Source organism: Streptomyces sp. A2-16, from assembly GCF_018128905.1.
Taxonomy (GTDB): Bacteria; Actinomycetota; Actinomycetes; order Streptomycetales; family Streptomycetaceae; genus Streptomyces.
In genome coordinates this window covers 6,378,704-6,490,983 of sequence record NZ_CP063808.1, presented here as the reverse complement: position 1 = coordinate 6,490,983, position 112,280 = coordinate 6,378,704, and the positions used below count along the sequence as shown (strand labels likewise).

Sequence of the window (112,280 nt, the reverse complement as noted above, 5' to 3'; positions counted from 1 at the left end):
GTAGTCGTGGTTCGATGCACCCGCGCCACTCTGCTGGTTCGCAAGACCTCGGCGACAGCGGACGAGCGGAGGTTGCCCCGCACGGGTGATCTCCGCCCCCATACGGCGTGCTCGGGCCTGCCGGTGCTGACGTCAGTCGCCGGTGGTGCCGTCGAGACGCTCGCGGATCAGGTCGGCGTGCCCGTTGTGCCGGGCGTACTCCTCGATCATGTGGGTGTAGAGCCAGCGCAGGTTGAACCGCTCCCCGGTCCTGCGGTGCTTGCCCACGGTGAGGTCGTCCAGGCCGAAGCGGGCCGCGTTCTGCCGGCTCCGCTCGATCTCCGCCTGCCAGGTGCCGTACGCCTCCTGCCAGGTGTCGGCCTCGGTGAGACGGAACTCGCCGTCCGGGTCCTCCTCGCTGTAGTAGATCGGCCCGGCGTCCTCGTCGGCCAGGACCCGGCGGAACCAGCTGCGCTCCACCTCCGCCATGTGCCGCACCAGGCCCATCAGGGAGAGCGTGGAGGGTTCCACCGCGGCGGTCCTCAGCTGGGCGTCGGTCAGGTCCTCGCACTTCCAGGCGAGGGTCTGCCGGTGGTAGTCCAGCCAGCCCTCCAGCATGGAGCGTTCGTCGGCGGTGGTCGCGGGTTCGGCGCGCTGAGTCGTCATGTCGGCATCCTCCCCCGGCTCACCGCTCGCCACCAGCGAATTCCCGGTCGCCGGCCGGGGCCCGGGAAGGCCGCCGTATGCTTCCGGAGAAGCCTGGGAGACAACGGTCGAAGGAGTCCACGTGAAGGTCGGCTGCATCGGACTCGGGGACATCGCGCAGAAGGCGTATCTGCCGGTGCTCGGCGGCCGGCCCGGCGTCGAACTCCATGTGCAGACGCGGACGCCGGCGACCCTGACCCGGGTCGCCGACGGTCTCCACCTCCCCGACGGACAACGGCACCGCGACCTCGACTCGCTGCTCGCCCAGGACCTCGACGCCGCCTTCGTGCACGCGCCGACCAACGTGCACCCCGACATCGTCACGCGGTTGCTGGAGGCGGGCGTACCGACGTACGTCGACAAGCCGCTCGCCTATGAACTCGCCGACTCCGAACGGCTGGTGGCGCTCGCCGAACAGCGCGGCACGAGTCTGGCCGTCGGCTTCAACCGGCGGTTCGCCCCCGGGTACGCGCAGTGCGCCGAGCACCCGCGCGAGCTGATCCTCATGCAGAAGAACCGGATCGGGCTCCCGGAGGAGCCGCGCGCGATGATCCTCGACGACTTCATCCACGTCGTCGACACCCTGCGGTTCCTGGTGCCGGGGCCGGTCGACGACGTGACGGTACGCGCGCGCGTGGTGGACGGCCTGCTGCACCACGTCGTGCTGCAGCTCGCCGGCGACGGTTTCACCGCGCTCGGGGTGATGAACCGGCTCAGCGGCTCCGCCGAAGAGATCCTGGAGGTGTCCGGGCAGGACACCAAGCGGCAGGTGCTCAACCTCGCCGAGGTGATCGACCACAAGGGCCAGCCGACCGTGCGGCGGCGCGGCGACTGGGTGCCGGTGGCCCGGCAGCGCGGCATCGAGCAGGCGGTGCTCGCCTTCCTCGACGCCGTACGCGCGGGAAAGGTGCTCAGCGCCCGGGACGCGCTGGCGACCCATGAGCTGTGCGAGCGGGTGGTACGCGCGGTTCAGGAGAGGGCCGCCTGAACCGTCGGCGCAGGCGGACGGCGCACCACACGCCGAGCACCAGCAGCGCCGCGTGCACCGGCCAGTCGCCGAAGCGGACGTACGGCGTCGTCCCCGTCGCCAGCGGTACGTCGTACACGCGCGAGGTGGCGGCATCGGTGCCGACCCACCGGCCGACGCGCTGCCCGCTCGCGTCGTACACGGCGGAGACGCCGGTCAGGGTCGAGTGGACCATCGGGCGGCCCGACTCGGCGGCGCGCAGGGCGGCCAGCGAGGCGTGCTGCTCGGGGGCCCAGCTGTGCTGGAAGGACGAGGTCGCCGACTGGGCGATCAGCAGCTGGGCGCCGTCCTCGGCGAGATGGCGGCTCATGTCGGGGAACGCCGACTCGAAGCACACCATCGGGCCGACTGTCAGTCCGTGGCCGACGTTCATCAGGACCTGCTCGGTACCGTGCCTGCGGTTCTCGCCCGCCGCCTTGCCGACCGAGGTGGCCCAGCCCAGCAGCGAGCGGGCGGGGATGTACTCGCCGAACGGGACCAGGCGCATCTTGTCGTAGCGGTCGCCGGTGAGTCCGTCGGGGCCGACGAGCACCGAACTCTTGTAGATGCCGGGTTTGTCGGAGCGGCGGGCGTCCACGTTGACGAGGATGTCGGCGCCGGTCTCCGCGGAGAGCGCCGCGATCCGCTTCGACAGGTCGGGCCGGTCCCCGAGGTCGAAGCCGACACTGCTCTCGCCCCAGACGATCAGGTCGACGTCCTGCCCGGCGAGATCGCGGGTCAGCTGCTCCTCGCGGGCGAAGCGCCGGTCGGGGCCGTCGACGACACCGGGCTGGACGACGGCGATGCGGGTGCTGCCGCTCGTGTCGGGACGCGGCGACCACATCCAGGCCGCCGAGGTCACCGCGGCCACGGCGGCCAGGCCCGCCACCGCCGGGAGCCGGGACTCACGGACCGTCACCAGCACGGCGACCGCCACATTGACGGCCACGATCAGGAAGCTGATCAGCCACACCCCGCCGACCGAGGCCAGCCGCAGCGCCGGTGCGACCTCCCACTGGCTGGAGCCGAGCATGCCCCACGGGCCGCCGAGCCCCTGCCAGGACCGAACGAGCTCGATGCCGAGCCAGCCCGACGGCAGTACGGCCAGGGCGCCGGCGATCCGGCCGCGCGAGGGCGTTCCGGCCAGGAAGTGCCGTACCAGGGCGCCCCAGGGGGCCCACAGCGCGCCGAGCAGGGCGCCGATGACGAAGATGAACACGTTCAGGCTCGGCAGCAGCCAGTGGTGCATCCCCACCATGAACCCGAAACCGCCCGCCCAGCCGTCGTACGCCGCCCGTTTCGCCGTGGGTGCCGAGCGGATCAGCGCGATCCAGGGGACGAGGGCCACGTAGGCCAGCCACCACAGGGAGGGGGCCGGGAAGGCGAGGACGGGGAGGGCACCCGCCAGCACGGCGACGGTCGAGCGCCGCCACGGGGAGGTGAGCAGGGGGCCGAACGTGGTCATACGGCGCTCCTACCCCGTGTGGGTGTCGGTGTGCGTGCGGTTGACGACCCGAAGGGGTCGGTTCAGTTGATCACAGGTGCGGGCCGGGGGTCCGGCAGACGCCGCCACTTCTCCTCCACGACGACCTCGCGCAGCCGCCAGCCGGCGTCCGTGCGCAGCAGGGCGAAGGCGTAACGGCCGCCGCAGACGAAGTCGGGGGCGGTGGAGGCGGCGCCGTCACCGGCGAGGCGCATGGGATTGACGTAGTCGGCCTGGACGCGGGCCGTGTCGCCGGTGTCCTGGTCCAGGGTGCCGAAGCGGACACGGCGGTTGACGATCAGGTGCTGGCGCATCGAGAAGAGCCCCAGGCTCTCCGCGAGCCAGACGGCGATCGTGTGCGCGTCCCCCTCGACCCCGCCCGCCGAGCGGTAGTCGGCCCGTCCGTCGGAGGTGAACAGTCCTCGGTACGCCTCCCAGTCGCCGTCGTCCACGGCCACGGCGTAGTCGGTGACGAGTGCGTCCACGGCCAGCCGGTCCATCACGGTCGCGAGCTCCACACGCTGCGTCATCGGCTCAGTGTTGGGCATGGGGCGGGCCGAGCCAAGGGGCGTGCGGGGACATTCGGCGGGTGCGGGGTCATCGGTCCGCCACGACGTCCTCCGGCCAGGCGGCCGCATGGGGACCGAACCTGTTCCCGGCCGCGAGGGCGACCAGGCGGGCGTTGCGGGCGTCGGCCTCGGGGCCGTCCGGCAGGTGGTAGTCATGGCCCGCGCGGGCGGAACCGGCCTGCACGGCGGTGGCCGCCGGGACCCGTCGGCGGACGTACCGCTCGAGGGCCTCGGGCACCTCGTCCGCACGCGCGTCGGTCAGGCAGTCGCCGAGCACGGCCGCGTCCATCACGGCCTGGGCCGCGCCCTGCGCCTGGAAGGGCACCATCGCGTGGGCGCTGTCGCCGAGCAGGGTGACGCGGCCGACGTGCCAGCGGGGGAGCGGGGCACGCGTGTGGATGCCGTGGCGGAAGACCTGGCCCGCGCGGTCGAGGACGGTCAGCAGCCGGGGGTCCCAGCCGGCGAAGGTGCGCAGCTGCTCGCCGGGTTCCGCCTGCGCGGTCCACGACTCCCGGGCGGCCCGGTCCGTCACGAACACGGCCACGACGTTGAGGAGTTCGCCGCGGCGCAGCCAGTAGTGGACGACGTGGCCGCCCGGGCCGAGCCAGCCGGCGTACTGCGGGAGGTCCAGGTCGGCGACCTCGGCGGCGGGGAGCAGGGCCCGGTAGGCGGCGGTGTGCGAGAACACCGCCTCGTCCGCGCCGAAGAGCCACTGGCGGGCGGCGGAGCGGATGCCGTCGGCGGCCACGACGAGGTCGGCGTCCAGGCGTTCACCGCTCGCCGTGGTCACCCGGGCGGCCTTGTCGTCCTGGTCGATCCCCGTGACAGGGGTGGCCAGGCGCAGCGAACCGGGCGGTACGGCGGCGGCCAGGGCCCGTTGGAGATCGGCCCGGTGGACCTGGAGGTACGGCGCCCCGAACTCCTCCTCGGCGTCGCGGCCGATGACATAGCGGCAGATCTCGGAGCCGTCGGACCAGGTGCGGAAGCTGAGGTGGGCGGGGCGGACGGAGTGCTGTGCGACCGCGTCGAGGAGGTTCAACCGGCGCAGTACGCGGGTGGCGTTGGGGGCGAGCTGGATGCCGGCGCCGATCTCGGTGAGCCGCCGCGACTGCTCGAGGAGGGTCACGTCATGGCCGGCCCGGCGCAGGGCGAGCGTCGCGGTGAGTCCTCCGATGCCCGCGCCCACGACGATCGCTCTCATGGCATGACCTCACTTCGAGGGACGCGGGGGTCCGGGTCTCGACGGTGGGGTCGTGCAGGCTATCGGAGGGAACTGCGCGGGCGTACAGGGTGTTTCGGCCGACGTGGGCTCGGCTCAGGCCGCCTCGATGACATCACCGCGGATCGCGGCGGCCCACTCGACGACCAACAGCTCGTACTCGGCGCGCTCCTGGGACGACAGGGTGCCGCCGGCACGCATCCAGAGCGCCCGGATCTGCTCGTTCACCTCGGCAGCAGACCGCACGGAACCAGAGCTCTCGGAATCGGGGAACATGTGAACAAGCCTAGGCGCAAGAACTGACAGTCCGCTACCGGACAGCTACGCAGAACGTATGCGGTTGGTCACGGGATTCGGGGCGGACACCCTGTGACGGGGAGGCGGAACTCCTGGGCCGGGAAGAGGGGTTCGCGCTCGCGCGAACTGCCGGCGGGTGAGGCGTGCGCCCGGCTCAGCCCGCCGATTCCGCCGCGTGGGGGCTCAGGGCGCCCATGGTGACCAGGACGATGATGACGATGCCGAGGGCGATGCGGTACCAGACGAAGGGCATGAAGCTCTTGGTGGAGATGAACTTCATGAACCAGGCGATGACGGCGTAACCCGTACCGAACGCGATCACCGTGGCGAAGATCGTGGGCCCCCAGGACACGTGGTCGTTCTCCATCGCGTCCTTCAGCTCGAACAGCCCGGAGGCCAGTACGGCCGGGATGGCGAGGAGGAAGGAGTAGCGGGCCGCGGACTCGCGCTTGTAGCCCATGAAGAGGCCGCCGCTGATGGTGGCGCCGGAGCGGGAGACCCCGGGGACGAGGGCCATGGCCTGGCAGAGGCCGAAGATCAGCCCGTCCTTGACCCCCAGGTCCTCAAGTCCCTTGCGCTGCTTGGGCGCGCGATGCCGCCCGCCGGTCTCGTCCCGTGCCGCCAGACGGTCCGCGATACCGATCACGATGCCGACGACGATCAGCATGGTGGCGGTGATGCGCAGATCGCGGAACGGTCCCTCGATCTGGTCCTTGAACAGCAGCCCCAGCACACCGATCGGGATCGAGCCGACGATCACCAACCAGCCCATCTGGGCCTCGTGGTCGCTGCGCAGCTCCTTCTTCACCAGGGAGCGGCTCCACGTCGAGACGATCCGCCCGATGTCCTTGCGGAAGTAGATCAGCACGGCTGCCTCGGTGCCGATCTGCGTGATCGCGGTGAAGGCCGCCCCGGGGTCCTTCCAGCCCGAGAAGGCCGCGGTCAGGCGCAGATGCGCGCTGGACGAGACGGGAAGGAACTCGGTCAGCCCCTGGACGAGTCCGAGGATGAGTGATTCAAACCAAGACATGAAGTTACGGCGTCCAAGTGCTGATCGTGTGAGGGGAGTCGGGCGCGCCACATCACCGGGTGCGGTGATCGGGGTGCGAGGGGCAGCGTAGCGCCCCGCCCTGACGGCCCCCGCACAGGGCCCGGTGCAGCGCCCGATGCGGGGCGGTCAGGCGGCCGTCGGTCCGGTCACCGTCCAGCCGGGGGCCTGGGGGTGGGCCGTGAGGTCCTCGTGGGCCACCGGGCCCCCGCAGGCGGAGCAGGAGACGACCGGCAGCAGTTCGTTGCCGCAGCTGTGCTCGACGACCATGGGCCGGTCGTCGTCCCCGCGCAGGTGCCGGTCGCCCCACGCCATGAGGGTCAGCAGCACCGGTTCCAGTTCGAGCCCCGCCTGCGTCGGCCGGTACTCGAAGCGCTGCGGCCGCTCGCTGTAGACCCGCTTGGTGAGGATCCCGGCGTCGACGAGCCGGCGCAGCCGGGTGGCCAGGATGTCGCGCGGGGCCCCGATGTTGCGCACCAGTTGGTCGAAGCGGCGGTTGCCCAGGCAGACCTCCCGCAGCACGAGCAGGGAGTACTTCTCGCCGACGAGTGCGAGGGCGTCGGCGATCGAGCAGGGACGCGGGTCCTTGGTGGCGGCCATGCGCCCAGTCTAGTAGAGGGTTTGTTTTTCCAACTCGCGGAGTTATCGTGAGTTCGGATTTCCTACTCACTGGTAGCCATGGAGGCCCGCAGCATGCCTGACGCAGTGATCGTCGAAGCCGTACGCACTCCCATCGGCAAGGGCAAGCCGAACGGCGCCCTCGCGCACGTGCACCCCGTCGAACTCCTCGCCCACACCCTGCGCACCCTCGTGGAGCGCTCCGGTGTCGACCCGGCGCTCATCGACGACGTCATCGGCGGCGCCGTCGACCAGGTCGGCGAGCAGGCCATGAACACCACCCGCTACGCGGCCCTGTCGGCCGGCTTCCCGGAGACGGTCCCGGCGACCACCGTGGACCGCCAGTGCGGGTCCTCCCAGCAGGCCGTGCACTTCGCCGCGCAGGGCGTGATCGCGGGCGCCTACGACATCGTCGTCGCCTGCGGGGTCGAGTCGATGAGCCGCGTGCCGATGTGGTCGAACGTGCCCGAGGGCAAGGACCCCTTCGGCCCCGGAGTCGCCGCACGGTACAAGGAGGGCCTGGTCCCGCAGGGCATCAGCGCCGAGCTCATCGCGGCGAAGTGGTCGATCTCGCGCGAGCAGATGGACGCGTTCGCGGTCGCCTCGCACCAGAAGGCCGCAGCGGCCTGGGAGAAGGGTCTCTTCGACGCCGAAACGGCACCGCTGGAGGGCCTGTCGCGCGACGAATGCGTACGCCCGGGCAGCACCCCCGAGATCCTCGCCGGCCTCAGGCCCGCCTACTACGACCCTGCCTTCGCCGAACGCTTCCCCCAGATCGAGTGGAACGTCACGGCGGGCAACGCCAGCCCGGTCAACGACGGCGCCTCCGCCGTGCTCGTCATGTCCGGCGAGACCGCGCGACGACTCGGCCTGCGCCCCCTGGCCCGCCTCCACAGCTTCGCGGTCACCGGATCCGACCCGGTCCTCATGCTCACGGGAGTCGTCCCGGCCACGGAGAGGGTCCTGCGCCGAGCCGGCCTCGCCCTCGACGACATCGACCTGTTCGAGGTCAACGAGGCCTTCTCCAGCGTGGTCCTGGCCTGGCGTCAGGAGACGGGAGCGGACCTTTCCAAGGTCAACGTCCACGGCGGCGCGATAGCGCTGGGCCACCCCCTGGGCGCGAGCGGCACCCGCCTGACGACGACCTTGGTGCACGCGATGCGGGAGCGGGGAGCCCGCTACGCACTGCAGACGATGTGCGAAGCGGGCGGCCTGGCCAACGCGATGATCCTGGAGAGGCTCTAGCCGCGCCGCGGCGCCCTCACGGCCTGCGCAGGTGGTGCCGCTTGCGCCAGGCGACCACCGCCCCCGCCAGAGCCGGCAGGGCGATCGCGGCCATGGCGATGAGGAACGCGGGTGACGTGGGCGCGGAAGCACGCGCCCCGGCGACGACGTAAGCGGCGGTGTTCGGTACCGACCCGAGCGCCGTCGCCACGAGGAACGGCACATATCCCATACGGGAGACCGCGGCACAGTAGTTCGCCGCCCAGAACGGCACCCCGGGAAACAGCCGGGCCGCGAGCATCGAGCGGAACCCGTGCCGGCTCAACTGCCCGTCCGCCGCCTTCAGCCACCGCCCCCGCAGCAGCGGCCGCAGCGCGTCCTGGCCGAGCACCCGGCCCAGCCCGAAGGCGAGCCCCGCCCCGAGCACCGTCCCGGCGAGCGCCGACGCGAGACCCAGCTGCGAGCCGAACAGGGCCCCCGCCGCGAGGTTCAGCAGCGGGCGCGGCACGAAGGCGACCGTGCACAGCCCGTACGCCACGCCGAACACGACCGCGGCCGCGATCCCGCCGAGTTGCGGCGGCCAGCCGTCCGAGAGCAGTCTCTGCGGTTCGAAGAGCAGGACCGTGGTGGCGGCGCCCGCGAGCAGCGCGACCAGCAGGGAGAGCCGGGACCACGGCGACAGCAGCACTCTCGTGCAGCGGGCGGTGAGACCCACCGGAGCGGGGGCGGGGAGAGCGAGCTCCGTGGCGATGGCCGGGGGAGTGGCCGTGGCGGTGCCCCCAGAGCGGGTGGTGGCATCGAGCATCCTGTGACGGTAACCGACACGGCTGAGTGATCGCCCTACGGATGCCGTCGGTTGTGCGGACGCACGCCGCGGAAAACCGTTCGACGTGGGACGACGCATCGGACATGATCTGCGTCATGTTCCGGTACGCCTTCGCTCTCGCAGCATCCGCAGTCGCGGATGCGCCGAAGGCTGCCGTTCCCGTTTTCCCGGCCGCCGCAGACGGCGCCCGAAGCTGACCCTTCCCGGATCGTCCGGCGGACCCCGCAGGGGGAGGGTCGGCGAGTCCTTGGGGTCCCCGTTCTTCCACGAACACGAAGAGGCTTCGAGGTATCGCCATGTCCAAAACCGCATACGTGCGCACCAAGCCGCATCTGAACATCGGCACGATGGGCCACGTCGACCACGGCAAGACCACCCTGACCGCCGCCATCACCAAGGTGCTGGCCGAGCGCGGCAGCGGCACGTTCGTGCCGTTCGACCGCATCGACCGGGCCCCGGAGGAGGCCGCGCGCGGGATCACCATCAACATCGCGCACGTCGAGTACGAGACCGACACCCGGCACTACGCGCACGTGGACATGCCGGGCCACGCCGACTACGTCAAGAACATGGTCACCGGGGCCGCGCAGCTCGACGGGGCGATCCTCGTCGTCTCCGCGCTCGACGGGATCATGCCGCAGACCGCGGAGCACGTGCTGCTCGCCCGGCAGGTCGGGGTCGACCACGTGGTGGTCGCCCTCAACAAGGCGGACGCGGCCGACGAGGAGCTGGTCGAGCTCGTCGAGCTGGAGGTCCGTGAGCTGCTCACCGCGCACGGCTACGGCGGCGACGCCGTGCCCGTCGTACGGGTCTCGGGGCTGAAGGCCCTGGAGGGGGACCCGCGCTGGACGGCGTCGATCGAGGCGCTGCTCGACGCGGTGGACACCTACGTGCCCATCCCGGAGCGGTATCTGGACGCGCCGTTCCTGCTGCCCGTCGAGAACGTGCTGACCATCACCGGCCGGGGGACGGTCGTGACCGGCGCGGTCGAGCGGGGCACCGTGCGGGTGGGCGACCGGGTCGAAGTGCTCGGCGCCGCCGTGGACACGGTGGTGACCGGGGTCGAGACCTTCGGCAAGCCCATGGAGGAGGCACAGGCCGGGGACAACGTGGCCCTGCTGCTGCGGGGCGTGCCGCGGGACGCGGTCCGGCGGGGGCATGTCGTGGCCGCGCCGGGCAGTGTGGTGCCCAGTCGTCGCTTCACCGCGCAGGTGTACGTGCTGTCCGCGCGGGAGGGCGGGCGCACGACGCCCGTCTCGACCGGGTACCGGCCGCAGTTCTACATCCGTACGGCGGACGTCGTGGGGGACGTCGACCTCGGTGAGGTCGCCGTCGCCCGGCCGGGGGAGAAGGTCGTCATGACCGTGGAGCTGGGTCGGGACGTGCCGCTCGAGGCGGGGCTCGGGTTCGCCATCCGTGAGGGTGGCAGGACCGTCGGGGCCGGGACCGTCACCGCCGTCCCCTAGGGGCGGAACCGGTGCGTGGGGACTGCGGGGCCGTCGTGGCCGGTCGCGCAGTCCCCCGCACCCCCGAGTCGGCACACTGGACGGGTGAACGACTCGATACCCGTGGCCAGGTCCACCGACTTCGGCTTCGCCAAGCTCATGCCCGACGTCGACCGGGAGCGGGCCTGGTTGCTGACCGTCGACGGGGCTCCGCAGTCCTACGTCGATCTCGACGAGCCGACGCATCTGGAGTTCGAGTACGTCCGGCGGCTCGGACATGTCCTGGACGGGATCGGGGAGGCGGGGCGGGCGCTGGACGTCGTGCACCTCGGTGGGGGCGCGCTGACGCTGCCGCGGTACCTGGCGGCCACCCGGCCGGGGTCGCGGCAGGACGTCGTCGACTTCGACCGGGGGCTGCTGGACCTGGTCGTCGAGCATCTGCCGCTTCCGGACGCGGCGAGTATCGCGCTGCACGCAGCCGACGCCCGAGGATGGCTGGAAAAGGCTCCGGACGCGTCCGCCGACGTGCTCGTCGCCGACGTCTTCGGAGGCTCGCGGGTCCCCGCGCAACTGACCTCTCTGGAGTACGCCCGTGAGGCCGCGCGGGTGCTCCGGGGCGACGGGATCTATCTCGCCAACCTCGCCGACTCCGCGCCCTTCGCGTTCCTGCGGTCCCAGTTCGCCAACTTCGCCGAGGTGTTCGACGAGCTCGTGCTGATCGCCGAGCCGGGAGTGCTGCGCGGGCGGCGGTTCGGGAACGCGGTGCTCGTCGCCGCGCGCCGGCCCCTCGACACGGCGGCTCTGGCCCGGCGCACGGCGGCCGACGCCTTTCCGGCGCGGGTCGAACACGGGACAGGGCTGCGGACGTTCATCGGTGCGGCGCGGCCGGTGCGGGACCAGCAGGCCGTGGCGTCACCCGAGCCCCCCGACGGTGCGTTCGGCGTCGGCTGAGTCGTCCGCGCCGGCCCGGGCGATCCGTTTGGTGTTCCGGCGCAGGTCGCGGACGTCGGGTACGCACAGGACGGCTGCCGTGACCGCCGCGATCAGGCCCGAGCAGCCCCACAGGGCCGCCGTGCGCCCGAACGCCGACTCCGCCGGGCCCGCCAGCGCCGCCGCGAGCGGCATGAGGGCGACCGAGCCGAACCAGTCGTAGGCCGAGACACGGGAGAGCTTGTCCTCCGGTATCTCCTGGTGCAGGGCGGTCATCCAGGAGACACCGAACACCTCTATGGTCACGCCGGCCACGAACATCGCCGTGCACAGCAGGGGCACCGACACCGGAACGGCGAGCGCGGCGGACGGCAGCGCCATCGGGAACACGCAGAGGATGCCCACGAACAGCAGCCGGTGCGGCTTCCACCGGGTCATCAGGAGGGCGCCGACGACCGTGCCCGCGCCGAAGAAGCCGAGAGCCACGCCCCAGGGGCCCGCCCCGCCGAGGTCGTCCCGGGCGACGAGCGGGCCGTAGACGGCGTCGGCGGCGCCGAGGACCGCGTTGGCCACGGAGAACTGGACGACGATGCCCCACAGCCACGGCCTGCTCGCGACCTCCCGCCAGCCGTCGCGCAGGTCGGCCAGCAGGCCGGCGCCCGGGGGACGGGCGGCGATGTGACCGACGTCGAGGAAGGAGCGCAGCGAACCGGCGAGCGCGAACGCGGCGGCGTCCGCGGCGAGGACCCAGCCCGGGCCGACCGCGGCGACCATCGCGCCACCGAGCGCGGCACCGCCCAGCGCCGCGCCCTGCATCGCCATCCGGAACACCGCGAAGGCCCGGCCGGCCTGCTCGCCGCTCACCGAGGACAGCAGCATGCCCTCGGCCGCCGGGCTGAAGAACGCGTGGCCCGTGCCGCCGAGCGCGGTCAGCAGCATCATCTGCCACAGGCGGGGTTCGCCGGTCAGCACGAGGACGGCGAACGCGCCCTGGGAGAGACAGTTGAGGGCGTTCGCCGCGACCATCACACGGTGCCGGGGCAGGCGGTCGGCCACCGCGCCGCCGATCAGCAGGAACACCACCAGCGGCAGGGTGCGGGCGGCGGCCACCAGGCCCACGTCGCCGCCGTCGCCGCCCGTCTCCAGTACGGCGAACGCGGCGGCGATGAGGGCGCCGTTGCTGCCGAGGTTGGTGATGAACGCGGCGGCGGTCAGCAGGCTGTAGTTGCGGCTCGCCCAGGCGGGCCTGCGGGCACGGGAGGAGTCGGCGGAGGGGGTCACCGGCCGACTATCGCCGCCGGGACGCCGTCCTGCCAAACCCTTTGTGGGCCGGATCCGGACGCGAAGAGACGGCGATCACGGGTACCGGACCTGTCCGCGATGGCTACCCATGGGTAACATCGCGGCATGAGCGCAGATCAGATGTCCGTCGGCGAGATGCTCGCCGCCACCGTGCCCATGGTCCGGACCCTGAACCTCGAGTTCCTGGAGACCGGCCCGGAGAAGGTCGTGGTCGCCCTGCCCGACCAGGGGGAGTTCCACAACCACGTGGGCGGGCCGCACGCCGGGGCGATGTTCACGCTCGCCGAGTCGGCCAGCGGGGCGGTCGTGCTGGCCGCCTTCGGCGACCAGCTCTCGCGCGCGGTACCGCTCGCCGTCAACGCGGAGATCGCCTATCGCAAGCTCGCGATGGGCCCGGTGACCGCCACGGCGACCCTCGGCCGCCCGGCCGCCGAGGTGGTCGCCCAGCTCGACGCCGGGGAACGCCCCGAGTTCCCGGTCACGATCGAGATCCGCCGCGGGGACGGGGCGGTCACCGGCGAGATGACGGTGGTGTGGACGCTGCGGCCCAACGGCTGAGCGCGGGGCGGCGGGCCGGCTGAGCGCGGAGCCGCGGGGCGAGCACGTGTCGCCGGCCCGGGCCTCGTCGTTCAGGCCGCCAACCGACGCCCCTCCTGCACCCCCTCACCGTTGTCCAGCTCCGCCACGAACCCCTTGAGCCAGTCGGTGAACTCCGGGCCCAGATCGGGCCGGGCGCAGGCCAGGCGGACCACGGTGCGGAGGTAGTCCGCCTTGTCGCCGGTGTCGTAGCGGAGCCCGTCGAAGAGGACGCCGTGGACCGTGCCGTCGGTCGCGAGCGTCTGGAGGGCGTCGGTGAGCTGGATCTCGCCGCCGCGGCCCGGCGGGGTCCGGTCCAGGACGTCGAAGACCGCGGGATCGAGGACATAGCGGCCGATGACCGCGTATGCGCTGGGCGCGGCCGTCGGCGAAGGCTTCTCCACCAGGCCGCTCACCCGGACCACGCCCTTCTCCTGCGTCGGCTCCACCGCCGCGCAGCCGTAGAGGTGGATCTGCTCGCGGGGCACCTCCATGAGGGCGACCACGCTCCCTGCGTACCGGTCGCGGACGTCGAGCATCGTGCTGAGCAGGGTCTCGCGCGGGTCGATCAGGTCGTCGCCCAGGAGCACCGCGAAGGGCTGGTCGCCGACGTGACGGCGGGCGCAGAGCACCGCGTGGCCGAGTCCGAGCGGCTCGCCCTGGCGGATGTGGTGGATGTCGGCGAGGCGGGCCGGGTCACGTACCGCGTCCAGGCGTACCGCGTCGCCCTTGGCCGCCAGGACCTGCTCCAGTTCGAAGGCGTTGTCGAAGTGGTCCTCGATGGCCCGCTTGTGGCGGCCGGTGACCATCAGTACGTCGTTCAGCCCGGCCGCGGCGGCCTCCTCGACGACGTACTGGATGGCCGGCTTGTCGACGACCGGGAGCATCTCCTTCGGCGTCGCCTTGGTCGCCGGCAGGAACCGGGTGCCGAGCCCGGCGGCCGGGACGACCGCCTTGCGCACCGTGCGGCGAGGAGCGGTGGTGTCGGTGGTGTGGGGGATGATCATGAGGGTCATGCTGCGTCACCGGGATGAGAGCGGGCCGGGAGGCTCCTGGGAGCCCGCTGTGGACCCGGCCCGGCGTTGGAGATTTCGTGTGCCAAGCATCCGACCACGCACACAACTTGAGGGCCGCCTCCCGCTTAATTTCGAATGCGGGTGCGGATACCGTCGGTAACATTTCTGAACTTGAGTCTTTTTGAACATGGGTCACTCCAACTTCTTGTTTGACGTGCATGAATTGTGCGAAGGTGAGCGCCCCCCCCGACGGCCGGGTCGTATCTGACGCGGCGTAGGTATGCACCAATCAAGCTCCTGCTTTCCGAGGGCGCATATTCCATGCGGTCCTGCGGCTTGGAAGGAATTCGTCCCGTGCAATCCGCTCACCCGCCACGACCCCCTTACCCCCCACGCCCCGGAGCGAGTCCGGCGGAGTCCGACCGCAATCTTCTGGCCCGACTGGGCGAGAACGGCGTGGACGGCCATGCCGTCGCCCTGTTGATGGCGCGGCACTGGCAGGCGACCTACGAATACTCGGTCATCTGTCTTGCCTCCTGGTCCGGTTCGGCCTCGATGGCGGCCGCCGCGGCATTTCATCGCGTCCTCGGACGGGCGGGTGACGGCGCACTGCGCCCACAACTTCTCGTCGCGGTGAGGGAGTTCGTCAAGGAGTGGGCCGCGGACGACGAAATCTCCGCCGTCCTGCCGGAACTTCGCAAGACGATCGGTGGCCGTGGTCTACGCGCGGCGAGGTCCGTCACCCCCGAAAGGCGACTGCTCGCCGAGCGCGCATTCCGGGCCCTTCCCGGGGCCTCCCAATGCCTGCTGTGGCATGTCGAGGTCGAAGCCGAACCCATATCCGTACCGGCCGGTCTGCTGGGTGTGGACACGGCCCGTGCGACGGCCGCCGTCGAGCAGGCACGCGAACAATTCCGTACCGGCTGTGTCCGCGCCCACCGGGAACTCGCGCCCACCAGCGAATGCCGTTTCTACAATCGTCTCCTGGATGTCCCGATTCGTCGGGGCGGGGACCTTCTGCCCGATGTCCGCAAACATCTGACGGAATGCCGGTACTGCCGTCACGCGGCCGAACAGCTCAGCCATTTCGAGGGCGGTCTCGAGGTGCTGCTCGCCGAGACGGTGCTCGGCTGGGGTGCCCACCGCTATCTCGAGTCGCGGCCCGCGCGTGCCGCCGGGCGTCCGGAACCGGCCCGGCCCGGCGCGGTCCGCGGGAAGCCCGGCGGGCGCCACCGCCCGGTCCCGGCCGGTCTCCTGGCCCAGCCCCGCAAGAGCGCCCGGGCCGTTCTGGTGGGCGCCGGTCTGACCTCCCTGGCCCTGCTCGCGACGGTGCTCGTCACCAAGGGCTGGTCCGACGAGGGCGGTGTCCCCGCACCCGGCGCCACCTGGGGCGCGGTGAGCAGCAACACCGTACGGCCGAGCCCGTCACAGGTCTCCCGGGACGCCGGGTCGCCGTCCGCCGCGTCCATGGGCGAGCCGGTCGAGGTCGGCCACGGCAGGCTCCGCAACGACGACGCGGGGCTGTGCCTCGACACCCACGACGCGCGGATCGCGGACGGTGCGAGAGCCGTGCTCGCGGAGTGCTCCTCCGCCGGGTCCCAGCAGTGGTCGTACCAGGAGGACGGACTGCTGCGCAGCGCGTCCGACCCCCGGTTCTGCCTGGACTCCGACGCCGAGAAGCGGTCGATCGTGGTCGCCGACTGTCTGACCCACGCGGGAGAGGTCCGCTACGACCTCACCGTGCGCGGCGAACTGCTCCTGCGGCGCGGGAAGGGCCTCCTGGTCGCGCCCGGAAAGCCCGGGAAGCCCGGGAAGGGGGAGGAGGCCGTCGTCGTCACCGAGCGGAATGGCTCGAAGGGGCAGCGGTGGCTGCTGGAGTCCACCGGCGAGAGCGCGCCGGCACAGCAGGGCCCGCAGTCGCCGCAGGACACCGAGTCCGTCCTGCCCTCCGAAGGGTCGGGCGAGGATCCGGCCGCACCCCGACTCGTCCCGGCCCCGCCCTCCGGTTCCGACGACCGCTCGGACAAGGGGCCCGGTGACTCCGACGAGAGTCCCGACCGGCCCTCGGACCAGCACGGAAGCTCGCAGGAGCGGTACGGGACACGGGCCGCGCAGGTCGACCACGACGACTCCGAGCCGGCCGCGCCCGCGATCCCGGCGGCGCCGGCCGAGGTGGCCGGGGCGGTGCTGGGCGCGGTCGTGGACACCGTGCCCTCGATGACGGCGCCCGTGGCCTCCGGCCTCGGCGTGCTCGGCGCGGGTGCGGTGCACGGCGGCGGCCGGTGACCCGGTGCTCCGGACGCCGGTTCTCGTGAACCGGTAGGCTGCCCCGGCGTGCGTCGGCAGTTGGCGCGCGCCGGGAACGCGACTCAGGAGGAACCGGCGTTGCACGTCCAGGAATGGCTCGACACCGTGCCCCCGGCCGCCGTCTACGCCCTGGTGGGCCTGGTCATCGGCCTGGAGAGCCTGGGCATCCCGCTCCCCGGCGAGATCATCCTGGTCTCCGCCGCGCTGCTGTCCTCGCAGCACGCGGGGATCAACCCCGTGGTGCTCGGCGCGTGCGCCAGCGTCGGAGCGGTCGTCGGTGACTCCATCGGCTACGCGATCGGACGCAGGGGCGGCCGGCCGTTGCTCACCTGGCTGGGCAACAAGTTCCCGAGGCACTTCAGCGAGGGCCATGTCGCCACGGCGGAGCGGTCCTTCGAGAAGTGGGGCATGTGGGCGGTGTTCTTCGGCCGCTTCGTCGCGCTGCTGAGGATCTTCGCCGGCCCGCTCGCCGGTGTGCTGCGGATGCCGTACTGGAAGTTCCTGATCGCCAACGTGCTGGGCGGGATCGTCTGGGCGGGCGGCACGACGGCCGTCATCTACTACGTCGGGATCGTCGCGGAGTCCTGGCTGAAGCGGTTCTCGTGGCTCGGGCTCGTGCTGGCCGTGCTGATCGGGCTGACCTCGATGCTGGTGCTCAAGCGCAAGGCGGCGAAGGCGACGGCTCAGAAGCAGGCGGCCGAGCCGGAGGTTGTCCCGGCCGCCGACTGATCCTCACGGTGCCTCGTGCACCTCGTGATGGGCCTTGGCCAGGTCCGAGTAGAGCGTCCCGTTCAGGGTGACCCCCTGGCGCTCCTCGTCCGTCAGTTCCCGCCGCACCTTCGCGGGCACGCCCGCCACCAGGGAACCCGGCGGTACCTGCATGCCCTGCGGGACCAGTGCCTGCGCCGCGACCAGGGAACCCGCGCCGATCACCGCGCCGTTGAGGACCGTCGCGCCCATGCCGATCAGGCAGTCGTCCTCGACCGTCGCGCCGTGCACGACCGCGTTGTGGCCGACCGAGACGCGCTCGCCGATCGTCACCGGGAAGCCGGGGTCGGCGTGGAGCGTGCAGTTGTCCTGGATATTGCTGTGGGCGCCGACTGAGATGCGTTCTACATCGCCGCGGGCCACCGCGCCGTACCAGAGGCTCGCCCCCGCCTGCAGTGTCACGTCTCCGATCACGGACGCGGTGGGCGCCACGAAGGCGTCCCCGTCGATCTTCGGTTCCCGTCCGCCGATGCCCGTGATCAATGCCTTGTGCGCCATTTCGCCTCCTGGGTTCGTGATATCCGGAACCGTACGCCACGCCGGTGGGGCGAAGATCACAAGGTATGGGCCCTCTCCGGGCGCCGTGCGCTCAGTACGGTGAGTCCGTGCCGAAGAGCAAGAACACGTTCTCATCCTGGCGGGGCCGTCTCGTCCAGCGTGCCGTGCACGCGGGCTGGGCCTGGGTGCAGCGCGCGGGCTCCGTCACCGCCGAGCACCCGGGGCGCTTCCGCTTCGGCGCGCTGGGTGAGCACAGCCGGCTGGCGTTTCCGCTGGGCACGGTGTTCGGAGAGCCGTGGATCGAGATCGGCTCGCACTGCATCGTGGGCGAGCAGGTGACCCTGACCGCGGGGCTCATGCCCGACCTGGACCTCGGTCCGGAGCCGATCCTGCGCATCGGCGACGGGGTCGTGCTGGGGCGCGGCAGCCATGTCATCGCCGACACCACCGTCACGATCGGCAGCGACTGTTACTTCGGGCCCTATGTCTACGTGACGTCCACGAACCACTCCTACGACGATCCCCACGAGCCCATCGGCAAGCAGTGGCCGCGGATGGAGCCGGTGTCGATCGGGCCGGGGTGCTGGATCGGGACCGGGGCGGTGATCCTGCCGGGCGCCCGGATCGGACGGAACGTGGTGGTGGCGGCCGGTGCGGTGGTCCGGGGAGTGGTTCCGGACCACGCCGTGGTGGCCGGGGCGCCCGCCCGGGTCGTACGGCGGTGGACTCCCGGGGACGGCTGGCAGCCGCCGCTGCGGACGCCGGCGCCTGTGCCCATCCCTCCGGGGGCCACGGCGGAGCAGTTGAACGCGCTGGCGGGGTTGGACGACGCGACGGTGGCGAAGTTGGCGGAGCTGGACTGAAGGTGCCCACGGGGTGCCGGAATGCTTGTCGGGCGGCCGCGGCCGGCGGGGGCTGGTCACGTGTTTCCCCGCGCACCCGAACGCCGTGGCGGCGTCAGCCCGTCGCCAGGAGGACCGTGCCCAGCAGGGCCAAGCCCGCTCCCGCCGCCTGGAGTGCTCGTAGTCGTTCGCTGAGGAAGCCTCGGGCGGCCAGGGCCGTGACCACCGGGTAGAGCGAGGCGAGGACCGCGGCCACCGTCACCGGGCCGTGCTGGGCCGCTACCGAGTACGTGCCGTTCGCCGCCACGTCCGCGAGGCCGATGAAGGCGAGCGCGGGGAGGGACTGCCAGGGGAAGCCGTTAGCGGGGAGGGCGGGGGCCCCGCGCCGCACCGTTGCGTACAGGGCCGCTCCGCCCACCGCCACATTGACCAGACGCTGCACGAACAGCGCGAGGAACAGGCCGGTGACGGTCGTGGACGCCTCCGCGATCAGGGCGAACACCGTGCCGAAGCCGAGGGCCGCGATCAGGGTGAGGACGATCGCCCGGCGTTGCACCGGGGCTCCGCGCAGCTGCGGGCCGCCCGCCAGGATCACGCCCGTGACGGCCACCGCGATCCCCAGGGCCTGCACGGGCCCCGGGCGCTCGCCGAGGAACAGGCCGAGGCCCACCGGCACCGCCACGCTCAGCGTGCCCAGGGGGGAGACGACCCCCATCGGGCCCAGCGCGAGTGCCTTGTAGAAGCAGATCAGGGCCACCGGACCGGCCAGCCCGGCGGCGAACGCGAACCACAGCCGCGGTCCCGCCTCGCTCCAGCCACCGGTAGCCGCCACGATCGCGCCGAGCACCGCCGCCGCGATCCCCTGCGACACCACGACCACCGTGAGCGCCGGGAGCCGTCGGGTCAGCACACCGCCGCCGAAGTCGGCCAGACCCCACAACAGGCTGGTGGCCAGGGCGAAGAATGCTGTCACGGTCGCCTCGCAGTACAGTTCGGTGAACGGTCGGGTGCACCCCACCGTAGTTCAGTCAGTTGCACTATGTCATACAGAATATTGGACGTGACGTGTCGGACCTCGACCTGCTGACCCAGTCCCTCGCGCGCAACGTCAAGCGCTGGCGGACCGAGCGTGGCTTCACCCTGGACACGCTCGCCGCCCGGGCCGGTGTCAGCCGCGGCATGCTGATCCAGATCGAGCAGGCCCGGACCAACCCCAGCCTCGGCACCGTCGTGAAGATCGGCGACGCGCTCGGCATCAGCATCACCACGCTGCTCGACTACGAGCAGGGGCCCAAGGTGCGGGTCGTCCCCGCCGAACAGGCCGTACGGCTGTGGCACACCGAAGCGGGCAGCTACAACCGGCTCCTCGCGGGCGCCGAGGCGCCGGGCCCGCTGGAGATGTGGGACTGGCGGCTGATGCCGGGCGAGAGCAGTCCGTCGGACCCGCACCCCACCGGCACGGTCGAACTCGTCCATGTCACGGCCGGCGAACTCACCCTCACCGTCGACGGCGTGGAGCACCGGATCCCCGCGGGCGCGAGTGCCTCCTTCGAGGCGAACACCCCGCACACGTACGGCAATCAGGGCGCGGTGCCGATGGAGATGGTCATGGCCGTCTCGGTGCCGGCCGTCTCCTGAGCGGCTGTTAGCGTGCCGTCATGGACGCACCCATCGGACACTTCGACCACGCCACCCCCGCCCCTGCCGCCCTCGACGAGCTGATCCGCCCGGTCGCCGACGCCGTACGCCACTGGAGCGGCAGCGTCCCCGCCGAGCAGATCGTGTACGTCGACACCGACCCGCGGTGGGCCGACACCGCCGTCTTCGTCGAGCACTACGGCCGGGAGCTGCTCGAGCAGTCGGCGAACTGCGTGGTGGTGGCCGGCAAGCGCGGTGGTGAGACCACCCTCGCCGCGTGCGTGGTCCTGTCCACCACGCGGGCCGACGTCAACGGAACGGTCCGCCGCCACCTCGGCGCCCGCAAGGCATCGTTCGCCTCGATGGACACCGCGACGGGGGAGACCGGCATGGAGTACGGCGGCATCACCCCGGTCGGACTCCCCGCCGACTGGCCGCTGCTGGTCGACTCGGCCGTGGTCGACCTGCCCTACGTCCTGGTCGGCAGCGGGCGACGGCGCGGCAAGCTGCTCGTGCCGGGCAAGGCGTTCGCGGAGCTCCCGGGGGCCGTGGTGCTGGAGGGGCTCGGCACCGCCTGACCTCAGGCCGGAGTGTGGTGGGCGAGGGCGTGATGCGGGTCCTGCTCGCCCGGGACCGGTGCCGGGTCGGCGTGCACCAGGGCTGCCGTGAGGCGGGGCACCGCGTGCAGCAGGGCGTGCTCCGCCGCCACGGCGACCGCGTGCGACTGACGTACCGTCATCTCCCCGTCCACCACGACCGCCACCTCCGCGCGCAGCCGGTGCCCGATCCAGCGCAGCCGCAACTCGCCCACCCCGCGCACCCCTTCGACCTCGCGCAGCGCGCCCTCGGCCCGGTCCACGAGGTCCGGGTCGACGGCGTCGAGCACTCGCCGGAACACCTCGCGTGCCGCGTCCCGCAGCACCAGCACGATGGCGGCCGTGATGGCCAACCCCACGATGGGGTCGGCGAGTTGCCAGCCCAGGGCGGAGCCGCCGGCCCCGATCAGCACCGCCAGCGAGGTGAACCCGTCGGTGCGGGCGTGCAGTCCGTCCGCCACCAGCGCCGCCGAGCCGATGTCCCGGCCCACCCGGATGCGGTAGCGGGCCACCCACTCGTTGCCCGCGAAGCCCACCAGCGCGGCCGCGGCGACCGCGGGGACGTGTGCCACGGGACGCGGGTCGAGCAGGCGGTCGATCGCCGTCCATCCCGCGAAGGCCGCGCTGGCGGCGATGGTCAGCACGATCACGATGCCCGCGAGATCCTCGGCGCGGCCGTAGCCGTACGTGAAGCCGCGGGTGGCCGCACGCCGGCCCAGCACGAAGGCGATGCCCAGCGGTACGGCGGTCAGCGCGTCCGCCGCGTTGTGCACCGTGTCGCCGAGCAGGGCCACGGACCCGGAGACGGCCACGACGACCGCCTGCATCAGGGCTGTTGCCCCGAGCACCGCAAGCGAGACCCACAGGGCGCGCATGCCGCGGGCGGAGGACTCCAGGGCGGAGTCGAGCTTGTCGGCGCTCTCGTGGGAGTGGGGGGTGAGGAGGTGGGCGAGCCGGTGGCGGAGGGTGTGCCGGTGCTCCCGAGCGTGGTGGTGGTGATGCCCGTGGTGGTGGTCGCTCACGTGATGCCCCTTCCGGTGCGCGCGCTGGTGGACGTATCGCGCCCACGGAGCCATTATGTGCGTATGAGCGCACGCATGCACCTGTCACCTGCGCACGATGCGCATCCGCGCACCCCCGGCGAGGAGCAGTTGGCCCTCGCCGCCGAGATCCTCGCCCTGCTCGGCGACCGCACCCGGCTGACCCTGCTGCACGCCCTGACCAGGGGAGAGGCCGATGTCACCACCCTCACGGAGGTCTGCGGAGCGGCCCGTCCCGCGGTCAGCCAGCACCTGGCGCGGCTCCGGCTGGCGGGGTTGGTGAACACCCGGAAGGAGGGGCGCAGGGTGATCTACGCGCTGCGTGACGGCCATCTGCGCCGACTGGTCGACGAGGCGCTGAACGTGGCCGACCACCGGATCAGCGACCGTCCGGTGCACGACTAGTAGGCGGAGGCCGTCCCGAGGTACTGCTCCGCGAAGGCGGCCGCCGCCGCGGGCGAGGTGAACAGGCGGCGCAGGCGGGCGAAGGTGGTGCCCGCGCGGTACTCGTCGCCTGACGAGGTGCCGTGGTAGACCTCGGAGAGCCACTGGGAGAACTCCTGGTAGTCCCACACGCGCCGCAGACAGGCCTCCGAGTAGCCGTCGAGGCCGCTGCCGTCGTCCTTGCGGAGGTAGGCGACGAGTGCGTCGCCGAGCAGGAAGGCGTCGTGCAGGGCGAGGTTCATGCCCTTCGCCGCTATCGGCGCGGTGAGGTGGGCGGAGTCTCCCGCCAGGAAGAGGCGGCCGAACGTCATGGGCTCGACCACGTAGTTGTGCATGTCGAGGACGCGCTTCTCGATCAGCCGGCCCTCGGTGAGCGGCGGGGTGCCGTCCGCGCGCAGGCGCTGCTGGAGTTCGGCCCAGACGCGCTCGTGGGACCAGTTCCCGGGGTCGTCGCCGGGCGGGCACTCCAGGTAGTAACGGGTGACCTCGGGGCTGCGGGCCATGTGCCCGGCGAAACCGTTCGGATGGATGCCGAACAGGACGCAGTCGGAGGACGGCGGCGCCTCGGCCAGCAGCGCCAGCCAGCCGATGCCGTAGTCGTGCCGGGCGATGTCCGTGGACTCGGGCAGGACGGTGCGGCTCACGCCGCGGGCCCCGTCGCAGCCGGCCACGAACTCGCACTCGACCAGCTGCCGTTCACCGGTGTCGGGATCGGTGTACGACACGGACGGCCGGGGCGTCTCCAGGTCGTGCAGCCGGACGTCCCGGACGCCGAAGCGGATCTCGCCGCCCCTGGCGTCGGCGTACTCGCGCACCAGGTCCGTGACCAACAGGGGTTGCGGGTACACGAAGTGGTGCTGTCCCGTCAGCTCGCCGTAGGCGAACCGGAAGCGGTCGCCGGCGAAGCGGAACTCGCACTCGGTGTGCAACTGGGCGCTCTCCAGCAGGGTGTCGGCGAGACCCCGCCGCTGCAGACCGCGTACCGCCCACTCCTCGATGACGCCCGCGCGCGGCCGCTGCTCGATGAACTCGCGGGTCTCCGCCTCGAGGACGAGGCAGTCGGTGCCCGCGGCCCGCAGGATGTTGCCGACCGTCAGTCCGGCGGGCCCGGCGCCCACGATGACGACCGGAAAGTGCTGCGTCGCACCGGAGTTGGGGTGGGAGGTCACCCGGACATTATGGCGGCGTCCCGGTGCGGGCGGGCAGGGGTGCCGGGTGCCTCCACACGCGGAGGCACCCGGTCCGGCCGGCTCAGTGCGCGGGCGCGTCGGTGACGACGACCTCGTCGATGCTGCGCTCGATCTCCGCGGCCGAGGACGCGGTGGCCCTGGCCCAGTAGTAGATCGCGAGGGAGAACGCGGCGATGAGCAGGATGTCCCACCACAGGGCGATCCGGCCCGAGCCGCCGAAGCCGCCCTGCCAGGAGATCAGGCCCATGCCCACCAGGTAGACCGGCAGCCACTGGGCGGCCTTCCAGTCCAGGCGGGGTGCGTCGGGCAGACCCTTGGCGACGGCGTAGCGCGCGTAGCCGCCCAGCAGTACATAGCCGAGGACGATCGCGATCCCGAGCCGCCACAGGGTGTGCCAGCCCGCCCAGTAGATGATGAGGTTGGCCACCACGAAGGACAGCGGCGACAGGACCGACCCGGCGGGCAGCCGGTAGGGGCGCTCGTGGTGGGGCAGCCGGTCGGCGAAGACGCCGTACGCCAGCGGGGCGCCCGCGTACATCAGGACGCTCGCCGAGGTGATGAAGCTGACCAGCTGCTGCCAGCTCGGGAAGGGCAGGAAACAGACCACGCCGGTCACGAAGGAGATGGCGAGGCCGAACCAGGGCACGCCCCTGCGGTCGGTCCGCTCGAACAGCTTGGGTGCGTAACCGTTCTTGGACAGGCCGTAGGAGACCCGCGAGGTCGCGGTCGTGTAGATGAGCCCGGTGCCGCCCGGCGAGATCACCGCGTCCAGGTACAGCACCACGCTCAGCCAGCCGAGGCCGACGAGGGTCGCGAGACCGGCCCAAGGTCCGCTGATCCCGGGGTAGTCGAGCTTCGCCCAGCCGTGCGCGAACGTGCTGTGCGGCAGCGCGCCGATGAACACGACCTGGAGCAGCACGTAGATGACCGCGCCGATCGCGACCGAGCCGATGGTCGCGCGCGGCAGGTCCCGCCTGGGGTTGCGGCTCTCGCCCGCCAACTGGATGGCCTGCTCGAAGCCCAGCAGGGCGAAGATGATGCCGCTGGTGCTGATCGCGCTCAGCACCCCCTTGGCGCCGAACGGCGCGAAGCCCTCCGAGTGGAAGTTGCCCGGGTGGAAGTTGCCGATTGCGATGATGAAGATGGCGGCCAGCGGCACCGCGATCTTCCACCAGGTGGCGGCGCTGTTGGTGTGCGCGAGCGCCCGTACCCCGAGGAAGTTGACGACCACGAAGACGGCCATGAGGAGCACGGCGACGAGGAGTCCGCTCGTCGTGAGCGTCTTGTCCGCGTGCTGCAACCCTCGCGCCCAGGACCAGTGACCGGCATAACCGATCATCGCCTCGACCTCGATCGGCGCCACGGTGGCCGCCTGGAGCCAGGAGAACCAGCCGAAGGACATTCCGGCGAGGCCGCCGAAAGCGTAGTGCGGATATCGGGCGGTGCCGCCCGCCACCGGGAACATTCCGCCGAGTTCCGCGTGGACGAGGGCGAGCAGCACGATGGCCACCGCGCCGATCACCCACGAAATCACGGCGGCGGGGCCGGCCACCACCACGGCCTCCTGGGCGCCGTACAGCCAGCCCGAGCCGATGATGGAACCCACCGAGGCCCACATGAGCCCGATCAGCCCCACGTCCCGCCGCAGGCCGCCACCGGGCGTTCCCTTTGTCTCAGGTGCTGAATCGACGCTTACCATAAATTAAGAGGCCTCTCACGAATTACATGCATTCAATGTGTGAGCGGCCCCACATTACGAATCAACCGCCTTTGATTCAAAGGCGGTTGTCGCATATTTGACTTCTCTGCGGGGAATTCCTTGCGAGTATTTCAGGAATTCGGGAAAAACGTCAGGGCAGGCGGGGGATCTCGATTGCCGGGCACCTGTCCATGACCATGTCGAGGCCGGCTGCGCGGGTGCGGTCGTAGGCCGCCTCGTCGATGACGTCCAGCTGGAACCAGACGGCCTTCGCGCCCTTCGCCACCGCCTCGTCGGCCACCGCTCCGGCGAGGTCGCTGTTCACGAACACGTCGACCACGTCGACGTCGAAGGGGATGTCCGCGAGGGAGGCGTACCCCGGCTCGCCGTGCACGGTCTCCGCCTTGGGGTGGACCGGCACCACCCGCTTGCCGTACCGCCGCAGCACCTCGGCGACGCCGTAGGCCGCGCGCCGCCGGTTCGTCGACAGGCCCACGACGGCCCAGGTGTCGCCGAGTTCGGTGAGGATCTTGCGGATCGTCGCTGGGTCGCCGTACACGTCTGGCCTCCTGGGAGGGGTGGAATCGCGCCATGGGAGGGAACACCGGGCGCCGTCCGGGTCTTCCCGGGCCGGGCCGCGCTACTGCTCCGCGGGCAGCGGGACCGACCACACCAGCGTGGCGCCGCCGTCGGCCGGGCGGCTCAACTCCAGCTCCCCGCCCAGCTGATGGGCTCGTTCCGCCAGGTTGCGCAGCCCGCTGCGACGGCCGTCAGGAGGGATGCCGACGCCGTTGTCGGTGACCGTGAGACGAATGCGGCGGGCGTCGGCCGTGAGGGCGACGGCGGCACGGTCGGCCCGGGCGTGCCGGGCGGTGTTGGTGAGCGCCTCGGACAGCACGGCCACCACGTGATCGGCGATCTCCCGGGGCACGTCCGTGTCCACCAGGCCCTCGATCCGCACGCTGGGCGCGAAGCCCAGCACCGGCGCCGCCTCGCCCGCGATCCGCACCACGCGCGCCCGCAGCCCGGCCTCCTCGGCGCCCTCGCGCGAACGCAGGCCGAAGATCGTCGACCTGATGATCTTGATGGTCTCGTCGAGGTCGTCCACCGCGCGCCCGACCCGCTCGGCGGCCTCGGCGTGCTCGATGAACCGGCCCGCGCTCTGCAGGGTCATGCCGGTGGCGAAGAGCCGCTGGATCGCGAGGTCGTGCAGATCGCGGGCGATCCGGTCGCGGTCCTTGAGCACGGCGATCTGCTCGGCGTCCCGGCGCCGCTCGGCCAGTTCCATCGCGACGGCGGCCTGCGCGGCGAAGGCCTGGAGGGTCTCCGTCTCGGTCGCCGAGAACTCCGGCCGGCCCGCCTCCCGGGCCAGCAGGAGGACACCGCGGACCCCGCCCTCGCTCGTGCCGATGGGCACGGCCACGGCGGGCCCGAGGCCCTGGAAGCGGGGCGGCTCGGGGGATATCCGTTCATCGTGGCGGACGTCCGCGCTGACCGCAGGGGCCGCGCTCGAGAAGGCCAGCCCCATCAAGGTCGACTCCACGGGCAGGACGAGCCCCCGGTGCCGCTCGGCGTCGAGTCCGACGGCGATCTCCACCGAGAGCGAGCCGCTGCCCGGCATGGGCAGCGCGACCGCCGTCAACGCCGAACCGGTGATCTCGCCGGCCCGCTCGGCGATCAGGGCGAGCACCTTCGCGCGGTCGCCGCCGGACATGAGCCGGTGGGTGATCTCGGCGTTGGCCTGCAGCCAGCGTTCGCGCAGTCGGGAGTCCTCGTAGAGGCGGGCGTTGTCGATGGCGACACCGGCGGCCACCGCCAGTGTGGACAGCACGGCCTCGTCCTCCTCGTCGAACTGCGCGCCGTTCCGTTTCTCGGTGAGGTAGAGGTTGCCGAAGACCTGGTCGCGCACCCGGATCGGGACGCCGAGGAAGGTGTTCATCGGGGGATGGTTCGGGGGGAAGCCGTAGGACGCCTGGTGCTCGGAGAGCTTCGTGAGCCGCAGGGGTGTGGGGTGGCGGATGAGTTCGCCGAGGATGCCGTGGCCCTCCGGGTAGGGGCCGATCCCGGCGATCTGTTCGTCGGTGACGCCGACGGTGTGGAAGGCGGAGAGCCTCCTGCCGTCGGGGCCGATCACGCCCAGGGCCGCGTACTGGGCGTCCACCAGGGCGGCGGCCGCCTCGACGATGCTGTGCAGGGCCTGCTCCAGGTCCAGCTCCCGGCCGACCGAGAGCACGGCCTCCAGGAGGCTGTGCACCCGGTCCCGGGTGCTGCGGGCCGCGTCCAGCCGCGCCTGCAGTTCCTCCAGGAGCTCGTCCAGCCTCAGCTGCGGCAGCGGTACACGCGCCTCTCGGGGCTCCTCGGGGCTTGCCACCTGTGCTCCTCCGGTCCCCTTGACGGCGGACACCGGCCGCCGTGGTCAGTGCCACGGTAACGGCCGACGGGCCGACACGGTACGGATCCGGACGCGCCGGCCCGCGCTGGAACGCACCGCGGGGGCGTGGTGGGGGCTGGTACCGGGGGTGGGCCGCTTTCGTGCAGACGGGGTGACGGGTCGCCCGTACGGCGCCGGGCCGCCTCCGTGCCGGCCTCCTGCAACTCGTCGTCCCCGTTCGCTCGGGTGGCGGCGGCTGGTGGCGGGGGCCGGGTGCCGGCGGCCGGTGACCGGTGGCCATGGCCGGGGTGCGCGGGGTGGTGGCGGAAAGTACGGTGGCGGCCAGGTGTTCGACGCCGGGCGGGCGATGGCTGTTCCGGCAGTCGGCGGAGGGTGGAGGCGGCATGGCCGGGAAGGGCGCGGAGACGCTGTCGCGCAAGGTGTACGAGAAGGAACTGCTGCGCCTTCAGACGGAGTTGGTGAAACTCCAGGAGTGGGTGCGCGCGGAGGGCGTCCGGCTCGTCGTGGTCTTCGAGGGCCGGGACGCGGCGGGCAAGGGCGGCACCATCAAGCGGGTCGCCGAGCACCTCAACCCCCGTGTCGCCCGGATCGCGGCGCTGCCGAAACCGACCGAGCGCGAGCGCACCCAGTGGTACTTCCAGCGGTACGTCGAGCACCTGCCGGCGGCCGGCGAGATCGTGCTGTTCGACCGGTCCTGGTACAACCGGGCCGGCGTCGAGCACGTGATGGGTTTCTGCACCAAGGAGGAGCACCAGCTGTTCCTGCGCCAGTGCCCGATCTTCGAGCGCATGCTCACCGAGGCCGGGATCGTGCTGCGCAAGTACTGGTTCTCGGTGAGCGACACCGAGCAGCAGGAGCGGTTCAGAAAGCGCCTGGAGGACCCGCTGCGGCGCTGGAAGCTCTCACCGATGGACCTGGAGTCGATCACTCACTGGGAGGCGTACTCACGGGCCAAGGACGAGATGCTGGTGCACACCGACATCTCCGAGGCTCCGTGGTTCGTCGTGGAGAGCGACGACAAGCGCCGTGCCCGCCTCAACATGATCGCCCACCTGCTCGGCTCCGTGCCGTACCGCGAGGTCCCCCCGCCCGTCCTCGAACTGCCCGAGCGCCCGAGGTCGACGGGCTACGAGCGCTCGCCGCGTGATCTGCAGACCTACGTCCCCGACCACGCGGCGACTCTGTGAGCCCAGCCGGTCATCCCTGCTCGGGCACGATCGCGACCGGGCAGGCGGAGTGGTGCAGCACCCGGTGGGCCACCCGGCCCAGCTGCAGCCCGAAGTGGCGGGGGCGGCGCCTGGCGCCCACGACCAGGAGGTCGGCGTGGTGCGAGGCGGCGACCAGCACCGACCCGGCGGGGCCCTCGACGGTACGGCGGTGCAGTTCGGCGGCCGCGGGCGCGTCCTGGAGTGCCGCCTCCAGCGCGTCGACCGCCTGCTGCTCGTGCAGCCGGGCGGGCTCCCCGGCCAGCAGAGGATGGTCGGTGCTCTCGTGCGCCGGGCACCGCCAGGCCCGTATCGCCTCCACCGGCACGTTGCGCCGCGCCGCCTCCTCGAAGGCGAAGCCCAGCGTCGTCGGCCCGCCGACCCCCACGACGATGCGGCCGTGCCGCCCCGCCCTGGCCTGGTTGTCGTGGCTGCCCCGCACGATGATCACCGGGCAGTGCGCGTGCCCTGCCACCGTCAGGCTCACGGAACCCAGCAGCGCCTCGGTCATGCCACCGCGGCCGCGGGTGCCGGTCACCAGCGCGGAGGCGTTGCGGCTCTCACGGACCAGCGCGTACTCGGGTTCCTCGAAGACCACCTCCGAGGTCACCTTCAGGTCGGGGTGGCGAGCGCCGGCCCGCCGGACGGCGTCCTGGACGACGTCCTGCGGCAGCACCCGCTCGGAGGGCTTGCCGAGATCATGGGCGAGAGCGGCGCCCTCGTAGCGTTCCCACAGGCAGGCGTTGACGATCCGCAGCGGCAGTCCGCGCAGGGCCGCCTCGTCGGACGCCCAGTCCACGGCCCGCAGGCTCGGCTCGGAGCCGTCGACACCGACGACGACCGGAAGATCCATCGACATCGCGCTCACCGCCCCGCACCGAGATCGAAGACGATCCGGGCCCTGACCTGGCCGCGCAGCACGTCCTCGATGGACTCGTTGACGGAGGCTAGCGGGCGGGTCTCGGAGATCACCCGGGTCCGGCCCGCCGCGTGCAGCTGGAAGACCTCGGCGAGGTCCTGCCGGGTGCCGACGATCGAGCCGATGACGCTCGTGCCGTTCAGGACGGTGTCGAAGATCGGGACCTGGACCGTGCCGTGCGCGGGCAGGGCGACCATGACGAGCTTTCCGCCGCGCCGCAGCCCCGAGTTGACGGCGGCGAAGGCGTCCTCGTTCACCGCAAGGGCGATCGCCGCGTGCGCTCCGCCGTATCCCTTGAGGACCTCGCCCACGTCGTGCTTGCGGGCGTCGATGACGAAGTCCGCGCCGAGTTCGGCGGCGAGTTCGAGCTTCTCGTCGGTGACGTCGATCGCGGCCACCCGGGCTCCGGCGATCTTCGCGTACTGCACGGCCAGATGACCGAGCCCGCCGATCCCGGAGATCGCCACGAGCTGGGTCGGCCGCACATCGGCGACCTTGAGGGCCTTGTAGGTGGTCACGCCGGCGCAGGTCAGCGGGGCGGCGTCGACGGCGCTCACGCCCTGCGGCACCGGCTGGGCGAAGTCGGCCCAGGCCAGCATCTTCTCGGCGTAACCGCCGTCGCAGCCGTAACCGGTGTTGATCTGCCGCTCGCACAGCGTCTCCCAGCCGGACAGGCAGTGCTCGCACCGCCCGCAGGCCTTGCCCAGCCAGGGCACGGCGACCCGCTGCCCGAGGGAGAGGTGGGTGACCCCGGCGCCGAGTTCCTCGACGAGGCCGACGCCCTCATGGCCCGGGACGAAGGGCGGGGCGGGCTTGACGGGCCAGTCCCCGCGGGCGGCGTGGATGTCGGTGTGGCAGAGCCCGGAGGCCTCGACACGGATGCGGACCTGGCCGGGGCCGGGCTCGGGGTCGGGGCGCTCCTCGATGACCAGGGGCTCGCCGAAGGCTCGTACGACCGCTGCCTTCATGGTGCAACTCCTCAAATTTCTCAGGTCAGTTGTGCGGGACTACGGCGACGGGGGCGACGGAGTGGTGCAGGACGGCGTGGGTGACGGGCCCGACGTGGGTACCGAGCACGCCGCGGCGGATCCGGCGGCCCACCACGACCAGGGAGGCCTCGCGGGAGGCGTCGACGAGGTGGTTGCCGGGGGTGCCGTACGGCGACTCCTCGGTGACCTCGACGTCGGGGAACCTCTTGCGCCACGGGACCAGCGCCTCGGCCAGCGCGGCGGTCTCGCGTCGGGCGAGTTCACCGTGGAGTTCGAGGTCAGCGGCGAGGCCGTAGGCGTAGTACGGGGGCGGGTTCCAGCCGTGCACGACCCGCAGGGAGGTGCCGCGGCGGGCGGCTGCGGCGAACGCGAAGGAGATCAGTTCCTCGTCCGGGCTCTCGATGTCCAGGCCGAGCACGACGGGCCGGAACGGGGTCGCGGCGGACGGGATGCCCGCGGGGTCCGTCTCGTGCTCGTCGGCGGCCTGCTGGTCGGCGCGTACCAGGACGAGGGGCCGCTCGGCGTGCGCCACGACGGAGAGCCCGACCGAGCCGACCATGAACCCGCCGATCCCGCTCAGCCCGCGCGAGCCGAGGACAAGCAGCTCGGCGCCCTTCGTCGCGCTCAACAGCTCGTCGGCGGGCCGGCCGGACAGTTGCTCGGTGCTCACGTCGAGGCCCGGGTGGCGCAGCCGCACGCCCTCCGCGGCCTCCCGGGGAATCCGTTCGGTCCAGTGCTGCTGGGTCTCGGCGCCGAGGAGAGGCGCCTGCGCGATGGGTTCCGGTACGGGTTCCCAGACGTGGACCAGCGTCAGAGGAACTCCCAGCAGCTGTGCCTCGCGGGCCGCCCACTCGGCCGCCGCCCGGCTCTCGCGCGAGCCGTCGAGACCGACGATGACGGTACGGGCCATGATCTCCACCTCCTGATTCGAGCGTCTTTCTTCGGACCGGACCCACGGCAGGGGGCGTAGGTCCCTGCCGTGGGCCGACCGGCCCGGGCCGGTCATCGTGCGGCGGGCCCGCTTCCCCTGTGGGACCCGTCGCACCTCCCGCGGCCGGCGCGGCCGGCTGAACAGGCCGATGCGCGGGAGCCCGGCCCGGAGCCCGCAGAGACCGAGGACCTCGCCCAGTCGGCCGACGTCCCCCGGCGGCCCGCTGCGGAGCCGCCATGACGGTCCGCAGGGGATCCGCCCGGGTCTCATCGGCCCGGGGTCTCGTCCGTCGGGCCTCATCGATCCGGGGTCTCGTCCGTCGGTTCTCATCGGTCCGGGCTCTCGTCCGCCGGTCCGCATCAACCCGGGTCCGCATCCGCCAGGCTTGATCAGCCCGGGGTCTCGTCCGGCAGGCCTCATCGGCCAGGGCGTCATCCGCCCTCGCCTCATCCGCCCAGCCGTCACCCGCCCGGCGAGGGAGGACGGCCGCCATCGGTCCGTGCGCGGCCATCTGGGCGTCCCTTCGGGCGGATCCGGTCGGTGCTTGACGCTTCTCACTCTGTTCGGATCCGGTCGTGCGCGCCGGGTGCCGAAGGTCGGCGGCCATGGGGCCGAACGGCCCTGATCGCAGGGCTGGTTGGAGGCTTCGGCGCGCGGCACTCGCGCACCCGGGCCCGCCGGTGGATCATGGGGCCGACTGAGGAGGGTGGCTCATGGGACAGGGCTCGGACGATCCGGTGTGGCGCCGCCTGCTGCCAGGGGCAGCCGTCCTCCTCGCCTACCGGCGCAGTTGGCTCAGGGGCGACCTGCTGGCCGGCGTGACGGTGGCCGCGTACCTGGTGCCGCAGGTCATGGCGTACGCGGGTGTGGCCGGGCTCCCGCCGGTCGCCGGACTGTGGACGATCCTGCCCGCCCTCGTCCTGTACGCGCTGCTGGGCTCCTCCCGCCTGCTCTCGGTCGGCCCCGAGTCCACGACCGCACTGATGACGGCCACCGTGGTCGGCCCGCTCGCCGCCGGCCACCCCGGCCGCTACGCCACTCTCGCCGCCACCCTCGCGGTCACCGTCGGACTGCTGTGCCTGGTGGCACGGGTGGTGCGCCTGGGCTTCCTCGCGGACCTGTTCTCCCGCCCCGTCCTGATCGGCTACCTGGCCGGCGTCGCGCTGATCATGATGGTGGACCAGCTGCCCAAGCTCACCGGGGTGCGGACGACCGGGTCGGACTTCTTCCCCCAACTGTGGTCCTCCGTCCGGCACCTGCCCGACGCCCACCTGCCGACCGTGATCCTCTCCGCCGCCGTGCTCGTCTTCCTCTTCGCCGTCCCGAAGTACGTCCCGGGCCCGCTGGCAGCCTTCGTCCTCGCCACCGCCGCCGTGGTCGTCCTGGACCTCGACGACCGGTACGGCATCAAGGTGATCGGCGAGATCCCCTCGGGCCTGCCCGGCCTCGCCCTGCCCGACCTGACGGAGCTGCCGCAACTCGTGCTGCCCGCCCTCGGCGTGCTCATCGTCGCGTACACGGACTTCATCCTCACCGCGCGCGCGTTCCACGGCGAAGGCCCCCGGCTCGACGCCAACCAGGAGTTCCTGGCGCTCGGCGCCGCCAACCTCGGCGCGGGCGTCCTGCACGGCTTCCCCGTCAGCAGCAGCGCCAGCCGCACCGCCCTCGCCTCCTCGGCGGGCGCCCGCAGCCAGGCGTACTCGCTGGTCGCCGGGGTCGTGGTGCTCGCCGTCCTGCTCTTCCTCAGCCCCCTGCTCACCCGCACCCCTTCCGCCGTCCTCGGCACCCTCGTCGTCTACGCCGCCGTCCGCATGATCGACCTCGCGGGCTTCCGCCGCCTCGCCTCCTTCCGTCGCCGCGAACTCCTCCTCGCGCTCGGCTGCCTGACCGGGGTCCTCGCCCTCGGCATCCTGTACGGCGTGCTCGTCGCCGTCGGCCTGTCGGTGGCCGAGCTGCTGAGCCGGGTGGCCCGGCCGCACGACGCGGTCCAGGGCGTGGTGCCGGGCCTGGCCGGCATGCACGACGTCGACGACTACCCGGCCGCCCGCACCATCCCGGGCCTGCTCGTCTACCGCTACGACTCCCCGCTCTTCTTCGCCAACGCCGAGGACTTCCGCCGCCGCGCCCTGGCCGCCGTCGACGAACAGAGCGACCCCGTACGCTGGTTCGTCCTCAACGCCGAGGCCAATGTCGAGGTCGACATCACCGCCCTCGACGCCGTCGACGACCTCCGCCGCGAACTGGGCCGCCGTGGCGTGGTGTTCGCCCTCGCCCGGGTCAAGCAGGACCTCCTGGACGACCTGCGGGCATACGGCCTCACGGACTCCGTGGGCTCGGAACTGATCTTCCCGACGCTGCCCACCGCGGTGGCCGCGTACCGCGCCGGACCGGACACGGAGCCGGGACAGCGCGCGCAGGAGCCGAGCGGCAGGTCCCCAGGACCGAGTGGCCCACGGGCCGACGCCGACGACGACGGGAGCGGCTGATGCGCGTCGCCCGTGAGGTCTCCTTCCCGCAAGGGGTGCGGCTGTGCGAGGGGAGGGGAGCCGGGCCGACCGGCTCTGCATCATCCGCACGGGCATGCCGCGAGCGCCCGGCCCCCCGGCGCACCTAGGGCCGGTCGGCCCTAGTGCATTCGGCCCCCCGGGAGCAATGATCGTTCCACGGACCGACCGCAGTCCGCTCGCCACCGGAGACGAGGGGTCGTCATGACCGAGCCAGGCACCTTCACGGAAGACCACCCGATCCGTGTCTTCCTGCTGGACGACCACGAGGTCGTACGACGGGGCCTGACCGACCTGCTCGACGCCGAACCGGACATCTCCGTGGTCGGCGACGCCGGCACCGTCGAGCACGCCCTGGTCCGCGGCCCGGCGCTGCGCCCCCACGTGGCCGTGCTCGACGTACGTCTCCCGGACGGCGACGGCATCACCGTCTGCCGCGAACTGCGCAGCCAGATGCCGGAGCTGGCCTGTCTGATGCTGACGTCCTTCGACGACGAGGACGCCCTGCTCGACGCCATCATGGCCGGGGCCTCCGGCTATGTCCTCAAGCAGATCAGGGGATCCGACCTGGTCTCGGCGGTCCGTACGGTCGCATCCGGCCAGTCCATGCTGGACCCCGCGACCACGGCCCGTCTCATGCGCTCGCTGCGCGCCGACCCGGCCGAGACGCCGACCATCGCGCCGGAACTCGCGAGCCTGTCCCCTCGTGAGCGGGACATCCTCGCCCTCATCGGCGACGGTCTGACCAACCGCGAGATCGGCAAGAAGCTCTACCTGTCCGAGAAGACGGTCAAGAACCACATCTCCCGGCTGCTGGCCAAACTCGGCGTGCAGCGCCGCGTCCAGGCCGCGGTCCTGGCCTCACAGCTGGAGCAGCCCGAGCCGGAGAACCGACCCGCACGGTGAGACCCCGAGCGGGGGACCCCAGGTCCGCCCGGCGCCCCCGCACGGTGGCCCTGGCCGACGAGGCGCCACGGCTGCGGTCGTCCTGCCGCCGGCGGCCGACGCCCTGGGCGGGACGTCCGCGCTCGCCGTGCTCGACCGCGTCCGCGACCACCTGCCGCACGTCGACGAGTGAGCCGGCGGAACGGACGAGGTCGGTCGAATCCCGTGTCCGTGTCCGAAATACCGGTCAGTCACCTGCGCGGGGCGCCTCGCCCGCCTACGCTCGCTGCGTGCTGCGCATCACCGACGCCCGAACCGGCGAGCCCGTCGACGCCGTCCCCGCCCGCAGGGGCCTGACCCGAGTCGAGGTCCATGTCCCGGGCTACGACGCCTCCGCCCTCCGAGTCCTGCTCGTCGCCGACCTCCTCGTCCGTGCCCTGGAGATCGGCGGTACGCCCGTGTGGGCGCTGCTCACCGGCCGGAGCGAACAGGCGGAGCTGCACGCGGCCGCCGCCGCCCTCGGCATCCGGCCCTTCGAGGACCGCCGGGACGTCGGCCCCGGCTGGGGCGAGAGCCAGGCCGTCCATGTCGTCGGGGAGGGCGGTGAGACCCCCGACGGGGTCCGGGTCGCCGTCGCGCCCGTCCGGACACCGAACCTCCCCAGGGGCGCCGACCCCGCCGAGATCCGCCTCGCCCTGCTCACCCCGCCCCGGAGCACGCCCGCACGGCTGGACGAAGCGGCCCTGGCCGAGGCCCGCGACACCCTCGTACGCTGGCGCCGGGCCGTCGCCGCCTGGGCCCGGCACCCCTCACGGCCCGTCCCGGAGAAGGTGCGCGGACGGCTCCGTACCGCCTGGGAGGACGACCTGGACGTGCCCGAGGTCCTCGAGGTGCTGCACTGGGTCGAGGAGTCGGAGCTGCCCGAGGGCGCCCGCTTCGAGACGTACGCCTACGCGGACCGGCTGCTCGGGCTCGAACTCACCCGAGATCTGGGGTCCCCGGCATGAGCGCGCGCACCGGGGCGGGCCCGCTGCGCCGGCTGGTGGTGCTCCGGCACGCCAAGTCCGCCTGGCCCGAAGGCGTCGCCGACCACGAACGCCCCCTCGGGCCCCGCGGCCGCCGGGACGCGCCGGAGGCGGGCCGCGTCCTCGCCGCCTCCGACCTGCTCCCCGACCTCGCCCTGTGCTCCACCGCCGTACGCGCCCGGCAGACCTGGGAGCTGGCGTCCGCCCAGTGGGGCACCCCGCCGCCGGTACGCCTCGACGCGGAGCTGTACGGGGCCGACGTACCCGAGTTGCTGGCGGCCGTGCACGAGACACCTCCCGAGGTCGTGACCCTGCTCCTCGTGGGGCACAACCCCGGTCTGGAGGACCTGGTGCTCACCCTGGCCGGGGACGGCCTCGACGACGCGCTGGACGAGGTGCGGGTGAAGTTCCCGACCTCGGCGATCGCGGTCCTGGCCTGGCACGGCACGTCCTGGCGGGCGCTGGGTCCGGGGACGGCGCTGCTCACGTCCGTGCTGGTACCGCGGGGGAGGAAGCCGTGAGCGGGCCCGTCGGGAGGCTCCGCACCACGGATTAGGCTGGCCGGATGCAGGACGAGTACCGCACAGTGGCCCGCGCGGGCGTGCACGAGACCGAGGTCAACCGCTCCCGCTTCCTGTGCGCCCTCGCCCCGGCGGCCACCGAGCGGGAGGCCCAGGACTTCATCGCGTCCGTCCGCAGGGAACACGCCGACGCCACGCACAACTGCTTCGCGTACGTCATCGGCGCCGACGCCGCGATCCAGAAGGCGAGCGACGACGGCGAACCCGGCGGCACTGCGGGCGTCCCCATGCTCCAGATGCTGCTGCGCCGCGACATGCGGTACGCCGTCGCCGTCGTCACCCGCTACTACGGCGGCGTCAAGCTCGGCGCGGGCGGACTCATCAGGGCCTACGGCGGCGCGGTGGGCGAGGCCCTGGACGCCCTGGGCACCCTGACCCGCCGCCGGTTCCGCCTCGCCACGGTCACCGTCGACCACCAGCGCGCGGGCAAGGTGCAGAACGACCTGCGCTCGACCGGCCGCGAGGTGCGCGACGTCCACTACGGCGAGGCCGTCACGATCGAGATCGGGCTGCCGGACGCGGACGTGGAGGCGTTCCGGGGGTGGCTGGCGGACGCGACGGCGGGGACCGCGGGGTTCGAGCTCGGGGGAGAGGCGTACGGAGACGCCTAGTTGCCCTTTTCGGGCACAATGTCCTTTCCTGCGTCCGGTCATGACGGGGCGATACGGGAGTAACCGCCCGTGCTGTCGGACCCGCCCGTTAGGGTCGGGGATCATGAGGCTGCTGCACACTTCCGACTGGCATCTCGGCCGGGCGTTCCACCGGGTCAACATGCTCGGGGCCCAGGCCGAGTTCATCGGTCACCTCGTCGCGGCCGTGCGGGAGCACGGGGTGGACGCGGTGGTCGTGTCGGGGGACGTGTACGACCGCGCGGTCCCGCCACTCGCCGCGGTCGAGCTGTTCGACGACGCCCTGCACCGGCTCGCCGACCTCGGCGTGCCGACGGTGATGATCTCCGGGAACCACGACTCCGCCCGCCGTCTGGGGGTCGGCGCGGGGCTCATCGGACGCGCCGGCATTCATCTGCGGACCGAGCCGGCGGCCTGCGGGACTCCCGTGGTGCTCTCCGACCCGCACGGCGATGTGGCCTTCTACGGCCTGCCGTATCTCGAACCGGCCCTGGTGAAGGACGAGTTCGCGGTGAAGAAGGCGGGTCACGAGGCCGTGCTCGCGGCCGCCATGGACCGCGTCCGCGCCGACCTCGCGACGCGCGCGGCGGGAACGCGGTCCGTCGTCCTCGCCCATGCCTTCGTCACCGGCGGCGAGGCCAGCGACAGCGAGCGGGACATCACCGTGGGCGGAGTGGCCGCCGTGCCCGCCGGTGTCTTCGACGGCGTCGACTACGTGGCCCTCGGGCATCTGCACGGCAGCCAGACCATCACCGACCGCGTGCGCTACTCCGGCTCCCCGCTGCCGTACTCCTTCTCGGAGACCGACCACCGCAAGAGCATGTGGCTGGTCGACCTGGACGCGCAGGGCGCGGTCACCGCCGAGCGGGTCGACTGCCCGGTGCCGCGGGCGCTGGCCCGGATCCGGGGGACGCTGGAGGAACTCCTCGCCGATCCGCGGCTCGTGCCGCAGGAGGAGGCCTGGGTGGAGGCGACCCTCACCGATCCGGTCCGCCCCACCGACCCCATGGCCCGGCTCTGCGAACGCTTCCCGCACACCCTCAGCCTGGTGTTCGAGCCCGAGCGGGCGCCGGGCGACCCCGAGGTGTCGTACGCCCGGCGGCTGGCCGGGCGCAGTGACCAGGAGATCGCCGAGGACTTCGTCGCCCATGTGCGCGGCGCCGGGCCCGACGAGCGGGAACAGGCCGTGCTGCGGGACGCGTTCGACGCCGTGCGCGCGGACGAGGTCGTGCGGGAGGTGGCGCGGTGAGGCTGCACCGGCTGGACATCACCGCCTTCGGACCGTTCGGAGGCTCCCAGACGGTCGACTTCGACGAGCTGTCGGCGGCCGGGCTGTTCCTGCTGCACGGGCCGACGGGCGCCGGAAAGACGTCCGTGCTCGACGCCGTCTGCTACGCGCTGTACGGCTCGGTGCCGGGCGCCCGGCAGAGCGGTCAGGGGACGGCACTGCGCAGTGACCACGCCGGTCCCGGCGCCCGCACCGAGATCCGGCTCGAACTCACCGTCGCCGAGCGCCGGTTGGAGATCACCCGGCAACCGCCCTGGGAGCGCCCCAAGAAGCGCGGCACCGGCACGACCCTCGACAAGGCGCAGAGCCGGCTGCGCGAGTACGACGCGGCCGCCGGGGCCTGGAAGGACCTGAGCCGGTCCCACCAGGAGATCGGTGAGGAGATCACCCAGCTGCTCGGCATGAGCCGCGAGCAGTTCTGCCAGGTCGTGCTGCTGCCCCAGGGCGACTTCGCGCGCTTCCTGCGGGCCGACGCCGAGGCACGCGGCAGACTGCTGGGACGGCTCTTCGACACCCACCGCTTCGCCGAGGTCGAGAAGCGGCTGGCCGAGCGGCGCCGCGCGGCCGAGGCGCAGGTGCGCGAGGGCGACGCCGGCTTGCTGGCCGACGCGCACCGCATGCAGCAGGCGGCCGGCGACGCCATGGAACTGCCCGAGCTGACACCCGGCGAGCCGGGCCTCGCCGAGGCCGTCCTGAGCGCGGCCGCCGTCGCCCGCAGCACCGCCCGCGAACAGCTGACGATCGCCCACTGCGCCCTCGGTGCCGCCGAGTCCGCCCAGGCCGCCGCCGAGCGCGCCCTGGCCGACGTACGCGAAGTCGACCGGCTGCAGCGCCGGTTCGCCCAGGCACGCGAGCGGGCCGCGCTGCTGGAGGAGCGGTCCGACGGCTACCACCAGGCGCAGGCCCGCATGGAGCGGGCCCGCAAGGCGGAGGCGGTGGCGCCCGCGCTGGAGCTGCGGGAGGCGGCCGAGGCCGAGCACCGGCGGGCGGCCGCGGCCGAGACACGCGCGCGGGAGCTGCTGCCGGAGACCTTCGCGGGGGCGGGCGCCGCCGGACTCGCCACCGCCGCACGCCGGGCGTCCGAGGAGCTCGGCGGCCTGGACGCGGCCCGGCGCGCCGAGCAGCGGCTCGCCGAACTCGTGAGGGAACGCGCGGAGCTGGACAGCGAGGAGCGCTCCGACGAGGACGTCCTCCAGGAGGCCGAGGCCTGGCTGGCCGGGTGGCAGGAGGCCCGCGCCGGGCTCCAGCAGGGTGTCGAGTCCGCCCAGGAGGCCGCCACCCGCGCCGAACAGCTCGCCGTGCAGCGGGAGCCCGCCCGCAAGCGACTCGCCGCCGCCCGCCAGCGCGACCAGTTCGCCCGGGACACCGACGACGCCCAGCGGCAGGTCATCGACGCCACGGACCGCGCGCAGAAGGCCCGTGCCGACTGGCTGGACGTCAAGGAACGGCGCCTGAACGGCATCGCCGCGGAACTCGCCGCACAGCTCACCGACGGCGAACCCTGCGCGGTCTGCGGAGCCACCGAGCACCCCGCGCCCGCCCGCAGGGACGCCGGACACGTCGACCGGGAGACAGAGGAGCGCGCCCTCGCCGGCTCGCAGCACGCCGACGAACAGCGCACCGAGGCCGAGCGCCGCCTCGCCTTCGTCCAGCGGGCGCTGGCCGCCGCCCAGGGCGAGGCCGGCGACACCTCCACCGAGGAACTCGCCGTCCAGGTGGAGGACCTGGAGCGTGAGTACGCCCGGGTCCGCACCCTCGCCTCGGCGCTGCACACCGCCACGGAACAGCTGCGGCAGGCCGAGCGCGAGCGCGAACAACGGCTGACTGCCCAGCAGGAGGCCGCCCTGCGCACCGCCTCCCGCGGCGCCCGCCGGGACGCCCTGGACCGGGAACGAACCACCCTGGAAGCGGAGCTGGCCCAGGCGCGCGGAACCGCCGGCAGCGTGGCCGCCCGCGCCGCCCAGCTGGAGCGGCAGACCGCGCTGCTCACCGACGCCGCCGACACCGCGCGCGTGGCCGAGGACACCGCCCAGCGGCTCAAGGACGCGGACGCCCGCCTCGCCGACGCCGCCTTCCGGGCCGGCTTCGACACCCCGCAGGCCGCGGCCGCCGCCCTCCTCGACGACGCGGCCCACCGTGACCTCCAGCACCGGCTGGACGCGTGGCAGACCGAGGAGGCCGCCGTACGAGCCGTTCTCGCCGAGGCCGACACCGCCGAGGCGGCGCAGCGACCGCCCGCCGACGTCCTCGCGGCGGAGCGACTCGCCGCCGACGCGGCCCGCCGGGTCCGCGAGGCCGCCTCCGCGCGCGACGCGGCCGCCCGGCGCTGCGCCGAACTCGACCGGCTCTCCGCCCGCTCCGCCACGGGCCTCGAACGGCTGGCGCCGCTGCGCCGGGAGTACGACCGGGTGGCCCGCCTGTCCGCGCTCGCCGCGGGCACCTCCGCGGACAACGAACGCAAGATGCGGCTGGAGTCCTATGTGCTCGCGGCCCGTCTCGAACAGGTCGCGGCGGCCGCGACCGTGCGCCTGCAACGGATGTCGTCCGGCCGCTACACCCTCGTCCACTCGGACGACCGCAGCGGCCGCGGCCGCAGCGGACTCGGGCTGCACGTCGTCGACGCCTGGACCGGACGCGAGCGGGACACGGCCACGCTGTCGGGCGGCGAGACCTTCTTCGCCTCGCTCGCACTGGCCCTCGGCCTGGCGGACGTCGTCACCGACGAGGCCGGCGGGGTCCGTCTCGACACGCTCTTCATCGACGAGGGCTTCGGCAGCCTCGACGAGCAGACCCTCGACGAGGTCCTCGACGTCCTGGACTCACTGCGCGAACGCGACCGCAGCGTGGGCATCGTGAGCCATGTGGCCGATCTGCGCCGCCGGATCCACGCGCAGCTGGAGGTTGTGAAGGGGCGGTCGGGTTCGGTGCTGAGACAGCGCGGCGGGGTCTGAGGTCACCGCCCCAGGGGGCGCCGGGGGAGCGGGGAGGAGTAGACGACACTCGTGGTCACCGAACCCAGCGTGCCGATCTTGCCCGACACCTCCTCCAGGTGCCGCATCGAGCGGGCGGCGACCTTGATGACGAAGCAGTCGTCGCCGGTCACATGGTGCGCCTCCAGGATCTCGGGCGTCACGGCGACCAGGTCGTGGAAGGGCTTGTAGTTGCCGTTGGGGTACCTGAGGCGGACGAACGCCAGGATCGGCAGACCCAGCCGGTCGGGGTCCACGACGGCGGCGTACCCCTGGATGACGCCCGCCTCCTCCAGCCGCCGCACCCGCTCGGTGACCGCGCTCGCGGACATCGAGACGGCACGGGCGAGCTCGGCGAAGCTGGCCCGGCCCTCCCGCTGGAGGACGTCGAGGATGCGCCAGTCGGTGGCGTCCGGGGAATACGCGGTCATGCTCGAGAAATAGCAGGGGAATCACCGGTCGGACAAGACTCGCGCCGTGGAATCCCCCTTCAGCTTGCTGGTCGCCGACCGTAGATTTCCTGCCATGACGACAACCGCCCCGCTCACCCCGAACCCCGTTCTGCGCGTCCCCCCGGCCGCCCCGGCCGAGGCCGCCGCCCACTTCCGCGCCGCCCTCGCCTTCCACGCCGACGTCTCCGACGTGGCCGCCGCGCTCGCCGCGGACGGCGACCCCGGGTTCGTGGTCCTCGACTCCCGCTCCACCGCCGCCTGGGACCAGGGCCACGTCCCGGGCGCGGTCCACCTGCCCACCGCCCTCATCGCCGAACAGGCCGAACAGCTCCTCGACAGGTCCGTGCCGGTGGTGACGTACTGCTGGGGGCCGGGCTGCAACGGCGCCACCCGCGCCGCACTCGCCCTCGCCGAACTCGGCTACCAGGTCAAGGAGATGCTCGGCGGCTTCGAGTACTGGGTGCGCGAGGGCTTCGAGTTCGAGACCTGGCAGGGCCGTGAGCGGCGCGCCGCCGACACGTTGACCGCGCCGGCCGACTCGGAGGACTGCGGTTGCTGAGTCCCGGGGATTCCGGTGGGGTTCCTGTGCAGGTGCAACCCTGAGGTTCCGGTGCGTGTAGGTTCTGGCCCATGGTGCGATACGCGGAGCCGGGCGCGGTGGAGTGGGTGGAGTCGGGCGGCGGCCCGCTCATAGCGGTGCCGGAGACGGTGCTGCCGTTCTGGGCGGGGGCCGACGGCGACGAGACGGCTTCCGACTACGACCGGGCCTGCGAAGTCGACGGCTGCGTGGGCCTGTTGCCCGTCGGTGACGCGGCCGCCCTGGTCCTCGGTGACGAACCCGCCTCGACCTCCTACCTCCCCGACCACGACACCTTCGTACGGTGGTGCGCGGCCGACTCCGAGGAGCAACTCCTCGCCGAGGTCCCCGCCGCCCTCGCCACGGCCGTCTGGGAGGACGAGGTGAGCTGGTCGGTCCCCGGCCCCGTCGTCCTGTTCGACGCGGCCTGGCCCGGCAACGACTCGGTGAACACCGACCACTTGAAGGTCTCGCTGGCACCCGGCCGGTACGCGGTGCGCGCGGCCGACGTGCGGCCGGGACCGGAGACCTGGCTGGGACTCGTGCAGTTGCGGCGGCTGCCGGACTGAGAACCGTTCACGCCCGCGACGGGGGCGTGAACGGCCGGCACCGGCTCGGACCACGCGGTCCGAGCCGCTCACCCGGTACCGGGCTCCGAGCCGGTCACCCGGTACCGGGCGTCAGAGCCGCGCCAGTTCGTCCACCAGGTCGTCCAGGCCCAGCGAACCCTGCGACAGCGCCGCCATGTGCCAGGCCTTGAGGTCGAACGCCTCGCCGTGCCGCTCGCGGGCCTTCTCCCGGCCCAGCAGCCAGGCCCGCTCGCCGAGCTTGTAGCCGATCGCCTGGCCGGGGATCGTGAGGTAGCGGGTCAGCTCGCTCTCCACGAAGTCCGCCGGACGGCTGCTGTGCGCGCCGAAGAACTCCTGCGCCAGCTCGGGGGTCCACCGCTCGCCCGGGTGGAAGGGGGAGTCCGCCGGGATCTCCAGCTCCAGATGCATGCCGATGTCGACGATGACCCGGGCGGCCCGCATCATCTGCGCGTCGAGATAGCCGAGCCGCTGCTCCGGGTCCGTGAGGAAGCCCAGCTCGTCCATCAGCCGCTCCGCGTACAGCGCCCAGCCCTCGGCGTTGGCGCTCACCCCGCCCACCGAGGCCTGGTAGCGGGAGAGGTTCCCGGCGACGTGCGTCCACTGCGCGAGCTGGAGGTGATGGCCCGGCACGCCCTCGTGGTACCAGGTCGAGACGAGGTCGTAGACCGGGAAACGGGTCTGGCCCATCGTGGGCAGCCAGGTGCGGCCGGGACGGGAGAAGTCCTCCGACGGGGCCGTGTAGTACGGGGCCGCCGCACCACCGGGCGGGGCGATGCACGACTCCACCCTCCGTACCCGCTCGGCGAGTTCGAAGTGGGTGCCGTCGAGCGAGTCGATCGCCTGGTCCATCAGGCCCTGGAGCCAGTCGCGGACCTCGTCGACGCCGTCGATGTGCTTGCCGTGCTCGTCGAGGTGGGCGAGCGCCACCCACGGCGTCGCGGCGCCCGGCAGGATCTTCTCGGCCTCCTGCTTCATCTCGCCGAGCAGCCGGTGGAACTCCGACCAGCCGTACGCGTACGCCTCGTCCAGGTCGAGGTCCGTGCCGTTGAAGTAGCGCGCCCAGCGGGCGTACCGCTCCCGGCCCACGGTGTTCGGGGCGCCCTCGATGGTCGGCGCGTACACGTCCCGCATCCAGTCGCGCAGCTCCGCCACCGCGGCGGTCGCGGCGCGGGCCGCGTCGTCCAGCTCCGCGCGCAGCGACTCGGGGCCCGCCGCGGCGAAGTCCTCGAACCAGCCGCGGCCCTTGCCGTCGGTGTCCGCCCACTCGGTGAGCTGCTCGACGAAAGTGGCGGTCGGGCGCGGTGCCGCGTACAGCTTGCGCTCCAGACCGAGCGTGAGGGACTCGCGGTAGCCGGCGAACGCGGTCGGCACGGCACGCAGCCGCTCGGCGATCGCGGCCCAGTCCTCGTCGGACTCCTGGGGGGTGACGGTGAAGATCTCACGGACCGAGTGCGGCGGCGTGGCCATGTTGCCGACCGCGCGCAGGCCCTCGTCGGATTCGTGCACGGCGAGCTCGGCCGTCAGCCGCTCCCGCAGCAGCCGGCCGCACCGGCGCTCGATGTCACTGTCCGCGCCGGGCTGCCGCTCGGCCTCGTCGAGCCTGGCGAGCGTGGCCCGCGCCAGTTCCGCGAGCGCCTCCTGGCCGGCCGGCGAGGTGTCGGGCAGTTTGCTCGAACTCTCCTTCACACCGAGGTAGGTACCGGTGATCGGATCGAGGGCGATGAGCTCGTCGACGTAGGCGTCGGCGACCTGACGGGGCAACGGGATCTGGGTATCGGACATGCGGTCCATCCTCATACGGAGACCGCGCGGGAGTCACCCCGATTCCGCTGTCGGCGTGGCAGGCGGAAGCAGCGGCCCGCACTCCCACTGCTGGAAGATCAGCCGGGTCTCCACCCGGGCCACCTCGCGCCGGGACGTGAACCCGTCCAGGACCAGCCGCTGCAGATCCGCCATGTCGGCCACGGCCACATGCACGAGATAGTCGTCGGGCCCGGTCAGATGGAAGACGGTCCGCGACTCGGGCAGCGCCCCGATCCGCTCCACGAACGGCCCCACCAACTCCCGCCGATGCGGCCTGACCTGTACCGACAGCAGCGCCTCGAGGCCCCTGCCGAGCTTCGCCGGATCCAGCCGCAGCTGATGACCGAGGATCACGCCCGAGCGGCGCAGCCGGGTCACCCGGTCCAGACAGGTCGACGGCGCCACGCCGACCTGCGCGGCGAGATCGCGGTAGGTGGTCCGGGCGTCGTTCTGCAACAGCCGCAGAAGATGCAGGTCCACCGGGTCCAGTACGACGGATTCGGCCATCGGCCGAACGTAGCACGGAGTCCGACCCCGAAAGGCCGGTCGCTGTTCACCCTTGCGGGCATGGACTCAGCGCGCACCTCCACCGCCTCGCGTACGCCGCTCAGAGCACTGGCCACCGAGGCCGTCCACGCCGGCCGCGACGACCTCGCCCGCCAGGGACTGCACGCCCCGCCCATCGACCTGTCGACGACCTACCCGTCCTACGACAGCCGCGGCGAGGCCGCGCGGATCGACGCCTTCGCCGCGACCGGCGCCGAGCCGGACGGCCCGCCCGTGTACGGCCGCCTCGGCAACCCGACCGTCGCCCGCTTCGAGACCGCACTGGCCCGCCTGGAGAACACCGAGGCGGCGGTCGCCTTCGCCAGCGGCATGGCCGCGCTCACGGCCGTCCTGCTCGTACGGGCCTCCCTGGGCCTGCGTCACGTCGTCGCCGTACGCCCCCTGTACGGGTGCAGCGACCATCTCCTGACCGCCGGACTCCTCGGCACGGAGGTCACCTGGACCGACCCGGCGGGAGTCGCCGACGCGCTGCGTCCGGACACCGGCCTGGTCCTGGTGGAGTCGCCGGCCAACCCCACCCTCGCCGAGATCGACCTGCGGGCCCTCGCCCACTCCTGCGGCACGGTCCCGCTCCTCGCGGACAACACCTTCGCCACGCCGGTGCTCCAGCGCCCCGCGGAACACGGCGCCCGCCTGGTCCTGCACAGTGCCACCAAGTACCTCGGCGGCCACGGGGACGTGATGGCCGGGGTGGTCGCCTGCGACGAGGAGTTCGCGGGGCACCTGCGACAGGTCCGCTTTGCCACGGGCGGGGTCCTGCACCCCCTCGCGGGCTACCTCCTCCTGCGCGGCCTGTCGACCCTGCCGGTCCGCGTCCGCGCCGCCTCCACGACCGCCGCGGAGCTCGCCCGCCGCCTCGCCGCCGACCCCCGTGTCACCCGGGTCCACTATCCGCGCATCGGCGGCGCGATGATCGCGTTCGAGGTCGACGGCGACCCGCACGATGTGATCGGCCGGGTCCGTCTGATCACCCCGGCGGTGAGCCTGGGCAGCGTGGACACCCTCATCCAGCACCCGGCGTCGATCAGCCACCGCATCGTGGACGCGGACGACCGAAAGGGCGCCGGAGTGAGCGACCGCCTGCTGCGCCTGTCGGTGGGCCTGGAGGACCTGGAGGACCTGTGGGCGGATCTGGACGCCGCCCTGGAGCGCGCCCCCGTACTCGTCGACGAGACCGGAGCGACTACGGCGTCTCGGCCCTGGTCAGCCCGACAGCACCGTCCGTCTCCTCCACCGGCGCGTCCAGCCGAGCGGTGACGACGAGGGTCCCCTCCTCGATCTGGTAGTCGAGGGGGAGTCCCAGTCCGCGCATAGCCGCGACCATCCCCGTGTTGGACGACTGCGTCACCGCGTACACACTCGCGCACCCGGCCTCGGCGGCCATGGCGACGAGCCGCTCCAGCAGTTCGCCCCCGATTCCCCGCCGCTGCCACGCGTCCTCGACGAGCAGCGCCACCTCGGTCTCGTCCCCGTCCCACAGCAGGTGCCCGAGTCCCACGATCCGCCCCGACGCGGTCTGCACGGCGAGGGTGCGCCCGTAGCGGGGACTGAGCAGATGGTTGAGATAGCGGTCGGCGTCGCCGACGGGGCCGTGGTACCGGGCGCTCAACGTCCGCGGCGAGCACCGCTCGTGCATCTCCACCGCGGCCCTCAGGTCCCCGGTGTCGGCGCGGCGCACGGTGATGTCGTGGCCTTCCGGCAGCGTCAGCACGTCCTGGCCGCGCGGCACCCGCGGACCGAGCCGGGCGTCCAGCTCGACCAGGGCCCTGGCCCGGGCGAACTCCGTCGGGGTGAACGGCAGGTACGGCCGCTCCACGGTGATCACTCCGCCTTCCGGCGCCCGCAAGCGCATCACGGTGTCCTCCAGAGCACCTTCCACCGGCACGCCCTCAGGACCCCGGCCGCCGCCCACCGGCACGGCCGGCAGGGAACGGATCGTGCAGCGGCCCAGCAACTGCCGCAACGCGAGCGGCAGTTCCGCCGCGTCGAGCGCGGTGCGGGTGGCGAGACCCAGCACCCGGGTCGGGGCGTCCACCAGGTCGTGGGTGTCGGCCCGCTCGATCCAGGTGTCGGCACCGCCGGCCCCCGCGACGGCCCGGGCGATCTCGGCGCCCTCCAGCGTGCCGGGAGCACGCAGCAGGAACTCGTCGACCGTGCCGTCGGCCAGCGGATGGGTCTGCAGGCTGAGGATGTCGACCCGGTGTGCGGCCAGGGCCGTGCACAGCGCGGCCAGCGAGCCCGGTTCGTCCTTCACCGTGGTGCGCAACCGCCACAGTGTGCTCTCCGCGGCCGCGGGATCCGAGGTCCGCGACGCGTGGTCGGACGGCCCGGCCTGCTCCCCGTCGGGCAGTGGCCGGGTGCCGGTATCACCCGTCGGGGGTGCGTGGTCGTGGCGTCGTGTCCAGCGCGTGCGGAACGCGGCCCTGAACAGCGCGGCGAGTTTCACAGGAGTCACATCGGACTTGTTCGGAGTCATGCAGCCACTGTGGAGGAACGGTGTTGCGTGATCACGAACGTATTGTGACTGCTCGGTAAAGTGGGGATCTGCACCTTTCGTGCCCTTTTCAACCGTTACGCAGTGGGTGGTACCGGAGAGACGCCGGTACCCCGTACTACGCCGTGCAGACACACCGATGCTCAACAGGTCGCGCACCAGGGGATGACGCCGGTGCGCGACCTGCTGTGAAGAGTACGGGAGTTACTGGCCCACCCGGCCCGGCTGGAGCACCTGGGTGAACAGCACCGTGCCGTCCTGCTCGCGCAGACGTACCGTCAGCTCGCCGCTGTGGCCGTCGATGTCGACCTCGCCGAAGAACTGGTAGCCGCCCGCGGGGGAGACGTTCGAGGCGGTCGGCGCCTTCAAGAACACCCGCTCCGGGCCGAAGGTGCCGTCCAGCGCGCTGGCCGGGAAGGCGCCCGCGTTCAGCGGACCGGAGACGAACTCCCAGAACGGCTCGAAGTCCGTGAACGCGGCCCGTGACGGCTGGTAGTGCTGGGCCGAGGTGTGGTGGACGTCGGCGGTCAGCCACACGGTGCCGGTGATCCGCCGGTGCTTGATGTACCGCAGCAGTTCGGCGATCTGCAGCTCCCGTCCGAGCGGGGCGCCCGGGTCGCCCTGCGCCACCGCCTCGATGTTCGCCTTGCCCTCCGTGCCGTCGGGCACGACCAGGCCGAGCGGCATGTCGGAGGCGATCACCTTCCACACGGCCCGCGAGCGCGACAGCTCCCGCTTGAGCCACTCCAGTTGCTCCCGGCCGAGGATGCCCTGCGGGTCCACGGTCTGGTCGTCGGGCGAGTTGGCGTTGCGGTACGTCCGCATGTCCAGCACGAACACGTCGAGCAGCGGCCCCTGTCGCAGCACCCGGTACACCCGGCCGTCCCGCGCACCCGGCCGCAGCGTGGAGACAGGGAAGTACTCGCTGAACGCGCGCCGCGCCCGGCCCGCGAGCACGTCGACGCTCTTCTCGGTGTAGCGGGCGTCGGAGTCCAGGATCGTCTGGCCCGGGTACCAGTTGTTGCGCACTTCGTGGTCGTCCCACTGGATGATCGACGGGACCTGGGCGTTGAAGGCCCTCAGGTTGTGGTCGAGCAGGTTGTAGCGGAAGTTGCCGCGGAACTCCGCCAGGGTCTCGGCGACCTTGGACTTCTCCTCGGTGGTGATGTTCCGCCAGGTGCCGCCGTCCGGAAGGGCGGCGGTGGCCGAGATCGGGCCGTCGGCGTAGATGTTGTCGCCGCTGCACAGGAAGAAGTCCGGGTCGAGCGCGGCCATCGCCCGGTAGATCGTGTAGCCGCCGAAGTCGGGGTTGATGCCCCAGCCCTGCCCGGCGAGGTCGCCGGACCACAGGAAACGCACCCCGTCACGGCGTGAGCGGGACACCGTGCGGAAGGTGCCGGCGACCGGCTCGCCGGTCCGGCGCGGATCGTCCGGGTCGGCCAGCAGGACGCGGTAGTGGATCTGCTCGCCCGACGGCAGTCCGTGCAGCCGGGTCGTGCCCGTGAAGTCGGTGTCCGCGCCGAGCAGCGGGCCGTGCCATCTGCGCGGGTTGCGGAACGACTCGGTCGCGGACGTCTCCACGATCATCCGGGCCGGTCGGTCGGAACGCACCCACACCAGACCGGAGTCGCAGGTCACGTCTCCCGTCTGCACCCCCCAGCCCGCCCCGGGGCGTCCGGAGAGGGCGAAGGCCGGCGCGCCCGAGGAGACCGCGGGCAGCGTGAGGGCCGCGGACGCGGCCAGGGAGCCGCGCAGCACGCTGCGGCGGCCGGGGAACGGACGGTGTGACATGGGTGCGCCTCCAAGGACGTGATCCGGCCGGTGTGCGATGCCACAACTACTGGGGCACCGCAGCGCACACGGAAACCGCAGATGAACAACTCGCCGTGGGAACGAGGGAACCCGTGTGCGAAGGACGCGACCGGACGCGGGCGGAGACGCGGGGCGCGGGTCGGCCGGGAGGACCGGGGGCTGGGGTCCGCCGCGGGCGGGCGCGGGGGCGCGGGTCGGCCGTGGGTCGGCGCGGGGCGCGGGTCGGCCGTGGGTCGGCGCGGGGAGGGTGGACGCGGGGGGCGAGTCGGCCGACAGGGCCGGGGGTTGGGATCCGCCGCGGCGGGCGCGGGGCTGGAGTCGGCCGAGGGCGGCCTCGGCGTTGGAGTCGGCCGCGGGCGGCCCCAGTGCTGGGATCACTCGCGGGTGGCCTCGGCCATCAGGCGTACGCCGTCCCGGATCCGCGTCGCGGACAGGTGCGCGTATCCGAGGACCAGCCGCACGTCCCCTTCCGGGCCCCCCTCGTCGTCGTGCTCGGCACGCGCGTGTGCGTAGTCCGACAGCGGGCGGACGAGCACACCGGCCGCCGCCAGGCGCGCGAGGAACGTCTCCTGGGGGCCGTACCGCTGCGGCAGCGTGGCGATGACGTGCAGCCCGGCGGCGATCCCGGAGACCCGCGTGCCGGGGAGGTGCTCGTCCAGCGCGGAGACCAGCGCGTCGCGCCGCCCCCGGTAGGCGCGCTGGCAGCGGCGCAGTTGGCGGTCGTAGTCGCCGCGCTCCACGAACCGGACGAACACCGCCTGGTCGATGGTGGGATGACCGAGGTCCATGGTCCGCTTGCGCTCCACGACCTCGTCGGCCAGCGCCTCGGGCACGAGCAGCCAGCCCAGCCGCAGCCCGGGAGCGAGCGACTTGCTGACCGATCCCGCGTAGGCGACACGGTCCGGGTCGAGCCCCTGGAGCGCGCCGACGGGGGCCCGGTCGTAGCGGAAGTCGCCGTCGTAGTCGTCCTCCAGGACGAAGCCGTCGACGGAGCGCGCCCAGTCGAGCAGTTCCGCGCGGCGCCGCGCGGAGTAGGCGATGCCGGTGGGGAACTGGTGGGAGGGCGTCGTGACCACGGCACGTACCCCGGAAGCGCGCAGGGGCCCGATGCGGATCCCGTCCTCGTCCAGCGGCAGGGGAAGGGGGGTGACACCTGCCGCCGCGTACAGCGCGTCGTGCTGCGGGCTGCCGGGATTCTCCACGCCGACCGAGGGCATCCCGTGCGCGTGCAGGGCGAATCCGAGCAGGGTCGTCGCCTGCGCCACACCCGAGACGACCACGATCCGCTCCGGATCGGCGACCACGCCCCTGCGGCGCGTCAGCAGCTCGGCCAGGGCGGCGCGCAGCCGGGGCAACCCGCGCGGGTCGGGGTAGCCGAGGTCCTGGTGCGGCAGCTCCGCCAGCACACCGCGGTGGGCCGTCGCCCAGGCGGTGCGGGGGAACAGCGACAGGTCGGGCGTCCCCGCGACGAAGTCGGCCCGGGCGCCCGGGACACGCGGGGCCAGGTCACGCGCGCGTGGGTGGGCGGCCCGCACGGCGCCGCCGACCCAGGTGCCGGCACCCCGGCCGCTGCGCAGATACCCCTCCGCCGTCAACTGCTCGTACGCCTCGGTGACCAGCCCGCGCGACACCCCGAGGTCGGCGGCCAGATCCCGGCTCGACGGCAGCCGCGTCCCCGGCACGAGCCGCCCCGACCGCACCGCCTCCCGCAGCGCCGCCTGAAGGGAACGCCCACGCGTGCGTGCCGGTGCCGAGACGGCCGGCAGGAGCAGCTCCCAGGCGGCCGACCCGGCGGACTGCGGTACATCCGGCGGTCCCTGCGAAGTGGTCCGCGATGACGTCATGGAAATGGACCTTAAACCGGACCGCACCGCTTCCTAACGTCACAGCCATGAACGCCACCACCCTGCGCGGTTCCCTGCTCGCCACGTTCGCCTGCGTCCTCGTCGGAGCGTCGTTCACCGCCAACAGCCTCCTCGGCGACTACCCGTACGCGGGCGGGCAGTTCCTGCGCTACGGCCTCGCCGCGCTGCTGCTCGTCCCGTCGGCCGCGAAGGGGGCCGCCGCGCGGTTGCGGGCGCTGGGACCTCGCGGATGGGCGCGCCTCGCGCTTCTCGCCGCCGTGGGCATGGTCGGCTTCAACCTCGCCGTCATCGCCGCCGAACGCACCGCGGAACCGGCCGTCCCGGGTGTCTTCGTGGGCTGCGCCCCTGTGCTGGTGGCCGTACTCCTGCCCCTGCTGGAGGGACGCAGGCCCCGGCGCCGCGTCCTGCGGGGCGCCTTGCTCGTGGCCCTCGGCGCCTTCGCCGTCCAGGGCTGGGGTCGCACCGACGGCGTCGGGATCGCCTTCTCGGTGTGCGCGCTCGCCGGTGAGGTCGGCTTCGCGGTTCTGGCCGTACCGGTGCTGCGGCCCCTGGGGCCACGGCTGCTGTCCGCCGTGGTCTGCGCGGTCGCCGCCGTCGAGGCCGCGGCGGCCGGGCTGCTCCTGGACGGCGGCGCGTGGCTGCGCCGCCCCGACACCGCCGAGACCGCCGCGCTGCTGTGGCAGGCGGCGGTCGTCACCGTCGTCGGCTTCGTGTGCTGGTACATGGGCATGCAGCGGATCGGCGCGGAGCGCGCCACGCTCTTCTCCGGCCTCATCCCGGTCGCCGCGGCCGCTACCGCACCCCTCGTCGGCACGGGCTCCTACGGCGCCGCCCAGGCCGTGGGCAGCGCCCTGGTCGGTGCCGGAGTCGCCCTCGGATCCGGGGCGTTGAGCCGGCGGGGGAGGAGCTCAGCGGCTGCCGTCGAGGATGACCCGCGCGACCAGGGCCGGGTCGTCGTTCATCGGGCAGTGGCCGCAGCCGGGCAGCCGCACCAGCCGGGCCCGGGGAATGATCTGCTTGGCCCGCACACCCTGGCGGCGCACGAGCAGCATGTCCCTGGTGCCCCAGGCCACCGTCACCGGCAGCCCCGGGACGTCGTCGCCGAACTGGACGGCGGTACCGGCCCGGAGCGTGTCGTCGAACCCCGTCGCCCGCGCGAGGGCGAGCGTCTCGGCGACCACGGCCTCGGGTGAACGCCGGCCGGGGCGGGCGTAGATGGTGCTCGTGAGCATCGTGCGGCCGGCCGCGCTGCGTGAGAGCCGTTCGACCAGCGGCAGCGGCAGCCGCCGGGAGATGTGCCGCATCGTGAGCAGCACCCCGAACGCGTACCGCCGCTCGGCCTGCGACCAGAACCCGGCGGGGGACAGCGCGGTGACGGACCGTACGAGCCGCTCGCGGCCGAGTTCCAGGGCCAGCAGGCCGCCGAGCGAGTTGCCCGCCACGTGCGGGCGGTCCAGGTCCAGGGCCTCGCAGAACGCCCCGAACACCGACGTGGTGGTGGCCAGGTCGTACGACAGCCCCTCGGGCAGCCCCGGCGACGCGCCGAACCCGGGCAGGTCCACGGAGATCACGTCGCGCTCGGTCGCCAGGATGTCCACCACCGGGTCCCAGGCCTGCCGGTGGTGACCTATGCCGTGCAGCAGGAGCAGCGGCTCACCGCGCCCCACGCGCGCGTAGGACACGGTCACGGGCTGGGGCCCCTGGGGTGAGGGGACTTTGAAGGAGACGGTGGCGGACATGAAGGCTCCTGAACGGCGACGCACGGGCTGGGACGAGAACTCACGGTCGGACGCTGTAGACAGCTTGTCAGCAATTGCTACTGACGGGTAGACCCCCGGGTGGCCGGCTGTGTAATCGCCTGGACACGGACCGGCGTGTGGGTTGGGATGAACCCGTGGCCACCGAAACCGAGACCGATCTCTTCGAAGAACACCGTCCCGTCCTCCTGGGTGTCGCCTACCGCATGCTCGGGCGCGTCACCGACGCCGAGGACGTGGTGCAGGAAGCCTGGCTGCGCTGGTCGGCGGCGGACCGCAGCGAGGTGCGCGAACCGCGCGCCTACCTGGTCCGCGTCACCACGCGCCTGGCGATCGACCGGCTCCGCCAGGTCAAGGCGCGCGGTGAGACGTACGTCGGCCCGTGGCTGCCCGAGCCGTACGTGACCGACTTCGGGGACACCGTGCCCGACACCGCCGAGCGCGCCGTTCTCGCCGACTCGGTCTCCCTCGCCGTCCTGGTCGTCATGGAGTCCCTGTCGCCGCTGGAGCGGGCGGTGTTCGTCCTCAGGGAGGCCTTCGGCTACCCCTTCGCGGACATCGCCGCCATGCTCGACCGCGCCGAACCCGCCGTGCGGCAGCTCGCGGGGCGGGCCCGCAGGCACGTCGACGAACGACGGCCGCGCTACGAGGTCGACCCGGTCCGGCGCCGCGATCTGACGGAGCGTTTCCTCGCCGCCGCGGGCGGCGGCGACCTGGAGGCGCTGATGTCGCTGCTCGCCCCGGACGTCCGGCTCGTCGGGGACAGCGGCGGCAAGACCAAGGCGCCGCTGCGGGCCCTGCAGTCGGCCGACCACGTGGGCCGCTTCCTCGTCGGCATCGCCGAAAGGGGCCTACCGGACCTCACCTGGCGCTTCCTGGAGCTCAACGGCGGGCCCGCGGTGCTCGCCCTGGCGGACGGAAAACCCGACTCCGTCTTCCAGTTGGACATCCTGGACGGCCGCATCCAATCCATCTACATCATCCGCAACCCCGACAAGCTGCGCGCCCTGCCTGCCTTCTGAATGCCTCATCAACGCTGTGTGGCATCACGTCCACGCGCCCTGCAGGGGATCGAGGATTGGTCTTGACCAAGGGTGTGGGCCGCCCTATGGTCGCAGATAAGTGAAACAACCTTTAATAAACAAGGGCGCTAAAACGCCGCCGGACCACGGCGATTGCGGAGGCAAGGGTGGGGACCACGCAGCTCGAATCGGTGCCTGAACCGAAGTACTGGCATCTCAAGACCGTGCTCAGTGAGGCACTGGACTCCGAATTCTCCGTGGGTGAGATCCTGCCCAACGAGCGCGATCTCGCCGCCCGTTTCGGCGTGGCCCGCGCCACGCTCCGCCAGGCCCTGGAGCAGCTGGAGCTGGAAGGCAGGCTGCAGCGCCGCCGCGGGGTGGGGACGACCGTCGCCCCGCCGCGCGTGGGCGTGGCGGTCGGCTCCGAACAGCACGCCTGGCCCGGTGCGTCCGGCGACGACTGGCAGTCCGTCGACTGCGCCGTCGCGGTGCCGCCCGCGTCCGTCGCCGATGCCCTCGGGACCGACCGCGAGCAGCCGGTGCACACCGTGCGCCGTTCCCGCATGACCCACGGTCAGCCCGTGGCCGCCGAACTGCTCTACGTCCCCGAGGCGTCCGTTCCGGAACTCTCCGCCATAGACGCGCCGTCGGGGGCGGCACGCGCGCGTGCCGTGCTGCGCGAATTGCAACGCCTGGAGCTGGAGAGCCGGGAGAACGCCGTCGAGCTCGGCTCGGCCCGCGCGGACGACGCGAAGGAACTGGACCGCCTGCCCGGCGCCCCGGTGCTGGTCGTCACCACCCGCTACCTGGCCGGCGGCCGCACCGCCGCGGTCTCGGTGGCCACCTACCGCGCGGACACCTGCCGGCTGACCTTCGGGGACTCGGGCGCGGTGGAGATCCACGAGGGGCCGCAGCGCCAGGCCTCCTGACCCCCGCGACAGCGGTAAGGCGGCGCCCCGGGAGCGGGATCCGGGGCGCCGCCGCCGTTCATCGGCGCGCTGTGACCGTGCCCTCCACCGCGAACAGCTGCTCCTCCACATGGTCGAGGGCGAGCCGCAGCGCACCCGTCGCCACGGCCGCCTCGCCGAGGAGCGAGAGGGCGACCTTCGGCGGGCGCAGACAGTAACGGGCCAACTCGCGCCGCAGCGGCTCCAGTACGCCGTCCAGGCCGGCCGCCCAGCCGCCGACCACGACGAGTTCCGGGTCGAGGGCCAGGACGAGAGCCGCCACGTCGTGCACGAGCCGCTGGATGAAGCGGTCCACCGCCGCCCGGGCCCGCTGGTCGCCCTCACGCGCCTGCGCAAAGACCTCGGCGACCGCCTGCTCGTCGAGCGGGTGCAGGGGCTGGTCCGTGGTCGACAGCAGTGTCTCCGGGGTGACCTCGCGGCCCAGCAGATGCAGCGCCCCGATCTCCCCGGCCGCCCCGCCGTACCCCCGGTGGAGCCGCCCGCCGATCAGCGAACCGGCCCCGGGGCTCAGCCCGGCCAGCACGAACACCACGTCGTCGGACTCGGTGGCGGAGCCCTTCCAGTGCTCGGCGACCGCGGCCGCGTTGGCGTCGTTCTCGACCAGGACCGGGCACTTGAAGGAACGGCTGAGCCGCTCGCCGAGCCGCAGCCCCGTCCACTCGGGCAGCGCCGCGCACAGCCGTATCGTGCCGTCCGCCTCCACGATGCCCGGCGAGGCGACCCCCACGGCCCACAGGGAGTCGCGCGCGACCCCGGCCCGGCGCAGCAGTTCGGCCACCGCGGTGCGCAGCCGCTCCAGGCGCTCGTCGGCGGTGGCCGTCTCGTCCACGTCCTTGGCCACGGCGCCCAGCACCCGGCCGTCGAGGTCGGACAGGAGCGCGGCGACCCGGTGCGGTCCGATGTCCAGGCCCAGCAGATGCCCGGCCTCGGCCCGGAACCTGAACCGGCGCGCGGGCCGCCCCTGTCGCCGGGCGACGCTCTCGTCCGCCGCCTTCTCGACCACCAGGCCGCCCTCGATGAGCCCTTCGACGACCCCCTCGACCGTCGGCCGGGACAGGCCCGTCACCCGGGTGATCTCGGTCAGCGTCGCGCAGTCCGTGGCACGCAGCGCGTGCAGCACCACCGCGGAGTTGATCCTGCGCAGGAGCGAGGGATCCCCGCCGGTCAGTCGCCCCAACGTCCGTCCTCCCAGCTCGTGCGCGTGTGGGGCGGATCGTACAGGCCGCTTGGCCGGGATTGTGCGGCGAGTCGGACGAGATGTCGTCGACTGCGCTGTCTTGGGCGATCGCACAGTTCTCCCCGCCCCTGCGCCACGCCCTTCACCCGGGCGCCACGAACCCCGACTCGTACGCCGCGATCACCGCCTGGGTTCGATCGCGCGCCCCCAGCTTCGCCAGCACGGCGCTGACGTGCGACTTCACGGTCTCGGTGCCGACGACCAGGCGCGCGGCGATCTCCGCGTTGGACAGGCCGCGCGCCATCAGCCGCAGCACCTCGGCCTCCCGCTCGGTCAGCTGGGCCCGTTCCATCGCGGCCCGGGCCGCCCGGTTGCCGCCCTCCTCGCCGTACTGGGCGGCGAGCTGCCGTACCGAGGCGGGGAACAGCAGCGACTCGCCCTCGGCGACCAGGCGCACCGCGTGCACGATCTCGGCCGGCCGGGCCCGCTTCAGCAGAAACCCGTCGGCACCGGCCCGCAGGGCCTCGTACACGTACTCGTCGTTCTCGAACGTCGTCACCACCAGGATCTTCGGCGGCTCCTCGACCGACCGCAGCACCGCGCGCGTGGCCTCGATGCCGTCCATCAGAGGCATCCGTACGTCCATGGCGACCACGTCGGGCCGCAGCTGCCGTACGAGGGGGATCACCGCCGCCCCGTCGGCCGCCTCGCCGACGACCTGGATGTCGGGCTGCGCCTCCAGCACCGCCCGCAGTCCGGCGCGTACGAGGGGTTCGTCGTCGACGAGGAGAACGGTGACGGGCATCCCGTCAGCGTAGATCAGCGGAGCGGCAGCTCGGCATGCACCTGCCAGTCGCCCCGGTCGGGCCCGGTGTGCGCGCGGCCGCCCAGCAGGGCCGCCCGCTCGCGTATCCCGCGCAGCCCGCTGCCCCGGCCGGGGCCGGGTATGTCGGCCGTCAGGGGATTGCGGACCTCCAGGGCGAGGGCCTCGGCACCGACGTCGACACGGACCCGGACCGGAACGCCTCCCGCGTGCCGCAGCACGTTGGTCAGCGCCTCCTGGAGAATCCGGTAGCCCTCCCGGGAGACCGGCCCGGGCAGGGTGTCCACCGGGCCGGTCAGCTCCGCGTCCACCTTGGCCCCGGACGCGCGCGCGGACTCCAGGAGCCGGCCGGCGTCCGTCAGCGTCGGGCGTCCGCTGACCGGCCGCCCGGACTCGCGCAGGATGCCGAGGACCCGCTCCAGGTCCTCCAGCGCGGCCCGGCCGGTCTCCTCGATGGCGTCCAGGGCGCGGTCGGTGAAGGCCGGGTCCCCGGCCGCCCGCGCGGCACCGGCCTGGACGACGGCGACGGTCAACGCGTGCCCGATGGAGTCGTGCAGCTCACGCGCGATGCGGGTGCGCTCGAGGAGCTGTTCGGTGCGCTCCTCCAGCGCGGCGAGGCGATCGGCGGGGGAGGGGCCGAGCAACCGGAGCGCCAGCGCGGTCACCAGCCGGCCCGAGCCGACCACGGTCGCCCCGAGCGCCGCCAGCGACAGGGGTGCGAGCAGGACATGCCACCACTGGTGGCCGCCGAGGAGGACCAGCGCGCCCTCGTCGACGTCCCGGCCGAACGCCGACGCCACCAGGTCCACCGAGCTGATGAGCAACTGCATGGAGAGCATCGCCGTCACGTTGCCGAGCAGCAACCGCGTCTCCAGCCACAGGACGAGCCGCCCCCGGTCGCTCCAGGACGCCGACGGTGCGACGACGATGTCGATGCTCTCGCTGTTGTGCCGGTGCCCCGTCAGCAGCAGCCTCGCCTGGAGCCCTTCCACGGTGCGCATCGCGGGCACCAGCCCCGCGGGTGCGAGCGTCACGGCCGCCAGCGGCCAGATCCACCACGCTTCCTCGACGAACATCCACATGGCGGGCCACACGACGGCGATGAACAGATGCAGCCATCGTGTGTACGTCACCGCCCGGCCGAACGGGCGCAGCAAGCGGACCATGCGGTCATCGTGCCAGCCGGCACCGACAACGGGCCTCCCCCGGGCGGGGGAGACGATCTCCACGCGCGGGGGAGGCCCCGCCCCCGCCGCGCCGGACAGGCTGATGCCATGACCAGCATCGAAGTCCAAGCCCTCACCAAGGAGTTCGGCAGCCGACGAGCCGTGGACGACGTCACCTTCCGTGTCCTGCCCGGCCGTGTCACCGGCTTCCTCGGCCCCAACGGAGCCGGAAAGTCCACCACCATGCGGCTCGTCCTCGGCCTCGACCGGCCGACGTCGGGAACGGCCACGATCGGCGGCCGCGCCTACGCCACGCTCGACGAACCCCTGCGCCACGTGGGGGCCCTGCTCGACGCCCAGGCCGCGCACGGCTCCCGCACCGGCCGCGACCACCTGCGCACGCTGGCGGCGAGCAACCGCATCCCCGACCGCCGGGTCGAGGAGCTGCTGGAGCACACGGGGCTGTCCTCCGTCGCCCGGCGCCGGGTGAGGACGTACTCCCTGGGCATGCGGCAGCGCCTCGGCATCGCGGCCGCCCTGCTCGGCGACCCCGGCGTGATCATGCTCGACGAGCCCTCCAACGGTCTCGACCCCGAGGGCATCATCTGGATCCGCGAGCTGCTGCGCCGGCTGGCCGCAGAGGGCCGCACCGTGCTGGTCTCCAGCCACCTCATGACCGAGACCGCGTCCTTCGCCGACCACCTCGTCGTCCTGGGCCGGGGGCGCCTCCTGGCCGACACACCGATGCGGGAGTTCATCCACGCACGCGTGCAGCCCGGCGTCCGCATCCGCACGACCGACCCCACCGCCCTCAGGAGCGCCCTCGCCCGGCACGGCCACGACGCCGTGGAGCACGAGGACGGGCACTGGACCGTGCACCACGCACGCGTGGACGAGATCGGCGTCATCGCCTCCGCCGCGGGAGTGGCGATCCTGGAACTGGCCGCCGAAGAGGCCACCTTGGAGCAGGCCTACCTCGATCTCACCGCCGCCGAAACCGAGTTCACCGCCCAACCCCAGGAGGCCTGACATGCACTTCGCCCCCGTACTCCGCTCCGAGTGGCTGAAGATCCGGACGCTGCGCTCCCTCCTCGGCGCGCTGCTCGCCCTGTTCGCGGCGACCACCGCGTTCTCCGCGATCGCCGGCGTCTCCGAGACCTCCGACCCCGAGTTCGACCCGCTGTTCATGGCGCTGTCCGGGGTCGCACCGGGCCAGATCGCGGCCATCACCTTCGGCGCCATGGCGGTGTCGTCCGAGTTCCACGGGGGTGGGCTCCGGCTGTCGCTGGCCGCGATGCCCAGGCGCGGGCGGTGGTTCGCGGCGAAGGCGACAGCCGTCGCCGTACCCACGCTCGCGGTCGGTCTGGTGACCGCCCTCTCCGCCCTCCTGGTGGCCCGGGCCGGGCTCGGCGGGGCGGCGAGCGGCCTGAGCACCGGTGAACAGATACGCGGTGTCGTCGGCTGCGGGATCTACCTCACCCTGATGGCGCTGCTGGCGGCCGGTCTCGCGGCGGTGCTGCGCAGCGGGGTGGCGGCGCTCTCGCTCCTGATCCCGTTCATCCTGGTTGTCTCCTTCGTGATCGGCGACGTGGCGGGCGGGGCCACCGACTTCCTCCCCGACCGGGCCGGACAGATCGTCCTCCACGAGACGCACGACGGACCCCTGGGACCGTGGACCGGCCTCGCCGTGACCGCTGCCTGGGCGGCCGCCGCCCTGGCAGCCGGGGCCTGGAGCGTGCGACACCGGGACGCCTGAGCCCTGTATCGCCTGACGCCCCGCCAAATGTCAGTGGCGGCCGGTTTACTGGATCACATGGACAGTGCGAAGTACCTCGTCGCGATCGACTCGCTGTGCGCCCGCGACCTCACCGCGGCGGACGGCGAGCCGGTCCCCTACGCGGCGGGACCCGGTTACCGCATCGAGTCGTTAGAGGTGAGCCACGGGACGCGGACCGGTGACGCGACGCGGCGCATGGCGGCCGTGGCGGACTTCTACGCTCTGAAGAACTCCATAGCGCAGCAGTTGGACGACCGCTGGGGCAGACAGCAGCCGCTCTGGGGGATGAACACGCTCCGGGTGCAGGGCGAGCGGGGCGACGGGATACCCGAACCCTGGGCCACGACGTCTTCCGTGGCGGACGATCTGGACCTGTGGCAACCCCCGGGCTCGGACCGCTGGATCGCCCTCGGGGTGGGCTACCGGGACGAGACCGACGAGGTCCATGTCCTCGCCGTGGCCTCGGACATCGACCCGGTCTGACCCGCTAGCCCCGCTCCGCCGCCACCCGCAGCCGGGCGAACTCCTCCGCCATCGTCGCCGCCGTCCAGTGCGCGTTGAGGCCGCTCGGATTGGGCAGCACCCACACGCGCGATGCCCCGATCGTCCGCTCCTGCGGTCCCACCCGCGCCTTGCGGTCGTCGAAGGCCGCGCGGTAGGCGGTCACTCCCACCACGGCCAGCCAACGCGGCCGGAGCCGCGCCACCTTCTCCGCCAGCAGCCGCCCGCCCTCGCGGTACTCCTCGGCGCTCAGCTCGTCCGCCCGCGCGCTCGCCCGGGCCACGACATTGGTGATGCCGAGCCCGTAGGACAGCAACTCCTGCTGCTCCGACGGCTTCAGAAGCCTCGGGGTGAAGCCGGACAGATGGAGCACCGGCCAGAACCGGTTGCCGGGCCGGGCGAAGTGATGCCCCGTCGCGGCCGTCATCAGGCCGGGGTTGATGCCGCAGAACAGCACATGGAGACCGTCCGCGACCACGTCCGGTACCAGACGGTCGCGGGCGGCCTCCAGCTCCGCGGGGGTGAAGCGGGTCATCGCGTGAGGCGGCTCAGAGGATGGCCCCGGGCGTGTAGCCCGCGGCCGCCGGGTGCTGCTTGACGATCTCCTCGATCCGGCCGACGACGACGGCGACCTGGTCGGCCGCGGCGCCGGTGAAGGACAGCTTGTCGGCCATCAGCAGGTCCAGCTGGGCGCGGTCGAGCGGGATGCGCTCGTCGGCGGCCAGCTTGTCGAGGAGCTCGTTGCGCTCGGCGCCCTGCTCGCGCATCGCGAGCGCGGAGGCGACGGCGTTCTCCTTGATCGCCTCGTGCGCGACCTCACGGCCGACACCCGCCCGCACCGCGCCCATCAGCACCTTGGTGGTGGCGAGGAAGGGCAGGTAGCGGTCCAGCTCGCGGGCGACGACGGCCGGGAAGGCGCCGAACTCGTCGAGGACCGTCAGGAAGGTCTCCAGGAGACCGTCGAGCGCGAAGAACGCGTCCGGCAGCGCGACCCGGCGCACGACCGAGCAGGAGACGTCGCCCTCGTTCCACTGGTCGCCCGCCAGCTCGCCCGTCATCGAGGCGTAGCCGCGCAGGATGACCATCAGACCGTTGACGCGCTCGCAGGACCGCGTGTTCATCTTGTGCGGCATCGCCGAGGAGCCGACCTGGCCCGGCTTGAAGCCCTCGGTGACCAGCTCGTGCCCGGCCATCAGCCGGATCGTCTTCGCCAGCGACGACGGCGCCGCCGCCAGCTGCACCAGCGCCGTGACGACCTCGTAGTCCAGCGAGCGCGGGTACACCTGGCCGACGGAGGTGAACGCCTGCGAGAACCCCAGGTGACCGGCGATCCGGTCCTCCAGCTCCGCCAGCTTCGACGCGTCCCCGCCCAGCAGGTCCAGCATGTCCTGCGCGGTGCCGACCGGGCCCTTGATGCCGCGCAGCGGATAGCGGGCGAGGAGCTCCTCGACCCGGCCGTACGCGACGAGCAGCTCGTCGGCGGCCGTCGCGAAGCGCTTGCCGAGGGTGGTGGCCTGCGCGGCCACGTTGTGCGAGCGGCCGGCCATGACCAGCTCGGCGTACTCGCCGGCCAGCTTGCCGAGGCGCGCCAGGACGGCGACGCTGCGGTCGCGGATCAGTTCGAGGGAGAGGCGGATCTGGAGCTGCTCGACGTTCTCCGTGAGGTCACGGGAGGTCATGCCCTTGTGGACCTGCTCGTGCCCGGCGAGCTCGTTGAACTCCTCGATGCGCGCCTTCACGTCGTGCCGCGTGACCTTCTCGCGCTCGGCGATGGAGGCCAGGTCGACGGTGTCCAGGACCCGCTCGTAGTCGGCGAGAGCCTGCTCCGGCACCTCGATCCCGAGGTCCTTCTGGGCCCGCAGCACGGCGAGCCAGAGCTGACGCTCGAGTTTCACCTTCTGCTCGGGCGACCAGAGCGTGGCGAGCTCGGCGGAGGCGTAGCGTCCGGCGAGGACGTTGGGGATGCGGGGCTTGGCGGGAGCGGAAGTCACGTGCACGGATTCTACTGGCGATTCGTGCAGGTCGGCGTCGGGGCCCCCTTCGTCGGAACCTACGAGAGCGTGTCCGCGAGCTCCGCCAGGACACCGGCGTGGCACAGTTCGGGCGCGCACCAGCAGGCCAGCGCCCTGCCGCGCAGCCCGGGCACCAGAGCGAGCAGATCCGGCCGCTCCAGGAGATGCGCCCGGTACTTCGCCATCACCTCGGCCCGTGTGCCGTCCCGGCGGCGCCCGGCGGTGTCGTAGGAGAAGGGGTTGTACAGCGGATGCCTGGGCAGGTCCCAGCCGCCCATGGTCCAGCGGCGGCCGACGTAGACGAGGTCGGCGGGCGCGTGTTCGAGGCGGGGGCCGTACTCGTGGATACGGCCCCTGACGTTGACCACGCGCGTGTGCACGGCGTCCTCAGTGCTCGTACGGCGAGAGGTCGGGCCGCTTCGGCGGCATGCCGTCACCCGACGAGCGGCCGGTCAGGCGCCGTCCGATCCAGGGCAGCAGGTGCTGCCGGGTGAACCGGACGTCCGCGATCCGGCGGGCCACCCACCTCGGCGGCACGGTCGCCGGCAGCGGCGTCCGCCACTCCGTGTCCTCGGGGTCGTAGCCGAGGGTCTGCCACACGGCCTCGCAGACCCGGCGGTGGCCGTCGGCCGTCAGGTGCAGCCGGTCCACGTCCCACATCCGCGGGTCGGACAGCGAGGCGGCGCCGTACAGGTCGACGACCACGGCGCCGTGCCGTCCGGCGAGCTCGTCGACGACCGTGAACAGCTCCTCCATGCGCGGCCGGAAACGCTCCAGGACCGGGCCCTGGCGGCCGGGGCTGCGCATCAGCACCAGTTGCTTGCAGGACGGGGCGAGCCGCTCCACGGCCTCCGTCAGCAGGTCGCGCACGCGGACCATGTCGCACTTGGGGCGCAGGGTGTCGTTGAGTCCGCCCACCAGCGTGATCACGTCCGACTGCATCGCCGCCGCCACGTCGACCTGCTCGTCGACGATCTGCTGGATGAGCTTGCCGCGGACCGCGAGGTTGGCGTACCGGAAGCCGGGCGTCACGGCGGCCATCCGGCCGGCCAGGAGGTCGGCCCAGCCCCGGTAGGAGCCGTCCGGCAGCAGGTCCGACATGCCCTCGGTGAAGGAGTCGCCGACCGCGACCAGGCTGGAGTAAGTGGGATTCGTCTGCATGGCGGGAGAAATCGTAACGCGCTCACATACCCGCCGGTCGGTGGGTTCCGCCCTGTGGTTGCGGTCGTCACACCTGCCGGCCGAACAGCTCCCGCAGCACGTCCTCCATGGTCACCAGCCCCGCCAGCCGGCCGTCCTCGCCGATCACCGCCGCGAGGTGGGTGCGGCTGCGCCGCATCGCCGTGAGCACGTCGTCGAGCGGTGTGCTCTCCCGGATCCGTGCGATGGGCCGCATGTCCCGCACCGAGAACGGCAGGTCCCGCGGTGAGGCGTCCAGCGCGTCCTTGACGTGGAGGTAGCCGACGATCCGCCGTCCCTCGTCCACCACCGGGAACCGCGAGAACCCGGACTCGTTCGACAGCGCCTCCAGCTGCTCCGGCGTGATGCCCACGCGCGCGTAGACCACGCTCTCCAGGGGCAGCACCACGTCCCGTACGGGGCGCCGGCCCAGCTCCAGCGCGTCGTGCAGCCGCTCGCGCGCCCGCTCGTCGATCAGTCCCGCCTCGCCGGAGTCCCGCACGATCCGTGCCAGCTCGGCGTCCGAGAAGGAGGCCGTGACCTCGTCCTTGACCTCCACGCGCAACAGCTTCAGCAGGGCGTTCGCGAAGGCGTTGATCGCGAAGATCACCGGGCGCAGTCCGCGCGCCAGCGCCACCAGCGGCGGTCCCAGCAGCAGCGCGCTGCGCACCGGCTCCGCGAGCGCGACGTTCTTCGGGACCATCTCGCCGAGCAGCATGTGCAGATAGGTCGCCAGGGTCAGCGCGATGACGAAGGACACCGCATGGCCCGCGCCCTTCGGCACGCCCACCGCGTGGAACACCGGCTCCAGCAGATGCGCGATCGCCGGCTCCGCGACCACACCCAGGACCAGGGTGCACAACGTGATCCCGAGCTGCGCGGCCGCCATCAGCGCGGACACGTGCTCCAGGCCCCACAGCACGCCCTTCGCACGCCGGTCGCCCTGCTCGGCGTAGGGCTCGATCTGACTGCGCCGCACCGAGATCAGCGCGAACTCGGCCCCCACGAAGAAGGCGTTGACGACGAGGCTCGCCAGACCGATCAGCAACTGGACGACGGTCATCGGCCGACCCCCTTCTCGGGCGATCCGGCTCGCGCCGGGAAGCGCGCGGTTCGCTCCGTCCGGGACACGGCCGTCCTCGCGGCGGCCCTCACGACTCCTCCTCCGGCCCCGGGGCCTCGCCCACCGGTGCGTGCAGCAGCACCCGGGCCGCCCGGCGGCCGTGCGCGTCCAGGACGTCGAGCCGCCAGCCGGCCACGTCCACCGAGTCGCCGACGGCCGGGATCCGGCCGAGTTCCGTCGCCATCAGACCGGCCAGCGTCTCGTACGGCCCCTCGGGCGCCCGCAGCCCCACGCGCGCGAGCTGGTCCATGCGGGCCGAACCGTCGGCCCGGTAGAGCTGCCTGCCCTGCTCGTCGCTGCCCGCCGGGGCCAGGTCGGGTGTCTCGTGCGGGTCGTGCTCGTCGCGGACCTCGCCGACGACCTCCTCGACGATGTCCTCCAGCGTGGCCACGCCCGCCGTGCCGCCGTACTCGTCGATCACGACCGCCATCGTGCGCTTGCCGGACAGCCGGTCCAGGAGCCGGTCCACGGTGAGCGACTCGGGCACCAGCAGCGGCTCGCGCAGCAGCTCGGCGACCGAGGCGCGGGGCCGGCGCTCGGCCGGTACCGCCAGGATGTCCTTGATGTGCGCGATGCCCACGACCGAGTCGAGACTGCCGCGGTAGACGGGGAACCGGGACAGCCCGGTCGCACGCGTCGCGTTGGCCACGTCCTCACAGGTCGCCTGGACATCGAGGGCGATCACCTGCACCCGCGGGGTCATCACGTTCTCCGCGGTCAGGTCGGCGAGGTTGAGCGTCCGCACGAACAGTTCCGCGGTGTCCGCCTCCAGCGCGCCCGCCCGGGCGGAGTGCCGGGCCAGCGCGGCCAGCTCCTGCGGCCCGCGCGCGGAGGCCAGCTCCTCGGCGGGCTCCAGGCCGAACCGGCGCACCACCCGGTTGGCCGTGTTGTTCAGGTGGCTGATGAACGGGCGGAAGGCCGCGCTGAACCAGCTCTGCGCGGTGCCCACCCGCTTGGCCATGGCCAGCGGCGAGGAGATCGCCCAGTTCTTCGGGACCAGTTCGCCGACCACCATCAGGAACACCGTCGACAGCGCGGTGCCCAGCACCAGCGCCAGCGACCGGGACGTGGACGGTGAGATCCCGACCGCTTCCAGGGGTCCCGCGATCAGCGCCGCGATCGACGGTTCGGCGAGCATGCCGACGACCAGGTTGGTGACGGTGATCCCGAGCTGCGCCCCCGACAGCTGGAACGTCAGATTCCGTACGGCCTTCAGGGCACCGGCCGCACCCCGCTCACCGCGCTCCACCGCCCGCTCCAGCTGCCCGCGCTCGACCGTGGTCAGCGAGAACTCCGCGGCCACGAAGGCACCGCAGGCCAGCGAGAGCAGGATCGCCACCAGCAGGAGGAGCACTTCGGTCATCGGGTCACCTCCGTCCCATGATCGGACAGGGTCCCCAGGATCGCCCGTCCTAGCCGGCGAAGGGCTTCACCCAGCGCCGCCAGTGTTCCTCAGGCGCATACCCCGCCGCACGCCAAGCGTGCTGCGCCGTCTCGTTGCGCACCAGCACCATCGCGTCCCCGCGCCGCCCGCCGAGCCGCACGAACCGCTCCTCCGCGGCCGTGAGCAGCGCCGATCCGATGCCCCGCCGCCGACGCTCGGGGTGCACCGCGAGCCGGTACAGATGGCACCGCCAGCCGTCGAAGCCCGCGATCACCGTGCCGACGAGTTCGCCGTCGAGCTCGGCGAGGACCAGCGCCTCCGGGTCGCGGGCGACCAGCCGCTCCACGCCGTCCCGGTCGTCGCTGATGCTCGTCCCCTCGGCGGCCCGCTTCCAGAAGGCCAGCACGGCGTCGAGGTCGTCGGGCGTCGCGGCCCGTATCCGCAGGTCGGTCATACGGCGATCCCACCACGCCCGTCCCGGCCCGGACGGGAAATTCCACGATCCGGACGGCTACCGCCCCCGCAGCGCGGTCATCACCGGCGCGAACGCCTCCATGGACGCCTCCAGCACCGTCAGATACGTGAAGCCGTACCGCTCGCGCTGCGCCAGCACCTGCGCGACGATCTCCTCGGCCGTGCCGATCAGCATGATGGGCAGGTCCAGCGCCTGCTGGAGGGTGAGGTCGGGCACCCGGTGCAGGAACGGAGTGGCCACGGCCTCACGGTCGTCGGTGACCACGACCATCTGGACGAGCAGATTCAGTTCGGCCGGCTCCTTGCGCCCCTCGGCCAGTCGCCGATAGCGCGCGACCCGCTCGTCGAGTTGCTCGGCCGTGGTCGGGATCAGCTTGCCGGTCGTGTCGCCCGGCACCAGGGTCGCCCCGGTGAAGGCCGCGATGTCGGCGTGCTCGGCGGACAGCTTCAGCATCCGGTTGCCGATGCCGCCGATCAGCAGGGGCACCCGGGGCCGCTGCACCGGCTGCGGCACATGGTCCGGCGAGGCCAGCAGCCGCTCCAACTCCTCGACCGTGCGCCGCAGATGGTCCACCCGCTCGCCCGCCGAACCGAAGGGGAGCCCGGCCCGGTCGTGCTCGGACTGCACATAGCCGGTGCCCAGGCCGAGTTCGAGGCGGCCGCCGGTCAGCGCGTCCACCGTGGCCACCTCCCGGGCCAGCAGCGTCGGATTCCAGAACCCCGCGTTGAGGACGAACGTGCCGAGCCGCGGCCGCTCGGTGACCTCCGCCGCCGCCACCAGCGCCGGGAACGGCGCGATCTTGCCGAGGTGGTCGGGGACCAGGATGACGTCGTAACCGAGTTCCTCGGCCCGCCGGCACTTGGCGCGCCAGTCCTCGTCGGTGGCGGCGGCGGTCAGGTTGACGGCGAAGCGGAACGGGCGGGGCATGAACTCTCCTCAGCGGTAAGCGACTTGAGTTTTCTGCCCCGCGATTCCATCATTCGTGCGCGATCGCCGCCAGTACGTTCATGCGCGAGGCACGCAACGCCGGCAGCAGCGCCGCGACGATGCCCACCACGGCCGAGCCGACGACGACCGCGACGATCGTGCCCCAGGGGATCGCCAGCGCGTTCATGCCCTGCAGGGCGAGGACCTGCTGGGTGCACACGCCCCACACCAGCCCGAGCGCGAGCCCCAGGACCGCGCCGAACACCGCGATGACCACCGACTCGAGGCGGATCATCCGGCGCAGCTGACGCCGGGCGAGCCCGATGGCGCGCAGCAGTCCGATCTCCCGGGTGCGTTCCACGACCGACAGGGCGAGGGTGTTGACCACGCCGAGCACCGCGATGACGATCGCGAGCCCGAGCAGCGCGTACACCAGGTACAGCAGGACCGCGATCTGGTCATGGACCAGGTCCTTGTAGTCGGCGAGGTCGCGCACCTGGACCTGCGGATACGGGTCGAGGGTCTGCTCCAGGTTCGCGCGCAGCCGGTCGGCACCGGTGCCGGGGGCGGCGTTCACGTACAGCGCGGAGTCCTGGCCGCCCGGTGCGAACCGCTCCAGGGTGCCGAGGCCGAAGTAGATCCCGCCCTGTGTCCCGAACCCGTCCGCCGATTCCTGGTCGGTGAGGGCGCCCACGGTCAGTTCGGTCCGGCGCCCGCCCTGGAACTCGACGGGGACCGTGCTGCCGAGCTTCACGTCGTGGTCGCGCGCGAAGTCCACGTCCATGGCCAGGTGCCCGGACGCCAGCGCGGCCGCGGTGTCGCCCTGCGCGTAGGTGATGTGAGCGACCTCGTCGAGCTGCGGGTCGTACCCCGCGGCGGTGGTCTCCACGCGCTTGCCGTCCGGCAGCCGTACCGCGATCGGCGCGAACCTCGACCGTACGGCGAGCCCGGTGCCCTCGGTGTCGCGCACCGCGTCCGTGACCTCCTGCGGGAACGGCAGGAAGTTGCCGTTCTGCACGACGAAGTCGGCGCCGAGGGTCTTGTCGATCTGGTCGTCGAAGGACTTGGACATCGAGGCGCTGGCCACGGACATCCCGCCGACCAGGGCGAGACCGACCATGAGGGCGGCCGCGGTGGCGCCGGTGCGGCGCGGGTTGCGCAGGGCGTTGCGCTGGCTCATCCGCCCGACCGAGCCGAACAGGGCCGGGAAGGCGCCGCCCAGCACCCGGATCACCGGCCGCACCAGGAGCGGTCCCGCGATCACGGTGGCCAGGAGCGTCAGCACGACACCGAGGCCGAGCAGCGAGGCGGCCGAGGCGGTCCTGGAGGACGTCACGCAGCCGATCAGGGCGGCCGCGCCCGCCGCCCCGACCGCACCGCCCACGATCGCGCGGACCTTGAGCGGCCGTCCGATCCCGGCGATCTCGGCGTCCGCGAGGGCCGCCATGGGGGAGACGCCGGCCGCGCGCCGGGCCGGGAGATAGGCCGCGACGAAGGTGACGCCCACGCCGACGACGTACGCCGCCACGGGTGTTCCCCAGCCGATGACCATCTCGCCGGTCTCGATGTTCATGCCGAAGGCGTTCATCAGCGCGATGAGCCCGACGGCCAGTGCGATGCCGGTGCCGAGTCCGACCGTGGAGCCGACCAGGCCGAGCAGGGTGGCCTCGGTCAGCACCGAGCGCCGGACCTGGCGCCGGTCGGCACCGAGGGCCCGCAACAGGCCCAGTTCACGGGTCCGTTGGGCGATCAGCATCGAGAAGGTGTTGACGATCAGGAAGACACCCACGAGTACGGCGATCCCGGCGAAGCCCAGCATCACGTACTTGATGACGTCGAGGAATCCGCCGAGCTGGTCGATGTCCGACTTGGCCTGCTCGTCGGCGGTCCGGAACTCGTAGGTGCCCGTGCCGAGTGCGGCGGCCACCCGCTGCTTGAGCTGGTCGTTGGTGACGCCCTCGGCGGCGTCGACCGAGATGCTGGTGGCGGCCTTCGAGGAGCCGAGCAGCTTGGTCTGCGCGGTCGGTGGGTCCAGGAAGAGCAGCGTGGCCCCGGGGTTGGTGGTGGTGAAGGTGGCGATGCCGACGATCCGCACCTTGAACGATCCGGGTCCCGCGATCACGGTGAGCGGGTCGCCGATGCGCAGGTCCTTGCGGTCGGCGGTCTCCGAGTCGAGCAGTGCCTCGGCCGGCCCGTGCGGGGCATGGCCGGAGGTGAGCTTCACGGGGCTGCGCGAGGTCGGGTTCCAGTCGGTGCCGACGGTGGGGGCGCCGGTGGTCGAGCCCACCGACTCGTTCTCGGCGTCGGCGACGGTGATGCCGTCGTCCTCGGCGTCGAAGCGCGCGGCGGCGACCCCGTCGACCCGGGCCACCCGGTCCGCCAGCGCGGCCGGCAGAGTGGCCGTCGTCCCGGACGGGATGGCCTCGCGCAGGTCTTCCTTGGGACTGATCGTGAGATCGGGCGCGGTCGAGGCGAAGAGCCGGTCGAAGGTGCGGCTCAGGGTGTCGGAGAAGATCAGGCTGCCCGAGACGAACGCCACGGACAGGACCACGGCCAGCGCGGAGAGCAGCAGCCGTCCCTTGTGAGCGAGGAAACTGCGGAGCGTCGCCTTCAGCACGGGCTCAGGCCTCCCCGGCTCCGGGTGCCTCTTTTTCGAGGGGTGTCCTGTCGGGTTTCTCGAGAGGCGTCCTGTCGAGGGACGTCTCTTCGGGAGGTGTCTCGTCGAACTGGCCGCGGATCCCGTCGAACCGCTTCATGCGCTCCAGCACCGCCTCCGCCGTGGGGCGCTCCATGCTGTCCACGATCCGTCCGTCGCCGAGGAAGAGCACCACGTCGGAGTGGGCGGCGGCGCCGGGGTCGTGGGTGACCATGACAACGGTCTGGCCGAGCTGGTCGACGGCCTCGCGCAGGAAGCCGAGGACCTCCAGGCCCGCACGCGAGTCGAGGTTGCCGGTCGGCTCGTCGGCGAAGATCAGCTCGGGGCGGGAGGCCAGCGCACGGGCACAGGCGACCCGCTGCTGCTGACCGCCGGAGAGCTGGGCGGGCCGGTGCTTGAGCCGGTCCCGCAGGCCCAGGGTGTCGATGACCTGGTCCAGCCACTTCTCGTCGGGCTTCTTGCCCGCGATGTCCATGGGCAGGGTGATGTTCTCCACCGCGTTGAGCGTCGGGATCAGGTTGAACGACTGGAACATGAACCCGATCCGGTCCCGGCGCAGCCGGGTCAGCTCGCGGTCCTTGAGCCCGGTGATCTCGGTGCCCCCGAGCCAGACCTGGCCGGCCGACACGCTGTCGAGCCCCGCCAGGCAGTGCATCAACGTGGACTTCCCGGAGCCAGAGGGGCCCATGACCGCGGTGAAACGGCCCCGTGCGATGTCCACGTCCACCGAGTCCAGCGCGAGCACGGCCGTCTCGCCCGAGCCGTACGCCTTGGTCAGACCGCGGGCGCGGGCCGCGGGTGCGTCGGTCGGAGCGGGGTCGAGGGCGTCCGCAGCAGTTGCCATGGGGCGAGGGTAGTGTGATCCGCCCCACACTCGATATCCCCCGTGCGGCCGAGGCGTCCTCCGCCCCAGGTCGGGCCCCTGATACCCGTGTAAGGGGCACCCTCCTGCTCCCGGGGCGCCTCCCTGCTCCCGGGGCACCCCTTGCGGGTGCTAGCGGATCGGCGCTAGCTTCGAGGTATGGCGAAGACTCAGTTGAACGTGCGGGTGGACGAGGGCACCGCCCGCGCCGCCCGTGAACGTGCCCTCGCCCGAGGCGTGAGCGTGAACCGCTACATCGAGGAACTGGTCATGAAGGACACCGGCGAGGCGGGTCAGGCCTTCGTGGAGGCCGCGGCCGATTTCATGAAGCAGTACGAATCCGTGTTCGCGGAGGAGTTCGGCAAGGAGAGCAAGGAACACGAGGGTCGTTGAGCGATCTGCACATCGATCTCGCCTGGCTGCTGATGCTCGCCGAGCAGAAGACCCCGGGCGATCCCCAGGTCACCGACTGGGGCGCCCTGGTCGCCGCCGTGGCCCGGCACCAGGCCGAGATCTTCGACATCCCGGTCTACGACAGCCCCCACATGCGTGCCGCCGCGCTGTTGCAACTGCTCATCCATGTCCCGGCGTTGGAGCGCACCAACGCACTCTTCGCCTGCGCGGTCGGGTACGCCTATCTCGTCGCGAGCGGACTGCGGGTCGTCACCTCGCCCGAACTCGTCCGTGACCTCGCCAAGGTGGCCAAGAAGGGCGACGCCTCCGTGTACGACATCGCGCGCGAACTGCAGAGGTGGACCCTCTGATCGGCCCTCCGGCGATCAGCGATCCTCCGTCGGCGGCCGCCAGGCGGTGCCGAGCACACAGAACGAAGTGGGCATCGCCGGCCCCTTCTCCGGCATGGACACCCGCCGGTAGGGGCCGAGTTCGAACCCGGCCTCCCGCAGCGCCCCGACCGGGTCGCGGGCCAGATGGCAGCCGCCGCTCAGCGGGGGCCACACCGTGCGGTCCAGGGCGCGCTGGGTCACGCGCATCGCCGGGCCGCCGCCCCTGCCGTGCTCGAAGAACCGCACCACCCCGCCGGGTCGCAGGACCCGCCGCATCTCGCCGAGCGCGCGCGGCACATCGCGCACACTGCACAGCACCAGCGAGATCACCACGGCGTCGAAGGCCTCGCTCTTGACGGGCAGGGCCTCCGCCGCCCCGGGCGCCACGTCGACCGGCACCTCCGAGCGCAGGGCGGCCTCCACCGCCAACTGCCGCAGCCGGCGCTCCGGTTCGATCGCCACGACCTCGGAGACGGTGCCGGGATAGTGCGCGAAGTTCAGGCCGTTGCCCGCGCCGATCTCGAGCACCCGCCCGGACAGCCCGGCGAGCAGCCGCTCGCGCACCCGGGCCATGCCCCACCTGGTCTCGGCGGTGACGCTGGCCCGCGCGTAGTACCGGGCGAACAGCGGATGGTGGACGGGATCCCGGGACACCTTGCCGGAACCGGCGGACCGCGGCGCCATGGCAGCCTCCCTCAGGACAGGACTGGCCTCACCACGATTGTCCCCCGCGGGACCCCGTCGCACCCCCGCGGACGGCTACCGCACGAAGTCGCGCACCTGCTCGTAGACGCCGTGGTCGTTGTTCATGTCGGTGTGCGAGATGCATCCGACCTCGACGTTCGTCGCGCCGTTCAGGATCGCCGTGGTGTCCGGGGTCAGGGCGTCGTCGCAGTTGGACCAGTAACTGGCGTAGGCCACGCTGCCCGGCGTCTCGTCACCGGAGTTGAGAGCGGTCAGGAAGGAGCTGCCGGTGTACATCTGCGCGCACGAGGTGTACAGCCACGAGCACCAGGAGGCCGTCGTGGTCCCGTGGTTGACGCCGGCGGCCGAGACGAAGTCGTCCACGTACGCCGTGCCGCCGAGGTTCTTCAGGTAGTAGCGGGCGCTGAGCGCGCCCATCGAGTGGGTGACCAGGTCGACCTTCGAGGCGCCGGTCGCCTTCAGGACCCGCTGGACCTCGGTGGCCAGCTGCTGGGCGGTGGTCACGTTCGACTGGGACCAGCTGTACGACCAGGCGTCCAGCTCGGACGCGGTGTAGCCGTCCGCCTTGAAGTCGGCGATCCAGTCGTCCCAGCTGCTCGCGTCACTGCTGATGCCGTGCACGAAGACGATCGGGTCGTGGGCCGCCGCGTGAGCGGGGGCCTCGGCGAAGGAGAGTGACAGAAGGAGAGAAGTGACCACGGCCGTGGCGGCCGCGGCGATGCGACGCCCGAAGCGCTGCATGATGCCTCCTGAAACGGGTGGGGTTGTCAGGAGTGTCGAGTGGGGTCCACGCGCGCCGCATCGGCGAAATCGCCGGTCTTTACGGGTCAATTAACTCGCCAGTAACGTGAGTTGTGTGGTGACTCCGGTGAACCCTCCGCATCAGACCCGCACTTCGCCACCGCGGCGCGTGATCTCGGCGCTCCCCGAGGGAGTCAGGGTCCGGCTGCTGTATTCCGTTCACGGCGATCCGCGCGCCGCCGCCGAACTCGTGACGCTGCTGAGCGACCGTCAGTCGGCCGGCCTGGACCCGCTCCCCACCGAGCCCGCCGACCTCGCCCCCGGACTGCTGCGCGCGCTACGCGCGGAGATCAGGGCCCTGCCCGACGACACCCGTCTGCTCCTGCTGCTCGCGGCGGCCGACCAGTACCCGGTCGCCACCCACGCCTTCCTCCGTGCCGTCACCGCCGCCCGCCTCGACACCCGCCCGCTGGAGACCGCGGAGGCGGTGGGCGTGGCGCACTCGGGGGCGGGCGGAGTCGTCTTCCGGGACGCCTGGACGAGGATCGCCGCGTACGAGTCCGGCACCCCGGCCGACCGCCGTGGCGTCCACCGTCTGCTGGCCGGTGTGCTGCACGGCGTCGGAGAGACGCCCCGCCGGTCCTGGCACCGGGGCGCGGGCGCCCTCGGCCCGAGCGGACGGCTCGCGGCCGAGCTCCGCGGCTCCGCGGACACGGCCCGGCGCTCCGGACACCTCGCCCTGGCGCGGACTCTGCTGGAGCGGGCCGCCGCGCTCTGTCCGGATCCGGCGGAACGCTCACGTCTGGTGACACGTGCAGCCGCGGACGCGTGGCAGGCCGGCGACGGCGACCGGGCCCGCCGCCTCGCGGCCGACGGAGCGGCCGACGACGTCCTGTCGGGCCTGTTCGCGCTGCGCGCGGGCAATGCGACGGAGGCGTTCGACGCGCTCCTCGGTGCGGCGGCGCACCGGGCGAGACCTACGAGAGGGAACGATTCCGCAGAGGCGGGCGGGGCACCGGACGACGTTGAGCTGTCGCCCGCGCCCACTCCGCACGTCCTCGACCCGGCGGCTCACCTCCTCGCCCGCGCCACCGAGGCCGCCGTCTACACCGGCGACCTGCGCCGCTGCCGGGAGGCCGCCCGGGTCGCCGGACGGCTCGGCATCGCGCCGCCCGGCACGCTCGGCGGACTCGCGGCGGCCTTCGAGGGACGCTACGAGGACGCCCGTGACCTCCTCGAGGCGGCCGCCGGGCGCTGCGGTCCCGGCGGCGACCCCACCCTCCTCGTCCACGCGGGCATCGCCGCGCTGCTCCTCGGCGACCACACCCGTGCCGCCACCGCGACCCTGCGTGCCGCCGGCTCCGCGCGGGCCCGGGGTGCGACGGCCGTCATGGCCCAGGCCATGGAGTTCCGCGCCTACGCCGACTTCTGGACCGGCCGCCCACAGGCCGGACAGGCCGCGGCGACGGAGGCCCTGCACCAGGCGTACGCCACCGGACAGGACAACGGCGCCTGTCATCTCCAGGCTGCTCTCGCCATGTTCGCGGCGATCACGGCGGACGCCGATGTCTGCCGCGAACGCGCCGCCGCCGCACGCTCGTACGCCCTCGCCAGGGGCCTCGGCCTGCCCGCCGCCCTCGCCCAGTGGGCGCTGGCCTTCCTCGACCTCGCCGAAGGCCGTTTCGCGGGGGCGGCGGCCCGCCTCAGGGCCCTCGCCGGATTCGGCCCGGGGCACGGCCACCGGGCCATCAGACACCTGGCCACTCCGCACTACGTCGAGGCGGCTGTCCGCACCGACGACACCCGGATCGCCCGCGGCGCCCACGCCGACTACCACCGCTGGGCGACGGTCGTACGCAGCCCCGACGACCTCGCCCTGAGCGCCCGCTGCCGTGCCCTGCTGGCCCCCGGCGAGGAGGCGGTCGAGCACTACCGCACCGCCCTCGACCTCCACGCGCGTGGCACCCGCGACTTCGAACGCGCCCGCACTGAGCTGCTGTTCGGCAGCGCGCTACGGCGGCTGCGCCACCGCACCGAGGCCCGCGACCGTCTCCACAGCGCCCTGGCGGCCTTCGAACAGTTCGGGTCACCGCACTGCGCGGCCCGGGCCCGCGCCGAACTCCGTGCCCTGGGCGCCCCCGCCGCCCCCACGCACGCCGTGAACCCGACCGCACGCCTCACCGCCCAGCAACTGCTGGTCGCCCGCATGGTCGCCGAGGGCGCCACCAACCGCGAGATCGCCGCCCGCCTGGCCCTCAGCCCGCGCACGATCGACCATCATCTGCGGGGCGTCTTCACCCGGCTGGGCATCCGCTCCCGCATCGAACTGGTGCGGCTCATCGCGGAGAGCGACGAGGCACCCTAGGGCTCGAACGGGGTCTCTCAGGGAGCCTCGCGCACCCCGAACGCCTCCGCGTCCCACGTCCCGTCCAGCCGCGGTGCCAGCCAACCCGGGGCCGCGGCACGGAAGTCGGCCGGAGCGAGTCGGCCCGCACCGGCCGGCAGGGCACCGAGCAGCGGGGCCCCGGACACCTCCGGCAGATCCGCCAGGTTGCAACGCGAGGCGAGATCGGGGGAGTCCGGCCAGCTGCCGATCACCACACCCGCCAACTCCAGTCGGCGACGACCGAGTTCACGGGCCGTCAGCTCCGTGGTGTTGAGCGTCCCCAGGCCCGCCGACACCACGACCAGGACCGGCGCCCGCAGCAGCCGCGCCGCGTCGGCCAGCGTGCCGCCCTCCTCGTCGAAGCGGACGAGCAGCCCGCCCGCGCCCTCCACCAGCACCAGATCGTGCCCGGCGGCCAGCTTGGCGGCGGCCTCGGCGACCTCGTCGGGCCGCACCGGCTGCAGAGCCGCCCGTCGGGCGGCCGTCGCCGGGGCCAACGGCTCGGGATAGCGGGCGAGTTCGGCCTTCGTCACGGCGCCCGCGAGCCGCGCCACCTCGTCGGCGTCCCCGGGCTCGTCCGGCCGTACGCCGGTCTGCGCGGCCTTGAGGACCGCGACCGTCCGTCCGGCGGCGAGCGCGGCCGCGGCCACGGCGGCCGTGGTGACGGTCTTGCCGACCTCCGTGCCCGTCCCCGTGATCACCAGTACCGGCATGTCATCCCTCCGAAGCGGCGGCGCACACCGCACGCCCGATCCGTGCAAGGTCCTCGTCACCCGTGACGTACGGCGGCATCGTGTAGACGAGGTCGCGGAACGGCCGCAGCCACACGCCCTCGCGTACGGCGGCCTCCGTGGCGGCCCTCATGTCGACCTCGTGGTCCAGCTGCACGACCCCGATCGCGCCGAGAACCCGTACGTCCTGAACACCCGGCAGGTCACGCGCCGGCGCCAGGCCCTCCCGCAGCCCCGCCTCGATCCGCTTGACCTCGCTGAGCCAGTCCTGCCCGAGCAGCAGGCCGATCGACGCGCAGGCCACCGAGGCGGCCAGCGGGTTGCCCATGAAGGTGGGACCGTGGGCGAGCACCGGGACCTCGCCCCGCGAGATCCCGTCGGCCACCCGAGGCGTGCACAAGGTCGCCGCCATCGTCAGGTAGCCGCCGGTCAGCGCCTTGCCCACGCACATGACGTCCGGCGTCACCGCCGCGTGCTCCGCCGCGAACAGGGCGCCCGTGCGGCCGAACCCGGTCGCGATCTCGTCGAACACGAGCAGCACGTCGTGCGCGTCGCACGCCTCGCGCAGCACCCGCAGATACGCGGGGGAGTGGAACCGCATCCCGCCCGCGCCCTGCACCACCGGCTCCACGATCACCGCGGCGAGCTCGTCGGCGTGCCGTTCCACCGCCGCGCGCAGCTGATCGGCGTAGGACTCCTCGTACTCGGCCGGAGGCGCGTCCACGAACACCTGCCGGGGCAGGACCCCGGACCACAGCTCGTGCATCCCCCCCTCGGGGTCGCACACCGACATCGGCTGCCAGGTGTCGCCGTGGTAGCCGCCGCGCCAGGTCAGCAGCCGCCGCTTGCCCGGGCGGCCCAGCGAACGCCAGTACTGCAGGCACATCTTCACCGCGACCTCGACCGACACCGATCCGGAGTCGGCGAGGAAGACATGCTCCAGTCCCTCGGGAGACATGTCGACAAGGAGCTTCGCGAGCCGGACGGCGGGCTCGTGGGTGAGCCCGCCGAACATCACATGGCTCATCCGCCCGAGCTGCTCGCGCGCGGCCTCGTTGAGCACCGGGTGGTTGTAGCCGTGGATCGCCGACCACCAGGACGACATCCCGTCGACCAGCTCCGGGCCCTCGGCAAGCCGCAGCCGCACTCCGCTCGCCGACTCCACGACGAGCGGGTCGACCCGGCCGGGCATCGGACCGTAGGGATGCCACACGTGCCGCCGGTCGAGCGCCAGCAGTTCCGGCACGGGCAGGCCGGGCAGATCAGGCATTGGGCGCGAGATCCGTTCCGGCACCTCGACGGCGTACGGCGACCAGATCGGTCCGCGGCTCGGAAGCAGAAGCCGAAGCCGGCGCCGTCGCGGCAGCGGCCGTACCGCACACACCACCGCCCTCGTGCGACCCGCACCCGGCGTCCGCGTGCGACCCGCACCCACCGCCCTCGTGCGACCCGCACCCGGCGTCCGCGTGCGACCCGCACCCACCGCCCTCGTGCGATCCGCACCCGGCGCCTTCGTGCGACCCGCAGCCGCCCGCACCGTTGGCCGCCCGGTGGGCCGGCAGCGTCACCTCGCCCGCGCCCTCCACCTCGAACCCGGCGTCCGCGATCATCTCCAGGTCGGCCTTGCCGGCCTGGCCCTCGGTGGTGAGGTAGTCGCCCAGGAAGATCGAGTTGGCGAGGTTGAGGGCGAGGGGCTGCATGGTGCGCAGATGGACCTCGCGGCCGCCCGCGATGCGGACCTCGACGTCGGGGCAGACGAAGCGAACCATGGCCAGGATGCGCAGACAGCGCTGCGGGGTGAGGTTCCACTCCTTGGCCAGCGGGGTGCCCTCGACCGGGATCAGGAAGTTGACCGGGACCGAGTCCGGGTCCAGCTCGCGCAGCGAGTAGACGACGTCGACCAGGTCCTCGTCGCTCTCGCCCATGCCGGCGATCAGGCCCGAGCAGGCGGACAGACCCGCCGCGTGCGCCTTGTTCACCGTGTCGACCCGGTCGGCGTAGGTGTGCGTGGTCGTGATGTCGCCGTAGGTCGACTCGGACGTGTTCAGGTTGTGGTTGTAGGCGTCGGCGCCCGCCTCGCGCAGCCGCTCCGCCTGGCCGTCGGAGAGCAGACCGAGACAGGCGCACACCTCCACGCCCTCGTTCTGCTCCTTGATCGCCTTGATGGTGCCCGCGACCCGGTCCACGTCACGGTCGGTCGGACCGCGACCGCTTGCCACCAGGCACACCCGCTTGGCCCCACCGGCCAGACCGGCCGCCGCGGCCTGGGAGGCCTGGTCGGGCTTGAGCCAGGTGTACTTCAGGATGCCGGTGTCGGCGCCGAGCCGCTGGGAGCAGTAGGAGCAGTCCTCGGGGCACAGGCCCGACTTCAGGTTGACGAGGTAGTTGAGTTTCACCCGGCGCCCGAACCAGTGCCGGCGCACCTTGCCGGCCGCGGCCACCACGTCGAGCAGGTCGTCGTCGGAGGTGGCCAGTACGGCCAGCGCCTCCTCGCGGGTCGGCAGCTCGCGCCGAAGCCCCTTGTCCACCAGCGTGTTCAGCAGGTCCATGAGAGCCGATCCTGTCCTACGGACCCGCCCCGGGCCAAGGTAGGGATCGCACAACACACCCGCTGTGACGTGTGGGTATTGCCACACCGTGGGTAGCGTTTGCTGCCGCTAGGGTCTGTCCGTTGTCTACAAAAGCCCCGGAGGACCCATGGCGTTCGGCTGGATCGACGAGCAGGCGGCGGCGCGCCGGCGGGCCGGGCTCGTACGGACCCTGCGGCCGCGTCCGGCCGACTCGCCGCTGCTCGATCTCGCGAGCAACGACTACCTGGGGCTGGCCCGCCACCCCGAGGTCGTGGCGGGGGCCGAGGCGGCCGCGCGGACCTGGGGCGGCGGTGCGACCGGGTCCCGGCTCGTCACCGGCACCACCGAGCTGCACACCGCACTCGAACGCGAGCTGGCCGACTTCTGCGGGTTCGAGGCTGCGCTCGTCTTCTCCTCCGGCTACGCGGCCAACCTGGCCGCCGTGACCGCGCTCGCGCCGCACGGCTCCCTGATCGTCTCCGACGCGGGCAACCACGCCTCGCTGATCGACGGCTGCCGGCTGGCCCGCGGCACGACCCAGGTGGTCGCGCACGCCGACCCGGAGGCGGTGCGCAAGGCGCTCGGCACCCACGAGGGACCCGCCGTCGCCGTCTCGGACACCGTCTTCTCGGTCGACGGCGACGCGGCCCCCCTGGCCGGCCTCGCCGAGGCATGCCGGGAGCACGGCGCGGGCCTGGTCGTCGACGACGCCCACGGCCTGGGGGTGCTCGGCGCCGGCGGCCGCGGCGCCCCGCACGCGGCGGGACTCGCGGGCGCCGACGACGTGGTCGTCACGGTCACGCTGTCCAAGTCGCTCGGCAGCCAGGGCGGAGCCGTGCTCGGCCCCGCACGGGTGATCGAGCACCTGGTCAACGCGGCGCGGACGTTCATCTTCGACACCGGTCTGGCCCCCGCCTCGGCGGGAGCCGCCCTCGCGGCCCTGCGGCTGCTCGGCCGTGAACCCGAGCGGGCCGCACGCGCGCGTGAGGTGGCGACCGGGCTGCACGCACGCCTGACCGCCGCGGGTCTGGAAGCGGTACGTCCGGACGCCGCGGTGGTCTCGGTGCGCGCACCCTCTCCGGAGGAGGCCGTGCAGTGGGCGGCCGACTGCCGTGCCGCCGGGCTCTTCGTGGGCTGTTTCCGGCCCCCGTCCGTGCCCGACGGCATCTCACGGCTCAGGCTGACCGCCCGTGCGGACCTCTCCGAGGAGCAGATCGAAAGCGCTGTGCGTGTGATCGGCGAGACACGACCATGAGTCGGCGTGACACGGCCGTGCGCCGGACGGACCGGGGGGTCAGAACGCGGCCGTGAAGCCCGCCCAGCTCTCGGGGGAGAAGAGCAGTGCGGGTCCTTCCGGATTCTTGGAGTCGCGCACGGCGAGCAGCCCGGCGCACGGCCCGGCCGAGGGCCTCGCCGTCTCGACGCAGTTGTTCGCGCCGGTGCTGTAGCTGCTGCGCAGCCAGCGCACTTCGGGCAGTTCGCTGCTGGAGGTTACGTTCCGAGGCAGTGCAGACATGGTGCCTCCTTACATGCCGTCACCCATCGCGGCGAGGTAGTCCAACGAGTCCTCGGGCGAAAGGGCGTGCATCCGAAGGGTGTTGAAGGCCTCGGTGTAGGCCTGGAGGTCTTCTTTCCGTTCGAGATAGAGGCTACTCGTCAAGTGGTCGAGAACAACCACATCCAGATCAGAAGTGCGCGAGAATGAGAAGATTACGAAAGGCCCGGTGATGCCCACATGCGCCCCGGCCGTGAACGGCAGTACCTGCAGCCGCACTTGAGGCAGCCGCGCCGCCTCCACGAGTCTCTTCAACTGCCGGGCCATCACCTCGGGTCCGCCGACCTCCCGCCGCAGCACCGCCTCGTCCAGGACGGCGCTCAACTCCAGAGGCGGTTGCGCACGAAGGATGTCCTGCCGGGCCAGCCGGACCTCGACCAGGGCGTCGAGCCGTTCGTCGTCGAGGCCGTCCACCGCGGCCCGGGTCACCGCGCGGGCGTACTCGGGCGTCTGGAGCAGCCCGGGCACGACCGAGGTCTCCAGGGTGCGCATCGCGCTCGCCTGGGACTCCAGACTGATGAAGTCCCGGTACGTCGGCGGCAGGACACCCCGGTACGCGTGCCACCAGTGGTGCCGGCCACCGCCCTCGTCGGAGCCCGCCAATACCAGTAGCAGCTCCCGCAGATTCACGTCCCCCACGCGATAGGCGTCGAGAAGTAACCGCACATCGGCCGGTTTCACCCCGCTGGCACCGGTCTCGATCCGGCTCACTTTCGACTGGTGCCAGCCCACGAGCCGGGCCGCCTCACCGCTGGTGAGCCCCGCACTCGCGCGCAGCGCACGCAGTTCGGCGCCCAGTTTCCGGCGGCGTACCGCGGGACCGTGCTGCATGGCGCTACTCCTTACTCCCTACGAGCCGCCCAAATACGGTCTCGCGTCGCAGAGTTCACCGCTTCGAGCGACAGATATATGCATATCTTGGTGGATCGGCACCCGTCACCGCCCCGGTAATGGCACTCTGACGATGAACCACCAGTCCGGGACCGTACTCGAACCATCCGCACCGTGTCGGACTCCGGTCCCGTGGGAAAAGGACGACGTCGCCATGGCAGATCACCTGGAAGCATCCGTCACTCTGCCGAGCGAACCCGCTTCGGTCTCCGCGGCCCGCACCTATGTCCTGAGCACCCTGGCGGAGTGGGGGCTGCCACCCACCACGGACGCCGCCGAGACCGTCCGGCTCATCGTCTCCGAACTCGCCACCAACGCCGTACAGCACACTTTCGGGCAGTCACCCACCTTCACGGTGGACATCGAGCTGGACCGTGACGAACACCTGCGCATCGGCGTCACCGACAGCCATCCCCGTTTCCCCAAGCGCCTGCCGGCCGCGGTCCAGCAGGACAACGGGCGGGGGATGGTGATCATCCGCTGGCTCGCCGCGGAGTCCGGCGGCAAGCTGAGAGTCAGGCCCACCCGGGAAGGCGGCAAGACCGTCTCCATCGAACTCCCGTGGACCGTACCGGCGCAGCCGGTCACGGCGGCGGGGCAGCAGGAGCCGTAGAAGCCGTCACACCGGGCGCGCGCCCTCCAGCAGCCGCGTGCCCACCGGAGCGCTGCAAGAGATGTCCCTGGGTCACCGCGAGCGCGTCGACGGCTCTCGGGGTGAGGCTCCCGCCCGAGCTGCGGTTCGCGGCCTGATGACCTCGCGCGGCACCGGCCGTAGGGCCGGGTGCGACACAGCCGCCCTGCGTTCCTCGGCGAGACCCGCCCGTCGGACCAGACGGGGAAGCAGCCACCACAGGCCCAGACACACCAGCAGGGTCGCCGCGCCCGCGGCCGCTCCTCCGGCCCGGCCCGTCGTCACGTCCACCACGGAGCCGGTGAAGACGAGGACCAGTACTGCCATGCCGACCGTGGCCAACCGGGAGGAGACCTGCACGATGCGGGCCTTGGCGCCGCGCTGGAAGAGGGAGCGGTGCAGGGCCGCCGGTGCGGTGAACAGAGCCGCCGCGACGACCGCCAGCAGCAGTGTGGTGACGTAGGTGGCCCGCTGGAAGGTGTCCAGCGACGGGAAGCGCTGGGTGAAGGCCAGGGTCAGCAGAAAGGCGAAGAGGATCTGCACCCCGGTCTGGGTGACGCGCAGCTCCTGGAGCAGCTCGCCGAAATTGCGGTCGGCGCGCTCCAGCGGCGTCTCGTTGCGGGCGGTGCACGGGCGATGGTCGGCCATGACGGTACGGGTGACCGGCTCGGCCCGTGTCAAGCGTCCCGGGGGACCCGAGAGGGCGACGGAATGTCAGGTCTGCGCCGCCCCCTCGGGGGCGTCACTTGACCCGGCCGTACCAGACGCTCTTCGTCCAGATCTTCTGCAGCCTCACCACGTCCCCGGTCTTCGGGGCGTGCCAGATCTTTCCCTTCCCGGCGTAGATGCCGACGTGGTAGACGTTCGAACCCGAGTGGAAGAACACCAGGTCGCCGGCCTTGCGGCTGCCTGCGCCGATGTGGCGGGTCTTGTTGTACTGCTGGGCAGCCGTGCGCGGGAGCTTCTTGCCCGCCTTCTTGAACGAGTACAGCGTGAGCCCTGAGCAGTCGAAGCGGCGGGGCCCCGTGGCGCCGTACTTGTACGGCGAGCCCTTCTTCGAGGCCGCGACCTTGAGTGCCTTCGTCGCCGGCGTCGCGGCGGCGGCGTCTGCTGCGACACCCGGAACCACGACGGAGCCGCCCACTGCGGCGATGGCGAAGGCCGAGGCCGTACCGGCTCGGACCATCAGCGACGGGACACGATTGAGCGCAGTCATGCGCAACCCTTCGTCAGCCGCCTGTGAAGGATGACCTGTCGGATTCGGGCTGGCGAAGTTGCCCGGCCGCTGACGCGGCTTCACCCCAAGGGCTGCTCGGCCCGGTCATGGCGTGACCGTTCCGGCGACCCGTCGTGCTTGGGTCCTCCACTCCTGCCGATCCACTCCTGTCGACCGGTCATCCGGGCGGCGGCAGGACTCGGCGTCCGCCCGGATCGCCCCGCCGCTGCGGCGGGGGCTTGTCGTCAGACAGGGATCTTGGCGTACGGAAGTGCGAAAAGCCCAACGGAACCGGGGATTTGTGGTGTTACTCACCACTCACCCGTTTGGGTGAACGCCCCTTCGAGCGAAGGGGCGTTCGGCGGTCAGAGGCCCCCGGACCTGCACAGAAACTCCTCACTCCGGCACCGGATCATGCGTGTCGCGCACGTTCGGTGCTCGCGAAAAAGGAGCCGCGTCTCCGCCAATAGGGGGTACGTCTTTTGGTCCGTTTCAACTCAGGTCCGGACGCCACGTCAATTGCCGGACTCGGGCGGCACGGTGACTCTGGCCGTGCGCCGCTCGCCGTCCAGGACCCGCAGGGCCCGCGCGAGTGTCGCGGCATGCAGGTCGCGTTCGCCCCGGGCGTGCATCAGTACGAGCGCGTCGCGCAGCTCGGCCGCCCTGCTCACCAGCGCCTGCGCCGCGCGCAGTCCGCCGTAGGTGTCCTCGCACCGGGCCGGGTTGATCCTGCCCAGCAGGTCGACCACGTCGAGGTAACGGTCGATCAGTTCGCCCTCGGCGCGGGTGAGCGCGGGCAGCGGTGGCAGGTCCGGGATCATCGAGGCCTCACCTCGCGCCCGGCGTGGTGCGCGAGGACTTGCGGCTCGGGACGATCGCGTCCGCAAGGCCGTGGTCCAGGGCGCCCTGCGCGTCCAGGATCTTGTCCCGCTCGATGTCAGCGCTCACCTGCTCGGGGCTGCGCCCGGTGTGCCGCACCAGCATCTCCTCCAGGCGGCCCCGCACCCGGATCAACTCGTCGGCCTGGATCGCCAGATCGCTGGCCTGCCCCTGTATCGGCTCGCTCAGCGCGGGCTGGTGGATCACCACTCGGGCGCCCGGCAGCACGGACCGCTTGCCCGGGGTGCCCGCGGCCAGCAGCACCGCCGCGGAGGACCCCGCCTGTCCGAGGCAGGTCGTCTCCACGTCGCAACTGACGTACTGCATCGTGTCGTAGATCGCCGACATCGCGCTGAACGAGCCGCCGGGGGAGTTGATGTACAGCGCGATGTCCCGGTCCGGGTCCTGGTACTCGAGGTACATGAACTGCGCCATCAGATCGTTCGCCGAGGTGTCGTCGATCGGTGTCCCGAGGAAGACGATCCGCTCCTCCAGCAGCTTCGAGTACGGATCCATCGTCTTCTGCCCGAAGCTCGTGCGCTCATGGAACTCGGGCAGGACGTAACGGGCGGTCGGTCGGGTCATGGGTGGCCCCTCCTTCGGCGTCTGTAAAAAATGTACAGGATGTACGTGACGTTATGATGGGGGCATGGCCTACGAGATTCCGGTGACGCAAGCCAGGGCTGAGCTCGCCGACCTGATCAACAAGGTGGTGTACGGCGGGGAGCGGGTCGTCGTGACACGGCACGGAAAGCCGCTGGTCGCCCTGGTCTCCGCGGCCGACCTCGAACGGCTGGAGGAGCTGCGGGAGCCCGTCGAGGAGCAGGTGGTCAGCGCGGTCTCGACCGTGCGGGAGGTCGCGTCCGCTCCCCGCGAACAGCAGCGCTTCGGTATCGCGGCGCACCACCGGGGCGGCGCCTCCTAGGGGCGCGTGAGACGCGTGTGCCCCCGGCCGTGGGGCCGGGGGCACAGAAGAACGGGTCAGGTCAGCCGACCGGAGCGAGTTCGGGTTGGACGCCGACGGGCTCGGCGGACTTCGTCCGCGCCTTGAGCGCGTTGCCGAGCAGGACCGCGCCCAGGCCCAGCGCGGCCCACCAGCTGAGCGTCAGCACGGGTCCGGTCGCAGCGGCGCCGTCGAAGAAGGAGACCGACCGCAGCAGGGTCGCGCTCGCGCCCGGCGGCAGCCACTGGCCGATCGTGCCCGCCGGCTCGGGAAGCAGCCGCGGGGCCGAGGCGGCTCCCGAGAACGGGTTGCCGAGGAACATCACCAGGAACGCTACGGCGCCGATGCCCGCGGTTCCGACCAGGGCGGCGAGTCCCGCGACCGCCGCGCTCACCGCCAGGGTCGCCAGTGCGAGGGCCCCGGCCTCCGCCCACCAGTTCCCGGTGAGGGCGCCGAGCCAGCTGTGGGTCAGGGCGACCGCGACGGTGCCCACCAGGGCGGCGCTCAGCACCAGCGCGGTCACGGCGCGCACTCCGCGCAGTCCGAGCAGGGTCACGACCGCGCCCGCTACGATGCCGGCCAGCGCGAGGGGCAGCACCGACGAACTCAGGACCGCGCCCCTCGGGTCGGCGGCGGGGGTCGGCACGACGTCCACGACCTTGACCTCGGCGCCGCCCGCGGCGGCCTGCTGGGTCACGGCCTGCTGGAGGAGCTGGGCCACGACCGGGCTCGCGGCCGACGCGGTGAGCAGCTCGGGGCCCTGGGCGGTGACGACGACCGCGCCGTATACGGTCCGGTCCTCGATCGCCGCCCGCGCGGCCGCCTCGTCGGCGTAGCGGTGGATCTCGAAGGCGCCCTCGTGCTGCCGGAGCCCCTGCTCCACCTGTGCCGTCGCGGCAGCCGGCCCGGCCACGCCGAGCGGCAGATCGCGAGGGGCGGTGCGGGCGGCGGGCCAGGCGAAGGCCCACAGGGCCAGGGCGGCGAGCAGCGGCACGAGGACGATGATCGCGATCATGCGGCGGGTGGACATGGTGGTGGGTCCTCTCCAGGGCCGGAAGACCCCGTCAAAAAGAAGGATCGTTCGTTTTAAGTTCGTCCCCACGGTCCCGCCGTTGCCGCGTCTTGTCAAGAAGGAATGTTCGTTTTACTTTGGGGCCATGGCTCGCGTATCCCAGGCACACCTCGACGCCAGGCGTCGGCAGATCCTCGACGGCGCGGCGGTCTGCTTCGCCCGCAACGGCTTCCACGCCACGTCGATGCAGGACGTCCTCAAGGAGGTCGACCTCTCGGCCGGGGCGGTCTACCGGTACTTCAGCGGCAAGGAGGAGCTGATCGGCGCGATCGTCGAGGAGGTGCTCGGACAGGTCCGCGAAGGCTTCGAGGAGGCGGCCCGCAGCACCCCGCCCCCGTCCCCGGACGTCCTCGTGGCGTCGGTGCTCGGCCGTGTGCTCGCCGCCAAGGAGTCCCTGACCGTGGACGGACAGCCCGCGTTCCCGAGGCTGGTCGTCCAGGTGTGGGCGGAGACGATTCGCGACGAGAGGCTCTCGGCCGTTCTGCGCGAGGGATACGGCACGGTGCGCGAAGCATGGACCCGGATCGTCCGGGCCCACCAGGACGCCGGGACGATCCGGTCGGACGTGCCCCCGGAGCACGTGGCCCGCGTGATGATGGCGGCCGCGATGGGCTTCCTCGCGCAGCAGGCGCTGTTCGGCCCGACGCCCGCCGAGGTGCTGCGCGACGGTCTACGGGCGTTGATGACCATGCGGGACACAGCCGAGGCCAACTGATGGATCACAGCTCGGTTAACGTGCCTGAAACCGGATCCAACTAGCCTGCGGATCCACGCCACCAGGGACTTTGCCCCGTGGCTGAGGCAACCGGACCCCGCACGGTCCGGAGCGAGGACTGTGAGGTGGGACGTGCAACTGACCCCGCACGAGCAAGAGAGGCTGCTGATCCACGTCGCGGCCGACGTCGCCGAGAGGCGCCGGGCCCGCGGGCTGAGGCTCAACCACCCGGAGGCGGTCGCCCTGATCACCTCGCACATCCTCGAAGGCGCGCGTGACGGTCGTACCGTCGCCGAACTCATGTCCTCCGGACGGACGCTGCTGACCCGCGACGACGTCATGGAGGGCATCCCCGAGATGATCCACGACGTCCAGGTCGAGGCGACCTTCCCGGACGGCACGAAGCTCGTCACCGTCCACGACCCGATCGTCTGAGGGGCCCCGATGATTCCCGGAGAGATCCTCTTCGCCGACGGGCCGATCGCCTTCAACGAAGGCCGCGAGGTCACCCGGCTGACCGTCCTGAACGCCGCCGACCGGCCCGTCCAGGTCGGCTCCCACTACCACTTCGCCGAGACCAACCCCGGCCTGGAGTTCGACCGGGCCGCGGCCCGCGGCAAGCGGCTGAACGTCGCCGCCGGCACCGCGGTGCGCTTCGAGCCCGGCATCCCGGTCGAGGTGGAGCTCGTTCCGCTCAGCGGCGCCCGTGTGGTGCCGGGTCTGCGCGGAGAGACCGGAGGTGCCCTCGATGCCTGAGATCTCCCGCGCCGCCTACGCCGACCTGTTCGGCCCCACCACCGGTGACCGCATCCGGCTCGCCGACACCGATCTGCTGATCGAGATCGAGGAGGATCGTTCCGGCGGCCCCGGGCTCGCCGGTGACGAGGCCGTCTTCGGAGGCGGCAAGGTCATCCGCGAGTCGATGGGCCAGTCGCGTGCTACGCGCGCAGACGGCACCCCCGACACCGTCGTCACCGGCGTGGTCGTCGTCGACCACTGGGGTGTCGTCAAGGCCGACGTCGGCATCCGCGACGGCCGGATCACCGGGATCGGCAAGGCCGGAAACTCCGACACCATGGACGGGGTGCACCCGGACCTGGTGATCGGCCCCGAGACCGAGATCATCGCCGGCAACGGCCGGATCCTGACCGCCGGCGCCATCGACGCGCACGTCCACTTCATCTGCCCGCAGATCGCCGACGAGGCGCTGTCGTCCGGGGTGACCACCCTGGTGGGCGGCGGCACCGGCCCCGCCGAGGGCTCCAAGGCCACCACCGTCACCCCCGGCCCCTGGCACCTGGCCAGGATGCTGGAGGCGATGGAGCAGTACCCGCTCAACATCGGCTTCCTCGGCAAGGGCAACACCGTCTCGCACGAGGCGATGCTGTCCCAGATCCGCGGCGGCGCGCTCGGACTGAAGCTGCACGAGGACTGGGGCTCGACCCCGGCCGTCATCGACGCCTCGCTGACCGTCGCCGAGCGGACCGGCATCCAGGTCGCCATCCACACGGACACCCTCAACGAGGCCGGATTCGTCGGCGACACCCTCGCCGCGATCGCCGGCCGGGGCATCCACGCCTACCACACCGAGGGCGCGGGCGGCGGGCACGCTCCGGACATCATGACCGTGGTCTCCCAGCCGCACGTGCTGCCCAGCTCGACCAACCCGACCCGGCCCTTCACCGTCAACACCGCCGAGGAACACCTCGACATGCTGATGGTGTGCCACCACCTCAACGCGGCGGTGCCGGAGGACCTCGCCTTCGCGGAGTCCCGCATCCGTCCCACGACGATAGGCGCCGAGGACATCCTGCACGACCTGGGTGCCATCTCGATCATCTCCTCCGACGCCCAGGCCATGGGACGCGTCGGCGAGGTCATCATGCGGACCTGGCAGACCGCGCACGTCATGAAGCGGCGGCGCGGGGCGCTGCCCGGTGACGGCCGGGCGGACAACCATCGCGTACGGCGCTATGTCGCCAAGTACACGATCAACCCCGCCGTCGCCCAGGGCCTCGCCCACGAGGTCGGGTCGGTGGAGACCGGCAAGCTGGCCGACCTGGTGCTGTGGGAGCCGGCGTTCTTCGGGGTCAAGCCGCATCTCGTCCTGAAGGGCGGACAGATCGCCTACGCGCAGATGGGCGACGCGAACGCGTCCATCCCGACCCCGCAGCCGATCCTTCCCCGGCCGATGTACGGGGCGATCGGACGGGCCCCCGCCTCGAACTCCTTCAACTTCGTGGCACCGCTCGCCCTCGAGGACGGCCTGCCGGAGCGGCTCCAGCTCGGCAAGCAGTTCGTGGCGATCGAGTCGACCCGCGGGGTCACCAAGGCCGACATGCGGGAGAACGACGCGCGGCCCGACGTACGGGTCGACCCCGACAGCTTCGCCGTGCACATCGACGGCGAACTGGTCGAGGCCACCCCGGCGGCCGAACTGCCCATGGCCCAGCGTTACTTCCTCTTCTGATGTCCAGGGCAGCACTCCTCGTCCTGGCCGACGGCCGCTTTCCCGCCGGAGGGCACGCGCACTCCGGCGGGGCGGAGGCGGCGGTCAAGGCGGGCCGGATCACGGACGCGGCGAGTCTGGAGACGTTCTGCCGGGGGCGCCTGCACACGGCGGGCCTGTTGTCGGCGGCGCTCGCAGCGGCAGCCGTACTCGGCGTGGATCCACGGCAGTTGGACGAGGCGGCGGACGCGCGCACCCCGTCCCCCGCCCTGCGGTCCGCCGCCAGGAAACTGGGCCGCCAGCTGACGCGGGCGGCCCGGGCGACCTGGCCGTCGGCCGAACTCGACGCCGTGGCGAGGGGGTTCCCCAAGGGAGCACATCAGCCGGTGGTGCTGGGCCTGGCGGCACGTGCGGCGGGCCTGGAGGCCGTGGACGCGGCCTACTGCGCGGCGTACGAGAGCGTGAGCGGCCCGGCGAGCGCGACGGTCCGGTTGCTGAGCCTCGACCCCTTCGACGCCACGGCGGTCCTCGCCCGACTGGCACCGGAGTCGGACCGGGTGGCGTCCCAGGCGGTGGAGGCGGCGCGAAGGGTGCTGGCCGAGGGGACCGACGCACTGCCCTCGGCGTCGGCGCCGCTGCTGGAGATCGGAGCAGAGGCGCATGCGGCATGGCCGGTACGCCTGTTCGCCTCCTAGGGGGCTCAGTTGACCCACTGCTTCTAAGGGGCGCGGGGAACTGCGCGACCAGCCCCCACGCACCCGCACCCGACCACGAACCCCCCCAGGAGCCGCACATGCACCTCGACCACACCCATGACGCCCCCGCCGCCGTCGGCGCGGACGCCCACCGCCCCGACGGCTCCCACCGAGCCCTGCGCATCGGCCTCGGCGGCCCCGTGGGCTCCGGCAAGACCGCCACCGTCGCCGCCCTCTGCCGCGCCCTGCGCGACGAGCTGTCCCTCGCCGTGGTCACCAACGACATCTACACGCGGGAAGACGCCGAGTTCCTCCTCAGGGAAGCCGTCCTGCCCCCCGAGCGCATCACCGCAGTGGAGACGGGAGCCTGCCCCCACACAGCGATCCGCGACGACATCTCCGCCAACCTCGAAGCCGTCGAGGACCTGGAGGACGAGGTCGGCCCCCTGGACCTGATCCTCGTCGAGAGCGGCGGCGACAACCTCACCGCCACCTTCTCCAAGGGTCTGGTCGACGCCCAGATCTTCGTCATCGACGTGGCCGGCGGCGACGACATCCCGCGCAAGGGCGGCCCCGGCGTCACCACCGCCGACCTGCTCATCGTCAACAAGACCGACCTGGCCCCCTACGTCGGCTCCGACCTCGCCCGCATGGCCGCCGACGCCAAGGCCCAGCGCGCCGAACTGCCCGTCGTCCTCCAGTCGCTGCGGAGCGAGACCGGCGTCGAGGACACCGCCGCCTGGGTCCGGACGCAGCTCGCCGCGTGGACGGCGTGACCGTGACGTCGGCCGCGGCCGGGGTGCGGGCCACCGCGCGGATGGTCGCGCGGGACGACGGGCGCGGCGGAACGGCCCTGCCCGTGCTGGAGAGCGACGGGCCGCTGGCGCTGCGCCGGACCCGGGGGAGCGGTGCGCAGACGCGGGTCATGCTCGTCGGCGCGATGAGCGGACCCCTCGGCGGCGATCACTTCACCGTGGCGGCCGACGTGCAGGAGGGTGCCCGGCTCCATGTCGGCTCGGCCGCCGCCACCATCGCCCTGCCGGGGCAGGCCAAGGGCGAGGCCCGCTACGACGTCCGGCTCACCGTCGCCGACGGCGGCGAACTGAGCTGGCTGCCCGAGCAGTTGATCTCCGCGGGCGGCAGCGAGCTGTGTGTCACCACGCGGATCGACGTCGCGGCGACGGGCCGGCTCGTGCTGCGCGAGGAGCAGGTCCTCGGACGGGCGGGGGAGGAGCCCGGGCGGCTGATCAGCCGGCTCGTGGTGCGGATCGCGGGACGGACCGTGCTCGATCAGGAGCTGGCCTGCGGGTCCGGGGCGCCCGGCGGCTGGGACGGTCCCGCGGTGCTCGGGGGACACCGTGCCGTCGGTCAACTCCTCGTCGTGCGGCCCGAGTTCGCGGACGAGCCGGTGACGGCCCAGGTGCTCGACGAGGGCGCCGCGCTGATGCCGCTCGCCGGGCCCGCCGCCCTCGTGAGCGCGGTCGCCCCGGACGCCCTGCGGCTGCGCCGGGTCCTGGACCGGGCCCTGACGGTCCTGGACGATCAGTCCGCCCAGCGAACGAGTTCTTCCGTTTATCGGATTGGCAAAGAAGGCCCCACCCCCCTGTTCACAGAGTCTCCATAGCCTGGAGGATCCCCGTACGAATCGAAACGACGTACGGGGAGGGGTCCCTCTTGAGGGAAACGAGACCGAAGTGGCGGACGACCGCGCTCGGTTCGGCCGGGGTGCTCATCACGGCCACACTCATATCCGGTGCCGTCGCGGCACCCGCGTCCGGCGCCAACACGCACGACAGCGGTCGGCACGGCAAGGACCGCGAGACCGTCGGTGCCGCGATCGCCGCCGCCCGCGCGGCGAAGGCCGGCATCGACTGGGCGGACTGCCCGGCCGACTGGGGGATCGCGAAGCCGGTCCAGTGCGGCTGGGTCAGCGTGCCGCTGGACTACGCCAAGCCGAACGGCAAGCAGATCAAGCTCGCCGTCGACCACATCGGCAACACCGGCACCAAGGCGGAGCGCCAGGGCGCCCTCGTCTACAACCCGGGCGGACCCGGCGGCTCCGGCATGCGCTTCCCGCTCCGCGTCACCAACAAGAACCCGATCTGGGCCAACGCGGCCAAGGCGTACGACTTCGTGGGCTTCGACCCGCGCGGCGTCGGTCACTCCGCGCCCATCTCCTGCATGGACCCGCAGGAGTTCGTGAAGGCGCCCAAGATGGACCCGGTGCCGGACAGCGAGGCCGACAAGCGCGCCCAGCGCAAGCTGGCCCGTGAGTACGCCGAGGGCTGCGCCGAGCGCACCGGCAAGGCGATGCTCCAGCAGATGACCACGCCCAACACCGTGCGCGACCTGGACGTCATCCGTGCCGCGCTCGGCGAGAAGAAGCTCAACTACCTGGGCGTCTCCTACGGCACCTACATCGGCGCCGTCTACGGCACGATGTACCCGGATCACGTGCGCCGCATGGTCGTCGACAGCGTGGTGAACCCCTCCCGGCAGAAGATCTGGTACGAGGCCAACCTCGACCAGGACATCGCCTTCGAGGGCCGCTGGAAGGACTGGGAGGACTGGGTCGCCGCCAACGACGCCGCCTTCCACCTCGGCACCACCCGGGCCGCGGTCCAGGCGAAATGGCTCGAACTGCGCGCCACCGCCAAGAAGAACCCCATCGGCGGGGTCGTCGGCCCGGCCGAGCTGATCGGCTTCTTCCAGAGCGCCCCGTACTACGACTCCTCGTGGGTGCCGGTGGCGACGGTGTTCAGCAAGTACGTCGCCGGTGACACCCAGGCGCTCGTCGACGCGGCCGCCCCGGACCTCACGGACACCGCGGGCAACATCTCCTCGGAGAACGGCAACGCCGTCTACACGGCCGTCGAGTGCACGGATGCCAAGTGGCCCACCAGCTGGAAGAAGTGGGACCGCGACAACACCGCGCTCAACAAGAAGTACCCGTTCATGACCTGGGCCAACGCCTGGCTGAACCTGCCCTGCGCCACCTGGCCGGTCAAGCAGCAGACCCCGGTCGAGGTGCGCACCGGCAAGGGCCTGCCCGGCGTGCTGATCGTGCAGTCCGAGCGTGACGCGGCCACCCCGTACGAGGGCGGCGTCGAACTGCACAAGCGCTTCAAGGGCTCCCGCCTGATCACCGAGAAGGACGCGGGCTCCCACGGTGTGACCGGCCTGGTCAACCCGTGCATCAACCCGCGGGTGGACGCCTACCTGCTCACCGGCAAGCTGGACAAGGCCGACGTGACGTGCACCCCGCACGCCACGCCCAAGCCGTAAGCACACACCACGGGACAAGGCGGCCGGAGCCACCGGCCGCCTTTTCTCATACGCCGATTCTCATGCGCCGGGCGAGTCGAGATACGCGTCCTCCGCCGCGTAGTCGAAGAGGTCGCCGTAGGTCTGCAACATCTTCGGATACGCCTCCTTCCAGTCCCGTCCGGCCAGTTGCCCCTCGATGAAGGCGACGGTCTCCGCCAGCCGGTCCGGGTACCGCGCCACCACCGGTCGGTATCCCAGCTGCCGTTCGGCGGCGGACATGTCGAAGACGACCGGTACCGGCACCGACCACGGTGTGTCCCCCACGGTCGGCGAGGGCGGCGGCCCGTCGATCAGCACGCTCTCCGTCTCGACGCCCATGACCGAGTCGATCGCGGCGGCGATCTCCGCCACCGTCGGGGCGTCCGGGTCCACGGCGTTCAGGGCCCTGCTGCCGGGTTTCGCGGCTGCCAGCCGGACGAGTTCGGCGATGTTGTGGACGTTCGCCGGGTGGAAGCGGCTCCTGCCGCCGTACGCCAGGAGGCGCCGAGGCCGGCCGTCCAGGTTGCGCTTGACGAAGTACAGCTCGCGCGGGGTCCGGCAGTGCGGTCCGTGGATCGCTCCGGCGCGCAGCAAGGTCGTGGGCAACCGGTCGCCCGCGGCGAGGAGTTCACGCTCCAGGCCGGCCTTGCGGGTGCTGTACGAGGCCTCGCCGGGCGCGATCGTGCGCTGGTCCTCCGTCACCCGCACGGGGAACTCGGGGAAGCCCTCCGGCTCGGCCTGGGTGTCGAAGCTGCGGCCCTTGTCGTCCTCGTACACCGACACGCTGGAGATCACCACGGCCGAGCCCACGCGGTCGGCCAGCGACAGCAGCTGCCGTGCGTCCGCGGGCCCGTAGGCGACCACGTCCACCAGGACCTCGCAGCCCTCGCCCACCGCGGCGGCCAGGGCGGCGTCGTCGCCCCGGTCGGCCCGCGCGGTACGCACCTCCATGGGCCAGCCCTCGTCCCGGCCGCCGCCCCGGGAGACGGCCGTCACCGCCCAGCCGTCCCCGGTCAGCGCGGCCACGGCCGCCCGCCCGATCTGTCCCGTCGCCCCGATCACCACAGCACGTCGTGTCATGCCGTGACCCTACGGTCGGGAGGCCCCCCGGGACACGCTCCTCTGCCGACAGCAGACGTCAACTGAGGGGCAGCCGAGGGAACTTGCGTTCCTTGGCGGCCGCTGCCTCCTCGGCCTTGACCACGGCCGCGTACTGGTCGACGTACTCCTGGTCGGACAGCTTCAGGATGGCGTACATGATCTCGTCGGTGATGGCCCGCAGGATCGCCTTCTCGTTCTCCATCCCGGCGTAGCGGGAGAAGTCCAGCGGCTTGCCGAAGCGGATCACCACGGGGTGGATGTTGGGAATGACCTTGCCGGGCGGCTGTGCCTCGAAGGTGCCGATCATCGCGCAGGGAATGACCGGGGCCTGGGCCTTGAGCGCCATCACGGCGACACCGACCTTGCCCTTGTAGAGGCGGCCGTCGTGGGAGCGGGTGCCCTCCGGGTAGATGCCGAGCAGTTCGTCCTTGCGCAGCACGCCGAGCCCTTCGCGGATGGCGGCCTGGCCCGCTTCCTTGCCGGAGCGGTCGACCGGGATCTGCCCGGCGCTGCGGAAGAAGAAGGCGGTCAGCCGGCCCTTGAGGCCGGGACCGGTGAAGTACTCGGCCTTCGCCAGGAAGGTGATGCGCCGCGTGAGCACCGCGGGCATCAGGAAGTGGTCGGAGAAGGAGAGGTGGTTGCCGGCGACGATGGCCGCACCCGACTCCGGGATGTGCTCCAGGCCTTCTATTCGCGGTCGGAAGACCAGTCTCAGCAACGGCCCCAACAGCACGTATTTGAGCAGATAGTAGAACAAGAGGGGGCGCTCCTCGGTCGGGCGGACGGCTCAACTCCGCGTTCTGGCTGGTCAACCGGCGTGAGATGGGGCTGCCAGTGTAGGCGCAGGCGGCGGGCCCCGGAACAGGGCCGAGGACAGCTCGCACCGGACCTTGGCCTGTTCACAGCCGTACGATCACCAGCGCCGTGTCGTCCGTGGCACCACCGGGCGGGAGGAGCTCCCGCAGGACCGCGTCGGCGAGGGTCTCGGGGTCGTCCCCGCGGTGCAGGGCGAGGGAGTCGGCCAGCCGGGCGATCCCGGTGTCGATGTCCTCGCCCCGCCGCTCCACCAGTCCGTCCGTGTACAGGGCGAGCGTGGCTCCGCTGGTGAAGGTCGTCGAGGCCTGCGGCCGGGGGATCGGGTCGGGGCGGGCGTCCAGGGGCGGGTCGGTCGCCTTGTCCAGGCACTCCACCCGTCCGTCGGGATGCACCAGCATCGGTGGCGGGTGGCCGGCGCTGCTGTAGGCGATGGTGCCGTGGTCGAGGTCGATGAAGGTGGTGACCGCGGTGGCGGACTCGGCTCCGTCGACCACGTGGGCGTAGCGGCCCAGCACGTCCAGGGCCTGTGCCGGGCCCTCGGCCACCCGGGAGGCGGCGCTCAGGGCGCTGCGCAGCTGGCCCATCACCCCCGCGGCCACGAGTCCGTGGCCCACCACGTCACCGACCGAGATGCCGACGCGGTGGCCGCCCACCAGGTCGACCAGGTCGTACCAGTCCCCGCACACGTGCAGCGCGCCGACCGCGGGCCGGTAGCGCACGGCGGCCCTGGGGTGCAGGCTCGGCCGGCCGGTCTGGCGGCCGGTGGGCAGCATCGCGTCCTGGAGGGCCAGCGCGACCTCGCGGTCACGGGCGTGGGCCGTCCGCAAGCGCTCGTTGACCTCCTGCAGTTCGCGGGCGCGGGTGTACAGCTCCGCCTCCAGGACCCGGTCCCGGTCGCCGCTCGGGCCGCCGCGGGCCCGGATCAGCTCGGTGACCTCCTCGACCCGGTGCACCAGCAGCTCGACCTTGCCGTCCGCCCCGAGCAGCGGGGCGTTGCAGGGGCTCCAGTAGCGCTCCTCCCACACCCCCGGCCGGTCCGGCACCTCGACGTCGTACCGCTGAAGGGCCATGGAGTCGCGCTCCCCGGTCTCCAGCACCCGGCGCAGGGAGGCGGCCAGATTGCGCATGCCGGTCGCCGAGGGCTCGTTCGGGTTGTCCGGGAAGACGTCGAAGAGATAGCGGCCCACGACCTCCTCGCGCCGGCGGCCGGCCATGCGCAGGAACTCCTCGTTGACGTCCGCGTACACCAGGTCGGGCGTGAGAAGCGCGACCATGCCGGGCAGTGCCTGGAACACGGCCGCGTAGTCGATGGAGTCGCTGTCGCCGGGTCTGTCGCTCATGGCTGCCGCCTCCCCGCCGGGATCGCACCATTTTCCCACGGTATGCGGGGTGAAGGGTCAATCCGGCGGATCCTCCAGGGACTGCTCGGCCCAGATGATCTTTCCCTCGGGCACGAACCGGGTGCCCCAGCGCTGGGCGAACTGGGAGACCAGCAGCAGCCCCCGGCCGCCCTCGTCCGTGGTGCGCGGGTGGCGCAGATGGGGCGCGGTGTCTCCGCTGTCGAACACCTCGCAGACCAGCGACCGCTCGCGGATCAGCCGGAGCCGGATCGGACCGACGGCGTGCCGGATGGCGTTGGTGACCAGTTCGCTGACGACCAGCTCGGTGGTGAAGGCGAACTCCTCCAGACCCCACTCCGTCAGCTGCCGGGACGCCGTCTTGCGGGCCTCGGCGACCCGGGCGGGGTCGACGGGCACGTCCCAGTCCGCGACCTGGTCGGGGCCCAGCAGCCGGGTGCGGGCCATGAGCAGGGCCACGTCGTCGTGCGGCCGGGCCGGGGCCAGGGCGTCGACCACGGCCCGGCAGCGCAGGTCGAGCGAGGGCGCGTGCCTCTCCAGGGCCAGGCGCAGCCGGTCCCGGCCGGTGTCCACGGCCCACTCCTCGCCGCGGGCCAGCAGTCCGTCGGTGTGCAGGGCGAGCGTGCTGCCCGCCGCCAGGGCCAGCTCTACCGACTCGAAGGGCGGCCCGCCGACGCCGAGCGAGGGCCCCTGCGGAAGGTCCACGAAGGCGACCGTGCCGTCGGTCAGGATCACGGCGGGCGCGGGATGTCCGGCGGCGGCCATCGTGCACTGCCCGTCGACCGGGTCGTAGACCACGTACACACAGCCGGAGCCCTGGGCGCTGTCGGTGTCCTCCGTGCCCGGACCCACGCCCTCCTCGCGGGCGGCCCGGGCGACCAGGTCGTCCAGGTGGCCCAGCACCTCCTCGGGCGGCAGGTCCAGTGCCGCCAGGGTCCGTACGGCGGTCCGCAGCCGGCCCATCGCCGCGGCGGCACCGATGCCGTGCCCGGGCACCTCGCCGACCACGAGGGCCACGCGTGCACCGGAGAGCGGGATGAGGTCGTACCAGTCCCCGCCGAGGCCCGTCAGCTCGTCGGCGGGCCGGTAGCAGGCGGCCACCTCCACGGCGTCCTGCTCGGGCAGCCGGTGGGGGAGCAGACTGCGCTGGAGGACGAGCGCGGCGTCGCGTTCACGGGTGTAGCGGCGGGCGTTGTCCACACAGACGGCGGCCCGGGAGACGAGGTCCTCGGCGAGGTTCAGGTCGTCCTCGTCGAAGGGTTCCTGGCGGCGCCGGCGGAAGAAGGTGGTGACGCCCAGGGTGACGCCCCGGGCGCGGATCGGCACGACCATCACGCTGTGCAGGCCCAGCTCCAGGAACGTGGCCTGCCGCCCGCCGGGTATGCCGGTCGCCCACTCCGCGGCCAGCGGGTCGAGCCGTTCCTCCCGCCAGGACGTGCCCTCGGCCAGACACCGCAGCGGGGGCGTGCCGGGCAGGTAGGCGGCCACCTCGCCGACCTCGACCACGGCCTCGGGAACACCCTGGTTCACCGACTGCTGCCCGGCCCGCACCAGCGGCACCCGCGTGGTCGGCTCCGCTCCCCGCAGTACCGACTCCAGCAGGTCCACGGTGATGTAGTCGGCGAGCGCCGGTACGGCCACGTCCGCCAGCTCCTGCGCGGTGCTGCGGATGTCCAGGCTGCGGCCGATGTACTCACCGGCCCGGTCGAGCAGGGCCAGGCGCTGGCGGGCCCGGTGCCGCTCGGTGATGTCGACGACCGTGTAGTAGACGCCCACCGGGTGGCCGCGGTCGTCGTCGATCCGGGTGAACGACATGGTGTGCGCGGTCTCGCGGTGCGGGGCGGAGCGGACCCGGCCGACGTGCTCGTACTCCACGATCGGTTCCCCGGTCTCCAGCACCCGCCGCATCTGGGCCTCGATGTCCTCGGCGTCCAGGCCCGGCTGGATCTCGGCGAACCGCAGTCCCAGCCGCCGCTGGGCCGGGGCGCTGCCGAACTGCTCCAGCGCCGGGTTGGACCACACGCAGCGCAGGTCCGTGTCCACGATCGCTATACCGATCGGGGAGCGGGAGACCATCTGTTCCAGCACCCGGCGGCTCAGGTCCCAGCCGGGCGCCTCCGCGAGCTCGGACAGCAGGACCAGCCAGCGGGCGGAGCCGTCGGCGGAGCCTGGATCGTCGGCCACCGTGATCCGGGCCATGACCCGGACCGGCCTGCCGTGCTTGTGCAGGGCGGTCAGCAGCCCCGCCCAGCTCCCGTCGGCCCGGCACCGCGCGGTGATCTCCGGCAGCCGACGGGCGTCCTCGGGGACGAGCAGGGCCGCGACGCTGCGTCCCACGGTTTCGGAGGCGGCGTAGTCCAGCAGCCGTTCGGCGTCCCTGGTCCAGCCGGTCACCGTGCCGTGGGCGTCGAGCAGCAGGGGCGCGGCATCGGCCACGTCGAACCGGTGCCGCGCGGTGTCCTGCCCTTTGTGAGCGCCCACGGACGACCTCTCTGTCGCTGAGAGTGGTCTATCACCTCTTCGTCACATCTTCACCCGGTGTGGTTCCGCGCGCTCCCGCCCGGGGTCAGCGCCTGAGTACCTTTTCGAGTACTCCCAGTGCCGATTCCAGCTCCTGCGCCGTGATCGTCAGAGGCGGTGCCAGCCGGATCGTCGAGCCGTGGGTGTCCTTGACCAGGATCCCCTCCCGCATCAGGAGCTTGCTCACCTCCCGGCCGGTGCCGATCGCCGGGTCGATGTCCACGCCCGCCCACAGGCCCCGCGCGCGGAAGCCCACGACGCCCTTGCCGACCAGGCCCGTCAAGCCGTCCCGCAGGACCGAGCCCAGCTCGGCCGCGCGGCCCTGGAACTCGCCGGTCTCCAGCAGTTCGACCACGGCCGTGCCGACCGCCGCCGCCAGCGGGTTGCCGCCGAACGTCGAGCCGTGTTCGCCCGGGCGCAGCACGCCGAGGACGTCCCGGCGGGCGACCACGGCGGAGACCGGGACGATGCCACCGCCCAGGGCCTTGCCGAGGAGCAGGACGTCCGGGACGACCGCCTCGTGCTCCACGGCGAGCGTGCGGCCCGTGCGACCGAGGCCCGACTGGATCTCGTCGGCGATGAACAGGCAGCCCTTGCGGCGGGTCAGCTCGCGGACGCCGGTCAGATAGCCGTCGTCGGGGATGACCACGCCCGCCTCGCCCTGGATGGGTTCGAGGAGGACCGCGGCCGTCGTCTCGTCGATCGCAGCTTCCAGTGCCGCGAGGTCGTTGTAGGGGACGATCCGGAAGCCCGGCGTGAAGGGGCCGAAGCCGGCCCTGGCCGTCTCGTCCGTGGAGAACGACACGATCGTCGTCGTACGGCCGTGGAAGTTCTCCGCGGCCACCACGATGGTGGCCCGGTCGGCCGGGACGCCCTTCACCTCGTACGCCCACTTGCGGGCCACCTTGATGCCGCTCTCCACCGCCTCCGCTCCGGTGTTCATCGGCAGCACCATGTCCAGGCCGGTCAGCGCGGCCAGGCGCTCCGCGAACTCGGCCAGCCGGTCGTTGTGGAAGGCGCGGGAGGTCAGGGTCAGCCGGTCCAGCTGCCGGTGTGCCGCCTCGATCAGCGCCGGGTGACGGTGGCCGAAGTTGAGGGCGGAGTACCCGGCCAGCATGTCGAGGTAGCGGCGGCCCTCCACGTCCTCGACCCAGGTGCCCTCCGCGCGGGCGACGACCACGGGCAGCGGGTGGTAGTTGTGCGCGAGGACCGGTTCCTCGGCGCGGATGAGATCGGCGGAGGAACGCGTGCCTACGGGTGCGGTCATGAGCGGATCTCCTGGGTGCAGCACTTGATGCCGCCGCCGGCCTTGTGGAACTCGGAGAGGTCGACGGGGACGGGGACATAGCCGTGGTCGTCGAGGCGCACGGCGAGCGCCTCGGCCTGCGGTGCGATGAAGACGTGCCGGCCGTCGGACACGGAGTTCAGGCCGAACGCCATCGCGTCGTCGCGGGTCGCGAGCACCGCGTCCGGGTACAGCCGTGCGAGTACCTCGCGGCTGCCCGCCGAAAAGGCCTCCGGGTAATAGACGATGTTGTCGTCGTCCAGCACGAAGAGCGCCGTGTCCAGGTGGTAGAAGTGCGGGTCCACCAGCGTCAGGCTGATCACCGGGTGACCGAAGAACTCCTGCACCTCGCGGTGCGCCTCCCGGGTCGTGCGGAACCCGGTGCCGGCCAGCACGTACCGGCCCGTCCAGACGAGGTCGCCCTCGCCCTCGCAGACCGCCTGCGGGCGCTGGACGTCGTAGCCCGCCTTCTTGAACCACAGGTCGTAGTGCGTGGACTCGGGGCGCCGCTCGGGCGCGTGGAAGAGGGAGCCGAAGACGCGGCCGCCGACGACGACCGCCGAGTTCGCGGCGAAGACCATGTCCGGGAGACCGGGGACCGGCTCCACGGCGTCGACGCTGTGACCGTGGGTCTCGTAGGCGCGGATCAGTGTCCGCCACTGCTCCTGCGCCAGGTCCACGTCGACATGGGTGTCGGGATGCATCCAGGGATTGATCGCGTACTGCACGGCGAAGTGTCTGGGTTCGCAGACGAGGAAACGCCGTCGGCGCGGCACACGGGAGTCGGACACAGAGGGGTTCCTCCGCTTCCTGCGCTGTCTACTGAGGGTTGACACCACGGTAGGAAGTGACCGGTAGACCCGACAAGCAACAAGAATTGCGTGTCTGCGCAGGAATGCTGCGAATTCTGCCGGGAAAACGCACGCTTGCTGCGTTTATCGGCTATGCCTCCGGTGCGGGCTGACTCGCCCCCGCCTCGGGGCTTTCCGGGAGGAGGTGGGACAGCACCATCACACTGATCGTCTTCCGGATGAACGGCTCCACCCGGATGCGCTCCAGGACCTCCTCGAAGTGCTCCACGTCCCGCGCCCGCACATGCAGCAGCGCGTCCGCGCCGCCGGTCACCGTCATCGCCGCGGTGATCTCCGGATGGTTGCGGACCACCTCCGCGAGCCGCCGCGGCGGGGCCGCGCCCTCGCAGTACACCTCGACGTACGCCTCCGTGCGCCAGCCCAGCGCCGACGGCTCCACCGTGGCCGTGAACCCGGTGATCACCCCGGTCTCCCGCAGCCGGTCCACCCGCCGCTTCACCGCCGTGGAGGACAGCCCGATCGCCGACCCGATCTCGGCGAAGGAGGTCCGCGCGTTCGCCATCAGCGCGGTGATGATCTTCCGGTCGAGCTCGTCGAACGCGGCGGTCCTGCTGTTCATGTCGGCACTGTATCCAGCGGGGGCGTCCACACCTCCGCACGTGTGCAGTCGTACGAATTACTCCTACACTCCGGGTTCATGCTGCGCGCCCTGGCTGTCGACGACGAACGCCCCTCGCTGGAGGAACTGCTCTACCTCCTGAGCGCCGACCCCCGGATCGGCAGCGTGGAGGGCGCCGGTGACGCCACCGAGGCACTGCGCCGCATCAACCGCGCGCTGGAGTCAGGGCCGCACGGCCCCGAGGCGATCGACGTCGTCTTCCTCGACATCAACATGCCCGGCCTCGACGGGCTCGACCTCGCCCGGCTGCTCACCGGGTTCGCCAAACCGCCGCTCGTCGTGTTCGTCACCGCCCACGAGGACTTCGCCGTCCAGGCCTTCGACCTCAAGGCCGTCGACTACGTCCTCAAACCGGTGCGCAAGGAACGCCTCGCCGAGGCCGTCCGCCGTGCCGCCGAACGCCTCGACAGCGCACCCCGCATCCCCGTGCACGAACCCGACCCCGACCACATATCCGTCGAACTCGGCGGGGTCACCCGGTTCGTCGCCGTCGACGACATCACCCACGTCGAGGCCCAGGGCGACTACGCCCGCCTCCACACCGACAAGGGCAGCCATCTCGTCCGCATCCCGCTGTCCACGCTGGAGGAACGCTGGCGCTCCCGAGGCTTCGTCCGCATCCACCGCCGCCATCTCGTCGCCCTGCGCCACGTCGGCGAACTCCGCCTGGACGCGGGCACGGTGAGCGTCCTGGTCGGCGGCGAGGAACTCCAGGTCAGCCGTCGCCACACACGCGAGCTGCGCGACCTGCTGATGAGGAGGCCCTAGCCGTGCCCCAGGACCCCGTCGAGCGGCGCGTCGTCGTCACCGGCCCGCCCCGCCGCGGCCGCCCCGCCTCCGGCTACTACCGGCCGCGCACCGAGATCGACGAACAGACCACCCTCGGCCACACCTACGTCCGCTCCCTGATGCGCACCCAACTGCGCGCCGCCCTCGCGGTGTTCGCCTTCCTCGGACTGCTCATCGGCCCGCTCCCGCTGCTCTTCGCGGCCATGCCGGACGCCCACCGCCTCGAATGGGGCGTCCTCGGCTTCGGCCTCTACGTCCCGATGGTCCTGCTGGCCCGCTGGTACGTGCGCCGCGCGGAACGCAACGAACGGGACTTCGTACGGCTGGTCGAGGACCGATGAGCAGCGGGTACGAGGTCCGATGAACTCCAGCTACTCGGTCCCCGCCGTCGCCCTGGTCGTGGTGGCCACCGTCCTGGTCGGCGCCTTCGGCCTGCGCATCTCCCGCACCACCTCCGACTTCTACGTCGCCTCCCGCACCGTCGGCCCCCGCCTCAACGCGGCCGCCATCAGCGGCGAGTACCTCTCCGCCGCGTCCTTCCTGGGCATCGCCGGCCTGGTCCTCGTCCAGGGTCCTGACATGCTCTGGTACCCCGTCGGCTACACGGCCGGCTATCTCGTCCTGCTGCTGTTCGTCGCCGCCCCCCTGCGCCGCTCCGGCGCCTACACCCTCCCCGACTTCGCCGAGGCCCGCCTCGCCTCACAGGCCGTACGACGGCTCGCGGGCGCCTTCGTCGTCGGCGTCGGCTGGCTCTACCTGCTGCCCCAACTCCAGGGGGCCGGGCTGACGCTGACCGTGCTCACGGGGGCGCCCCAGTGGCTCGGCGGGCTGATCGTCGCCGTCGTCGTGGTCGCCACCGTCGCCGCGGGCGGCATGCGCAGCATCACCTTCGTGCAGGCCTTCCAGTACTGGCTCAAACTCACCGCCCTCCTCGTCCCCGCCCTCTTCCTGATCCTCGCCTGGCAGGGCGACGGCGCCCCCAGCCACGCCTTCGAGGAACCGGCGACCTTCCGCGAACAGCGCGTCGTCCGCGTCGGCTCCACCCTCGACCTCAAGCTGGAGAGCCCCCTGACCGTCACGGTCACCGGCACCGTCGACGGCCGCCCGCACGAGGACCGCAGACTCCGGCTCCCCGCGGGCACCCACCGCATCGACCGCGGCACCCAGCTCACCTTCGCCAAGGGCACCACCGCCCCCGCCGCCGACCGCGGCTCCAGCGACGGCATGTCGACCTCGCTCGCCGCGGGCCGCGAGGAACGGCCCCTGTACGCAACGTACGGACTGATCCTCGCCACCTTCCTCGGCACCATGGGCCTGCCGCACGTCGTCGTCCGCTTCTACACCAGCCCGCACGGCGTCGCCGCCCGCCGCACCACGGTCGCCGTCCTCGGCCTGATCGGCTGCTTCTACCTGCTGCCCCCGGTCTACGGCGCCCTCGGCCGCCTGTACGCCCCCGAACTCACCCTCACCGGGGACGCCGACGCCGCCGTCCTCCTGCTCCCCGAGCGCATGATCGGCGGCCTCGGCGGCGACCTGCTGGGCGCGCTGGTGGCGGGCGGTGCCTTCGCCGCGTTCCTGTCCACGGCCTCCGGACTCACCATGGCCGTGGCCGGCGTCCTCACCCAGGACGTCCTGCCCTCGCGCGGTGTCCGGCACTTCCGGCTCGGCACCGTCCTCGCGATGTGCGTGCCGCTCGCCGCGAGCGTCCTGGTCGGCGGGCTGCCCGTCGCCGACGCGGTCGGGCTCGCCTTCGCCGTCTCCGCCTCCTCGTTCTGCCCGCTTCTCGTCCTCGGCATCTGGTGGCGGCGGCTCACCCCGCCCGGCGCCGCCGCGGGCATGCTGGTCGGCGGCGGCTCGGCGTTCGTCGCCGTCGCCGTGACCATGGCGGGCTTCCCGGCGACAGGAGCGCTGCACTCCCTGCTCGCCTGGCCCGCGCTCTGGTCGGTGCCGCTCGGCTTCCTCACCATGGTGCTGGTGTCGCTGGCCACCGCGGGCCGGGTCCCGGCGGGCACGGCGGCGATCCTGGCCCGCTTCCATCTGCCGGAGGAACTGCGGGCGGAGGTCAAGGCATGAGGGAGGTGACGGCATGAGCGGATTCCTGGCCGGACTGTGCGTGGCGATCCTCCCGCTGCTCGCCGCCGGCTTCTGGCTCGGCCGGCGGACGGCCGGTACGCAGAGCCTGGGCGGCCTCGGCACCCCCGTCGAGCACGCCACCTTCGAGACCCTGCACACCGCCTCCCTGGCCGCGCCCCCGCTGCGGGCCGGGCTGACGGAGGAGACCGCCCGCAAGGCGGCCCGCCGACTGCGCTCGCTGCTCGGCACGGACGCGCTGTGCCTCACCGACCAGAAGCAGGTCCTGGTCTGGGACGGCGTGGGCGGCCACCACCGCACCGAGATCATGGAACGCCTCGCCGGACCGCTGGAGACCGGCCGCGGCGAGGCCTTCCCGCTCACCTGCGGCGCCCCGGACTGCCCGGTCCGCTGGGCGGTCGTCGCCCCCCTCACCGTCGACGACCGCGTCCACGGCGCCCTGGTCGCCTGCGCGCCCCGCGAGTCCGCCGTCCTGGTCCGCGCCGCCGGGGAGGTCGCCCGCTGGGTCAGCGTCCAGCTGGAACTGGCCGATCTCGACCAGTCCCGCACCCGGCTGATCGAGGCCGAGATCAAGGCACTTCGCGCCCAGATCTCCCCGCACTTCATCTTCAACTCGCTCGCGGTGATCGCTTCCTTCGTCCGCACCGACCCCGAACGCGCCCGCGAACTGCTCCTCGAATTCGCCGACTTCACCCGCTACTCGTTCCGCAGGCACGGCGACTTCACCACCCTCGCCGACGAACTCCACGCCATCGACCACTACTTGGCGCTGGTCAGGGCACGCTTCGGCGACCGCCTCTCCGTCACCCTCCAGATCGCCCCGGAGGTGCTGCCGGTCGCCCTGCCCTTCCTGTGCCTGCAGCCGCTCGTCGAGAACGCCATCAAGCACGGACTGGAGGGCAAGACCGAGAAGTGCCACCTCCAGATCACCGCCCAGGACACCGGCGCCGAGGCCCTCGTCGTCATCGAGGACGACGGCGCAGGGATGGACCCGGTCCTGCTCCGCCGTATCCTCGCCGGCGAGGTCAGCCCCTCGGGCGGCATCGGACTGTCCAACGTCGACGACCGGCTCCGCCAGGTGTACGGCGACTCCTACGGCCTCGTCATCGAGACCGCCGTCGGCGCGGGCATGAAGATCACCGCCCGGCTGCCCAAGTACCAGCCGGGCGTGCACTCGGCGAGCCGCCTCACGGGCGGCTGAGTCAGCCGCGGGTGGCCACGAGACCGAGAGTGATCAGGCCCAGCACGACCCAGCCGAACCACAGCCAGCCGTTGCTGCCGAGCGCCACCGTGTAGGCCGTCACCGCGACGAGACCGCCTACGGTGAGCACCCCCATCGTCCGGGTCGAGCCATCCGTGGAACCGGTACCGGGCATCGCGACACCCTCCTCAGGATTCGTCCCCCTCCATGGTGCCCCCGTTCTGCCTGCGGACGGTGCACACGACGAAATGTGTGCCGTTCTTCCAGGGACCAGCACTGGTCCAGGAGCCCGCCGTGTAGACGGACGGATCGAAGCCGTAGTCGCCCGGCGGCACGTCCCGCGCGCACGCCGTGTCCGACTCGGTCCGCGCCTCGGACAGCGTCACGTCGGGGGCCAGTCGGGTGAATCCGAGCACCTCCTCGTCGTGGGCCCCCTCGCAGGAGACCAGCCGGGCGTCCCGGTTGGTGCGCACGTCCAGGCAGTCCCGCCGCTGCATGGTCGCCGTGTCCGCGAATGCCGAGCCCGTCGCGCGGTGGGTGCCGATCGGCCCGTACACCGGCCCGTTCCCACCCAGCACCAGACACGCGGTGCGCCGTCCCGCGGCCTCGAACCCCCCGTCGGACGGCACGACGGCCTGGCTGCGGACGTCCGCGAGCCGGTCCCGGATCTCCCGTGTGCGCTCCTCGCACTTCGCCGCCCCCGTCCGCCGCGCATCCTCCGCGGAGGCGGCCGCGACGAACGCCGTCACCTGGCCGTCCGGGGCCGTGCCGCAGCCGGGATCCAGCCGCAGCCGGGGCGTTCCCCGGAAACGTTCCGAACCGGGCCAGTCGGCGATGACGCAGTCGCCGTCCCGCAGCGGCTTCGCGAGCCCGACCGCCTCGCCGTACGGCTGTCGCGAGCCCTGGTGCCCGCCCCCGCCGTCGGTCGACCGGTCGGCCATGGCGTACCAGACACCGCCCAGGGCCAGCAGGAGACCGAGACCGCAGGCGATCACGGCCCGCAGGGCGTGCGAGCGCTCCCGCCGCCGACGGCCGCCCTGCGGCGGGACCCCCTCGGCGTGCGGCCGGTGTCCGCCGAGGGGCGGCCCGGGCGGCGCCTGCACACCCGCCCAGGGCGGCGGCGCCTGCACACCCGCCCAGGGCGGCTGGGAACCGAGGTCGGTCTGCGTCCGGACGTACCCCTCGGCCTGTGGTGTCACGATCCGCGACAGCGCGGCCTCCGCCTGGGCCGCGGACAGCCGCTGCCCGGGGTCCTTCGCGAGCAGTGCCTGGAGCACGGGGCCCAGCGCACCGGCGCGCACCGCGGGCCGCGGCTCCTCCATGACCACCGCGGTCACCTCCGCGAGATGGGACTCCCGCTCGAAGGGACCCACGCCCTCCACTGCGTGGTAGAGCGTGCAGCCCAGCGAGAACAGGTCCGCGGCCGGGGTGGGCGTCCCGCCCGTGGCCCGCTCGGGCGCCAGATAGCCCGCCGTGCCCACCAGCACCGACGCCAGCGTGTACCGCGGCTCCCCGGCGTCCGGCTGCACGGAGATGCCGTAGTCGGTGAGCAGGACGCGCCCGTACGGCGATCCCGAGCGGTCCGGCGCCAGCAGGATGTTCGCCGGCTTCACGTCCCGGTGCATCACGCCCCGCCGGTGCCCAGCGGTCAGTGCGTCGAGCACGGCGAGGCCGATGCGGGCGCACTCCGCCGGGGCGAGCGGCCCGCGCGAGTCGACCAGGTCGCGCAGGTCCACGGCGTCCGCCACGTACTCCATGACGATCCACGGCAGCCCCTCGTGCTCCAGCACGTCGTGCACGGTCACCACGTGCGGGTGGCCGCGCAGCCCCGCCGCGTGCCGGGCCTCCGCGCGGGCCCGCGCCACCCGCGCCTCCCGCTCGTCGTCCGCCTCCACCGGGTCCCGGAACACGATCTCCTTGAGCGCTACCTCACAGGCGAGTCTCTGGTCGTGGGCGAGCCACACATGGCCCATGCCGCCGCTGCCGAGCGGGTTCAGCAGCAGATAACGGCCGGCGATGACCCGGCCCACTCCCGACGTCGGTGATCCTGAAGGCATCCGGTGACTCTCCGGTTCTGCGGGTTCTGCGGGTTCCGCGGGCTCTCGGGGCTGCTACGCGGTGACGGTGCCGCTCGGACCGCCGCCGACGGGCTCACCGCTCGCGGGTGCGCTGCTCGCCGGCGCGCTGGTGACGGGTGCACTGGTCGGCGGCGCGCCGGTGACCTCGGGCGGTGCGCTGGTGGTCGGGGGCGGCGGCGGTGGTGGCGGGGGCGGTGGACTGCTCGACCTGTCCGGCGACGGCGAGCTCGGAGCCGCGCTCGTCGAAGGACCGGACGACGGTGTGCCGGGCCCGCCGCTCGACGAGGACGGCGGCTTGGAGGAGGACTCTCCGGACTTGCCGCCGGACGGCCCCGAGGACTTGGACGGCCCCGAGGAGCCCGAGGAGCCCGAGGAGCCCGAGGAGCCCGAGGACCCGGGTGACCCCGGGGAACCGGACGACCTCGACGGCGGTGGCGTGCTCGTGGGCGGGGACTTCGGTCCGGAGGACGGCGGTGGGGGAGTGGTCGTCGGCCGGGTCGCCCCGCCGGAGGTGCTCGTGCCGCTCCCCGCCACGCTGAGCATCACGTACCGCCCGAACGGCAGCTCCGTCCCCGCGGGCGGGTCGGTCGCCGTGACCCTCGCACTGTCGGACGGTGTGCCCTGCCCGGCGTACCCGGCCGCCAGCCCGGTGTCGATCAGCCTCTGGCTCGCCCGCGCGAAGGTCGTCCCGGCCAGGTCCGGCACCGTGCGCCGCTTCTTCGCGTCGAAGGTGGTGTCCTTCTCCCCGGTGGTGCCGACCGGGCGGTTGATGCCGCGGGCGGGTTCCCGGACGTCGACGAGAGCGATCCGCTCCAGTTTTCGCGGTGCCGGCTTCACGGCCACCACCGACTCGCGTTCGAATCCCGCCCACTTCTTGTTGCCGTCCTCGAACTGGACGGATATCCGGCCGGTGTCACCCTCGAAGGGCCGCAATGGATTTCCGCACGAGCACTTCACAGCCGGAAGCCCTTGTTCGTCGACGAGAATCGCGATTCCCGCCTGGAGCAAGGAGTTGTACGGGACGGCCCTTTCCCGCTTGTAGTCGTGGTTCTTGACGAGAGTGTCGTGACGCAGCAGAACCGGAGTGAGTCGATGGAGATATTCCGGTATCCCGGCCGTGCCGATGTGCAGCACGTCGGCCCACGCCTGTGCCTTCTTGTGATTCCTGGGATCGGTGAGGAATCGTTCGAGTTTGGTGACGTCACAGATCGTCGGCTGCTTGCTGCCGCCGTACAGACCGGGCGTGTCCCCTTGCTGGAGACTTCCCTGGACGGGCTGCGACCGCACGGTCGTGGCGTCCTTGCCCAGCCCGCTGTTCTCCTCGAAGAACGGCGCGAGCGAGGGCACACCGACGGTGACCGCCTTGACCGCCGTCAGTGGATTTCCCTTGTCGCAGCCGCTCAGCAGAGTGGCGAAAATCGCCAGCACGGCGATCCTGTGCATAAATGCGCGAAGTGTCATGACCGCTCCCCCTGGCGGTTCCCCCAACGCGCTTCATGCTACTGAATGCTTCGGAAAGGCGAAGCCTTTAACGCTCGCGTGCGCTCAATGAGGCCAAATACGCGTTGTATGCCTCGAGTTCCTTGTCGCCGTCCCGGTCGGCGGCCCGGTCGGTGCGCTTGGCCTGCCGCTGCTCGGAGCCGTACCACTGGAACAGCAGAGCGATCAGCACGAGTACGGAGGGAATCTCGCTGAACGCCCAGGCGATGCCGCCGGCGTAGTTCTGGTCGGAGAGCGCGTCGATGCCGAGCGAGGCGGGCGGGTTCTTGAACGTCTCGACCATGGGCTCGGACGCCATCATCAGGGCGATGCCGAAGAACGCGTGGAACGGCATCCCGGCGAACAGCTCCAGCATCCGCATGAGATACCCGGGCCGGTGCGGTCCCGGATCGACGCCGATGATCGGCCAGAAGAAGACGACACCGACCGCGAGGAAGTGGACCATCATCGCGATGTGCCCGGTTTTCGACCCCATGAGGAAGTCGAAGACGGGGGTGAAGTACAGCGCGTACAGGCTCGCGATGAACAGCGGAATGGTGAACGCCGGATGCGTGATGATCCGCATGTACCGGCTGTGCAGCAGCGCGAGCAGCCATTCACGGGGGCCCTTGCGGCCCTTGCCCGCGACGGGCAGCGCCCTGAGGGCCAGGGTGACCGGGGCACCGAGCAGGATGAGGATCGGCGACAGCATGCTGATCACCATGTGCTGCACCATGTGCACGCTGAACATGACCATCCCGTAGTCGTTCAGCCCGGTGCACATCATCAGCCCGATGGTCAGGACGCCGGTCACGTACGAGACCGTCCGCCCCACCGACCACGAGTCCCCCCGCCGCCGCAGCCGCACGACGCCCCACACGTACAGTCCGAGCGCGAGGAGGCAGGCGACGAGGAAGAAGGGGTCGGCCGACCACTGAAGCCCTCGACCCAGCGTGAACGGCGGCAAGTCATGGGTCATGCCGTGCCCGCTGTGATCCATTGCGGCGGCTCCTGATTCGTGGGGGTTGTGCAAGTCTGTCCGCCAACAGACTAGAACCGCCCCCGGTCACCTCTCGGACCGGGGGCAGGTTGACCCGCGCCCGCCGTACGCCCTACAGCACGCACTCCGCTTCCTCGTACCGGTTCTCCGGCACCGTCTTCAGCGTCTCGACGGCCTCCGCGAGCGGCACCATCACGATGTCGGTCCCGCGCAGAGCCGTCATGTGGCCGAACTCCCCGCGGTGCACGGCCTCCACCGCGTGCCAGCCGAACCGGGTGGCGAGCACCCGGTCGTACGCGGTCGGCGTACCGCCCCGCTGCACATGCCCGAGAATGACCGGCCGGGCTTCCTTCCCCAGCCGCTCCTCCAGCTCGATCGACAGCTGACGGGCGATCCCCGCGAACCGCTCGTGCCCGTAGATGTCCTTGCCGCCCTCGTCGAAGGCCATGGAACCGGGCGCCGGCTTGGCCCCCTCGGCCGCCACGACGATCGCGAACCGCTTCCCCGCCTCGAACCGCTCCCCGACCCGCCGGGCCAGTTCCTCGATGTCGAAGGGGCGCTCCGGCACGACGATGGCGTGAGCGCCCGCCGCCATCCCGGAGTGCAGCGCTATCCAGCCCGTGTGCCGTCCCATGACCTCGACGACGAGCACCCGCTGGTGGGACTCGGCGGTGGTCTTGAGCCGGTCCAGGGCCTCGGTGGCGACACCGACGGCCGTGTCGAACCCGAAGGTGACATCGGTGACCGCGATGTCGTTGTCGATCGTCTTCGGCACGCCCACGATCGGAAGACCGGCGTCCGACATCAGCCGGGCCGCCTTCAGCGTGCCCTCGCCGCCGATCGGGATGATCGCGTCGAGCCCGAGCTCCTGGACATGCCCCTTGGCCCGCTCCACGCCGTCCCGCAGATGCGAGGGCTGGACCCGGGAGGAGCCGAGGATCGTGCCGCCGCGGGCGAGGATGCCGCCGACGGCGTCGAGGTCGAGCTTGAGGTAGTCGCACTCCAGGAGGCCCTTCCAGCCGTCCCGGAAACCGATGACCTCGTCGCCGTGGTCGGCGACGGCACGGTGCACGACGGACCGGATGACGGCGTTCAGGCCGGGGCAGTCTCCGCCGGACGTGAGGACACCAATGCGCATAGCCGCAAGAACCTTCTCAGCAATGGAACGGGGCACGGGTCCGGACCACGCTGTCCGGCTCGAACCCCGCCACCCTAGCGGCAGGAGGGGGCGGGGCCGAAGCATGCGTCCG

109 protein-coding genes, 1 pseudogene and 1 riboswitch are annotated in these 112,280 nt (G+C 72.3%); of the genes and pseudogenes, 46 read left to right on the top strand and 64 right to left on the bottom strand.

Translation table 11 applies throughout. From position 1 onward, the window contains the following. Window positions 1–132: 132 nt before the first annotated feature. On the bottom strand, window positions 133–645 hold the full coding sequence (locus tag IOD14_RS29115; RefSeq protein ID WP_212671965.1) for a DinB family protein: 513 nt from the start codon (window positions 643–645) through the stop codon (window positions 133–135). 121 nt (window positions 646–766) lie between these two features. Here IOD14_RS29115 and IOD14_RS29110 point away from each other — a divergent pair, with 121 nt between their 5' ends. Further along, a complete protein-coding gene (locus IOD14_RS29110) occupies window positions 767–1,672 on the top strand; it encodes a Gfo/Idh/MocA family oxidoreductase (RefSeq protein WP_212671964.1) in 906 nt (301 codons plus the stop codon). On the opposite strand, the gene lnt is transcribed toward IOD14_RS29110, so the two are convergent. The 6 genes from lnt to IOD14_RS29080 form a co-directional block, all read right to left on the bottom strand. Continuing rightward, a complete protein-coding gene (gene lnt, locus IOD14_RS29105) occupies window positions 1,596–3,155 on the bottom strand; it encodes an apolipoprotein N-acyltransferase (protein ID WP_212671963.1) in 1,560 nt (519 codons plus the stop codon). The two genes, IOD14_RS29110 and lnt, sit on opposite strands and share 77 nt — an antisense overlap. A 62-nt stretch (window positions 3,156–3,217) precedes the next feature. After that, complete coding sequence (locus IOD14_RS29100) at window positions 3,218–3,703, bottom strand: nuclear transport factor 2 family protein (protein WP_123987779.1); 486 nt, start codon at window positions 3,701–3,703, stop codon at window positions 3,218–3,220. A 67-nt stretch (window positions 3,704–3,770) separates the two neighbouring features. Beyond that, window positions 3,771–4,943 carry an FAD-dependent monooxygenase gene (locus IOD14_RS29095; protein ID WP_212671962.1) on the bottom strand — a complete coding sequence of 391 codons (1,173 nt, stop codon included), beginning with the start codon at window positions 4,941–4,943 and terminating at the stop codon, window positions 3,771–3,773. Between the two features lie 114 nt (window positions 4,944–5,057). Then, window positions 5,058–5,237, bottom strand: coding sequence for a hypothetical protein (locus IOD14_RS29090; RefSeq protein ID WP_123987777.1), 180 nt, complete (start codon window positions 5,235–5,237; stop codon window positions 5,058–5,060). 175 nt (window positions 5,238–5,412) lie between these two features. After that, window positions 5,413–6,288 carry an undecaprenyl-diphosphate phosphatase gene (locus IOD14_RS29085; RefSeq protein WP_212671961.1) on the bottom strand — a complete coding sequence of 292 codons (876 nt, stop codon included), beginning with the start codon at window positions 6,286–6,288 and terminating at the stop codon, window positions 5,413–5,415. A gap of 147 nt (window positions 6,289–6,435) precedes the next feature. Then, a complete protein-coding gene (locus IOD14_RS29080) occupies window positions 6,436–6,906 on the bottom strand; it encodes a helix-turn-helix domain-containing protein (RefSeq protein ID WP_123987775.1) in 471 nt (156 codons plus the stop codon). A 93-nt stretch (window positions 6,907–6,999) separates the two neighbouring features. Here IOD14_RS29080 and IOD14_RS29075 point away from each other — a divergent pair, with 93 nt between their 5' ends. After that, window positions 7,000–8,169, top strand: coding sequence for a thiolase family protein (locus IOD14_RS29075; RefSeq protein ID WP_212671960.1), 1,170 nt, complete (start codon window positions 7,000–7,002; stop codon window positions 8,167–8,169). 16 nt (window positions 8,170–8,185) lie between these two features. Here IOD14_RS29075 and IOD14_RS29070 read toward each other — a convergent pair whose 3' ends face one another. Then, window positions 8,186–8,953: a TVP38/TMEM64 family protein gene (locus IOD14_RS29070; RefSeq protein ID WP_123987773.1), complete on the bottom strand. Its 768-nt coding sequence runs from the start codon at window positions 8,951–8,953 to the stop codon at window positions 8,186–8,188. 317 nt (window positions 8,954–9,270) lie between these two features. On the opposite strand from IOD14_RS29070, the gene tuf reads away from it, so the two are divergent. Together tuf and IOD14_RS29060 are read left to right on the top strand one after the other, a co-directional pair. Continuing rightward, window positions 9,271–10,440 carry an elongation factor Tu gene (gene tuf, locus IOD14_RS29065; protein WP_123987772.1) on the top strand — a complete coding sequence of 390 codons (1,170 nt, stop codon included), beginning with the start codon at window positions 9,271–9,273 and terminating at the stop codon, window positions 10,438–10,440. A gap of 84 nt (window positions 10,441–10,524) precedes the next feature. Further along, a complete protein-coding gene (locus IOD14_RS29060) occupies window positions 10,525–11,370 on the top strand; it encodes a fused MFS/spermidine synthase (RefSeq protein WP_212671959.1) in 846 nt (281 codons plus the stop codon). Here the strand turns inward: IOD14_RS29060 and IOD14_RS29055 are convergent. Next, on the bottom strand, window positions 11,332–12,630 hold the full coding sequence (locus IOD14_RS29055) for an MFS transporter (protein ID WP_212671958.1): 1,299 nt from the start codon (window positions 12,628–12,630) through the stop codon (window positions 11,332–11,334). The two genes, IOD14_RS29060 and IOD14_RS29055, sit on opposite strands and share 39 nt — an antisense overlap. Window positions 12,631–12,771: 141 nt before the next feature. Between IOD14_RS29055 and IOD14_RS29050 the strand changes: the two genes are divergently transcribed. Further along, window positions 12,772–13,209, top strand: coding sequence for a DUF4442 domain-containing protein (locus IOD14_RS29050; RefSeq protein WP_123992536.1), 438 nt, complete (start codon window positions 12,772–12,774; stop codon window positions 13,207–13,209). A 71-nt stretch (window positions 13,210–13,280) separates the two neighbouring features. Here IOD14_RS29050 and galU read toward each other — a convergent pair whose 3' ends face one another. Further along, window positions 13,281–14,234: a UTP--glucose-1-phosphate uridylyltransferase GalU gene (galU, locus tag IOD14_RS29045; RefSeq protein ID WP_212671957.1), complete on the bottom strand. Its 954-nt coding sequence runs from the start codon at window positions 14,232–14,234 to the stop codon at window positions 13,281–13,283. A 492-nt stretch (window positions 14,235–14,726) separates the two neighbouring features. Between galU and IOD14_RS29040 the strand changes: the two genes are divergently transcribed. Together IOD14_RS29040 and IOD14_RS29035 are read left to right on the top strand one after the other, a co-directional pair. Further along, on the top strand, window positions 14,727–16,529 hold the full coding sequence (locus tag IOD14_RS29040; RefSeq protein WP_249126306.1) for an RICIN domain-containing protein: 1,803 nt from the start codon (window positions 14,727–14,729) through the stop codon (window positions 16,527–16,529). 99 nt (window positions 16,530–16,628) lie between these two features. Further along, entirely contained in the window at window positions 16,629–17,279 is a 651-nt protein-coding gene (locus IOD14_RS29035; protein WP_123992534.1) for a DedA family protein, read from the top strand. 3 nt (window positions 17,280–17,282) lie between these two features. Here IOD14_RS29035 and IOD14_RS29030 read toward each other — a convergent pair whose 3' ends face one another. Next, on the bottom strand, window positions 17,283–17,816 hold the full coding sequence (locus IOD14_RS29030; protein WP_212671955.1) for a gamma carbonic anhydrase family protein: 534 nt from the start codon (window positions 17,814–17,816) through the stop codon (window positions 17,283–17,285). A gap of 107 nt (window positions 17,817–17,923) precedes the next feature. On the opposite strand from IOD14_RS29030, the gene IOD14_RS29025 reads away from it, so the two are divergent. After that, entirely contained in the window at window positions 17,924–18,679 is a 756-nt protein-coding gene (locus IOD14_RS29025) for an acyltransferase (protein WP_123987767.1), read from the top strand. Window positions 18,680–18,773: 94 nt separating this feature from the next. Here IOD14_RS29025 and IOD14_RS29020 read toward each other — a convergent pair whose 3' ends face one another. Further along, the gene (locus tag IOD14_RS29020; RefSeq protein ID WP_212671954.1) at window positions 18,774–19,631 is read right to left on the bottom strand and encodes an EamA family transporter; all 858 of its coding nucleotides are present in this window, start codon (window positions 19,629–19,631) and stop codon (window positions 18,774–18,776) included. Between the two features lie 92 nt (window positions 19,632–19,723). On the opposite strand from IOD14_RS29020, the gene IOD14_RS29015 reads away from it, so the two are divergent. Both IOD14_RS29015 and IOD14_RS29010 read left to right on the top strand, forming a co-directional pair. Beyond that, entirely contained in the window at window positions 19,724–20,296 is a 573-nt protein-coding gene (locus tag IOD14_RS29015) for an XRE family transcriptional regulator (protein WP_123987765.1), read from the top strand. A gap of 20 nt (window positions 20,297–20,316) precedes the next feature. Continuing rightward, window positions 20,317–20,874: a YbaK/EbsC family protein gene (locus IOD14_RS29010; RefSeq protein ID WP_123987764.1), complete on the top strand. Its 558-nt coding sequence runs from the start codon at window positions 20,317–20,319 to the stop codon at window positions 20,872–20,874. Between the two features lie 2 nt (window positions 20,875–20,876). On the opposite strand, the gene IOD14_RS29005 is transcribed toward IOD14_RS29010, so the two are convergent. Then, window positions 20,877–21,914 (bottom strand): cation diffusion facilitator family transporter, encoded by a 1,038-nt coding sequence (locus tag IOD14_RS29005; RefSeq protein WP_212671953.1) that lies wholly within the window; start codon window positions 21,912–21,914, stop codon window positions 20,877–20,879. Window positions 21,915–21,977: 63 nt separating this feature from the next. On the opposite strand from IOD14_RS29005, the gene IOD14_RS29000 reads away from it, so the two are divergent. Then, window positions 21,978–22,337, top strand: a complete 360-nt coding sequence (locus IOD14_RS29000) for a metalloregulator ArsR/SmtB family transcription factor (RefSeq protein WP_174269063.1) — start codon at window positions 21,978–21,980, stop codon at window positions 22,335–22,337. Here IOD14_RS29000 and IOD14_RS28995 read toward each other — a convergent pair. The 4 genes from IOD14_RS28995 to IOD14_RS28980 form a co-directional block, all read right to left on the bottom strand. Further along, window positions 22,334–23,545 (bottom strand): 4-hydroxybenzoate 3-monooxygenase, encoded by a 1,212-nt coding sequence (locus IOD14_RS28995; RefSeq protein ID WP_212671952.1) that lies wholly within the window; start codon window positions 23,543–23,545, stop codon window positions 22,334–22,336. The genes IOD14_RS29000 and IOD14_RS28995 overlap by 4 nt on opposite strands. An 82-nt stretch (window positions 23,546–23,627) precedes the next feature. Beyond that, window positions 23,628–25,265, bottom strand: a complete 1,638-nt coding sequence (locus IOD14_RS28990) for an APC family permease (RefSeq protein WP_123987761.1) — start codon at window positions 25,263–25,265, stop codon at window positions 23,628–23,630. A 151-nt stretch (window positions 25,266–25,416) separates the two neighbouring features. Then, entirely contained in the window at window positions 25,417–25,824 is a 408-nt protein-coding gene (locus IOD14_RS28985; protein ID WP_123987760.1) for a CoA-binding protein, read from the bottom strand. A gap of 81 nt (window positions 25,825–25,905) precedes the next feature. Next, window positions 25,906–27,636 carry a GAF domain-containing protein gene (locus IOD14_RS28980; protein ID WP_212671951.1) on the bottom strand — a complete coding sequence of 577 codons (1,731 nt, stop codon included), beginning with the start codon at window positions 27,634–27,636 and terminating at the stop codon, window positions 25,906–25,908. Window positions 27,637–28,040: 404 nt separating this feature from the next. On the opposite strand from IOD14_RS28980, the gene ppk2 reads away from it, so the two are divergent. Beyond that, complete coding sequence (gene ppk2 / locus IOD14_RS28975; protein ID WP_123987758.1) at window positions 28,041–28,844, top strand: polyphosphate kinase 2; 804 nt, start codon at window positions 28,041–28,043, stop codon at window positions 28,842–28,844. 10 nt (window positions 28,845–28,854) lie between these two features. On the opposite strand, the gene IOD14_RS28970 is transcribed toward ppk2, so the two are convergent. The 3 genes from IOD14_RS28970 to IOD14_RS28960 are packed head-to-tail and all read right to left on the bottom strand — an operon-like array spanning window position 28,855 to window position 31,680. Further along, window positions 28,855–29,721, bottom strand: coding sequence for a universal stress protein (locus IOD14_RS28970; RefSeq protein ID WP_212671950.1), 867 nt, complete (start codon window positions 29,719–29,721; stop codon window positions 28,855–28,857). A gap of 5 nt (window positions 29,722–29,726) precedes the next feature. Then, window positions 29,727–30,749, bottom strand: a complete 1,023-nt coding sequence (locus IOD14_RS28965; protein ID WP_123987756.1) for a zinc-dependent alcohol dehydrogenase — start codon at window positions 30,747–30,749, stop codon at window positions 29,727–29,729. A gap of 25 nt (window positions 30,750–30,774) precedes the next feature. Then, the gene (locus tag IOD14_RS28960; protein WP_212671949.1) at window positions 30,775–31,680 is read right to left on the bottom strand and encodes a universal stress protein; all 906 of its coding nucleotides are present in this window, start codon (window positions 31,678–31,680) and stop codon (window positions 30,775–30,777) included. A gap of 734 nt (window positions 31,681–32,414) precedes the next feature. On the opposite strand from IOD14_RS28960, the gene sulP reads away from it, so the two are divergent. From sulP to IOD14_RS28925, 7 genes are all read left to right on the top strand, one after another. Then, on the top strand, window positions 32,415–34,187 hold the full coding sequence (gene sulP / locus IOD14_RS28955) for a sulfate permease (RefSeq protein WP_212671948.1): 1,773 nt from the start codon (window positions 32,415–32,417) through the stop codon (window positions 34,185–34,187). A 222-nt stretch (window positions 34,188–34,409) separates the two neighbouring features. Beyond that, window positions 34,410–35,111, top strand: a complete 702-nt coding sequence (locus tag IOD14_RS28950) for a response regulator transcription factor (protein WP_123987753.1) — start codon at window positions 34,410–34,412, stop codon at window positions 35,109–35,111. A 269-nt stretch (window positions 35,112–35,380) separates the two neighbouring features. Beyond that, window positions 35,381–36,097, top strand: coding sequence for a hypothetical protein (locus tag IOD14_RS28945; RefSeq protein ID WP_212671947.1), 717 nt, complete (start codon window positions 35,381–35,383; stop codon window positions 36,095–36,097). After that, entirely contained in the window at window positions 36,094–36,636 is a 543-nt protein-coding gene (locus IOD14_RS28940; protein ID WP_123987751.1) for a histidine phosphatase family protein, read from the top strand. The genes IOD14_RS28945 and IOD14_RS28940 overlap by 4 nt, the downstream gene beginning before the upstream one ends. Window positions 36,637–36,680: 44 nt before the next feature. After that, window positions 36,681–37,307: a YigZ family protein gene (locus IOD14_RS28935; RefSeq protein ID WP_123987750.1), complete on the top strand. Its 627-nt coding sequence runs from the start codon at window positions 36,681–36,683 to the stop codon at window positions 37,305–37,307. Between the two features lie 103 nt (window positions 37,308–37,410). Further along, window positions 37,411–38,574, top strand: a complete 1,164-nt coding sequence (locus IOD14_RS28930; RefSeq protein ID WP_123987749.1) for an exonuclease SbcCD subunit D — start codon at window positions 37,411–37,413, stop codon at window positions 38,572–38,574. Next, the gene (locus IOD14_RS28925; RefSeq protein ID WP_212671946.1) at window positions 38,571–41,564 is read left to right on the top strand and encodes an SMC family ATPase; all 2,994 of its coding nucleotides are present in this window, start codon (window positions 38,571–38,573) and stop codon (window positions 41,562–41,564) included. The genes IOD14_RS28930 and IOD14_RS28925 overlap by 4 nt, the downstream gene beginning before the upstream one ends. Before the next feature lie 2 nt (window positions 41,565–41,566). Here the strand turns inward: IOD14_RS28925 and IOD14_RS28920 are convergent, their stop codons facing one another. Then, complete coding sequence (locus tag IOD14_RS28920; protein ID WP_123987747.1) at window positions 41,567–42,013, bottom strand: Lrp/AsnC family transcriptional regulator; 447 nt, start codon at window positions 42,011–42,013, stop codon at window positions 41,567–41,569. A 94-nt stretch (window positions 42,014–42,107) separates the two neighbouring features. On the opposite strand from IOD14_RS28920, the gene IOD14_RS28915 reads away from it, so the two are divergent. Then, window positions 42,108–42,593, top strand: a complete 486-nt coding sequence (locus IOD14_RS28915; RefSeq protein ID WP_212671945.1) for a rhodanese-like domain-containing protein — start codon at window positions 42,108–42,110, stop codon at window positions 42,591–42,593. A 71-nt stretch (window positions 42,594–42,664) separates the two neighbouring features. Next, window positions 42,665–43,180 carry an immunity 21 family protein gene (locus IOD14_RS28910; protein WP_123987745.1) on the top strand — a complete coding sequence of 172 codons (516 nt, stop codon included), beginning with the start codon at window positions 42,665–42,667 and terminating at the stop codon, window positions 43,178–43,180. Window positions 43,181–43,291: 111 nt separating this feature from the next. On the opposite strand, the gene IOD14_RS28905 is transcribed toward IOD14_RS28910, so the two are convergent. Then, a complete protein-coding gene (locus IOD14_RS28905) occupies window positions 43,292–44,983 on the bottom strand; it encodes a DUF885 domain-containing protein (RefSeq protein WP_212671944.1) in 1,692 nt (563 codons plus the stop codon). Window positions 44,984–45,016: 33 nt separating this feature from the next. After that, a complete protein-coding gene (locus IOD14_RS28900) occupies window positions 45,017–45,511 on the bottom strand; it encodes an Lrp/AsnC family transcriptional regulator (RefSeq protein WP_212671943.1) in 495 nt (164 codons plus the stop codon). Window positions 45,512–45,571: 60 nt separating this feature from the next. Between IOD14_RS28900 and IOD14_RS28895 the strand changes: the two genes are divergently transcribed. Then, a complete protein-coding gene (locus IOD14_RS28895) occupies window positions 45,572–46,828 on the top strand; it encodes a PLP-dependent transferase (RefSeq protein ID WP_249126098.1) in 1,257 nt (418 codons plus the stop codon). Here IOD14_RS28895 and IOD14_RS28890 read toward each other — a convergent pair. From IOD14_RS28890 to IOD14_RS28880, 3 genes are all read right to left on the bottom strand, one after another. Further along, window positions 46,755–48,047, bottom strand: a complete 1,293-nt coding sequence (locus IOD14_RS28890; protein ID WP_212671942.1) for a GNAT family N-acetyltransferase — start codon at window positions 48,045–48,047, stop codon at window positions 46,755–46,757. The genes IOD14_RS28895 and IOD14_RS28890 overlap by 74 nt on opposite strands. 222 nt (window positions 48,048–48,269) lie before the next feature. Then, window positions 48,270–49,856 carry an alkaline phosphatase D family protein gene (locus IOD14_RS28885; RefSeq protein WP_212671941.1) on the bottom strand — a complete coding sequence of 529 codons (1,587 nt, stop codon included), beginning with the start codon at window positions 49,854–49,856 and terminating at the stop codon, window positions 48,270–48,272. A gap of 395 nt (window positions 49,857–50,251) precedes the next feature. Beyond that, window positions 50,252–51,721, bottom strand: coding sequence for a PLP-dependent aminotransferase family protein (locus tag IOD14_RS28880; RefSeq protein WP_212671940.1), 1,470 nt, complete (start codon window positions 51,719–51,721; stop codon window positions 50,252–50,254). Here IOD14_RS28880 and IOD14_RS28875 point away from each other — a divergent pair. Then, window positions 51,712–52,605: pseudogene (locus IOD14_RS28875) on the top strand (EamA family transporter); the annotation flags it as partial. The gene IOD14_RS28880 and the pseudogene IOD14_RS28875 overlap by 10 nt on opposite strands. 45 nt (window positions 52,606–52,650) lie before the next feature. Here the strand turns inward: IOD14_RS28875 and IOD14_RS28870 are convergent. Beyond that, window positions 52,651–53,481, bottom strand: a complete 831-nt coding sequence (locus IOD14_RS28870; RefSeq protein ID WP_123987740.1) for an alpha/beta fold hydrolase — start codon at window positions 53,479–53,481, stop codon at window positions 52,651–52,653. Window positions 53,482–53,636: 155 nt separating this feature from the next. Between IOD14_RS28870 and IOD14_RS28865 the strand changes: the two genes are divergently transcribed. Both IOD14_RS28865 and IOD14_RS28860 read left to right on the top strand, forming a co-directional pair. Beyond that, entirely contained in the window at window positions 53,637–54,521 is an 885-nt protein-coding gene (locus IOD14_RS28865; protein ID WP_123987739.1) for an RNA polymerase sigma-70 factor, read from the top strand. A 167-nt stretch (window positions 54,522–54,688) separates the two neighbouring features. Beyond that, window positions 54,689–55,450 (top strand): GntR family transcriptional regulator, encoded by a 762-nt coding sequence (locus IOD14_RS28860; RefSeq protein ID WP_123987738.1) that lies wholly within the window; start codon window positions 54,689–54,691, stop codon window positions 55,448–55,450. A gap of 58 nt (window positions 55,451–55,508) precedes the next feature. Here the strand turns inward: IOD14_RS28860 and IOD14_RS28855 are convergent, their stop codons facing one another. From IOD14_RS28855 to IOD14_RS28845, 3 genes are all read right to left on the bottom strand, one after another. Continuing rightward, on the bottom strand, window positions 55,509–56,666 hold the full coding sequence (locus IOD14_RS28855; RefSeq protein ID WP_123987737.1) for an ROK family transcriptional regulator: 1,158 nt from the start codon (window positions 56,664–56,666) through the stop codon (window positions 55,509–55,511). Between the two features lie 142 nt (window positions 56,667–56,808). Next, window positions 56,809–57,471 carry a response regulator transcription factor gene (locus tag IOD14_RS28850; RefSeq protein ID WP_212671939.1) on the bottom strand — a complete coding sequence of 221 codons (663 nt, stop codon included), beginning with the start codon at window positions 57,469–57,471 and terminating at the stop codon, window positions 56,809–56,811. A 14-nt stretch (window positions 57,472–57,485) separates the two neighbouring features. After that, complete coding sequence (locus IOD14_RS28845; RefSeq protein WP_212671938.1) at window positions 57,486–58,655, bottom strand: histidine kinase; 1,170 nt, start codon at window positions 58,653–58,655, stop codon at window positions 57,486–57,488. A 108-nt stretch (window positions 58,656–58,763) separates the two neighbouring features. Here IOD14_RS28845 and IOD14_RS28840 point away from each other — a divergent pair, with 108 nt between their 5' ends. The 3 genes from IOD14_RS28840 to IOD14_RS28830 are packed head-to-tail and all read left to right on the top strand — an operon-like array spanning window position 58,764 to window position 60,915. After that, window positions 58,764–59,684 carry an ABC transporter ATP-binding protein gene (locus IOD14_RS28840; protein ID WP_212671937.1) on the top strand — a complete coding sequence of 307 codons (921 nt, stop codon included), beginning with the start codon at window positions 58,764–58,766 and terminating at the stop codon, window positions 59,682–59,684. Window position 59,685: 1 nt separating this feature from the next. Further along, complete coding sequence (locus IOD14_RS28835) at window positions 59,686–60,411, top strand: ABC transporter permease (RefSeq protein WP_212671936.1); 726 nt, start codon at window positions 59,686–59,688, stop codon at window positions 60,409–60,411. 57 nt (window positions 60,412–60,468) lie between these two features. Continuing rightward, entirely contained in the window at window positions 60,469–60,915 is a 447-nt protein-coding gene (locus tag IOD14_RS28830) for a hypothetical protein (RefSeq protein WP_123987732.1), read from the top strand. A 4-nt stretch (window positions 60,916–60,919) separates the two neighbouring features. Here IOD14_RS28830 and mug read toward each other — a convergent pair whose 3' ends face one another. The 10 genes from mug to IOD14_RS28780 all read right to left on the bottom strand — a co-directional run bounded on the left by mug (window position 60,920) and on the right by IOD14_RS28780 (window position 71,533). Next, window positions 60,920–61,468: a G/U mismatch-specific DNA glycosylase gene (mug, locus tag IOD14_RS28825; RefSeq protein WP_212671935.1), complete on the bottom strand. Its 549-nt coding sequence runs from the start codon at window positions 61,466–61,468 to the stop codon at window positions 60,920–60,922. A gap of 13 nt (window positions 61,469–61,481) precedes the next feature. Beyond that, window positions 61,482–62,924 carry an adenylosuccinate lyase gene (gene purB / locus IOD14_RS28820; protein WP_123987730.1) on the bottom strand — a complete coding sequence of 481 codons (1,443 nt, stop codon included), beginning with the start codon at window positions 62,922–62,924 and terminating at the stop codon, window positions 61,482–61,484. A 59-nt stretch (window positions 62,925–62,983) separates the two neighbouring features. Further along, a complete protein-coding gene (locus IOD14_RS28815; protein ID WP_212671934.1) occupies window positions 62,984–63,325 on the bottom strand; it encodes a DUF4326 domain-containing protein in 342 nt (113 codons plus the stop codon). A gap of 7 nt (window positions 63,326–63,332) precedes the next feature. After that, window positions 63,333–64,106, bottom strand: a complete 774-nt coding sequence (locus IOD14_RS28810) for an SGNH/GDSL hydrolase family protein (protein WP_123987728.1) — start codon at window positions 64,104–64,106, stop codon at window positions 63,333–63,335. A 67-nt stretch (window positions 64,107–64,173) separates the two neighbouring features. After that, window positions 64,174–65,187: a hemolysin family protein gene (locus IOD14_RS28805; protein WP_123987727.1), complete on the bottom strand. Its 1,014-nt coding sequence runs from the start codon at window positions 65,185–65,187 to the stop codon at window positions 64,174–64,176. A gap of 88 nt (window positions 65,188–65,275) precedes the next feature. After that, entirely contained in the window at window positions 65,276–66,610 is a 1,335-nt protein-coding gene (locus tag IOD14_RS28800) for a hemolysin family protein (RefSeq protein WP_123987726.1), read from the bottom strand. Window positions 66,611–66,659: 49 nt separating this feature from the next. After that, window positions 66,660–67,085 (bottom strand): GNAT family N-acetyltransferase, encoded by a 426-nt coding sequence (locus tag IOD14_RS28795; protein ID WP_123987725.1) that lies wholly within the window; start codon window positions 67,083–67,085, stop codon window positions 66,660–66,662. A gap of 57 nt (window positions 67,086–67,142) precedes the next feature. Continuing rightward, window positions 67,143–68,033: an LLM class F420-dependent oxidoreductase gene (locus tag IOD14_RS28790; protein WP_123987724.1), complete on the bottom strand. Its 891-nt coding sequence runs from the start codon at window positions 68,031–68,033 to the stop codon at window positions 67,143–67,145. A 49-nt stretch (window positions 68,034–68,082) separates the two neighbouring features. Beyond that, entirely contained in the window at window positions 68,083–70,650 is a 2,568-nt protein-coding gene (locus IOD14_RS28785; protein WP_123987723.1) for an FtsX-like permease family protein, read from the bottom strand. 4 nt (window positions 70,651–70,654) lie between these two features. Next, window positions 70,655–71,533, bottom strand: a complete 879-nt coding sequence (locus IOD14_RS28780) for an ABC transporter ATP-binding protein (protein ID WP_212671933.1) — start codon at window positions 71,531–71,533, stop codon at window positions 70,655–70,657. A 177-nt stretch (window positions 71,534–71,710) separates the two neighbouring features. On the opposite strand from IOD14_RS28780, the gene IOD14_RS28775 reads away from it, so the two are divergent. Next, complete coding sequence (locus IOD14_RS28775) at window positions 71,711–71,944, top strand: antitoxin (RefSeq protein ID WP_053847655.1); 234 nt, start codon at window positions 71,711–71,713, stop codon at window positions 71,942–71,944. Continuing rightward, entirely contained in the window at window positions 71,941–72,315 is a 375-nt protein-coding gene (locus tag IOD14_RS28770) for a fic family toxin-antitoxin system, toxin component (protein ID WP_123987721.1), read from the top strand. The genes IOD14_RS28775 and IOD14_RS28770 overlap by 4 nt, the downstream gene beginning before the upstream one ends. A gap of 15 nt (window positions 72,316–72,330) precedes the next feature. Here IOD14_RS28770 and IOD14_RS28765 read toward each other — a convergent pair whose 3' ends face one another. Both IOD14_RS28765 and IOD14_RS28760 read right to left on the bottom strand, forming a co-directional pair. Next, complete coding sequence (locus IOD14_RS28765) at window positions 72,331–73,020, bottom strand: class I SAM-dependent methyltransferase (protein ID WP_212671932.1); 690 nt, start codon at window positions 73,018–73,020, stop codon at window positions 72,331–72,333. 75 nt (window positions 73,021–73,095) lie between these two features. Beyond that, complete coding sequence (locus IOD14_RS28760; RefSeq protein WP_212671931.1) at window positions 73,096–73,782, bottom strand: alpha/beta fold hydrolase; 687 nt, start codon at window positions 73,780–73,782, stop codon at window positions 73,096–73,098. A 169-nt stretch (window positions 73,783–73,951) separates the two neighbouring features. Between IOD14_RS28760 and IOD14_RS28755 the strand changes: the two genes are divergently transcribed. After that, window positions 73,952–76,147 carry a helix-turn-helix transcriptional regulator gene (locus tag IOD14_RS28755; RefSeq protein WP_123992531.1) on the top strand — a complete coding sequence of 732 codons (2,196 nt, stop codon included), beginning with the start codon at window positions 73,952–73,954 and terminating at the stop codon, window positions 76,145–76,147. Window positions 76,148–76,164: 17 nt separating this feature from the next. Here IOD14_RS28755 and bioD read toward each other — a convergent pair whose 3' ends face one another. The 3 genes from bioD to bioB are packed head-to-tail and all read right to left on the bottom strand — an operon-like array spanning window position 76,165 to window position 79,448. After that, window positions 76,165–76,881 carry a dethiobiotin synthase gene (gene bioD, locus IOD14_RS28750; protein WP_212671930.1) on the bottom strand — a complete coding sequence of 239 codons (717 nt, stop codon included), beginning with the start codon at window positions 76,879–76,881 and terminating at the stop codon, window positions 76,165–76,167. Between the two features lies 1 nt (window position 76,882). Next, entirely contained in the window at window positions 76,883–78,169 is a 1,287-nt protein-coding gene (locus tag IOD14_RS28745; protein WP_123987717.1) for an adenosylmethionine--8-amino-7-oxononanoate transaminase, read from the bottom strand. After that, complete coding sequence (gene bioB, locus IOD14_RS28740) at window positions 78,162–79,448, bottom strand: biotin synthase BioB (RefSeq protein WP_212671929.1); 1,287 nt, start codon at window positions 79,446–79,448, stop codon at window positions 78,162–78,164. The genes IOD14_RS28745 and bioB overlap by 8 nt, the downstream gene beginning before the upstream one ends. A 148-nt stretch (window positions 79,449–79,596) precedes the next feature. On the opposite strand from bioB, the gene IOD14_RS28735 reads away from it, so the two are divergent. Next, entirely contained in the window at window positions 79,597–80,724 is a 1,128-nt protein-coding gene (locus IOD14_RS28735; RefSeq protein ID WP_123987715.1) for an 8-amino-7-oxononanoate synthase, read from the top strand. Between the two features lie 39 nt (window positions 80,725–80,763). Here IOD14_RS28735 and IOD14_RS28730 read toward each other — a convergent pair whose 3' ends face one another. Then, entirely contained in the window at window positions 80,764–80,985 is a 222-nt protein-coding gene (locus tag IOD14_RS28730) for a DUF397 domain-containing protein (protein ID WP_212671928.1), read from the bottom strand. A gap of 9 nt (window positions 80,986–80,994) precedes the next feature. Beyond that, window positions 80,995–81,855 carry a helix-turn-helix transcriptional regulator gene (locus tag IOD14_RS28725; RefSeq protein WP_123987713.1) on the bottom strand — a complete coding sequence of 287 codons (861 nt, stop codon included), beginning with the start codon at window positions 81,853–81,855 and terminating at the stop codon, window positions 80,995–80,997. A gap of 214 nt (window positions 81,856–82,069) precedes the next feature. On the opposite strand from IOD14_RS28725, the gene IOD14_RS28720 reads away from it, so the two are divergent. Further along, window positions 82,070–82,528: an ATP-binding protein gene (locus IOD14_RS28720; RefSeq protein WP_123987712.1), complete on the top strand. Its 459-nt coding sequence runs from the start codon at window positions 82,070–82,072 to the stop codon at window positions 82,526–82,528. Window positions 82,529–82,600: 72 nt separating this feature from the next. Here the strand turns inward: IOD14_RS28720 and IOD14_RS28715 are convergent, their stop codons facing one another. The 4 genes from IOD14_RS28715 to IOD14_RS28700 form a co-directional block, all read right to left on the bottom strand. Beyond that, on the bottom strand, window positions 82,601–83,194 hold the full coding sequence (locus IOD14_RS28715; RefSeq protein ID WP_212671927.1) for a DUF6328 family protein: 594 nt from the start codon (window positions 83,192–83,194) through the stop codon (window positions 82,601–82,603). 94 nt (window positions 83,195–83,288) lie between these two features. Then, window positions 83,289–83,762 carry a C40 family peptidase gene (locus IOD14_RS28710; RefSeq protein WP_037710218.1) on the bottom strand — a complete coding sequence of 158 codons (474 nt, stop codon included), beginning with the start codon at window positions 83,760–83,762 and terminating at the stop codon, window positions 83,289–83,291. A gap of 3 nt (window positions 83,763–83,765) precedes the next feature. Continuing rightward, window positions 83,766–83,977, bottom strand: a riboswitch (cyclic di-AMP (ydaO/yuaA leader). A 300-nt stretch (window positions 83,978–84,277) separates the two neighbouring features. Then, on the bottom strand, window positions 84,278–84,583 hold the full coding sequence (locus IOD14_RS28705) for a hypothetical protein (RefSeq protein ID WP_123987710.1): 306 nt from the start codon (window positions 84,581–84,583) through the stop codon (window positions 84,278–84,280). Between the two features lie 7 nt (window positions 84,584–84,590). Then, window positions 84,591–85,226, bottom strand: coding sequence for an ATP-dependent Clp protease proteolytic subunit (locus tag IOD14_RS28700; RefSeq protein WP_123987709.1), 636 nt, complete (start codon window positions 85,224–85,226; stop codon window positions 84,591–84,593). A 64-nt stretch (window positions 85,227–85,290) separates the two neighbouring features. Between IOD14_RS28700 and IOD14_RS28695 the strand changes: the two genes are divergently transcribed. Then, window positions 85,291–85,566 (top strand): type II toxin-antitoxin system Phd/YefM family antitoxin, encoded by a 276-nt coding sequence (locus IOD14_RS28695; RefSeq protein WP_123987708.1) that lies wholly within the window; start codon window positions 85,291–85,293, stop codon window positions 85,564–85,566. A 61-nt stretch (window positions 85,567–85,627) separates the two neighbouring features. On the opposite strand, the gene IOD14_RS28690 is transcribed toward IOD14_RS28695, so the two are convergent. Then, the gene (locus tag IOD14_RS28690) at window positions 85,628–86,614 is read right to left on the bottom strand and encodes an ABC transporter permease (protein ID WP_212671926.1); all 987 of its coding nucleotides are present in this window, start codon (window positions 86,612–86,614) and stop codon (window positions 85,628–85,630) included. 127 nt (window positions 86,615–86,741) lie between these two features. Here IOD14_RS28690 and IOD14_RS28685 point away from each other — a divergent pair, with 127 nt between their 5' ends. From IOD14_RS28685 to IOD14_RS28650, 8 genes are all read left to right on the top strand, one after another. Next, entirely contained in the window at window positions 86,742–87,371 is a 630-nt protein-coding gene (locus IOD14_RS28685; protein ID WP_123987706.1) for a TetR/AcrR family transcriptional regulator, read from the top strand. Between the two features lie 132 nt (window positions 87,372–87,503). Next, window positions 87,504–87,806: an urease subunit gamma gene (locus IOD14_RS28680; protein ID WP_123987705.1), complete on the top strand. Its 303-nt coding sequence runs from the start codon at window positions 87,504–87,506 to the stop codon at window positions 87,804–87,806. 9 nt (window positions 87,807–87,815) lie between these two features. Continuing rightward, entirely contained in the window at window positions 87,816–88,127 is a 312-nt protein-coding gene (locus IOD14_RS28675) for an urease subunit beta (protein WP_123987704.1), read from the top strand. Further along, entirely contained in the window at window positions 88,120–89,841 is a 1,722-nt protein-coding gene (locus IOD14_RS28670; protein WP_212671925.1) for an urease subunit alpha, read from the top strand. Before IOD14_RS28675 ends, IOD14_RS28670 begins: the two co-directional genes overlap by 8 nt. Next, window positions 89,841–90,515, top strand: coding sequence for an urease accessory UreF family protein (locus IOD14_RS28665; RefSeq protein ID WP_212671924.1), 675 nt, complete (start codon window positions 89,841–89,843; stop codon window positions 90,513–90,515). The genes IOD14_RS28670 and IOD14_RS28665 overlap by 1 nt, the downstream gene beginning before the upstream one ends. A 98-nt stretch (window positions 90,516–90,613) precedes the next feature. Further along, window positions 90,614–91,291: an urease accessory protein UreG gene (gene ureG / locus IOD14_RS28660; RefSeq protein ID WP_212671923.1), complete on the top strand. Its 678-nt coding sequence runs from the start codon at window positions 90,614–90,616 to the stop codon at window positions 91,289–91,291. Beyond that, window positions 91,279–92,139 carry an urease accessory protein UreD gene (locus IOD14_RS28655; protein ID WP_212671922.1) on the top strand — a complete coding sequence of 287 codons (861 nt, stop codon included), beginning with the start codon at window positions 91,279–91,281 and terminating at the stop codon, window positions 92,137–92,139. Before ureG ends, IOD14_RS28655 begins: the two co-directional genes overlap by 13 nt. 50 nt (window positions 92,140–92,189) lie before the next feature. Beyond that, window positions 92,190–93,800 carry an alpha/beta hydrolase gene (locus tag IOD14_RS28650; protein WP_123987699.1) on the top strand — a complete coding sequence of 537 codons (1,611 nt, stop codon included), beginning with the start codon at window positions 92,190–92,192 and terminating at the stop codon, window positions 93,798–93,800. 60 nt (window positions 93,801–93,860) lie between these two features. Here IOD14_RS28650 and IOD14_RS28645 read toward each other — a convergent pair whose 3' ends face one another. The 7 genes from IOD14_RS28645 to IOD14_RS28615 all read right to left on the bottom strand — a co-directional run bounded on the left by IOD14_RS28645 (window position 93,861) and on the right by IOD14_RS28615 (window position 102,332). After that, window positions 93,861–94,901, bottom strand: coding sequence for an NAD-dependent epimerase/dehydratase family protein (locus tag IOD14_RS28645; RefSeq protein WP_249126097.1), 1,041 nt, complete (start codon window positions 94,899–94,901; stop codon window positions 93,861–93,863). A gap of 58 nt (window positions 94,902–94,959) precedes the next feature. Continuing rightward, the gene (locus IOD14_RS28640; protein WP_123987697.1) at window positions 94,960–95,679 is read right to left on the bottom strand and encodes a lysophospholipid acyltransferase family protein; all 720 of its coding nucleotides are present in this window, start codon (window positions 95,677–95,679) and stop codon (window positions 94,960–94,962) included. 142 nt (window positions 95,680–95,821) lie between these two features. Then, window positions 95,822–97,078: a SpoIIE family protein phosphatase gene (locus tag IOD14_RS28635; protein ID WP_123987696.1), complete on the bottom strand. Its 1,257-nt coding sequence runs from the start codon at window positions 97,076–97,078 to the stop codon at window positions 95,822–95,824. 57 nt (window positions 97,079–97,135) lie between these two features. Beyond that, window positions 97,136–99,577 carry a SpoIIE family protein phosphatase gene (locus IOD14_RS28630; RefSeq protein WP_123987695.1) on the bottom strand — a complete coding sequence of 814 codons (2,442 nt, stop codon included), beginning with the start codon at window positions 99,575–99,577 and terminating at the stop codon, window positions 97,136–97,138. An 85-nt stretch (window positions 99,578–99,662) separates the two neighbouring features. Next, entirely contained in the window at window positions 99,663–100,883 is a 1,221-nt protein-coding gene (rocD, locus tag IOD14_RS28625) for an ornithine--oxo-acid transaminase (RefSeq protein WP_123987694.1), read from the bottom strand. Next, entirely contained in the window at window positions 100,880–101,692 is an 813-nt protein-coding gene (ddaH, locus tag IOD14_RS28620; RefSeq protein WP_123987693.1) for a dimethylargininase, read from the bottom strand. The genes rocD and ddaH overlap by 4 nt, the downstream gene beginning before the upstream one ends. Before the next feature lie 151 nt (window positions 101,693–101,843). After that, the gene (locus IOD14_RS28615; RefSeq protein WP_123987692.1) at window positions 101,844–102,332 is read right to left on the bottom strand and encodes an Lrp/AsnC family transcriptional regulator; all 489 of its coding nucleotides are present in this window, start codon (window positions 102,330–102,332) and stop codon (window positions 101,844–101,846) included. Between the two features lie 78 nt (window positions 102,333–102,410). Here IOD14_RS28615 and IOD14_RS28610 point away from each other — a divergent pair, with 78 nt between their 5' ends. The 4 genes from IOD14_RS28610 to IOD14_RS28595 are packed head-to-tail and all read left to right on the top strand — an operon-like array spanning window position 102,411 to window position 106,473. Further along, window positions 102,411–103,160 (top strand): LytTR family DNA-binding domain-containing protein, encoded by a 750-nt coding sequence (locus IOD14_RS28610; protein ID WP_123987691.1) that lies wholly within the window; start codon window positions 102,411–102,413, stop codon window positions 103,158–103,160. A gap of 2 nt (window positions 103,161–103,162) precedes the next feature. After that, window positions 103,163–103,522: a hypothetical protein gene (locus tag IOD14_RS28605; RefSeq protein ID WP_031051946.1), complete on the top strand. Its 360-nt coding sequence runs from the start codon at window positions 103,163–103,165 to the stop codon at window positions 103,520–103,522. A gap of 19 nt (window positions 103,523–103,541) precedes the next feature. Next, complete coding sequence (locus tag IOD14_RS28600) at window positions 103,542–105,254, top strand: cation acetate symporter (protein WP_212671921.1); 1,713 nt, start codon at window positions 103,542–103,544, stop codon at window positions 105,252–105,254. Window positions 105,255–105,267: 13 nt separating this feature from the next. Next, the gene (locus IOD14_RS28595; protein ID WP_123987689.1) at window positions 105,268–106,473 is read left to right on the top strand and encodes a histidine kinase; all 1,206 of its coding nucleotides are present in this window, start codon (window positions 105,268–105,270) and stop codon (window positions 106,471–106,473) included. A gap of 1 nt (window position 106,474) precedes the next feature. Here the strand turns inward: IOD14_RS28595 and IOD14_RS28590 are convergent, their stop codons facing one another. From IOD14_RS28590 to IOD14_RS28570, 5 genes are all read right to left on the bottom strand, one after another. After that, complete coding sequence (locus IOD14_RS28590; protein ID WP_123987688.1) at window positions 106,475–106,648, bottom strand: hypothetical protein; 174 nt, start codon at window positions 106,646–106,648, stop codon at window positions 106,475–106,477. 13 nt (window positions 106,649–106,661) lie between these two features. After that, window positions 106,662–108,530, bottom strand: a complete 1,869-nt coding sequence (locus IOD14_RS28585; RefSeq protein WP_212671920.1) for a serine/threonine-protein kinase — start codon at window positions 108,528–108,530, stop codon at window positions 106,662–106,664. 54 nt (window positions 108,531–108,584) lie between these two features. After that, window positions 108,585–110,012, bottom strand: coding sequence for a PASTA domain-containing protein (locus IOD14_RS28580; protein WP_212671919.1), 1,428 nt, complete (start codon window positions 110,010–110,012; stop codon window positions 108,585–108,587). A gap of 67 nt (window positions 110,013–110,079) precedes the next feature. Then, the gene (locus IOD14_RS28575; protein ID WP_212671918.1) at window positions 110,080–111,030 is read right to left on the bottom strand and encodes a cytochrome c oxidase assembly protein; all 951 of its coding nucleotides are present in this window, start codon (window positions 111,028–111,030) and stop codon (window positions 110,080–110,082) included. 112 nt (window positions 111,031–111,142) lie between these two features. Beyond that, on the bottom strand, window positions 111,143–112,168 hold the full coding sequence (locus IOD14_RS28570; RefSeq protein ID WP_123987685.1) for a 6-phosphofructokinase: 1,026 nt from the start codon (window positions 112,166–112,168) through the stop codon (window positions 111,143–111,145). Between the last annotated feature and the right edge of the window lie 112 nt (window positions 112,169–112,280).

Coding starts and splice junctions, on each gene's coding strand:
- IOD14_RS28780 (WP_212671933.1), bottom strand. CDS start 71,533: ATGGCAACTGCTGCGGACGCCCTCGACCCCGCTCCGACCGACGCACCC.
- IOD14_RS28895 (WP_249126098.1), top strand. CDS start 45,572: ATGGACTCAGCGCGCACCTCCACCGCCTCGCGTACGCCGCTCAGAGCA.
- IOD14_RS28730 (WP_212671928.1), bottom strand. CDS start 80,985: ATGTCTGCACTGCCTCGGAACGTAACCTCCAGCAGCGAACTGCCCGAA.
- IOD14_RS28645 (WP_249126097.1), bottom strand. CDS start 94,901: ATGACACGACGTGCTGTGGTGATCGGGGCGACGGGACAGATCGGGCGG.
- IOD14_RS28715 (WP_212671927.1), bottom strand. CDS start 83,194: ATGGCCGACCATCGCCCGTGCACCGCCCGCAACGAGACGCCGCTGGAG.
- IOD14_RS28705 (WP_123987710.1), bottom strand. CDS start 84,583: ATGATCCCGGACCTGCCACCGCTGCCCGCGCTCACCCGCGCCGAGGGC.
- IOD14_RS28570 (WP_123987685.1), bottom strand. CDS start 112,168: ATGCGCATTGGTGTCCTCACGTCCGGCGGAGACTGCCCCGGCCTGAAC.
- IOD14_RS28690 (WP_212671926.1), bottom strand. CDS start 86,614: ATGTCCACCCGCCGCATGATCGCGATCATCGTCCTCGTGCCGCTGCTC.
- IOD14_RS28585 (WP_212671920.1), bottom strand. CDS start 108,530: ATGCCTTCAGGATCACCGACGTCGGGAGTGGGCCGGGTCATCGCCGGC.
- IOD14_RS29040 (WP_249126306.1), top strand. CDS start 14,727: ATGGCGCGGCACTGGCAGGCGACCTACGAATACTCGGTCATCTGTCTT.
- IOD14_RS28720 (WP_123987712.1), top strand. CDS start 82,070: ATGGCAGATCACCTGGAAGCATCCGTCACTCTGCCGAGCGAACCCGCT.
- tuf (WP_123987772.1), top strand. CDS start 9,271: ATGTCCAAAACCGCATACGTGCGCACCAAGCCGCATCTGAACATCGGC.
- IOD14_RS28635 (WP_123987696.1), bottom strand. CDS start 97,078: ATGAGCGACAGACCCGGCGACAGCGACTCCATCGACTACGCGGCCGTG.
- IOD14_RS28900 (WP_212671943.1), bottom strand. CDS start 45,511: ATGGCCGAATCCGTCGTACTGGACCCGGTGGACCTGCATCTTCTGCGG.
- IOD14_RS29115 (WP_212671965.1), bottom strand. CDS start 645: ATGACGACTCAGCGCGCCGAACCCGCGACCACCGCCGACGAACGCTCC.
- IOD14_RS28850 (WP_212671939.1), bottom strand. CDS start 57,471: ATGCCCGTCACCGTTCTCCTCGTCGACGACGAACCCCTCGTACGCGCC.
- ureG (WP_212671923.1), top strand. CDS start 90,614: ATGCACCTCGACCACACCCATGACGCCCCCGCCGCCGTCGGCGCGGAC.
- galU (WP_212671957.1), bottom strand. CDS start 14,234: ATGATCATCCCCCACACCACCGACACCACCGCTCCTCGCCGCACGGTG.
- IOD14_RS29050 (WP_123992536.1), top strand. CDS start 12,772: ATGTCCGTCGGCGAGATGCTCGCCGCCACCGTGCCCATGGTCCGGACC.
- IOD14_RS28935 (WP_123987750.1), top strand. CDS start 36,681: ATGCAGGACGAGTACCGCACAGTGGCCCGCGCGGGCGTGCACGAGACC.
- IOD14_RS28800 (WP_123987726.1), bottom strand. CDS start 66,610: ATGACCGAAGTGCTCCTCCTGCTGGTGGCGATCCTGCTCTCGCTGGCC.
- IOD14_RS28765 (WP_212671932.1), bottom strand. CDS start 73,020: ATGGCGCCGCGGTCCGCCGGTTCCGGCAAGGTGTCCCGGGATCCCGTC.
- IOD14_RS28580 (WP_212671919.1), bottom strand. CDS start 110,012: ATGACACTTCGCGCATTTATGCACAGGATCGCCGTGCTGGCGATTTTC.
- IOD14_RS28950 (WP_123987753.1), top strand. CDS start 34,410: ATGACCGAGCCAGGCACCTTCACGGAAGACCACCCGATCCGTGTCTTC.
- IOD14_RS28610 (WP_123987691.1), top strand. CDS start 102,411: ATGCTGCGCGCCCTGGCTGTCGACGACGAACGCCCCTCGCTGGAGGAA.
- IOD14_RS28910 (WP_123987745.1), top strand. CDS start 42,665: ATGGTGCGATACGCGGAGCCGGGCGCGGTGGAGTGGGTGGAGTCGGGC.
- IOD14_RS28870 (WP_123987740.1), bottom strand. CDS start 53,481: ATGTCCGCCACCGTCTCCTTCAAAGTCCCCTCACCCCAGGGGCCCCAG.
- IOD14_RS28790 (WP_123987724.1), bottom strand. CDS start 68,033: ATGCCCCGCCCGTTCCGCTTCGCCGTCAACCTGACCGCCGCCGCCACC.
- IOD14_RS28940 (WP_123987751.1), top strand. CDS start 36,094: ATGAGCGCGCGCACCGGGGCGGGCCCGCTGCGCCGGCTGGTGGTGCTC.
- IOD14_RS29030 (WP_212671955.1), bottom strand. CDS start 17,816: ATGGCGCACAAGGCATTGATCACGGGCATCGGCGGACGGGAACCGAAG.
- ppk2 (WP_123987758.1), top strand. CDS start 28,041: ATGGCCGGGAAGGGCGCGGAGACGCTGTCGCGCAAGGTGTACGAGAAG.
- IOD14_RS28760 (WP_212671931.1), bottom strand. CDS start 73,782: ATGCAGCGCTTCGGGCGTCGCATCGCCGCGGCCGCCACGGCCGTGGTC.
- IOD14_RS28595 (WP_123987689.1), top strand. CDS start 105,268: ATGAGCGGATTCCTGGCCGGACTGTGCGTGGCGATCCTCCCGCTGCTC.
- IOD14_RS28725 (WP_123987713.1), bottom strand. CDS start 81,855: ATGCAGCACGGTCCCGCGGTACGCCGCCGGAAACTGGGCGCCGAACTG.
- IOD14_RS28920 (WP_123987747.1), bottom strand. CDS start 42,013: ATGACCGCGTATTCCCCGGACGCCACCGACTGGCGCATCCTCGACGTC.
- IOD14_RS28685 (WP_123987706.1), top strand. CDS start 86,742: ATGGCTCGCGTATCCCAGGCACACCTCGACGCCAGGCGTCGGCAGATC.
- IOD14_RS28670 (WP_212671925.1), top strand. CDS start 88,120: ATGCCTGAGATCTCCCGCGCCGCCTACGCCGACCTGTTCGGCCCCACC.
- IOD14_RS28745 (WP_123987717.1), bottom strand. CDS start 78,169: ATGCCTGATCTGCCCGGCCTGCCCGTGCCGGAACTGCTGGCGCTCGAC.
- IOD14_RS28885 (WP_212671941.1), bottom strand. CDS start 49,856: ATGTCACACCGTCCGTTCCCCGGCCGCCGCAGCGTGCTGCGCGGCTCC.
- IOD14_RS28695 (WP_123987708.1), top strand. CDS start 85,291: ATGGCCTACGAGATTCCGGTGACGCAAGCCAGGGCTGAGCTCGCCGAC.
- IOD14_RS28575 (WP_212671918.1), bottom strand. CDS start 111,030: ATGGATCACAGCGGGCACGGCATGACCCATGACTTGCCGCCGTTCACG.
- IOD14_RS28700 (WP_123987709.1), bottom strand. CDS start 85,226: ATGACCCGACCGACCGCCCGTTACGTCCTGCCCGAGTTCCATGAGCGC.
- mug (WP_212671935.1), bottom strand. CDS start 61,468: ATGACCCGCTTCACCCCCGCGGAGCTGGAGGCCGCCCGCGACCGTCTG.
- IOD14_RS28965 (WP_123987756.1), bottom strand. CDS start 30,749: ATGAAGGCAGCGGTCGTACGAGCCTTCGGCGAGCCCCTGGTCATCGAG.
- bioB (WP_212671929.1), bottom strand. CDS start 79,448: ATGGACCTGCTGAACACGCTGGTGGACAAGGGGCTTCGGCGCGAGCTG.
- IOD14_RS28665 (WP_212671924.1), top strand. CDS start 89,841: ATGTCCAGGGCAGCACTCCTCGTCCTGGCCGACGGCCGCTTTCCCGCC.
- IOD14_RS29080 (WP_123987775.1), bottom strand. CDS start 6,906: ATGGCCGCCACCAAGGACCCGCGTCCCTGCTCGATCGCCGACGCCCTC.
- IOD14_RS28970 (WP_212671950.1), bottom strand. CDS start 29,721: ATGTCGATGGATCTTCCGGTCGTCGTCGGTGTCGACGGCTCCGAGCCG.
- IOD14_RS28840 (WP_212671937.1), top strand. CDS start 58,764: ATGACCAGCATCGAAGTCCAAGCCCTCACCAAGGAGTTCGGCAGCCGA.
- IOD14_RS28810 (WP_123987728.1), bottom strand. CDS start 64,106: ATGCAGACGAATCCCACTTACTCCAGCCTGGTCGCGGTCGGCGACTCC.
- IOD14_RS28805 (WP_123987727.1), bottom strand. CDS start 65,187: ATGACCGTCGTCCAGTTGCTGATCGGTCTGGCGAGCCTCGTCGTCAAC.
- IOD14_RS29090 (WP_123987777.1), bottom strand. CDS start 5,237: ATGTTCCCCGATTCCGAGAGCTCTGGTTCCGTGCGGTCTGCTGCCGAG.
- IOD14_RS29070 (WP_123987773.1), bottom strand. CDS start 8,953: ATGCTCGATGCCACCACCCGCTCTGGGGGCACCGCCACGGCCACTCCC.
- lnt (WP_212671963.1), bottom strand. CDS start 3,155: ATGACCACGTTCGGCCCCCTGCTCACCTCCCCGTGGCGGCGCTCGACC.
- IOD14_RS28710 (WP_037710218.1), bottom strand. CDS start 83,762: ATGACTGCGCTCAATCGTGTCCCGTCGCTGATGGTCCGAGCCGGTACG.
- IOD14_RS28835 (WP_212671936.1), top strand. CDS start 59,686: ATGCACTTCGCCCCCGTACTCCGCTCCGAGTGGCTGAAGATCCGGACG.
- IOD14_RS29085 (WP_212671961.1), bottom strand. CDS start 6,288: ATGTCTTGGTTTGAATCACTCATCCTCGGACTCGTCCAGGGGCTGACC.
- sulP (WP_212671948.1), top strand. CDS start 32,415: ATGGGACAGGGCTCGGACGATCCGGTGTGGCGCCGCCTGCTGCCAGGG.
- IOD14_RS28795 (WP_123987725.1), bottom strand. CDS start 67,085: ATGACCGACCTGCGGATACGGGCCGCGACGCCCGACGACCTCGACGCC.
- IOD14_RS29010 (WP_123987764.1), top strand. CDS start 20,317: ATGGACGCACCCATCGGACACTTCGACCACGCCACCCCCGCCCCTGCC.
- bioD (WP_212671930.1), bottom strand. CDS start 76,881: ATGCCGGTACTGGTGATCACGGGGACGGGCACGGAGGTCGGCAAGACC.
- IOD14_RS28990 (WP_123987761.1), bottom strand. CDS start 25,265: ATGGTAAGCGTCGATTCAGCACCTGAGACAAAGGGAACGCCCGGTGGC.
- IOD14_RS28930 (WP_123987749.1), top strand. CDS start 37,411: ATGAGGCTGCTGCACACTTCCGACTGGCATCTCGGCCGGGCGTTCCAC.
- IOD14_RS28590 (WP_123987688.1), bottom strand. CDS start 106,648: ATGCCCGGTACCGGTTCCACGGATGGCTCGACCCGGACGATGGGGGTG.
- IOD14_RS28960 (WP_212671949.1), bottom strand. CDS start 31,680: ATGGCCCGTACCGTCATCGTCGGTCTCGACGGCTCGCGCGAGAGCCGG.
- IOD14_RS28600 (WP_212671921.1), top strand. CDS start 103,542: ATGAACTCCAGCTACTCGGTCCCCGCCGTCGCCCTGGTCGTGGTGGCC.
- IOD14_RS28880 (WP_212671940.1), bottom strand. CDS start 51,721: ATGACGTCATCGCGGACCACTTCGCAGGGACCGCCGGATGTACCGCAG.
- IOD14_RS28905 (WP_212671944.1), bottom strand. CDS start 44,983: ATGTCCGATACCCAGATCCCGTTGCCCCGTCAGGTCGCCGACGCCTAC.
- IOD14_RS28735 (WP_123987715.1), top strand. CDS start 79,597: ATGGCGTTCGGCTGGATCGACGAGCAGGCGGCGGCGCGCCGGCGGGCC.
- IOD14_RS28675 (WP_123987704.1), top strand. CDS start 87,816: ATGATTCCCGGAGAGATCCTCTTCGCCGACGGGCCGATCGCCTTCAAC.
- IOD14_RS28915 (WP_212671945.1), top strand. CDS start 42,108: ATGACGACAACCGCCCCGCTCACCCCGAACCCCGTTCTGCGCGTCCCC.
- IOD14_RS29000 (WP_174269063.1), top strand. CDS start 21,978: ATGAGCGCACGCATGCACCTGTCACCTGCGCACGATGCGCATCCGCGC.
- IOD14_RS28775 (WP_053847655.1), top strand. CDS start 71,711: ATGGCGAAGACTCAGTTGAACGTGCGGGTGGACGAGGGCACCGCCCGC.
- IOD14_RS28845 (WP_212671938.1), bottom strand. CDS start 58,655: ATGGTCCGCTTGCTGCGCCCGTTCGGCCGGGCGGTGACGTACACACGA.
- IOD14_RS29100 (WP_123987779.1), bottom strand. CDS start 3,703: ATGACGCAGCGTGTGGAGCTCGCGACCGTGATGGACCGGCTGGCCGTG.
- IOD14_RS28615 (WP_123987692.1), bottom strand. CDS start 102,332: ATGAACAGCAGGACCGCCGCGTTCGACGAGCTCGACCGGAAGATCATC.
- IOD14_RS28830 (WP_123987732.1), top strand. CDS start 60,469: ATGGACAGTGCGAAGTACCTCGTCGCGATCGACTCGCTGTGCGCCCGC.
- rocD (WP_123987694.1), bottom strand. CDS start 100,883: ATGACCGCACCCGTAGGCACGCGTTCCTCCGCCGATCTCATCCGCGCC.
- IOD14_RS29095 (WP_212671962.1), bottom strand. CDS start 4,943: ATGAGAGCGATCGTCGTGGGCGCGGGCATCGGAGGACTCACCGCGACG.
- IOD14_RS29075 (WP_212671960.1), top strand. CDS start 7,000: ATGCCTGACGCAGTGATCGTCGAAGCCGTACGCACTCCCATCGGCAAG.
- IOD14_RS28890 (WP_212671942.1), bottom strand. CDS start 48,047: ATGACTCCGAACAAGTCCGATGTGACTCCTGTGAAACTCGCCGCGCTG.